Origin of the sequence: Amycolatopsis sp. lyj-23 (genome assembly GCF_046549135.1) — a bacterium.
GTDB lineage: Bacteria > Actinomycetota > Actinomycetes > Mycobacteriales > Pseudonocardiaceae > Amycolatopsis.
Genome location: NZ_JAJPWN010000002.1, coordinates 57,672 through 173,014, shown reverse-complemented (window position 1 = coordinate 173,014; position 115,343 = coordinate 57,672). Strand labels below are relative to the sequence as shown.

Below are 115,343 nucleotides of genomic sequence, written 5' to 3'. Positions count from 1 at the left end.
CCGCGGGTCGGGGCGCCAGTGGCCGACGTCGAGGAACCAGTAGCCGGTGACGTGCACGCGGGCGGGCCAGTCGGGCGGCCGCGGCACGACGGCGTCGGAGAACCCGCACAGCACGGCCGAACGCCGCCGCGGTCCGCGAAGACCGGCTTTCGGCAGGCCGAGCGCCTCGACGCGCCAGCGGTCGAGTTCCGGCCGAAGCACCTGCCAGGCGAAGGTGTCGACGGCGGTGAAGCTGAGGTGCCGCGCCCAGGGGCCGAGCCGCTCGGCCCGGGGCAGGAGGGGGTGGGCGAAGGCGCGGGTCGGGACGCTGGGCTGGTAGTGCAGTTCGGCATCGGGGACGCCGAGGGCGGCGCCCAGGTGGGCGCCGAGGAAGCCGAGCGTCGGCGCGAGCAGCAGCCCGGCCCCGGCGACCCCGGCGTGCACGTCGGCGAGCAGCCGGTCGAGCACGGGCCGGAGCACTTCCCGCAGGCGTGAGAGGAAGGCGCGCCCGCTGGTCCACCCTTGCCCGGCGGCGGAGCCGAGCAGGGCGGTGGGGTCGGCTGAGAGGGGTGCGAAGCCGAGGCCGTGGGATTCGACGAGCTCCCGGAACGCGGGAGCGGCGAGGACGCGGACTCGGTCGCCTCGGGCGGCCAGCCCCCGCCCGAGGGCCACGCACGGTTGGACGTCGCCCCGCGAGCCGGGGGCGATGATGACAACGAGGCGGCTCATCGCTCACCTCTGGCTCGGTGACGGTGGCGGGGGCTTGGCACCCACCTCGGTGGTCGGTTCATCTCGCCGCTCCTCCGGCCGCGTCGGACCACCGACCCCGCCGACCGCTCGAAGTGCAGACCGCGCAACTCCGGCAGAACCGCTCGACCGCCCGCGCGGCCACATCGGACAACCGACCGCGCTGGCCGAGCGAGGTGCAACCGCGCAGCCCAAGCAGAGCTGCTCGACCACCCGCGCGGCCGGACCGAACTACCGACCGCACCGGCCACACGAGGTGCAACCGCGCAGCCCGAGCAGAGCTGCTCGACCGCCGGCGCGGCTACATCGGACAACCGATCCCGCCGGCCGGGCGAGGTGCAGACCGCGCAGCTCCGGCGGAACCATCGAGCAGCCGCTCGACCACCCGCGCGGCCACACCGAACCACCGACCGCGCCGGCCGAACGAGCCGCCCACCGAGCCGCCGCCTCCGCGCACCTGCCGCCGAACCGGTGCCCAGCTCCCGCCGCCGGAGACCAGTTCCCAGGCCACCCCACCTCGACCACCCGTTCACCGCTTCGCCGCCGTCAAGCGGTACCGCAGGCGGAACGGCAGGTTCGCCAGCACCGCCGCGACTCGCGCGTCCGTGCCGACCAGGTAACGCGGTGCCGGGTGGCGGGCCGTCAGCGCGCGGACCACCGTCTCGGCCGCCCGGCGCGGGGGTACTCCCGTTCGGGCCGAGCGGGCCGCGCTGCGCTCGGCCGTCGCCAGTTGCTCTCCGTACCTCTCCAGTGCCGCCGGTGACAAGGCCGCGCGGACCTCCTCCGCCGCCGCGCGGGCTCGGGGCCAGATCGGGGTCGCCACCGCGCCCGGCTCCACCAGCACCACCCGGATGCCCTCCGGGGCCAGTTCCGCGCGCAGGCTGTCGGTCAACCCCACCAGCGCGAACTTCGACGTGTGGTACGGCCCGACCATCGGTCCCGCGATCCGGCCGCCGATCGAGCCGATCGTCACCACGCGCGGCGACTCCGCGCGCCTCAGGGCCGGCAGCATCGCGCGCGTCACCGCCAGCTGGCCGGTGACGTTCACCTCCAGCTGCTCCCGGAACGCCGCCAGCGGCACGTGCTCGAGCGGCCCCGGCCGCGCCAGCCCGGCGTTGTTCACCAGGCCGCGCACCGGTCCCGCCGCCGCGACGCGGTCTCCGGACCGGGCGATCGACTCCGCGTCGCGCAGGTCCATCCGCAGCACCGTGACCGCGTCGCCGTAGGTGCGCGCCAGGTCCGCTTCGTCCTCGTCGCGGCGGACGCTCGCCCACACGTGCGCGCCCCGCCGCACCAGCTCCGCGACGCAGGCGCGGCCGATGCCGCCCGCCGCGCCGGTGACCACATAGGACGGTTTCACGACGCCAGCACCTGCAGCATCCGCGGCCACGTCTTGTGCAGCTGCTGCTGCCAGTACGCCCACTGGTGGGTGCCCGGCCCGTAGAGGTCCGCCGTCATCGGGACGCCGAGGGCACGCAGCCGGCCGGCCAGCGCGGTGGTCTGGGCGCCGCAGAGGAACTCCAGGAGCATCGCGCCGGGCAGGACGTCGATCGGCAGCTTCGCGTCGAGCGGACCCGGCAGCCCGTTGCCCGCCGAGAGGTACAGCTCGGTGCCGCGCAGGCGGTCGGCGTTCACCAGCGGGTCGTGCGCCTCCCAGCGCGCGGCCTCGCGACGCCGGTCGCCCCACAGGGCTTCGGGGTCGAGGCGGGCCGACGTGACGATCGCGTCGGTCAGCAGTTCTCCGGTGGGGCCGGCCGGGTTGACGTTGCCGCTGAAGGAGGCCGCGTAGCGGAACACGCCCGGCCGCCGCGCGGCGAGCTCGAGCGCGCCGTACCCGCCGAGGGACAGGCCGGCGGCCGCGCGCCGGCCGTCCCCGCGGTAGCCGCGGTCGATCAGCTGCGGCAGTTCGACGGCGGTGAAGGTCTCCCACTGGTTGAGCGCGAGGTCCTTGCCGTAGTTCCACCAGTCGCTGAAGAAGCCCGCGGAGCCCGAGCCGGGCATGACGACCAGGACACCGGCGTCGTCGGCGAGCTGCCGGACGTCGGTGTTCGCGCTCCAGCCGCGGTAGTCCTGCAGCCGGGTTTCGCCGGCCAGCAGGTAGATCGCCGGCCAGCGCCGGGCCGCCCAGTCCTGCGGCAGGATCAGCCGGACCATCGCGTAGGCCCCGATCCCGGTGGAGCGCACGGTCAGGTCGAGCACCCGGCCGTCACCGTCCACAGTGGTCTCTGCGACGACGTGCGAGCCGTCGTCGGCCCGGGCGTCCGGGACACCGGCGGCGGCCACGGCCGGGGCGCCGGGCAGCGCGCACACCGCGGCCGTCAGCGCCGTGAACCACCTCACGAATGGGCGCATGCGTTTCCTTTCCGGCGGGTCGAAGTGCGGCCAAGCTAAAGGAATGACGTCCGGGAACGCAATTGTCCTGTCCACGATGTGAGCGGACAATGTGAATGGCAGGAAAACAAACTCCCCCGCACGGGTGAGGCGGCGCTCGCAGAGGGTGACCAAACTCGGACGGCCGTGCCACAACCCGCCGCCGAACTCGCCAGTAACCTGCGAATGTGCAGCTCACGCGCTGTCGCTGAAGATGTTTACGCCGTCTTGAGGTGCTTCCGGTAACCGATTTCCCCGCGTAGCCTTCGCCGTGCCGCCCGGACCGGTCGTCGCTCGACGCGTCCCGGCGAAGGGTTCCAGCGCAGGGGCCGCACCTCCTCGAGAATGCTCCCGGAAGGGTTCTTCATGGCTGCCCGAATTCGCTTTCCGCCCGCCGCTGCCGCCTTGGTCGTCGCCGCGGCGGCCATGGTCACCATTTCGCCCGCGAAACCGGCCACCGCGGTCGGCGTTCCACCGGCCACCGCGGTGGCCGGTGTTCCACCGGCGCCGGTGGTTCCGCCGTCGGCACTGCTGCCCGCCGAGGCGGTGCCCGGGCCACCCGCGGACCGGACCGTGTTCGACGTCGCCACCGCACTGTCCACTGCGGACCGCAGCGACGGCACCGGCTGCGCCGACGTCGTCCACGGCCGCGTGCTGCACCCGGGCACGGGCGCCGGACAGGGGTTCCAGACGGCGGTGCCCGGTGGCCAGCTGTCCGAACTCGTCGCCCGGACCCCGCACCCGACCGACCTCGCCGCCTGGACCGCGCAGGCCCGCCGCTGCGCCCGCGTCACCGTCGACGACCGGGACCTGTCCACCGTCTCGACGACGACCCTCGGGACCGGACCCGCGGTCCCGGGCGCGCAAACCCTGTCCTACCAGCAGGTCCTCACCCTGCCGGGCCAGCCGGCCGGACTGCCCGGGCTGCGCCTGCGCACCGTCGCCATCGCCGCCGACGGCGTGCTGGTCCTGCTCCGCGACGCCGGAGCGACCGACCTCGACCTCGACACCCTGGCCGTCGCCGCGTGGCAGCACGCGGTTGCGCGCCTGGGCCGCTAGCAAGGAGAACCCATGTCCCAGAAGGAATTCCCGGCGGTGGGCGGCGACACCCTGACCGCGTGCCTGCGCCACTGGGCGGCGACCACCCCGGACGCCCCCGCCCTGACCTTCGCCGACTTCGCCGTCGACCCCGCCGGACGGCGGCGCACGCTCACCTGGCAGCAGCTGGCCGGCCGCGTCGACGCCGCCGCGGCCGCGCTGCCGGTGGCGCCGGGCGACCGGGTCGCCGTGCTCTGCCCGCAGGGCCCGGACTACGTCGTCGGCTTCCTGGCCGCGATCACCGCGGGCGCGATCGCCGTACCGCTGTTCGACCCGGGCCTGCCGGGGCACGCCGGACGGCTCGCCGCGGTCCTCGCCGACTGCGCGCCCGCAGCCGTCGTCACCACCGCCGCCGCGCGGCCGGGGGTCGAAGCGTTCCTCGGCGGTGACACCGCCGTCGTCGCGGTGGACCGGCCGGAACCGGCGGGGTCGCGGCCCCCGGCGACGGCGGCCCCGGACGACATCGCGTACCTGCAGTACACCTCCGGCTCGACGCGCAGCCCGGCCGGCGTGGTGCTGACCCACGCGAACGTCCTCGCCAACGTCACCCAGGCCGTCCGCGGGCTCGGCCTCGACCCGGCCGCGGCCACCACCGTCTCCTGGCTGCCGCTCTTCCACGACATGGGCCTCGTGCTCGGCCTGATCACGCCACTGGCGCTGGGGCTGCGGTCGGTGCTGATGGACCCGCTCGCCTTCGTCGAACGGCCGGTCCGCTGGCTCGAACTGCTCGGCGACCACGCGGGCAGCTGGAGCGCGGCCCCGAACTTCGCCTTCCACTACTGCGCAAGCCGGATCCGCGAGGCCGACCGCGCGCGGCTGCGGCTCGGCCGCGTCGCCGCGATCGTCAACGGCGCCGAGCCGATCAACCCGGACGTCCTCGACCGCTTCCACACCGCCTTCGCCGCCGCCGGGTACCGGCCGGAGATGACCCGCCCGGCCTACGGCCTGGCCGAGGCCACCGTGTTCGTCACCACCGGACGCGCCGCCGTTCCGCGGGTCACGACGTTCGACCGCGACGCACTGGCGACGGGGGCCGGGCGGCCGGCCGGGGACGGGGTCCGGCTCGTCGCGTGCGGCGGCCCGGCCGGGCAGCTCGTCGCGATCGTCGACCCGGGCAACGCGGTCGTGCTGCCGGACGGCTCGGTCGGCGAAATCTGGGTGCACGGCCCCAACGTCGGCGGCGGCTACTGGCAGAAACCCCTGGAGAGCACGGAAACCTTCGGCGCGCGGCTGGCCGGCGGCCTGCCCGAGGGGCCGTGGCTGCGGACCGGCGACCTCGGCGTCCGCCACGACGGCGAGCTGTACATCGCCGGCCGGATCAAGGACCTGATCATCGTCGACGGGCGCAACCACTACCCGCAGGACGTCGAAGCCACCGCCGCGGCCGCCGACGCCGCGATCCGCCCCGGCAGCGTCGCCGCCTTCGCCGTCGAGGGCACCGACACCGAAGCCGTCGTCGTGGTCGCCGAACACCGCGGCCACGCCGACCTGACCGAACCCGCCGAACGCGCGCTGACCGCCGCGATCCGGCGGCTGATCGCCGACGCGCACGGGCTCGCGCTGCGGGACGTGCTGCTCGTGCCGCCCGGGCGGGTCCCGCGCACGTCCAGCGGCAAGATCGCCCGCGGCGCCTGCCGCGATCGCTACCTCGCCGGCGACTACCGAAAGGCCATGGCCCGATGAGCGAGCCGACGACCGACACCCTGCGCCGCTGGCTCCTGGACACCGTCGCCGAACACACCGGCGTCACGGCCGAGCCCGACCACCCGCTCGGCGACTACGGCCTGTCCTCCCGCCAGGCCGTCGGCATCGCCGCCGACATCGAGGAGCGCCTCGGCCGGCGGCTGCCGCCGACGCTGCTGTGGGAAAGCCCGACCATCGACGCCCTCGTGCGCCGCCTCACCGGCGCCGCCGAGCCCGACGCCCGGCCGGGCACCGACCGGCGCCGGACCGACCCCGTCGCCGTCGTCGGGCTGGGCTGCCGGTTCCCCGGCGCGGACGGACCGGAGGAGTTCTGGGACCTGCTGCGCACCGGGCGGGACGCCGTCCGCACCGCACCGCCCGGCCGCTGGAACCCCGACGCGGCACCGGTCCTCGGCGGCTTCCTCGACGACGTCGCCGGGTTCGACGCCGAGCACTTCGGCATCACCCCGCGCGAAGCGGCCGCGATGGACCCGCAGCAGCGGATGCTCCTGGAGGTGACGTGGGCGGCGCTGGAGCACGCCGGGATCGCGCCGTCGTCGCTGCGCGGCAGCCGGACCGGCGTGTTCACCGGGATCGCCACCCACGACTACGGCCACCTCACGATGACCGGCGGCTCCCCGGACCTGTGGACGGCCACGGGCGCGGCGGGCAGCATCGCGGCCAACCGGCTGTCGTACGTCTACGACCTGCGCGGGCCGAGCATGGCGGTGGACACGGCGTGCTCGTCGTCGCTGGTCGCGGTGCACCACGCGGCGCGGGCCCTGCGCGACGGCGACGCGGACCTGGCCCTGGCGGCCGGGGTGAACCTGATGCTGCTCCCGGGCCCGACGGCGGCGTTCGCGGCGGCGGGCCTGCTCGCCGTCGACGGCCGGTGCAAGACGTTCTCCGCGGACGCGGACGGCATCGCCCGCGCGGAGGGCTGCGGCGTGGTGGTGCTCAAGCGCCTGGCCGACGCCGAATACGACGGCGACCGCGTGCTCGCGGTGATCCGCGCCTCGGCGGTCAACTCCGACGGCCGTTCCAACGGCTTGGCCGCGCCGAACCCGCTGGCGCAGCAAGCGATGTTGCGGGAGGCGTACCGCGGCCTCGATCCGTCCACAGTGGATTACGTGGAGGCGCACGGAACGGGCACGCTGCTGGGCGACCCGATCGAAGCGGGCGCGCTCGGGGAGGTGTTGGGCACCGGCCGCCCACCGGAAGCACCCCTGCTGATCGGCTCGGTGAAGACGAACATCGCCCACGCCGAGGCCGCGGCGGGGATCGCGGGGCTGATCAAGGTGGTCCTGGCGCTGCAGCACGGTGCACTGCCCCCGCAGCTGCACTTCGCGGCCCCGAACCCGCACATCGCCTTCGGCTCGCTGGGGTTGAAGGTGGTGACGGAGCGGACGGAGTGGCCCCGCCACACGGGCCGCGCGACGGCCGGGGTGTCCGCGTTCGGGTTCGGCGGGACGAACGCGCACGTGGTGCTGGAGGAAGCGGCGGCACCGGGCGGAACGCGGGAAGGCGGGCGGCCATCCGGCGGCGCCGTCGCCATCCCGGCAACCACCGCCGGTACCGGCGGTGGCCGGATCGCGGTTCTCTCCGCGCGGACCCGCGACCGCCTCACCGAGCGGGCCGCCCAGCTGGCCGCCTGGCTCGACTCCCCCGCCGGGCGCAACGCCCGCTTCGACGACGTCGTCCACACCCTCTTCCGCCGGGACGACTCCGGGCCGCACCGGGCTGCCCTCGTCGCCGGCGACCACACGGAGCTCGCCGCGCTGCTGCGGGCCGTCGGCCACCGGCGGGATCTGCTGCCCGCCGGGGCCTTCACCGGTACTGCCGTCCGCGGGGAAGGGCCCGTCTTCGTCTTCTCCGGGCACGGCTCCCAATGGGCCGGGATGGGCCGTCACCTCCTCGCCGCCGGAACCGCCGGACCAGCCGGAACCGCCGATGCCGCCTTCGCCGCGCAGGTCGACAAGCTCGGCGACCCCTTCACCGAACACGCCGGACGATCCCTGCGCTCCCTCCTCACCGGCGCCACACCCCGGACACTGGCCGAAACCCAACTGGCCATCTTCGGGACGCAACTCGCGCTCGCCGCCCGGTGGGAGGCGCTCGGCGTCCGGCCCGCCGCCGTCCTCGGGCACTCGCTGGGGTCCGCAGCCGCCGCCGTCGTGGCCGGGGTGCTGACCGCCGACGAAGCCGTCCACCTGGTCGCCACCCGCGCGCGCCTGCTCGGCACGATCGGCTCGGGCGGTGCCATGGCCGCCGTGGAACTGACCCCCGACGACCTCGCCCGCCACCCCGGGGTCGAGCTCGCCGTGGACGCCGCGCCCGGTCAGGTGACCGTCGCCGGGGACGCGGCCGTCCTCGATCGGCTCGTCGCCGAACTCGAGGCGGCCGGCCGGGCCGCGCGGCGGCTGCCCGTCGGGGTCGCCGGGCACTCGGCCGGGGTCGAGCCCGTCCTCGGGGCCCTGCGCGACGAGCTGGCGGAGCTGGGCGGCCGCCGTCCGCTGGTGCCCTGGTACGACACCGTGCTGACCGATCCGCGCGAGCTCCCGGACTTCGACGCCGGGTACTGGGCCGCGCACCTGCGCCGCCCGGTCCGCTTCCGGCAGGCGGTCACCGCGGCCGCCGCGGACGGGCACCGCGTCTTCGTCGAAATCTCCCCGCACCCGATCCTGCGCGGTTCACTGGCCCGCACGCTGGACGCCGCCGGCACCGCCGACGCCGTCGTGACCGGCACCCTGCGCCGCGGCCAGGACGAGCTGCGCGCCTTCGCGGCGGCAGCGGCCACGCTGTACTGCGCGGGCACCCGCATCACCGTGACCACCCCGCACGACGACGGGCAGCTCACCGACGTACCGCCGATGCCGTGGCGCCACGAGCGGCACTGGTACACCGACACCACAGCGACCGCACCCCCGCCGAGCCGGCCCCAGCCGGCACCGAGCGAAGCCACGGGCGACCCGCTCACCCGGATCGTCGCCGCGATCATGGGCCTCTCCCCCGACCGCCTGGACCCCGACACCCCCCTCGTCGAGCTCGGCCTCGACTCCCTGATGGCCAACCGCATCCGCGACGCCGTCCGCCGGGAGCTCGGCGCCGATCCCGATCCCGCCGCCGTGCTCCGCGGCGCCACCCTCGCCGACCTCAACCGCGACCTCGCCCCGCGCGGCGACGAACCGCCCGCCCGCGGCCGGGCCTGGGACGCCGCCGACCGGCTCGTCCTGCGGCTCTGGCGGCAGCACACCGGCACCGACGCCGCCGGCCCGCACGTCCGGCTCACCGGCACCGAAGAACCACACCGCCTCGCCCGCCTGCTCGCCGACGACCTCACCGCCGAACTCGACACGCCCGTCGACGCCGCGGACCTCCTCGGCCACGACTCCCTCGCCGCCATCGCCGACGTCGCCCGCGCCCTGCTCGACACCCGCGAAGAACGCGGGCCCGTCCACCTCCTCAAACCCGGTGACGCCGGCACCGCTCCCCTGCTGCTGTTCCACCCCGGCGGCAGCACCTGCACCGTCTACCGCCCGCTGCTGGATCGGCTGCCCGACGGCGTCCCGTGCGCCGGCTTCGAACGCGTCCCCGGCGCCCGCATCGAAGACCGCGTCGAACGGCTCCTCCCGCTCGTCCGCGCCCGCGTGCCCCACGGCCCCTACCGGCTCGCCGGCTGGTCGTTCGGCGGCGCCCTCGCCTACGGTGTCGCCACCCGGCTCGCGGCCGAAGGCGAACCGGTCGAGCTCGTCGCGCTCATCGACACCATGCTCCCGCTGCCCGAACCGGACCTCGACCCGCGCGCGTCCTCGGCCCGGCGCTTCCTGCGCTTCACCGGCTACGTCGAAGGCACCTACGGCCGGACCGTCCGGCTCGGCCACGAAGAGCTCGCCGCCCTGCCCGAAGAAGCCCAGATCGAGCTGACCATGCAGCGCGTCGCCGAAGCCGGGCTGCTCAGCCCCGGCGTCCTCCGGCACCAGCAGCAGTCCTTTTCGGACACCCTCGCCGCCGAGCGCGGGACGCCGGTGCCCTACGACGGCCGCGTGGTGCTCTACCGGGCCACCGAACCGTACGCGGCCGGGCTCGCGATGGAACCGCGTTACTCCCGCACCGACCTCGCGGCGGGCTGGGACCAGCTGTGCCCACGGCTGGAGATCGTCCCGGTGGCCGCGCACCACCTCTCGGTGGTCGACCCGCCGCACGTCGACGTCGTGGCCCACCACCTGGCGGACCTGCTGTGGCCGTGACCGCCCGGGCCTGGCCGCTGCTGGCCGTCCTCGGCGCCGGCCTCTTCCTCGTCGCGGTGGACGCCACCGTGCTGCACGTCGCGCTGCCCGACCTCGTCCGGCAGCTGCGCCCCGGCGCGGCCGCCCAGGTGTGGATCGTGGCGATCTACCCGCTGACCGCGGCACCGCTGCTCCTGCCGTCGGGCACGCTCGGCGACCGCTTCGGGCGACGGCGGGTGCTCGTCACCGGTTACGCGGTGTTCGGGGCCGCGTCGCTCGGCTGCGCGCTCGCTCCCGGCGTGCCGGCCCTGCTCGCCGCCCGCGCGCTGCTCGGCGTCGGCGGGGCCTTGATCATGCCGGTGACGATGTCGCTGCTGCGGGAGCTGTTCCCGGACCGGCGGCAGCGGCGCACGGCGATCGCGGTGTGCAGCGGGATCGCCGGGACCGGTTCGGTGTTCGGCCCGGTGCTCGGCGGGCTGCTCGTCGAGGCGTGGGGCTGGCGGGCGACGTTCCTGGTCAACCCGCCGGTGATCCTCGCCGCGGTCGTGGCGGCCCTGCGGTGGCTGCCGCGCAGCCCGCCGGGTCGGCAGCGGTGGGACGCCCTGAGCGCGGTGCTCGCGGCTGGCGGCGTGTTCGGGATCGCGTTCGCCGCCGGGCCGTCGGAGGGCGGCCTCGCCACGGGCGCCGCCGGGGCCGTCCTCCTCGTCCTCTTCGTCCGCCGCCAGCGGCGGGCCGACGCGCCCCTGCTGGACCTGGCCCTCTTCCGGCGGCCGGGCGTACCGGCCGCGGCCGGCGGGATCCTGCTGGTGATGAGCACGCTGGTCGGCCTCGGCCTGCTGCTCGCCCAGTACCTGCAGGTCGTGCTCGGCCTGTCCCCGGCCGCCGCGGCCGTGCGGCTGCTGCTCGTGCTCGGCGCCTCGGCCGTGGGCAGCGTGCTCACCCCGGCCCTGCTGGAGCAGTTCGGCAACGCCCGGGTCGCCACCGCGGGATTCGCGCTCGCGGCCGCGGCACTCGGTGTCCCCGCGGCGGGCGGGCTGACGTCGCCGTGGTGGCTCGGCGGCGCGCTCGCCGGCTCGGGCCTGGGGATGGCCCTCGCCCTGACCTCGAGCACGGACACGCTGCTGACGGCCGGCCCCGCCGACCGGGCGGGCGGCGCGGCCGCCGTCGAGAAGACCGGTTACGAGCTGGGCGCGGGCCTGGGCACGACGGCGTTCGGCTCGCTGGCCGCCGCCCACCTGGTCGTGCCGCCCGGCGTGCCGGAGGCGGCCAAGCGGCTGGCGGCGGCCGGACCGGCCCAGGCCGAAGCCGCTTCCCGGGGTCTGCCGGAGGCCACCGAGCTGCTCGCGGCGGCCCGGGCGGCCTCCACCACCAGCGTTCAGGTCGCCGCCGTCGTTGCGTGCGGTTTGTTCACTCTGGCCGCAGTCGCTTCCGTTTTCCGCGGCCGTATAGGTCGTTATACGATCAGAAGTGCTCGCGCTCCGCTTCCCGGGCCACGACTTCGGCGCGGTCGGCGAGCCGTTCGAGGCCGCTGAGGGGTTGCCGCATCCGGTGGTTGCCGCGCAGCCGCTGCGCGTTGCGGTCCAGGAAGGCCCAGTACCCCGCGGTGAACGGGCACGCCTGCGGGCCCGTCCGCTTCTTCGGGTCGTAGGCGCAGCCGCCGCAGTGGTCGCTCATCCGGTTGATGTAGGCGCCCCCGGCGGCGTACGGCTTGGTCGCGACGACCCCGCCGTCGGCGTACTGGCTCATGCCGATGACGTTGGCGGGCATCACCCAGGGGAACCCGTCGACGAACGCGGTGGCGAACCAGCGGGTGAGCGCGGCCGGGTCGTACCCGCGCTGGAGCCCGTGGTTGCCGAGCACCATGAGGCGTTCGATGTGGTGGGCGTAGCCGCGGTCGCGGACCCCGGCGAGCGCGGTGCGCAGGCACGCGGCCTCGACCGCGTCGGCGTCCAGCGAACGCCACCACGCCGGCAGCGGGCGGCGGGCCTGCAGTGCGTTGCGCCGCAGGTAGTCCGGCCCCTGGTGCCAGTAGAGGTGCCACACCCATTCGCGCCAGCCGAGCACCTGCCGGATGAACCCTTCGACGCTGCTCAGCGGCGCCTCGCCGGCCCGGTAGCGCTCCTCGGCCCGCCGGACGACGTCGCGCGGGTCGAGGAGCCCCAGGTTCAGCGGAACCGACAGCAGTGCGTGCGCCATCGCCCAGTCGTGGGTGAGCATGGCGTCCTGGTGCGGGCCGAACGAGGGCAGCCGGTGGTCGAGGAACCGCCGCAGCGCCCGGTGCGCTTCGTCGTGCCCGACGGCGAACTGCCGCGGCCCGTCCACGCCGACCGGGTGGATCTTCCCGGCGCGTTCGGCTTCGTCGAGTTCGGCGCGGACGCGCTCGTCGATCTCGTTCTCCCGCGGCTGCCACGGCGACGGGACGGCGAGCCGGGTGGTCTTCGGCGGCGGCTGCCGGTTGTCGTGGTCGTAGTTCCAGTGCCCGCCTTCGGGCTCGCCGTCGGCTTCGAGCAGCACGCCGAACTTGCGGCGCTGGTCGCGGTAGAAGTCCTCCATGACGAACCGGGTGCGTCCGGCCGCCCACGCCGAGAAGTCCTCTTTGGACAGGCAGAAACCGGGTGTCGGGAGGATTTCCGAGACGACGCCCTCGTCGCGCAGCCGCCGGACGAAGGCGTCGGCCGCGTGCGACGTCGGCTCGTGCACCACGACCGGCCGCCCGAAGCGGCGCAGGCCGGTGCGGTAGTCCGGGGCGTCGATCAAGGTGACGCGGTCGCCGAGGTCGGCGGCGAGCCGGTACAGGGCCGCCCGGACCAGGTGCAGCTTCTGCCGGTGGAAGGGCTTTGCGGCGAAGGCCGCCGCCGAGGCGATCAGCAGCACGTCGCGGCCGCGGTGTTCGGGTGTGCCGTGGAAGTGGGGCCCGAGCTGGTCGGCGAACAGCCACAGCGCGGGCTCGTCTCGCATGCGCGGAACGCTAGCCCGCAGGCGGCGGCTCCGCAGCGTAAGCCCGGATGACCTCCGTGGTGTCGCCGAGGAACCGCGCCACCACCTCCGCCTGCCCCGGTGCCAGGTCGTCCGTCAACCGGGTGATGGCGTCGACGAGCGGGGCCAGCGCCGCCCGGACCTCGGCGCGGGCGGCCTCGCTGACGACGAGGGTGACCCGCCGCCCGTCGCGGGGGTGCGGGTCGCGGCGGACGTGGCCGGCCGCCGCGAGGCGGTCGACCAGCACCGTGGCCGACGCGGAGCGGATCTTCAGCGCGTGCGCGAGGTCGACGGTGCCCATCGGCACGCCGGCCGCCAGGTGCTGCAGCGCCTGCACGTCGGTCGCCCCGAGGCCGAGCCGCCGGGCCAGGGCGACCTGGACGTCGTGGGCCAGGGCGAGCAGCTCCCGCAGGGCGAGGTTCACCCGGAGCGCGACGGGACCGTCTTCCACCCGGCCATTCTAAGGTAGCTAGACAATCTAGCTAGTTTTGCTACGGTGGAACCCGTGGACGTCCGAGCGATGAACGCCGAAATGGCCGCGAAACTGATCGAGGCCCCCGCCGAGCCGCCACCCGAGGGCGGGTACGCCCTGCGGGTGGTCGAGACCCGGGGCCGCCGTTCCGGCGAGCCACGCCGCGTGCCACTGGCCGTCGTCGCCCGCGACGGCGGCCAGTACCTCGTCTCCCCCGTCCGCGACCGCGACTGGGTGGAGAACCTGCTGGCCACGCCGGGGTGCGCGCTGCTGTCCGGCGGCCGTCGCGAGGACCGCCGCGCCGACGAGATCGGCGGCGAGGAGGCGGCCGCGGTGGTCGCCACCTACCTGGCCGCGATGTCGGTGCCGTGGGCGATCCGGGCGTTCCCCGTCCCCCAGGACGCCGGTGCCGGGCAGATCCTCGAGCACCTGCCGGGCATGGCGGTGTTCCGGCTGTCGGCGGCGGACCCGGCATGAGCGTCGCGATCGCCGGCGGCGGCCCCGGCGGTCTGCTGCTCGGCTACCTGCTCGCCCGCGCCGGCGTCGAGGTCACCGTGCTCGAGTCGCGGTCCGACTTCGACCGCGACTTCCGCGGCGACTCCCTGCACCCCTACACCCTCGAACTGCTCGACCGGCTCGGCCTGGCCCGCGACCTGCTCGAACTCGACCACTTCAAGGCCCGCTCGTTCCGCTTCCACACCCCGGACGGCGTCTACCGGGCCGCCGACTACGACCGCCTCCGCACACCGTTCGGCTACGTCGCCCTGATGCCCCAGGTGCGGTTCCTCGACTTCCTCGCCGAGCGGGCGAGCGCGCTGCCGTCGTTCACGCTGCGGACCAACGCCAAGGTCACCGGGCTGCTCGAGGACGACAACGGCACGGTGACCGGCGTTCGCCACCGCGGTGGCGAACTCACCACGTCCGTCGTCGTCGGCGCCGACGGCCGGTTCTCCACCGTGCGCCGCCTGGCCGGGCTCGAAGCGCGGTCGCTCGGCGCGACCACCGACCTGCTCTGGTTCCGGCTGCCCCGCTCCCCCGGCGACCCGCCCGACGCCGACCTCGACCTCTACTTCGGGCGGGACGCCTACGTCGGCGTCCTCGGCGGCGTCCGCGACTGGCAGGTCGGCTACAGCATCGAGAAGGGCTCGTACCCGGCGCTGCGCGAGCGCGGGGTCGAGCCGATCCGGGCCTTCGTGCGCGAGCGCGTGCCGTGGCTGGCCGACCGGGCCCACCTGCTCACCGACTTCTCGCAGACGACGCTGCTGTCGGTGGACATCTCACGCGTGGACCGCTGGCACCGGCCGGGCCTGCTGCTGCTCGGCGACGCCGCGCACGTCATCTCCCCGGTCGGCGGCAACGGCATCCTGATGGCGGTCCAGGACGCCGTCGCCGCGACGAACCGGCTGGTCCCCGCCTTCCGCCGCGGCGGCGCCACGCCCGAGGACCTCGCCGGCGTCCAGGCCGACCGCATCCGCGCGATCGAGCGGGTGCAGGCCGACCAGGTCCGGGTCGAGCGGCGCTCGGCCGCCGCACGGGCCCGCGGCCGCGGCGCCGCGCCCCCGAAGCTGCTCAAGTACCTCTTCGCCGTACCGGCGGTGCGGGCCCGCGGCGCGCGCGGCAACGCCTACGGGCCGTTCCCGCCTCAGCTCGACGTGTCCCTCTTGTCGTCGTAGGACGTCCAGCCGCCCTGCCCCTCGGCGGCCTCGACGTCGGCGTCGGCGGACGCGGCGTGGGTCATCGCGGCCACCGTGCGCTCGAGGCCCTGCTGGACCTCGCCGTCGTCGGCTTCGCGGACGCTGTGCAGCGTCACGGTGATCTCGGAGGAGGTGGGGCTTTCTTCGTTGATGCGCAGCTCGCCGTGGTAGTCGTCGGGTCCCTCCGCGCCCCACTCCAGCGACCGGGTCGCCGGATCGGTGTGCAGCCACGCCTCGCCCGCGACCCGGTGGCCGTGCACCTCGGCCTCGACGTGGACGCTGTCGCCGCCCTTCGGCTCGGCGACCTTCATCTCCGGGAAGTACCGCGGCAGGTTCTCCGGGTGGCTCAGGAACGCGAACAGCTCGTCGGCGGGGATGTCGGCGGTCGCGGTGTGGCGGTACTCGGTCATCGGCTCACTCCTGCTCGGCGGTGGCGAATCATCCCGGGATACCCGGGATGCGGTGCATTAAAAGGGCGCGGGCGGGGAACTCACCCGGTATGACGGCCACCGAACCCGAGGCCCGGGTGCCCCGGCGGGGTCCTGCCCCCGTGCAGGGCTTGGGCATGCTGATCGGCCTGCTGTTCCTCGTCCTCGCCGCGCTGGAGCTGATGGCCGGGTCGGCGACCGGTGGCGGCCGGACGGTGCTCTTCGGCGTGCTGGCCGTGTCCGGGGTGTGGACGCTGGTGCACTTGTTGACCGGCGCCGTCGCGGTGTTCTGCACGCGCTCCTCGCGCTGGGCGGCGCGGTTCCTCCTCGTCGCCGGCGTCTGCTACGCCGTGGTGGGGCTCGCCGGGCTGCTCCCGCTGCCGGCCGCGATCACCGACGTGCTGCCGTGGAACACCGCGAGCATCTGCCTGGACCTCGCACTCGGCACCGCGATGCTCATCCTGGGCGCGGGCTGGCTCCGGCTCGGGCCGGCTCGGCGTCGCTGACGGAGCCGCCGTCACCCGGGAACCGGGCCGGCACGGCCGCGAGCAGCACCGCGAGTCCGAAAAGGACATAACCGTTGCCGGTGAGCTGCTGGACGAAGTTCCACTGCCGTTCGACCTCGCCGCCGCGCGGCCACCACCACTGCGGCCCCGCGACGAAGAGCACCACGCCCGTCCCGGCCAGCAGCACGTGACCCCGTCGCCGCGTACGGCGGGCCAGTTCACCCCAGCCGAGCAGGACCACCACGGCCCAGACCCAGTGGTGGGTCCAGGAGATCGGCGAGACCAGCAGCCCCCCGACCGCGTTCAGCCCGAGCGCGATCGTGGTCTCCCCCGCGGCCAGCGCCCGCCGCACGCCCCACGCCGTCAGCACGAGCACCACCGCCGCCAGCGGCAGCCACCACTCCGTCCGCGCCTCCGGCGGCACGCCCGCCCGGGCCAGCAGCCCGAGCAGCGACTGGTCGCCGGCGTAGGTCGGCTCGCCCACGCGCCCGGTGTCCCAGAGCGCGCCCGTCCAGTACCGCACCGAGTCCGCGCCGGCGAGCAGGAAGCCGAGCGCCGTCGCGGCCAGGAACGTCACGACGGTGGTCACCGCGGCCCGGCCGTCCCGGCGGAGCAGGAAGTACAGCAGGAACACCGCCGGGGTCAGCTTGACCGCGGCGGCGAGGCCGATCAGCAGGCCACGCGGCCACCGCGGGGTGTCCACCAGGACGTCCAGCACGACCAGAGCGAGCAGCAACAGGTCGAGCTGGCCCGCGTACAGGGTGCGCAGCACCGGCTCCAGCACTTCGGCGGCGAGCAGCAGAACCGCCACCCGCCGCCAGTCGCACCGCGCGCCGAGCGCGCGCAACACCGTCACGATGACCACGGCGAGCACCGCGAGGGTGAGCAGGGTCAGCGCGAGACAGGCGGCCCAGTACGGCAGCAGGGCGAGCGGGGCCAGCACGATCGCCGCGAACGGCGGGTAGGTGAAGAGCAGGAGCTGGCCGTCGCCGGTGGGCGGCAACGTCCCGTACAGCGCTTGGCCGTGCAGCAGCGCCGTCGAGCCGAGCCGGTAGACGTCGAGGTCCACGCGGTAGGCCGGGAAGCGCCACCGGCCGCCGTTGTACGACACGAGCACCACCACCAGCACGAGCAGCTGCGCCCCGAGCAGCACGTACCTGTTTCCCAGCCTGCCCCGCACCCCTGGCCCCCTCCGCCTCGTCACGGGCATTCTGTCGGGTCCCCGGCCGGTGACCATCCGGGAAACCCCCCGATACGACCCGGAAAACCGGTTGCCGCCCGTGCCACCCTTGGCGCATGGGGACTCCGGACGGCTTCGCCTACCGCGACGAGCGCGGCACGGTGACGATCACCCACCACGGCCGTCCCGCCGGCACGCTGCGCGGTGCCGCCGCCGCGCGGTTCCTGGCCGCGGTCGCGCGGGGTGCGGACCAGCAGCTGCTGATGGCCCGTGTCACCGGGAACTACAAGCACGGCAACGAACGCCGGGCGCGCGAGCACCCGCGCAACCGCGGACGCTGAGTTTTTCGGCCGTTGGGCCCAGTGTGCGCGGCCGGATGGGCTAGCATCCGGTTCCGTGCCGATCTCGTCAAAAGTTCACGCCAACCCCAACACCGGCTTCGCGTGGCTGCGGATGATCGGCGCGATCACGGTGATCGTCGACCACAGCATGCCCCTGCTGCACCCGCAGCGGCTGACGATCTTCCCCGCGTCCTGGCACATGTCCCCCGGCTACATCGCGCTGATGGGCTTCTTCGCGATGAGCGGCTACCAGATCCAGGACAGCTGGGCGCGCGACCCGTCGTGGTGGCGGTTCGCCGCGCGGCGGCTGCTGCGGATCATGCCGCCGCTGGTCGTGGTGGTGCTGGTGACGGTGTTCGTGCTCGGCCCGCTGGTCACGACGTGGCCGGCGCACGACTACTGGACGCACATCCAGACCTGGCGCTACCTGGTCGGCACCATCGTGCTCTTCTACCTGCAGCACCAGCTGCCCGGGGTGTTCACCGGCAACCCGTACCCGTTCTCGGTCAACGGCGCGATCTGGACGCTGCCGATGGAACTGCTCGGCTACGGGCTGGTCCTGGTGGCCGGGGTGGTCGTGCTGCTCGGCGTGCCGCGCTGGTTCCTGCTGCTCGTCCTCGGCGGCATGGTCTACACCGACAGCGTGCTGCGGGCGACGTTCGAATACCACGGCGCGGGCGGATCGCTGCTGGTCGTGCCCATCGGCTCGACGGTGTCGTTCCTCGTGCCGTTCGTGCTCGGGGTGGTGCTGCACGCCTACCGCGACCGCATCCCCCTCAAACCGTGGGTGGCGCTGGTGCTGTTCGGCGCCTACCTCGGGCTGAGCCAGACCCCGGCGAGCCGGTACGCGCTGGCGCTCAGCGCGGCGTACGGGGCCATCACGCTGGCGATGCACTGGCCGCGGTGGCTGGAAGCCGGCGCCCCGCACGTCCACGGCAGCTACGGCACCTACATCTGGGGTTTCCCGATCCAGCAGCTGTTCATCCTCGCCGGTGTGCGGCAGGTGTGGCTGCTGATCCTGCTGGCCGTGCCGGCCGCCTACGTCGCCGGCCGGCTGTCCTGGACCTGCGTCGAAAAGCCGACGCAGCGGCTGCGCCGGCACCTGCGGCCGCCCGCGCCGGTCCGGCGGCCGGTGGCGGCGCCCCCGCAGCTGCCGGTCACCGCGGCCGCCCCGCTGCGCCGGAGTTGAGGCATCCTGGCCTGGTGACCTACGACGTGCAGAAGATCCGCGCGCACTTCCCCGCCCTCGACGGCGGCGCAGCCCACTTCGACGGACCGGGCGGCTCGCAGGTCCCCGACGTCGTCGGCGAAGCGGTGGCCGGCACGCTGTGCGCGGCGATCGCCAACCGCGGCGTCGTCACGGCGGCCGAGCGCCGGGCGAGCGCGGTCGTCGCCGAAGCCCGCCAAGCCGTCGCCGACCTGCTCGCCGCCGACCCGGCGGGCGTCGTCTTCGGCCGCAGCATGACGCAGCTGACCTACGACTTCTCCCGCACCCTGGCCCAGAAGTGGGGCCCGGGCGACGAAGTCGTGGTGACCCGGCTCGACCACGACGCCAACATCCGGCCGTGGGTCCAGGCCGCGGCCGCGGCGGGCGCCACCGTCCGCTGGGCGGACTTCGACCCGGCCACCGGCGAACTGCCACCGCTCGGCGGCCTGCTGTCGGAGCGGACGCGGCTGGTCGCGGTGACGGCGGCGTCGAACCTGCTGGGCACCCGCCCGGACATCCCGTCGATCGCAGCGGAGGTCCACACGGCGGGCGCGCTGCTGTACGTCGACGGCGTCCACCTGACCCCGCACGCGGCGGTCGACGTCACGGCGCTCGGGGCGGACTTCTACGCGTGCTCGCCGTACAAGTTCCTCGGCCCGCACCTCGGCGTGGTCGCGGCGGCGCCGGCGTTGCTCGAGACGCTGCACCCGGACAAGCTACTGCCCTCTACCAACGCCGTCCCCGAGCGCTTCGAGCTGGGCACGCTCCCGTACGAGCTGCTCGCGGGAACTACGGCGGCGATCGACTTCCTGGCCGGGCTCACACCGGGCACGGGCTCCCGCCGGGAGCGGCTCCTCGCGTCGATGGCGGCGTTGGAGGCGCACGAGGAGACGCTGCTCGCCCGGCTGGACGCCGGGTTGGCTTCACTGCCGGGAGTGACGCGGTACGGGGCGCCGGGGAGGCGGCGGACGCCGACGGTGCTGTTCTCGGTGGCGGGTGTGCCTGCGCAGGCGGTGTACGAGCACCTCGGCGCGGCCGGGGTCAACGCGCCGGCGGGGAGTTTTTACGCGATCGAGTGTTCGCGGCACCTGGGACTGGGCGACACGGGGGCCGTGCGGGCGGGGATAGCGCCGTACACGACGGAGGAGGACGTGGACCGGCTGCTGGCCGGGGTCGCTTCTCTTGCCCGCGGCTGACGTGAGCGATCGAGGTGGCCGCGGTCCCGGCACGCCCGGTCCCGGCGACTTTCGTGGCCTTCGTGGGTGGTAGGCGGGCGCCAACCCGCCTACCACCCACGAACCGCTCCGGCGGGCCATCCTCACCTCACGGTGCCGGGGCGAACCCCGCCGGGCGTGCGGTGAACGTGCCCCGTCCCTGCGTCCGGCTCCTCAGCCGGTTGGCGTAGCCGAACAGCTCCGCCACCGGGACCGTGGCCGTCACCACCGCCGTGCCGGACCGGACGGCCGAGCCCGCCACCCGGCCGCGGCGGGCGGCCAGGTCGCCGAGCACGCTGCCGACCGCGTCGGCCGGGACCGTCACCGCCACCTCCGCCACCGGTTCGAGCAGCCGGAGCACCGACGAGCGCAGTGCTTCCCGCAGCCCGAGGCGGCCCGCCGTGCGGAACGCCAGGTCCGACGAGTCCTTCGGGTGCGTGGCCCCGTCGGTCAGCGTCACGCGCAAGCCGGTCACCGGGTGCCCGCCCAGCGGCCCTTCGGCCAACGCGTCCCGGCAGCCGGCCTCGACCGCGCGGACGTACTCGCGCGGCACCCGGCCGCCGACGACGGCCGAGGCGAACTCGAAGCCCTCGGCCGCCGGGGCCACGTCCAGGACCACGTGGGCGAACTGGCCCGCGCCGCCGTCCTGCTTGACGTGCCGGTAGACCAGCCCGCTCACACCGGTGACCACCGTCTCGCGGTACGCCACCGACGGACGGCCCACCGCGACCGCCAGGCCGCGGTCCCGCCGCAGCTTCTCCACCGCCACCTCCAGGTGCAGCTCGCCCAGGCCGGACAGCAACGTCTGCCCGGTTTCCGCGTCGACCCGCACGACCAGCGACGGGTCCTCCTCGGCCAGCCGCGCCAACGCCGTCGTCAGCCGCTCGCCGTCGCCCGCGCGCCGGGGTTCGACGGCCACCGAGACCACCGGCTCCGCCGTCACCGGCGGTTCCAGCAGCACCGGGTCGGCGGGCGCGCAGAGCGTCGCGCCGACGCGGGCCGCCTTCGGGCCGGCCACCGCGACGATGTCGCCGGCCACCGCACTGTCCACTTCGGAATGCCGGTCGGCCTGCACGCGCAACACGCGTGCGACGCGTTCCGTGCGTCCCGCCTCCGAAACCTGGTCCCCCTTCCGCAGTGTTCCCGAGTACAGCCGCAGGTACGTCAGCCGGCCCGTGGCCGCGGAGACGACCTTGAACACCAGCGCGGCCAGCGGCGCGGCCGGGTCGGCGGGCCGGTCGGGCCGCACCGGCGGGACGTCGGCCGGCGACGGCAGGTACGCGACGACGGCGTCGAGCAGCGGCTCGATCCCGCGGTCGCGGTAGGCCGCGCCGCACAGCACGACGAGCCCGTCGCCGCTGAGGGTGAGCTCCCGCAGCGCCTTCTCCAGCGTCTCCGCCGAAATCGTGCCGGTGGCGCAGAACTCGTCGAGCGCCACGGGGTGCAGCTCGGCGACGGCCTCCTCCAGCACGCGACGGCGTCGCCGCGCCTCGGCCGAGGCGTCCGCCGGCAAGCGCACCAGGTCGACGACGCCGGTGAAGCCGTCCTCGCGCCCGATCGGCAGCTGCACGACCAGCGGCGCCGGGTGCAGCCGCGCCCGGATCGAGGCGACGGCGGCGTCGAGGTCGGCACCCGCGCGGTCGAGCTTGTTGACGAACGCGATCCGCGGCACGCCGTGCCGGTCCGCCTGCCGCCACACGGTTTCGCTCTGCGGTTCGACCCCGGCGACGGCGTCGAACACGGCGACGGCGCCGTCGAGCACCCGCAGCGACCGCTCGACCTCGGCGGTGAAGTCGACGTGGCCGGGCGTGTCGATGAGGGTGAGCCGGTGGCCGGCCCACGTGCAGCTGACGGCCGCGGCGAAGATGGTGATGCCGCGGTCGCGCTCCTGCGGGTCGAAGTCGGTGACGGTGGTGCCGTCGTGGACCTCACCGGTCTTGTGCGTGGCGCCGGTGCGGTGGAGGACCCGTTCGGTGACGGTGGTCTTGCCCGCGTCGACGTGGGCGAGGATGCCCAGGTTGCGGACGGTGGTCAGGGGTTGGTTGCGCACAGCCGTGTCCTTTGTGGACGAAGTGACCGGGACGGCGCGATTCCCCCGCGACGGGTCTTTCAGGAACGCGTCACGGAGTCCGGTGCGAGCCGCGCGGCAGGCACCGAGGACGCGAAGACACCAGGATCACCTCGGACCGCGACCGGGAAGCGGCAGCAATGCGGTGACGCACGGCCGGCTCCCTTCGTTCGACGCGGCGGACAGGTTCCGGGGAAGGTTAGCGACCCCCGCCCCACCGGCCAACGCATTTTCCACAGCCACCGCCCATGCCCGCCGGGGCGTCTCGCGTGATCGGACGGGCATCTCGCGTGATTGGCGGGGCATCACCCGTGATTGGACGGGCATCGGGCTGATGCCCCTCCGATCACGTGTGTGTCCCGTCCAGTCACGGGTGTGTCCCCTCTGGACACGCGTGATGCCCTTTTCCGCACGGGGTCAGGTGGCGGGCGGGGCCACTACGCGGAGCTGGAGCATGGCCGCGAACCTCGCCTCCGGGTCCGTCATGTCGAAGCCGCCCACTTCGGCGAGGCGGCGGAGGCGGTAGCGGAAGGTGTTCGGGTGCACGTGGACCGCCGCCGAGGCCGCGATGACGTCGCCGAACGCGTCGAGCCAGGCCCGCAGCGTCTCGACGAGGTGGGCGTGGTGCTGCGTGTCGTAGTCGAGGAGGCGGGCGACCGGGCCCGTCGGGCGGTCGCCGCGCGCGGCGACCAGGTCCTGCAGCTCCAGCAGCAGGGCCTCGACGTGCACGTCGGCCAGCAGCGCGACGCGGCGGCCCGCGCCGCTGCCCGAACGCAGGACCCGCAACGCCCGGTCCGCGCTGCCGCGGGCTTCCGGCAGCTCCGCCGCGCTGCGCGCCACCGGGCCGATGCCCACCACCGCCCGGACGCGGTCGCCGACCCGGTCCAGGAAGTCGGTGGCGATCCGCAGGGCCCGTTGTTCGGCACCGGTGTCGCGGGTGACCGGCACCAGCCCGTACGCCGTGTCGCCGACGAGCGCCGCGGCGCAGCGCGGGTGCACCGCGCTCAGGTGCATCGCCAGGCCGTCGCTGAGGCGCTGCCGGTCGGCGGCGAGCTCGGCGTCGGCCGCGCCGGTCTCGAGCACCGCCAGCGCCAGCACGACGACCGGCTGGTCGGCCAGGCCGAGCCGGCTCAGCGCCTCGCGCGCGGCGGCTCCGCCTTCGAGGGCCGTGCTCAGCAGGTCCGCACGCAGCCGCCGTTCGACGTCGGCGCCGGCCCGGACGCGCAGCAGGTGCAACGCCACCAGGCGGGCCGCGTCGCAGAGCGCCTGCGTCCGGTCGGGGGTGAGCGGGCCGCTCACGGCGGCCCAGATCGAGCCGAGGATCTCGTCACCCGCCCGCACCGCGACCGCGACGCGGGGCACCCGGAACCCCTCGGGGCTCTCCGGCGGCCGGTCGACGTAGACCGGCTGATCGCTGCGGTAGAGCTCGCGGAACACCCCGCGCTCGGCGAGCATCCGGGCGAAGCGCTCGGGCACCTGCCGCCCCAGGATGGTCTCGACGCGCGAGGGGTCGGCTTCGTCCTGGCGTCCGGAGAACGCCAGGACGCGCGACCGGCGGTCCTCGATGGTGACGGGCGCGTCGATCAGCGCGGCGATCGCGTTCGCCACGGCGAACAGGTCACCCGACGGCAGCCCGGCCAGGGTCTCCGGCTGGGCGTCGCCGACGTCGCCTTCGGCCAGCAGCGACCGCAGCATCGCGGCGAGCTGCGCCCACGACGCACCCCGCGTCAGGCTCAGCAGGGCGACGCCGGTCTCCTCGACGGCCGCGGTGACGGCCGGGGTGACGGTGACCGGGGCGCGCACCACGAGCGCGGCCGCGTCGTGGCGGGCGAGGGTTTTCAGCTGCCGGACCACCTCGTCGGAGCCGGCGAGGCCGACGCCGAGCACCAGGGCGTTCTGCGGCAGGGCGGGTTCGTCCAGGGGATCGTGGATGGCGACGCCGCCGATGCCGCCCGGGCGGTCGCCGTCCCCGAGCACCAGGTCCAAGAGCGTGCCGCCCAGGTCGTCGAGGACACGGCCGAGGCCGGCCCGCGGGCGCAGGTTCACGGAAACGAGCACCTCCCGAAACTAGGCGCGACACCGTCAGCTTAGTTCGTCGTCGCGGACGAAACCAGCATCCGAGTTGGTCGCGGGCGACGAATTCCTCCCACCAGGGGATGATCCGGAAGGAGGTGTCGCCGAGTCCGCGGAAGAACCCGCGCCGCGAACCGACGGCGAATTCCGGCTCGTTCTCGTACGAGCTGTGCCGCTGGGTCTCCCAGACGTAGAGCGGGACGGCGGCGGGCACGTCCGGCTCCCGGCGGAGCTGCTCGGTGACGAGGACGACCCGGTCGTGCCCGCCGCCGGCGGGTGGCGCCGCGGACAGGTCCGTGGCGTGCCAGCGGATCAGCGCGTGCAGCGGGGACTCACCGGGCTCGAGCGGGAACCGCCCGCCGCCGAGGAGGACGACGTCGGCGTGGTCGCAGCGCTGCGCGAGGGCGATACCGAAGACGATCCGGGTGTCGCTGCCCGGTTCGACGGCGACGAGGGTCCGCCCGCGCAGCCGCGGAACGGCACCGAGACTGTGCCGCGCCCCGGCCGCGAGGACGGCCTCCCACCGCCGGCTGTCGACCCCGCCCCACGCCGCGGCGAACGACATCGGCCCCAGCCCGGACGCCCGCACTTCGGCGGGATCGCCGATCCGCGCGGCGATGGCCATGGCGGTTTCGAACCCGATCCCGGCGGCGTCGAACCGGCGCAGGTGGGCGAGCAGGGTGGCGAGGGGCAGGTGCGGGATCAGCGGTTCCAGCCGGGCGAGGCCACCGGGCTCGGCCAGGAGGTCGACGAGCGGGAGGGCGGCGAGGAGGGTGGCGGCTTGCTCGCCGGTGCCGGCGCGACGGAGCTCGGCGAGCCGACGGCCGGGTGGTGGGTGGCCGGAGCGGGCTCGGAGGCCTGCGACGAGGTGCAGCGGACCGGCGAGCGTTTCGTAGGCGGCGGAAGCCTGCTCCCCTGTCACGGCGCTCGCGGACACCGGTCCGATCGGCAGCTCAGCGACCGCTTCGCAGGCGACGGAAGCCTGCCTCCCCGTCACAGCGCTAGCGGACACCGGTTCGATCGGCAACCCGGCGAGCGCCGCCGCAACCCCTTCAGCCTGCCCCGCACCGTCAGCCACCGCTCCCCGCTGCCCCGGCCCGGTGCTCAGCACCAGTTCGGCCGGGGTCGCCAGCCCGGCGCTCAGCACCGGTTCGGAAGCAGCACCGGCCCAGCTTCGCAGCAGCGGCAACGTTCCAGGAACCACCCGGACCCTCCCGTGCCGCCGAGCCAGGACGTACCGGAACAGGTCCCCCTGCGCCTGGTCGCGGGCCCGGGGGTGCGCCAGCCTGATCACCTCACCGAACCGCAGGGGCCGGGGTGTGCCGATACCTCCGTGCCTCGGCAGGTCGGCGCGGGTGAAGCCCAGCTCGAAGTGGTGGCCGGCGTCGTCGTAGGCCAGCACCGCCGGCTCGTCGTACAGGCGGGTCACCGCGTCGGCCACTCCGCGCTTCACCGGCTTGGGCAGCGGTCCGTACGCCGCCGACCAGTACGCCAGCAGGTGGCCCGGGTCGTCCGCGCGGCACAGCACCGAGGCGATCACCTGCCGCGACAGCCCGTGCTCGCCCCGCTCCAGCCGCCCGGCCACGAACGCCGCCGCGCCGGCCAACGCCGGGTAGCGCATCGGGGTCGCCGTCCGGAGCCAGTGCAGGAAACCCGGTGCCCACGCCGGATCCGCCTCCCGCAGCAACGCGACGTACCGCTCCCGCGCCGGACGGGGCCAGGCGAAGAACGCGTCCTGGTAGGCCGCCCGCGCCAGCACCGTCCGGTACAGCTCCTCCCGCACGCGCCCCTCCCCCGATCCGGACCGCGGGCGAGGAGAACCGAGACCCGGATCGGCTCCGGGCTGGTCGTCGGCGGACGGTGAGGGGAGCACGTGACACCCCTCCACTCGCTCCGGATCGCGACCCACAGCCACGCACCGGAACTCCTCGCCCGCGGTCCCCGCGAGCGTAGCGGCGAGGACCGACAAAACCACGCCTAGATCAGCTTCGCCGCCACGTTGTACGCCTCCACCAGCAGCTTCGCGTTCGGCACCCGCCGCCGCGGCTCGACGTGGACCGTGCGGCTCTCCCCCGGCAGCAACCAGAAGTAGTTGTCGCCGTAGCGGGTCGGCAGCACGCGGTCGGTGCCGTTGCGTTCGCGCAGGGACAGCCGGATCATCGCCGCGACCGTGCGCCCGTCGTTGCGGATCGTCGCGGTGTAGGCGTCGCCGTCGGCGCGCAGGGACGTGGTCAGGCGCGCGCCCGGGAGCTGGTTCAGCGCGCGCATCGCCGCGTCCGTCCGGTAGCGCCAGTACGTGTTCTCCGACAGCACCGCGCCGCGGCCGTCGGTCAGGGTCAGCCGGAGCAGGTGGAGGTCCGGCAGGCCGTCGGCGAACGGGACCGTGAACGCGGCCGCGGCGGAAATCGGGGCCACGTCGAGCTTCTGCTGCTGGGTCTGGCCGAGCGCCGTCCCGTCGAGGCCGTACAGCCGGGCGGTGGCGGTGACGCCGGTCAGCGCACCCGGCGTGTGGTTGACCACCCGCACCTGCCACGTCGTCAGGTCGGCCTGGACGTGCCGGGCCTCGCAGCCCTTGCGCGCGCCGTAGTAGCTGCCGTTGACGTCGAGGTCGTAGTCGTAGGTCTGCCACACCGTGCTGTGCCAGGCCGGGTGCGACATCCACAGCAGCACGCCGGTGGCGTCGGACCACAGTTTCGCGTTCCACGCCTCGAAGATCGCGCGCATGCTTTCGTAGTTGACGAACTGCGCCTTGCGGCAGAACTCGGCCAGGCTCGTCGACGGCGCCAGCCGTGCGTCGATCGCCGCGAGGTAGCTCTGCGGCGACTGGTTGCCGCCGGTGGACCAGTCGTGCAGGAACCACGGCGCGCCGATCGGCCAGCCCGGGTCGTCCGGGCCGACCAGGTTGCGCATGCTCTCCACGACCGACACCGTCGGCAGCCCGATCTCGCTCCAGAACCCGTACTTCCCGCCGGTCGCCTCCCCGGTGAAGTACCGCTTCGGGTCCTGCCAGTAGTAGGGCCCGTCGCCGGTGATCACGCCGCCGGCCGAGTTGCCCTGGTAGAGCAGGTCGGTGTTCGTGTGGACGATCTCGCGAAGCGCGTTGTCGATGACGGCCGGCGGGGTGCCCTCGTTGCAGCCGAACCACACGGTCGCGCACGCGTGGTGGCGGTAGCGCAGCACCGTGTCCTTCGCCTGCGCGAGGAAGGTGTCGTGGTTGGCCGGGTCGGTCGACCAGCCGTCCCAGAACTCGTTCCACAGCAGGATGCCGTACTTGTCGCAGGCGTCGAACAGCTCCTGCCGGTACGACGAGCCGACCCAGTTGCGGATCAGGGTGAAGTTCATGTCGCGGTGCATCGCGACGACGGCGTCGGTGCGCTCGGCGGGCATCCGGCGCAGCAGCTCGTCCCAGCCCCAGCTGCCGCCGCGGGCGAAGATCTTGACGCCGTTGACGAGGAACGTCAGCGGCTTCGGGCTGTTGTCCACCGACGCGACGCCGGTCCAGGTGTCGCCGTCCTGCGACACCTGGATCTCGAAGGTCGCCGCGTACGCGGTTTCCCAGGTGAGCACGACGCGGTCGAACGCCGTCGGGGCGCCGAGGTCCACCTGCAGCCACTGGTCGTCGCGGTATTCGGACGTCCAGCGCGTGTTCGGGTCGCCGTCGAAGGCGCGCTCGGGCGGGTTGCCGTCGGCCACCGACTGCGCCGACGCGGGCTTGCCCTGGGCCAGGTCGGGGCCCGAGCCGTTCTGCACGGACATCGTCCAGAGCGAGAAACCCCAGCTGGTGGCGCGCCGCAGGCCGTGCATCCGGACGAACCGGGCGTTCTGCGGGGCGAGGTCGACGGTCTGGGTGGCCCGGCTGTCGGAGATGACGATGGGCTGGTCGTACTGGTAGCCGATCTCGCGCAGGCCGATCCGGACGGTCCGGCGGTCGCTCGTCGTGGCGCCGATCGCCGCGGTCAGCGTCAGGTCGTACAGGGTCGGGTCGCCGTAGCCGTTGGGCCACCAGAGCCCGGCGTTCTCGATCCGCTGCTCCGGGAACACGACGTCGGCGCTCTGCCCGGCCGGGACGGTGACCGTGCTCGTCACGTTCACCGGGCCGAAGGCGGCGGTGACCTTGACGCGCTGGGCGGTCGCGGCGGCGTTGCGCACCGGAACGGTGAGCGTCACCGCTGCGGTCCGGCCGTCGGGGACCTTGGTGTCGACGCGGACGTCGCCGAGCACGGCGGCGCCGGTCGAGCGCAGCCGCACGTGGTCCCACAGGCCGGCCGCGCGGTCGCGCACCGCCGGCATCCAGTCCCAGCCGGAGACGGCGAGGTAGGTCGGCGAGTTGTCGAACATCGTGCCGCCCGCGTCGACCCAGGAGCTGCCGTTCGCGCCCTTGTCGCCGGGGCTGCCGGGCCGCGGCACCGGCGCGATCTTCACGGCGAGGACCTGCTCGCCGGTCCGCCGGAGCGCGGCCGTGACGTCGTGGACACCGCGGCCGAACGGGTGGCTCTGGGTGGCGATCGCGGCGCCGTTGAGCCAGATCTGCGCTTCGTGGTTGACACCGTCGAACTCGAGCCAGACGTGCCGGCCGGGCGAGGTGTCCAGGCCGCGCGGCAGGGTGAAGCGGCGGCGGTACCACCACGCGTGCCGGGAAAGCGCTTCCGGGACGTGCAGGTTGTTCATCCCGGCCACCGGATCGGGCAGCTGCCCCTGCTCGACGAGCGAGGCCAGCACGGTGCCGGGCACGGTCGCCGGCAGCCAGCCCCGGGTGTCCACGGCGGCGGACGAGAGCGCCTTGCCGTCGCCGGCCGGCGCCCAGTCGTCCATGGTGAGCACCCAGCCCGACTCGAGCGGCACCGTGCCGTCGGCCGCCACGGCCAGCGGAGCCGGGTCGTCGTTCGGGCGGACCGGGAAGCTCGTCCAGCCGCGGACGGCGGGGCGGGCCTCGCGGCTGGTGCCGAAGACCTGGAAGCCGTTGAGGCCCAAGGGGTTGCTCGTCGAGCGGCGGCTCGCGGAGAACCGGACCCAGCGCGCGGTGACGGCCACCGGGATCGTGACGACACCGCCGGTGCCGGCGTCGGTGTGGTACACCGTGCGCCAGGCCTTCCCGTCGCCGGAGACGTCGAGGTCGAACGCCGTGGCGTAGCTGGACTGGATCTCGAAGCCGCTGGTCCGGGACCGGGAGGCACCGGCGTCGAAGGCCGGGTCGCCGGGCTGGGCCTCGAACGTGAGGACCACCGACTCGATGGCGCAGGAGGCCTGCAGGTCGACGACGATCCACTGGCCGTCGCCCTGGGCGGCCCGCCAGCCGGAACCGCGCACGCCGACCTGGGCGAGGCCGTCGACGGCGAACTCGGCCGGGGTGGCGGCGTAGCCGGTCGAGGAGACCTGGACCGGCCGGAACAGGGCGAGGTCGCTCTTGCGGGTCTCGGGCGCGGCCTGGGCGACGCCGGGCAGGACGGCCGCCAGGCCGAACCCGGCCAGCAGCCCGGTGCCGGCCGCCAGGACGTGCCGTCGCGACACGGCGGTCACCTGGTTCTCCTCCGCCATGCGGACTCCGTTCTCGAAGCGGCGGCCGGGACCTGGCGGGGCGGGGCGCCGTGGGGCTGACAACGTTGCCAGGAAGCTTCCGCCGCGGTCGCCGACACCGTCAAGAAGACAAGGAGGACAAGAAACCGGCGCGCTGACATCGATGTCGAGGAGGTGCCCCGGTGAGCGGGATGCGGTGTCGTTGCAACGAACCGGCAGCGGTTACCGGTGGCGGACGAGGTCCGGTCACGGGCGGACGCGCCGATCGGGTCCGGTGAGGATCGAGCACCGCGGAGCGAGTGCGGCCGGAGGGCAGTGCGGCTTGCGGGGCCTCACCCGGCCGGAGGAGGCCGGTGCCGAACCGCCGCGCCACCCCACGCCCTCAGGTGGCGTGCTCGACCGCCAGCTCCACCGCCGAGGTCAGGTCGTTCACCCAGCGGAAGCCCCGGTCCGCCAGGTGCGCCCAGCCCGGGCCCGCCGTGGCCACGTCGCACCCCATGGCGCGGATCCGGGTCGCCAGGAGGTCGTCGGCCGTGGTCGGGGCCGTCGACCACAGCAGCACCAGGACCGGGTCGAGGCGGGCCGCCAGGTCCGCCACCGTCTCGGCCGGGACCAGCTGGCCCAGGTAGGCCACCGGGACCGCCGCCTCCGCCAGCGTCGCCCGCAGGGCCTCGATCGGCAGCGAATGCCGTTCCGCGGGGCAGCAGGCCAGCAGCACCGGCCGGCCCGGCACCGCCGCCGGGAAGCGGCGGCTGAACCGCTCGAACGCCAGCGAGATCTCCGACGTCAGGGCCCATTCCGAGGCGAAACACGCGTCGCCGCGCTGCCAGCGGTCACCGAGGCTGCGCAGGGCCGGGGCCAGGACGTCGGTCCAGGCCGCGGCCGGGCCGAGCGTGCCCAGGGTTTCGTCCAGCAGCCCCGCCACCGAGGCGTACCGGAGCTCGTCGGCGGCGTCGGAGAGCTCACGCGCACGCCGGGAGGCCGGCACCTCGAGCCCGGCCGGCACGCGGCCGAACGCCGCCTCCGCCGCTTCCCGCACCGGCATCCCGCGCGCGACCAGCCGCTGCATGTGCTGGAGACGGCGGACGTCCGCGTCGGAGTACCGCCGGTGGCGCCCGGTGCCGGCGGCCGGGCCGATCCCGTACCGCGCGCTCCAGCTGCGCAACGTCACCGGCGACACGCCGAGCAGCTCGGCCACCTTGCCGGGCGCCCAGGCCCCGGCGGCGGGTGGCGCGTGGTTGTCGGGTTCCACCGTGCCCCTTCGCCTCGCGGACCGTGAACTGCCGAAGTTTAGCGAGGTCCCCGCCACCCCATCGGCGAAGACACGCAGGCCCCGCGGGGACGCACCCTCGCCGGTGCTCCGGTCCCCGCGGCCGGACGCGGGCCGCCGCCCGGCTGGCTGCGCCGCCGCCGGTGACGTCCCGCCGGACTCCGTCACCTGACCACGGTATACCGCGTCGCAACGGTTGTGCATCGTGCACATTCCGGAGTCGGTGAGTGATCTCGCGACGTCGTGGGTACCACCGCCGAGGACGTCCTACGAGGAGGAAGCGATGACGGACCACAGTCCGCCCGGCCACACCACCACGACCGACGACGGGATCGTGATCGTCAGCTGCCCGGGCGAGCTGGACCTGGCCCGCGCACCCGGCCTGCGGGGAGCGCTGCTGGGGCCGATCCACGCGGGCGTCCGCGGGATCGTCGCGGACCTCACCGAGACGACGTACTGCGACTCGACCGTCTTCAGCGTGCTGGTCGAGGCGTTCCGCGACGCCGGTGCGCGCGGCGTGCCCTACGCCATCGCCGCGGGCGAGTCCGCGGTCGCCCGGCCGCTGCAGATCCTCGGCCTGGACCGGCTGCTGCCGCTGCACGACCGGGTCGAGGCGGCCCAGGCGGCCGTCGAAGGCCGGCCGGTGGCCCCGAACGGCCGTGACGAGGTCCCGGGGGCGAGCGCCGTCTCGTCCTGACCAGCCAGTGCGTCCACAGTGGAGTTCGGCGGACGGCGAAACCGCTGATGAGGCCGGTGCCGCACACCGTCGAAGCGGACCGGAGGGACGGCTGGTCCGGTGGGTGGCGCCGCCGACGGCACCGCGATCACCCCGGCAGTGACGGAAACTCGCGGAATTCCCCGGTCCGCCAGACTGCGCCGCGGCCCGGTGCTGCCCTAGGGTTCGCATCATGAAGGTCGGTCTGCTCACCCGCGAATACCCGCCGGAAGTCTACGGCGGCGCCGGGGTCCACGTGGAGTTCCTCGCCCGGGAGTTGCGACCGCTGGTCGACCTCGACGTCCACTGCTGGGGCGCGGACCGCCCCGACGCGACCGGGCACACCGACCCGCACGGCTACCGCCAGCCCGCGTTCACGACCATGGACATCGCCGTCTCCATGGCGAACGCCCTCGAAGGCCACGACCTCGCGCACAGCCACACCTGGTACGCGAACCTGGCCGGGCACCTGGCGAAGCTGACCCACGGCATCCCGCACGTCGTCACCGCGCACTCCCTCGAGCCGCTGCGGCCGTGGAAGGCCGAGCAGCTCGGCGGCGGCTACCGCGTCTCGTCCTGGATCGAGCGCGAAGCCTACGAGTCCGCCGACGCCATCGTCGCGGTCAGCGGCGGCATGCGCCGGGACGTCCTCGCCGCCTACCCGGCGGTGCCGCCCGAGCGCGTGCACGTGATCCACAACGGCATCGACACCACCCTCTACCGCCCCGACCCGGGCACCGAAGCGCTGGTCAAGCACGGCATCGACCCGGACCGGCCGTACGTGCTGTTCGTCGGCCGGATCACCCGGCAGAAGGGCGTGCCGCACCTGGTGCGGGCCGGTGCGAAGCTCGACCCCGGCGTCCAGCTGGTGCTGTGCGCGGGCGGGGCCGACACGCCCGAACTGGACGCCGAGTTCCGCGGGCTGGTCGCCGAGCTGGAGAAGACCCGCACGGGCGTCCGCTGGATCCCGGAGATGCTGCCGCGCGACGAGGTCGTGCAGCTGCTCACCCACGCCGCGGTGTTCGCCTGTCCCTCGGTCTACGAGCCGCTCGGCATCGTGAACCTCGAGGCGATGGCGTGCGGCACCCCGGTGGTGGCCAGCGACGTCGGCGGGATCCCGGAGGTCGTCGACGACGGCCGGACCGGGCTGCTCGTGCACTACGACGAGCAGGACGCGCCGGCGTTCGAGGCGGGCCTGGCCGCGGCGCTGAACGAAGTGGTCGGCTCCGGCGAGCGGGCCGCCGCGATGGGCAACGCCGGCCGCGAGCGCGCGGTCGGCGAGTTCGGCTGGAAGGCGATCGCCGAGCGGACGGTCGCCCTCTACGAGGCGTGCGGGAGGTCGCTGTGAACAGCGAATGCCATGTCCTGGGCATCGTGCTCGCGGGCGGGGAGGGCAAGCGCCTGATGCCGCTGACGGCGGACCGGGCGAAGCCGGCGGTGCCGTTCGGCGGCACGCACCGGTTGATCGACTTCGTGCTCTCCAACCTGGTGCACGGCGGGATCCGCCGGCTGTGCGTGCTGACGCAGTACAAGTCGCACTCGCTCGACCGGCACATCTCGACGACGTGGCGGCTGTCGTCGCTGACCGGCGAGTACGTCACGCCGGTGCCCGCGCAGCAGCGGCTGGGCCCGCGCTGGTACCAGGGCAGCGCCGACGCCATCCACCAGAGCCTCAACCTCGTCCACGACGAAAACCCCGAGTACATCGCGGTGTTCGGCGCGGACAACATCTACCGGATGGACCCGCGGCAGATGCTGGAGGCGCACATCTCCTCCGGGGCGGGCGTCACGGTCGCCGGCATCCGGGTACCGCGCAAGGAGGCGAGCTCGTTCGGGGTCATCCGGACCACCGACGGGCTCATGATCGACGCCTTCATGGAGAAGCCCGCGGACCCGCCGGGCCTGCCGGACTCCCCCGAAGAGGCGTACGTGTCGATGGGGAACTACATCTTCACCACGAAGGTGATGCTGGAGGCCCTGTACGCCGACGCCGAAAACGCCGCTTCGCACCACGACATGGGCCGCGACATCATCCCGGCGCTGGTCAAATCGGGTGAAGCCGCCGTCTACGACTTCAACACGAATGTCGTGCCCGGCGAAACCGAACGCGACCACGGTTACTGGCGTGATGTCGGCACCATCGACAGCTACTACGAGGCGCACACCGACCTCATTTCGACGCACCCGATCTTCAACCTCTACAACCGGCGGTGGCCGATCCTGGCCCACCCCGGCCAGCGGGCGGCGGCGAAGTTCGTCGAAGGCGGCTCGGCGAACCAGTCGATCGTCAGCAACGGCTGCATCATCTCCGGGGCCCAGGTCGTCGACTCGGTGCTCTCCCCCGACGTCATCGTCGAGCAGGGCGCGGTGGTGCAGGGCTCGGTGCTGCTCGACGGCGCCCGCGTCGGCCGCGGCGCGGTGGTGCGGCGGGCCATCCTGGACAAGAACGTCGTGGTCCCGCCGGGCGCGCACATCGGGGTCGACCTGGCCCGCGACCGCGGGCACTACCACGTCAGCGAGGGCGGCATCGTCGTGCTGGGCAAGGGGGAACGCGCGATCTGAGCCCGGGCGCCGGGCTCAGGAGCGGGCGGCGGCCGAGATGCGCTCGACGACCTGCCGGGGGTCGATCCCCCAGCGCTCGGCGAGCTCCGAGATCGAGGCTCCCGCCGCGTGCTCGGCGGCGATCATGCTGTTGACGACGCCGGCCACGGCTCACTCCTCGGCCACGGGTGTGCGGGCACCCGGGATGCTACATGTTCGCTGCGGATGTCGATCAACGTGCTGCACTTCGGCGGTCCGGTCACCGCGCGGACCCGTCCGGCTCCCGCGCCGGATCCGGCGTATCCGCCCGCGCACGCGTCGCGCGGAACACGGCGTCGAAGATCGGCGTCGGCTCACCGTCATCGCGCTTCGGCCGTTCGTCCCCCGGGGTGCGCTTTTCCTCTCCCACGCGCCCAGTTTCTGCGACGGCTGCCGATTCCGCTGAGACGAGCACCGAAAATCGCCCGGCCGGGGGATCTCCGGCACCGCGCCCTTTTCTTCCTTTCTGGCGATCGAAAAACCATTTTCCGGCGCGCATTTCCGCGACCGGCGGGAATATCGCGGGCCGCCGGTGGATTGCACCCGGCATGAAAGCAGTCGTCTACCGCCGTCACGGCGGACCCGAAGTCCTGGAGCTGATCGAGCGGCCCGTCGCGGACCCGGGTCCCGGCGAGGTGCGCGTCCGGATCGTCGTGTCCGCGGTCAACCCCACGGACTGGAAGGCACGCAGCGGGCTGCGCGCCGAGCCGGGGGCCGAGGTCCCCGAAACCGTGCCGAACCAGGACGGCGCGGGCGTGGTCGACGCGGTCGGCCCCGACGTCACCGGCTTCGCCCCCGGCGACCGCGTCTGGACGGTCATCGCGGGCGCCTACAGCCCGGTGTCCGGCACCGCGCAGGAGTACACGGTGCTCCCGGCTGCGAAGCTCGTCCGGCTGCCCGAGGGGGCCGGCTTCGACGAGGGCGCCGGGTTCGGCGTTCCGGCCCTGACCGCGCACCGGGCGCTGACGGTCGCGGAGGACGGCCCGGCCCGGCTCTCCCCCGGCGCGCTCGCGGGCCGCACGGTGCTGGTCAGCGGCGGGGCCGGCGCGGTCGGCAACGCGACGATCCAGCTCGGCCGCTGGGCCGGGGCGACGGTGCTCGCAACGGTCAGCAGCGAGGAGAAGGCCGCCCTCGCGCGGGCCGCCGGGGCAGACCACGTGCTGCGCTACCCCGATCCCGAGCTCGGCACCCGGATCCGCGAAATCGCTCCCGACGGCGTCGACGTCGTGGTCGAGGTCGCGGCCGGGGTCAACGCGAAACTGCACACGGAGGTGCTGCGCCCGCGCGGCACGGTTGCCGCCTACGGCAACGACCGCGGCACCGGCACGCTGAGCATCGACTTCGGGCAGGCGCTGTGGCTGAACGCGCGTTACCAGTTCCTCGTGCTGTACACGGTGGGCGAGGACAAGCTGCGGGCCGGCACCGAGGACATCACGGCGGCGTTCGCCGACGGCGCGCTGCGCCTCGGTGAAGACCGCGGCGTGCCGGTCCACCGGTTCCCGCTTTCCGACACGGCGAAAGCGCACGCCGCGTCGGAAGACGGCGTCACCGGGAAGGTCCTGATCGACGTCAGCCCGGCCGGCTGACGAGCGGGCGCGCAGGCCGCGGCCGACGGCCTGCGCGCACCCGGCCGGTCAGGCGGTGATGCCGAGGCCGCGCCGGAGCGCGTCGAGTTCGTCGGCGAACATCCGGCGGGAGACACCGGCCGTTTCGACCAGGCTCGAGCCGTGGAAGGTGCCCGGGTAGAGCCGCAGTTCGACGGGCACGCCCGCGTGCGCCAGCCGCTGCGCGTAGGCGAGGCCCTCGTCGCGGAGCGGATCGAACTGGCACGTCGTCACGAACGCGGGCGGCAGGCCGGCGAGGTCGGCGGCGCGGGCCGGGGCGGCGTAGGGCGAGACGTCCGGGCCGCCCGGTTCCGCGCCGAGGTAGCTGCGCCAGCTGTGCACGGCGTTCGGCCGGTTCCAGACCGGCGTGTCGGTGTAGGCGCGCATGGACGGGGTGTCCAGGCGGTCGTCAAGCTCGGGGATGCCGAGGTACTGGAAGCACAGCCGCGGGCCGCCGCGGTCACGGGCCAGCAACGCGACGGCGGCCGACAACCCACCCCCGGCGCTCTCGCCGGCGACCCCGAGGCGGGCGGGATCGATGCCCAGCTCGTCCGCCTTCGCGGCGACCCAGGTCAGGGCGGCGTAGCAGTCTTCGACGGGCGCCGGGAACGGGTGTTCGGGAGCGAGCCGGTAGTCGACCGAGACGATCACGACGTCCAGTTCGTCGACCAGGTGCAGCAGGTGGGCTTCGAAGGTGTCGAGGTCGCCCATGACGAACCCGCCACCGTGGATGTAGAGCAGCCCGGGCAGCGCGGCGGACCGGTTCGCCGGTGCGTAGACGCGCACGGGCACATCGGCGGCGTCGGACGGCCCGGGCACGGCGGTGTCGCTGACGTCGACAGGACGGCTGGGTTCGTAGGCGGGCACGACGTCCCGCAGCTGCGCCATCGAGGAACGCGCGGCCAGCAGGGACTCGTGGTCGGTGAGGGTCACGGCCGGGAGCATCTCCAGCCAGGGCAGCAGCTCGGGATCGATCGCGTAGGTCATGCCTCGATCATGGGCGGTGGAGCGGGATGCGGACCACCGCCAGGCGGCGGGGGTTGCGGGGGCCTGCCCAGCCACCCGGCGGCTGGGGCGGCGCCGAGCCGTCCTGCGGTCGCGGGCGGCCCCACCGCGGACTGGCGGGTTCCGGCGAAAACCGGCGGTCTTTGCCGTCGGCCGCGAGCATCCGTGAACGGCAACGGAGCCTTCCGGGCGGGTTCCGCGAAGCAGCGACCCGGGGCAAACTTCGCCATCCGCCGCGAACATCGCCGAGCTGGACCTCGGCGAACCAGGACGTGCTCGCCTTCAGGCGGCGAACCCGCCTATCTTGGCGGGATGAAAGGCCTGCTGCTGCGGCTGTCCGGGCTCGACGCCGACGCCGAGAACGCCGTGCGGGTGATCGGGTTCTTCGATCGCCTGATCGCCGCGCGTGCCGGGGTCGATGCGCTCGTTCGCAGCACCGCCGAGCTGGCCGGGTGTCCCGTTGGTGTGCACGCTCCCGGGCGGGGCCTGTCGGTGCGGGCTGTGCCCGGAGGTGGTGTCGGCACGCCGGCCACGGCGCCCGCGGGGGCCGCCACGCGCACGCTGGACGGCGGTGTCGTCGTCTGGGTGGCGCGGGACGGCGCGCCCGTCCCGCTCGACGACATGCTGCTCGAACGCTTCGCGATCGCCGTCGCCATCCTGCTGGAGCACTCGGGTGTGCCGCGACCGGAGCTCGGGGATCCGGCGTTGGTCGAACTGGTGCTGTCCGAAACCACCGGCACGGCCGACCGGGCGCGCGCCCTGCACCTGCTCGGGTTCGGACCGGCGACCCGGCTGCGCGTGCTGGCCGGCACGGGCGTCGACGCACTCGCCGGGCGGTCCGCGCGCCTGGGCGGGGTGCGGGCGGTGCTGCTGCCGGGCGAAGTCGCCTCGCTGCCGGACGGGGCCCGGGCGGGCATCGGCCCGGACGGCCCCGCCATCGACGTCGCCCGCTCCTGGACGGCGGCCCGGACCGCCCTGCGGTTCACCTCGGCCGCGGAACCGGTGGTGTGGTGGGAACGACTGGGCGCACTCGCCGCGCTCGCCGGCAAGCTCGACCCGGCGGAACTCGCGGAACTGCCCGATGTCCGGGCGCTCGACCACCTGGCGGCCGAACACCACGGCGCCGACACCCTGGCGGCCCTGGACGCGTTGTGCGCCACGGGATCGGCCCGCAAAGCGGCCGCGGCCCTGCACCGCCACCACAGCACGATGCCCGCGCGGCTGGCCCGTGCCGAAGCGGTGCTGGGCTTCGAGGTCGACTCGCCGTCGGGCCGCTTCCGCCTCCACCTGGCCCTGGTGCTGCGCCGGCTGCGGGACAACGCCGACCTCGGCTGAACCCTCCGGCCAGCTTCGCATCCCCGCGACATGTGTGCCGGGACGGTCGGCTTGCGTACCTGGGCGGTCGGCTTGCGTACCCGGGCGGTCGGCTTGCGTACCTGGATGGTCGGTTCGCGTGAGCCTTGATCCGGGAAGCCGCGGGACTCTTCGACGGTTACTCATCAACCGAAGAATTGTCACGAAACGTTATCACCCGAAGGCGATTGTCCGGCCCGCGAACGGGCGAGCCGAGGTCACCGAGCGCCTTCGGCAAGATCACGGGACGGTTGCCGCCATTCGGCCGATCGTGTCAACAAAGTCGCAGGTCACAGTCCCGCATCAGAACTTTTTCTCTGTGCCACGACGTCGCCGCGGCCCGACTACGCGCGCGTAACACGTCCGGGAACGCGGATCAAGGGACCTCCGGCCCACGCAGTCGGGCCGGTCGCCCGGAGTGAAACCCGGAAGTGACTTCGCACACTCTTCGTGACGGTCCACCCGGACCGGCCGGACCGCGACCGAGCCCCGGCCACCCGATTCCACCAGCTCCAAGGAGAACTCATGCGCAACATCAGCAAGCGGTCCGCGGTCGTCCTCGGCGCCGCCGGCGTGGTCCTCGTCGCCGGTGTCGCCTACGCCGCCTGGTCCAGCTCCGGCGCCGGCACCGGCTCGGTCACCTCGACCACTTCGCTCAACTCGGCCATCACGCCCGCGGGGTCGGGCAGTGCGCTCTACCCGGGCGGGGGCACCGACTTCACCGTCACCGTCAACAACCCGAACGACTACCCCGTCGTCGTCACCTCGATCAGCGCCGGCTCCTCCGACGCGGTGAACGGCTGTGCCGCCGGCACCGTCACCAGCGCCGCGCCCGCGAGCACCACCGGCACCATCGCGGCCAAGGGCAGCGGCACCTACACCCTGCACGCGCAGATGAGCAGCGGCGCCACCGACGCCTGCAAGGGCCAGACCTTCGTGCTGCCGCTCACCGCCACCCTCGCGTCCAACGCCTGAGCACACCGGACGGCGGCCCGATGTCCAGGTGGCGGTTCGCGCTTCCGGCCGGCGCGCTCGCGGCCGTCGTCCTCGCGTGGTTCGCGCTCGGCCCCGCGCCGGTGGCGAGCACCGCGAACGGCGGCGGCATCAAGCAGTTCGGCATCGCCGACGTGCCCGGCCGGGCCTCCGCGCTCGTCCCGGGCGCGACCGGCAGCCGGTGGATCCGGCTGGCGAACGCGGAGAACTTCCCGATCCTCGTCCAGACGGTGACGGCCACGGTCGGCGCCCCCGTCGACAGCCGCGGCCGCCCGGTCCCGGCCTGCCCGGCGGCCTCGGTCCGGCTCGACGCGCTCGCCCGGCCGGTCACGGTGGCCGGCAACGGCACCGCCGACGTCGCCCTCACCACGCACATGCTGCCCGGCACCCCCGACGCGTGCCGGTCGGTCACCTTTCCCCTGACCTACACAGGAACGGCGGTCAAGCCATGAAGAACCCGACCCTGCGCCGCGTGCTCGTGGTCACCACGGTGGTCGGCGCGACGCTGGGCGGCGGGATCGCCGTCGCGGCGTGGACGAGCTCCGGTTCGGGCGCCGCGAACGCGAAGGCCGGCACCGCCTCCGCCCCGACGACCGGGACGGTGGCCGCCTCGGCGTTCACCAGCGGCCTGCTCTACCCCGGCGGACCGGCGGGCGACGCGAAGATCCTGGTGAACAACCCGAACCCGTACCCGGTCAGGGTCAGCGGCGTCGCGGCGAACGGGACGCCGACCGGGTCCGCCGGCACCGGCACCTGCACCACGACGGGGGTGTCCCTGACCGCGCAGTCGCCGAACACGACGGTGCCCGCGGGTGGGAGCGCCACCCTCACCCTCGCGGGCGCGGTGTCGATGAGCACGGCGTCCGACGACGGCTGCCAGGGCGCGCTGTTCACCATCCCGGTGACGGTCACGGTCGTGAGCGGATGAGCACGCCCAGGGTCGTCTTCGCGGCCGCACTGGTGGCGGCGGCGTGGACCACGGCGATCAGCGGCCTGGTCGCCGTCGGCGCGGCGAAGGCCGAGGCCGCGTGGCTCAAGGCCGGTCCCGGCACGGGGTACGCGGCGGCGCTGAAGCTGCAGCCGCCCGGCCAGCCGGTCGTCGACTCGGCGAAGTGCAACAGCAGCAACGGCGGCCCCTCGGCCACGCTGCACTGGTCCTACCCGGTGACGGCGCTGCCGCCCGGGTTCGAGCTCCTGACCGCGACCGGCGCGGGCGGGCCCGTCTCCACCGCGGGCACCACCACGACCACTTCGGCCACCATCCCCTTGCCGGGCAACAACAAGGTGTACGTCAGCGTGCGCGCGACCGCCGGCGCCTGGAAGGGGACGCGATCGGTGGAGGTGGCCGCCTGCTGACTCCGGAACGTGCCTGAACCCCCTGCAACACAAAGGAACCACCATGCTGGAGAGACTGCGTGCCGCTCGCGCGAACGAGGACGGCTTCACCCTGATCGAACTGCTCATCGTCGTCGTGATCCTCGGTGTCCTCGCCGGGGTCGTCGTGTTCGCCGTGTCGGCGTTCAACGGCGACGGCAAGGCCGCCGCGTGCAACGCGGACTGGAAGAGCGTCGAAACCGCCAACGAGGCCTACTACGCCAAGACCGGTGGCTACGCCGCGGATCCGGCCACGCTGAAGACCGCCGGCTACCTGAAGGACGAGCCGTCGACGACCAACGGCTACACGATCAGCATCGCCGCCGGTGTCGTGAAGGCGACCGGCGCCTGCACCCACTGAAACCTCGCCGCGGGGTGGGGCGACCCACCCCGCGGGCACCCGCCCGGAGGGAACCCATGCCCACCCCGATCGGCAGCCGCGTCGACGGCCTGCTCGAGGCGCTGTGGCAGGCGCGTGGCACCGACCTGCTGCTCACCGCCGGACTGCCGCCCCAGCTGCGCGTGCACGGCGACCTCTCCGCGGTCCCCGGCCACCCCGTCCTCACCGGTGCCGACACCGCCGCCCTGCTCGCCGAGCTCCTCATCGACGAGCAGGCCACGGCGTGGCGCACCGCCCGCGAATTCGACTTCTCCTTCGGCTGGCGCGACGAAGCCCGCGTCCGCGGCAACGCCTTCACCCAGCGCGGCGAGACCGTCGTCGCGCTGCGGATGATCCCGCGCCGGATCCCCGGCATGACCGACCTCGGCCTGCCGCCGGTGCTGGCCGACTTCGCCCGCCGCCACCAGGGTCTCGTGCTCGTCACCGGGCCGACCGGCTCCGGGAAGTCGACCACGCTCGCCGCCGTCATCGACCGGATCAACACCGAACGCGCCTGCCACATCCTCACCGTCGAGGACCCGATCGAGTACGTCCACGAACACCGGCGCTCGGCGGTGAACCAGCGCGAGGTCGGCACCGACACCGAGTCCTTCCCCGCGGCCCTGCGCAGCGCCCTGCGGGAGGACCCCGACGTCCTGCTGGTCGGCGAGATGCGCGACCTCGAGTCGATCCGCTTCGCCCTGACCATCGCCGAGACCGGGCACCTCGTGTTCGCCACCCTGCACACCAACGACACCGCGCAGTCGCTGGCGCGGATGGTCGACGTCTTCCCGGCCGGGCAGCAGGAGCAGGTGCGCGTCCAGCTCGCCGCGGCGCTGACCGGGATCGTGCACCAGCGCCTGCTCCCCCGCGTCGGCGGCGGCCTCGTCGCCGCGTTCGAAGTGCTGGTCGCGAACACCGCCGTGCGGAACCTCATCAAGGAGGGCAAGGCGCACCAGCTGCGCAACGCACTGGTGACCGGGCGGCGCGAGGGCATGGTGACCCTCGAGCAGTCGCTGTCGGAGCTCGTCGCCGCCGGGCTGGTCTCCCCCGCCGACGCGGCCGCCCGCAGCCTCCACCCGCAGGACATCGACCCGCGGCCGCGGCCCCGGAGCGTGCCGGCATGAGACTCCGCACCCAGCCCCGCGCCGTCGACCTGCGCACGGTCACCCCCGACCGCGCCGCCGCCGACCTCCTCGGCGAGGCGAAGGCCCGCGACCTCTGCGCGATCCCGCTGGCCGTCCGCGAGGACGGCGTGCTGGTCGCCGTGGCCGACGCCGCCACCGCGCCCGCCCTGCAGGAGGCGCTCGGCCGCCCGGTGACCGTCGCCGTCGCCGACCGCGCCGACATCCTGGCCACCATCGGCCGCACCTACCGCGCGCTCACGGGTGTCGACCAGCAGGTCAGGGCGTTCGAGGCCCGGGACGCCGTGCGCCGCGACGCAGCGCGCGCCGAGGCACCGGCCACCGCGACCGACGACGCGCCGGTGGTGCACGTCGTCGCGCTGATGATCAAGCAGGCCCTGCGCGACCGGGCCTCCGACATCCACGTCGAGCCGCAGGCCGAGCGGATCCGGGTCCGCTACCGCATCGACGGCGTGCTCCACGACGTCCTCGACCTGCCCGGCTCGATGGGGCCCGCGGTGACCAGCCGGATCAAGATCCTGGCCGGCATGAACATCGTCGAGCGCCGCCGCCCGCAGGACGGCCAGATCAGCATGGACGTCGAAGACCGCCCGGTGGACATCCGGGTGGCGAGCACACCGGTCGTCGGCGGCGAGAAGGTCGTGCTGCGGCTGCTGGACAAGAGCCGCCCGCTGTTCCGGCTGCCGCAGCTGGGCATGCCCGCCGGGATGGCCACGCGGTACGCGGCGGCGCTGCAGTCGCCGTACGGCATGGTGATCTGCGCCGGGCCGACCGGCAGCGGCAAGACCACGACGCTCTACGGCTCGCTCGGCGAGCTCGACAGCAGCGAGCGCAACATCATGACCATCGAGGACCCGGTGGAGTACACCATGTCCTCGATCAACCAGATCCAGATCAACGAGCAGACCGGCGTCACCTTCGCCGACGGCCTCAAGTCGATCCTGCGCCAGGACCCGGACGTCATCCTGGTCGGCGAGGTCCGGGACGTCGACACCGCGCGGATCGCCGTGCAGTCCGCGCTCACCGGGCACTTCGTGCTCTCGTCGCTGCACGCCACGGACGCGGCTTCGGCGCTGCACCGGCTGCTGGACATGGGGATCGAGAACTTCCTCGTCGCGTCCTCGGTCACCGCCGTGCTGGCCCAGCGGCTCGTCCGGCGGATCTGCGCGCGCTGCAGCGAGTACTACGAACCCGCCGCCGAAGAGATGTCCTTTCTGGACTCGCTCGGGGCGGCCGGGCCGGCGGGCGGGTTCGTCCGCGGGGCGGGGTGCAACTTCTGCGCGCAGACCGGGTTCCTCGACCGCACCGGCGTCTACGAACTGATGCCGGTCAGCGACGGGATCCGCACGCTGGTGCTGGAGAGCGCGCCGCACCGCGAGGTGCACGAACTGGCCCGCGAGGAAGGCATGCGGACGCTGCAGGACGAGGCACTGCGGCTGGTCGCCGAGGGCGTCACCACCCCGGCCGAGGTGCTGCGGTCGATCTACCTCACCGGAGGCGCGCGGTGAACCGGTACGCCTACGTCGCCACCGGCCCGGACGGCCGGCGCACCCACGGGGTGCAGAAGGCCGCCGACGCCGACGCCGCCGTCCTCGCACTCTACGAGCGGGAGCTGCGGGACATCGAGGTCACCGAGAAGAAGAGCGTGCTGAGCCGGGAGCTGACCGCGCCGCGGGTGAAGCGCGAGGTCGTCATGCACCTCTCGCGCCAGCTCGGCGCGTTCGTCCGGGCCGGGCTGCCGCTGATCGACGCCGTCCGCATCCTCGGCGACGAGGCCGCGAACTCGTCGGTGGCGCGGATGCTGCGGGACGTCGAACACGGTCTGCGCGGCGGCGACCGGCTGTCGGACTGCATCGACCGGCATCCGAAGATCTTCCCCGAGTTCTACCGCGGGATCCTGCGCTCGGCGGAGCTCACCGGGCAGCTCGACGTCGTCCTCGACCAGCTGGCCGGCTACCTCGAGCGCGACCTCGAAGCCCGGCGCAAGATCAAGGCCGCGCTGATCTACCCGGCGATGATCGCGCTGATGTCGGTCGTCACCGTCGTCGTGCTCGCCACCTTCGTGCTGCCGCGGTTCAAGACCTTCTTCGCCAGCCTGAACGCGAAGCTGCCGCTGCCGACGCGGATGCTGCTGGCCGTCACCGACTTCCTCGGCTCGTGGTGGTGGGCGCTGCTGGCCGCCCTGCTCGCCGTGATCGTGCTGTACCTCGCCGCCGTACGCACCCCCGGCGGCCGGTACGCCCGGGACCGCGCACTGCTCGGCGTCCCGGCGATCGGGCCGGCCGTGCGGCACGCGCTGGTCGAACGGTTCTGCCGGATCCTGTCGTCGATGGTGAGCGCCGGGGTGCCGCTGCCGGAGGCGCTGCGGGTGGCGACGGACTCGCTGCGCAACCGCGTGTTCATGCGGGCGCTCGGCCGGGTCGCGCAGGCCGTGCTCGCCGGCGAGGGCCTGGCCCGGCCGCTCACCGGCTCCGGGCTGTTCCCGGTGACCGCCGCGCAGATGATCCGCGTCGGCGAGGACACCGGGACCCTCGACACGCAGCTGCACGTCACCGCCCAGTACTACGAAGGCGAGCTGGACTACCGGCTGAAGAAGCTCACGGCGCTGTTCGAGCCGGCCGTCATCGTCGTGATGGGGCTGGTCGTCGGGTTCGTCGCGATCGCGCTCGTCTCGGCGATGTACGGGATCTTCGGCCAGGTGCACGTCTGATGGGCGACGGTGACCGGGGCGAGACCCTGCTCGAACTGCTGGTCGCGGTCGCGATCCTGGGTGTCGCGGTCGTCGCGGTCGTCGGCGGGATCGGCGTGAGCGTGCTGATGTCCGACGTCCACCGCAAGGAGGCGACGGCCGGCGCCGGCGTGCGCGACTTCGGCGAGGCCGTCATGGCGGGCGGCTACTTCCCGTGCGCCGCGCCGGCGAAGTACGCCTCGCCCGCCGGGTTCACCGTGCCGCCGGGGTTCGGCAGCTCGGTGGCCTCGGTGAAGTACTGGACCGGCTCGGCGTGGTCGGCGACCTGCGGCACCGACACCGGGCTGCAGCAGGTGACCCTGCAGGTCGCCAGCCTCGACGGCCGCGCGAGCGAACGGCTGGAAGTCGTGCTGCGCAAGCCGTGCAAGCTCGGGGAGCCGCTGTGCTGAGCCGGCGGTCCGACGCCGGGTTCACGCTGGTCGAACTGCTGGTCGTGCTCGTCATCCTCGGGGTGGTCGCCGCGCCGGTCGCCAACGCGGTGATCGTCTCGATCCGGAACACCGATGCCACGTCGGCACGGCTGGCCGTCTCCCACGACGCCCAGCAGAGCTCGGCGTTCTTCGCCCAGGACGTCGCCGCGGTCGGCCTCCGCGACTATTCGGGGCTGGTCGCGAACGGTGCCGTGCCGTTCTCGCCGTCGGTCCAGCTGAACGCGGCCTACGACAGCGGCGGGCAGGTCTGCGGCACGGCGGCGACGCCGGTTTCGGTGCTCCGGCTGCTGTCCGACGACTGGGACACCAGCACGCCGTCCGCGACCCGGCGCACCGCGATCGTCGCCTACCACCTGGCCGGGACCGAACTGCACCGGCTGCGCTGCCTGGACTCCGCGACCGTGTCCGACTCGGTCGTCGCGCACCACGTCGATCCGGCCACGCCCGTGGTCACCTGCGCGAGCGCCTGCACCGCGGCCGCCGTGCCGGTGTGGGTGAAGCTGACCTTCAGCGCGGTAGCGAGCAATACCGACCCCTACCCCATCACCCTCTTCGGGCAACGGAGGCAGACGTGAACCGCCGTCGGAAGGCCGACGACGCCGGGGCCGCGCTGCCGCTGGTGCTCGTGCTGGTCACGGTGGTCGCGGTCGTGCTCGGCGCCCTGTTGTCCTTCGCCGACACCAGCGTCCGCACCACGGTGAACCTGCGCGACCAGGCCGCGTCCGCCTACACCGCCGACGGCGCGCTGCAGGCGGGGATCAACGCGATCCGGACCAGCGCGTTCACCGGCGCGACCGGCGAACACTGCTTCGGCGCGTCCGACACGCTGAGCCTGCCGGACTTCGGTAGCGGTGGTTCGGCCGCCGTTGCGTGCACCGCCGATCCGGCGAAGGTGCGGATCCAGTGCCCGTCCCTGAGCGTGTGCAACCGGCCGGGCAACGCGATCCTGACCCTGGGCACCGGGGGCGAGGACGGGCTGAACATCCAGCAGCCGTCCGGCTCGTCGTTCCGGGTGCACGGGATCGTGTACTCGAACTCGAACATCCGCGTGGTCAACGGCTCGCTCGACACGAACACCGCGGTGTACGCCCGAGGGGCGTGCGCGGGCACGATCCGGAGCGCGCCCGCGCCCTCGTGCGGGTACGGCGGGTCGAGCCTCGGCGCCGACCCCGGCTACGCGCCCGCGCTGACGTCCGTGCCGCCGCGGCAAGCCCTGCCGGCGTGCACGAAGACGTCGTCGCTGATCACCTTCCAGCCCGGCTTCTACGACGACGCCGCCGGGCTGTCGGCGATGATGTCCAGCGGCAGCAGGTGCAAGGACAGCACGTTCTGGTTCACCCCCGGCACGTACTACTTCGACTTCCGCAACAGCGCCGCGGTCCGGCCGCCGTCGCTGCCCGGCGGCGACGACACGTGGACGGTCGACAACGGCTACCTGGTCGCGGGCACGCCGGTGGACGACGGCGGGCGGACCACCGCCAAGCCGCCGGTCCCGGCGAAGATCCCCGGTGCGTGCGACAACCCGATCGACGACGCGAAGGCCGTCGGCGTCCAGTTCGTCTTCGGCGGCGACAGCCGGCTGGCGGTCAAGGCCGGTCAGGCGGAGCTCTGCGGCACCTACACCGCGGAACGGCCGCCGGTCGCCCTCTACGGGTTGGCCTCGGGCGCGGAGACCCCGGTGACCGCGACGCTCGTCCCCGGTTCCCTGACGGGCGGCTTCACCGGCACCGCGGCCGGATTGTCCACAGTGGATGGCCGCGGCGCGGCCTGGGTCGCACCCGGCAAGAGCGGCGGCAGTGCGGCCCTCAGCGCCACCGGCTTCTCCCCCGCCGCGACACCGCCGGCCGGGACTCTCCTGACGTCGGCGAAGATCCGGGTGACCCACCGCAACGACCAGGGCGCGAGCAAGGACGCCCGCACGGCCCAGTTCACCCCAACGGGTGGCCCGGCGATCCCGCTGACCCTGTCGGCGCCCAACGACGGCTCCGCCGCCACCGACGTCACGGACGTGACGAGCCAGCTGGCCCAGGCGGTGTACGACGGCACCTTCACCGGCGGGCAGCTCGGCTACACCGTGACCGTCAAGCACGACGGCACCGAGCTGGTGGACGCGCTGCAGCTCGACCTCGCCTACACCCCGCCCGCCCTGCGCGCGGAGAACGGGTGCACCCAGCTGCTGTACCCGAGCAGCGCCGCGTGCGCGATGGTGACCGCGGTGAACAACTCCGGCAACCGGTTCTACGTGCAAGGGACGACGTACGCCCCGAAGGGCGTCCTCGACGTCACGCTGAACAACGCGACCGAGCCGATCTTCCGCTTCGGCGTCGTCGCGCGGTCGTTGTGGGTGAAGGAAACCGGGAGCGTGACGTTCGGCGGGGCGGTCGTCGAGGTTCCGGACGACTCCCCCGGGTTCGTGTTCGGGGTCTACCTGGCCGCGTACGTGTGCCCGGGTTCGTCCACCTGCGCGCCGGGTGGCGTCCCGGCCGCGCGGGCGCGGGTGGCCTATGTGGACGGTGATCCGGCGAACCCGGTGCCGGGCGCGCGCCAGGTGTCGGTGCTGAGCTGGTCGGGGAACCGGTGACCGGTCAGGCGAGGCCGGTCAGCCGCTGGTAGGCGGCGCCGAGCGGGCCGGCCGCGAAGATCGCCACCAGCGCGGCGGCGATCATGAACGGGCCGAACGGCAGAGCGGTCTTGCGGCCGCCCTTGCCGGAGGCCAGCACGACGACGCCGGCGACCGCGCCGAGCAGGAACCCGCCGAACGCCCCGATCAGCAGCGCCCCCCAGGACAAGTAGGCGAGGACGCCGCCGAGGACGCCCGCGAGCCGGACGTCGCCGAACCCCATGCCGGCCGGGTACGCCAGCGCGAGCAGGAGGTAGAAGGCGAACAGCGCGGCACCGCCGGCACCGGCACGGGCCAGCGACCACCAGTCGCCGCGCCACCAGGCCGACGCCGTCAGCAGGACGGCCAGGACCGGGTACGACGGGAGCACGATCGCGTTCGGCAGGCGGCGGCAGTCGAGGTCGATCAGGGCCAGCGCGATGCCGATCGCGCCGAAGTACAGGAACGCGGGCAGGTCCGGCGGGCCGAGCCGCAGGGCCAGCAGCGCGAACAGCACGGCCGTGCCCGCCTCGACCAGCGGGTACCGGACGCCGATCCGGGCCCCGCAGCCGGCGCACCGGCCGCGCAGGACGAGCCAGCCGAAGACGGGGACGTTGTGCCGGGCCCTGATGGCCTGCCCGCAGTCCGGGCAGCGCGACGGCGGCCGCACGACGGATTCGCCGCGCGGCACCCGGTGGACGACGACGTTGAGGAACGACCCGACGAGCAGGCCGAGCACCGCCGCGGCCACCACCAGCACCGCCATCGGCCTCCTCCGGGAGTCAGGGACGAACGCCGCAGATCTTGCCCGACCCGGCCCCCACCCGCGACCGCACACCCACACCCACCCGGTCGCCCGCGTACGTGGAGGGTCGACCCGCGTACCCGAACAGTCGGCCTGCGTACCCACACGGTCGGCCTGCGTACCTGGAGGGTCGGCCTGCGTACCCAGACCGTCGGCTCGCGTATGCGGCCGGTCGGCGCCCGTCCCCGGTCGTGTCGACCCTCCAGGTACGCCGACCGACCCTCCGGGTACGCGAGCCGACCGTCCAGGTACGCAGGCCGACCCTCTGGGTACGCGAGCCACCTTGTCGGCACCGGCGCGTGCGGGGAAGCGGAACGGAAGCGGCCGCGGGCAGGATGACGGCGGAAGCGAGCGGGAGGAACCCATGAAGACTGCGGTACAGGTGGCACTGGTGACGCTGCTGGCCGGCGCGACGGTGCCGGCGGCCCCGGCCGAGGCGGCGGTGGCCGTCCAGCGGACGGCCGTCTGCCACGCGGGCGGCTACAGCGGCACGTTGACCCTCCGGTACGAGACCGACGGCGGCTTCCACCGCATGCTCGGCGGCTACACCACTTCGGGGCCGTACATCGGCGACGTCGCCGGGACGGTCCGCCTGCAGATCTCCTACCGCAGCGGCACGACAACGCAGACGGTGTACTCGCGGTCGGCGTCGACGACGGGGTCCACCACGTTCACGATGCCGTCGGCCACCGCCGTGCCGGTCGCGTCCGCGGGCACGGCCGCCGCGAAGTTCGACAACGGCACGGCGTCCTGCACCGCGACGGTGCCGATCGGCTAGCCCGGCCGAGGCCGCACGCAGGTCCGCGCGGTGCCCCGGGCAGTGCCGCGGCGGCACTGCCCGGGGCACCGTCCTGGGCCCGGCGCACCGCGACCCAGGACGGTCCCGTTCAGCAGCTCGAGTGCTGGATGGTCTTGAAGATGTTGACAGCGCCGAAGAGCGACGCGTCGTAAGTGAAGTGCTTCGTCCAGAAGTAGCGCGGCGGCGGGTTGCCGTCGTCCATCCGCGGGCTGTCGAACGTGCCGGCCGAGAACAGCGGCGTGCCGGCCATGGTCTTGAAGTCGAAGCTGGAGTGCCAGACGTCGCCCGTGTGGGTCTGGAACGTCAGCGTCGTCGCGCTCCAGTCGCCCGTGCCGTCCGAGCGGAGCACGATGGTGCCGTTGTCCTGCTCGCAGTCACCGGCGTGCAACTGGCCCCAGGTGGCGCTTTTCACGTCGAGCACCGCTGCGCTGTGCGCGGGCGCGGCGTTGGCCGCCGGCGCGCCCGCCAGCACCGCCGCGCCCGTCGCCGCGACGGCGAAAGCCGGCGCCAGACCCCGAATCACACGTTTCATGGACTTCCTCCCGAAGAACTGGTGGCCGCGGACCCCCTCGGTCCGCGCCGGGCGAGCCTCGCAGCGGGCGTCGACAATCCGTCGACAGTTCATCGACGGACGTCGACTTCGGCGTCGGACGTATCCCGCGCGGGCCGGCCCGCTCCTGTACGCGGAGCGCGCGGGACACCCGCGTCGCGGAGGGGCGGGCATGGACGGGGTGGACCTCGGGGTGCTGGGACCGTTCGAAGTGCGGCTCGACGGCGAGCCGCGGGACGTCGGGGGCCCGCGCCTGCGGACCCTCCTGGCGGTGCTGGCGGCGGAGGCGGGCCGGGTGGTCAGCGTCGCCGCGCTGGGCCGGGCGCTGTGGGGAGCGGACGCGCCCGCGCACGCCGATCGCACGGTGCGGACGTACCTTTCGCGGCTGCGCGGCACCGTGGGCTCCGGCGTGATCGTGACGCGGCCGCCGGGGTACGTCCTGCACCTGGCCCCGGACGCCCTCGACGCCGCCCGGTTCGAACGCCTCGCCGCCGACGGACGGCGGGTGCTGGCCGCCGGGGAACCCGCCGCCGCCCGCGAGCGCCTGGCCGGCGCGCTGGCGCTGTGGCGCGGCCACGCCGCCTACGAAGAGTTCGGCGACGTGGAAACCCTGGCCGCGGAAGGGATGCGGCTCGACCGGCTGCGCCACAACGCCGTCCAAGACCGGATCGACGCCGAGCTCGCGATCGGCGAAGACACCGGGCTCATCGCCGAGCTGGAGGCGCTGACCACCGCGTTCCCCGGCCACGAACGGCTGTGGGCGCAGCTGATGACCGCGCTCTACCGGGCCGGGCGGCAGAGCGACGCGCTGGCGGCGTTCCGCCGGGCCCGGCACGGCCTGATCACCGCGGCCGGCGTGGAGCCGTCTCCGGTGCTGACGCAGGTGCACCGCCGGGTGCTCGCCCACGACCCCGCCCTGCTCGCCACCCGGGCGACCGCGGTGGCGGGCCCCGCCCACGACGACGCCCTCGTCGCGGGCGAGCACGCGCTGCTGGACGACGGCGACCTGCGGACCAGCCGGGAACACTTCGAAACCGCCTACGTCCGGGCCGAGCGGGCCGGCGACGCCGCCTCGCTCGCCCGCGCCGCCCTCGGCCTGGGCGGGGTGTGGGTGCACGAGCACCGGACGGCCGTCGCGGCGGCGGCACTGCTCACCCGGCTGCGGCACGCGCTGGAGCGGGTGGATCCCGGATCATCGCTGGGCCACCGGCTCCAGGCCCGGCTCGCGGCCGAACTGGACTACGAGGCGGGCACGCACGACCGCGTCCTCGCGGCGGTTTCGCGGACCCGGACGGCGGGTGACCCGGTCGCGCACGCCGAAGCGCTGAGCCTGGCCCACCACTGCCTGCTCGGGCCGGACCACGCGGTGCTGCGGCAGGAACTCGCGACCGAGCTCGTCGGGGTGCGCTCGGGGCGGCGCACCGACCTCGTGATGGGCGTGCTGTGGGACACCGTCGACCGGTTCCTGGCCGGGGACCCGCACGCCGAGCGGCGGCTCGGCGAGCTCGACGACCTGCTGGCCGAACGCAAGCACCTGGCGGCGAGCTTCGTGGCCGACGCGCTCAAGGTCATGCTGGCCATCCGCGCCGGCCGGTTCCGCGAGGCCGAAGCCGGGGCGCAGGCCTGCGCCGAGCTCGGGCAGGCCGCGGGCGACTTCGACGCGCTGGGCTGGTACGGCGCCCAGCTGGTGGCGATCCGGTGGTTCCAGGGCCGGCTCGGGGAGCTCGTGCCGGTGCTGGACGGTCTGATGCACTCCCCGACGCTCAGCCCGATCGACAATTCGTACTACTCGGCGCTCGCGGTGGCGGCGGCCTCGGCGGGCGACCGCCGCACGGCGGCGGGCGCACTGGCCCGGCTGTGCGGCGAAGACCTGGGCGCGCTGCCGCGTTCGAGCACCTGGCTGACCTCGCTGTGCGGCGCGGCGGAAACGGCGTACCTGCTGGACGACCGCACGACAGCGGCCCGGATCCACGAGCTGCTGGCCCCGTACGGCCACCTGCCGGCGATGGCGAGCCTGGGCATCGCCTGCTTCGGCTCGGTCCACCACCAGCTGGGCACCACGGCGCTGACGGCAGGCGACCCGGACCGCGCGGTGACGCACCTGCGAGCGGCGGTCCGGCACAACCTGGCACTGGCGCACTGGCCGGCGGCGGTGTTCTCGCGCCGGCGCCACGCGGAAGCGCTGGTGCGCCGAGGAGCCCCGGGCGACGCGGCGGCCGCGGAAAGGGAGTTGGCCGCGGCCGAGGAGGAGGCGCGGACGTTCACCGGTCCGCCGGTCAGCGGGTGGTGAGGAGGGCGGGTGCTGCCTCGGCGGGAGTGGGACCGGTTCGCGGCTGGGCCGGGCGATGCCGCGGCCGCGAGATGGATCCGGAGCAGGGACCCATCTTCGCCGGGCAGGAGCCACACTGCTTCCACGGCCGAGCTCAGCGAGCCAGGCGGCGGCCGGTGCGCACCGCAGGGTGCTGTCTCGGCGGGAGCGGCACCGGCTCCGTTGCAGCGCCGGGCGACGCCACGGCCGGGAGCTGAATCCACCGCAGGCGCCGATCTTCGCCGAGTAAGAGCCACACTGCTTTCGCGGCCAACCACTCGCGAGCCGGGTGGTCGCCGGTCAGCGGGCGATGGCCTGGTCCTGCCGGTCCTCCAGACCGAACAACGGCGCGACCGCCGCGAGGTCCAACGCCCGCCGCACCACGATCGACGGCTTCAGCACCAGGTCGATTCCCGCCGCCGCGCAGCGGGCGCGGAGGCGGCCCAGCGAAGCCATTCCCGTCACGCCGCAGAACCCCACCCCCAGCAGGTCGACCACCAGCCGGTGCGGGGCCGCGGCGACCGCGCGGTCCAGTTCGGCGTCGAAGCGGCTGCGGGTGGCCATGTCGATCTCGCCCGTCACCGTCACCCGCAGCGTTCCCGGGCAGGGCTCCGCGGTCGTCGCGGTCAGCAGCAGCGCGGACGGGTCGAGGGCGGTCATCGAGGCTCCTTTCACGGCCATGAACGACAGGCGATCACCCTCTACCCCGCTGCCGCAGGCGCCAAACCCCCGGGCCGCCCCGGGGAGAACACCGGCCGGACGCCGACGCCGCCGCGGGCCGTACCGAGATCCGTCAGGACGACCTTCTCCAGCCCGTTGCCGGGGCCGCCGTCGCTGGTCACCGCCAGGGCCAGGGTGTTGCGGCCGTGCGGGTCCAGGATCCCGGTCGGCAGCACGAACGTGTGCTGTGGACCGACGTCCCCGATGTACTGGCCGACGTTCCAGCCGTTGAGAAACACCAGCACCCGGTAGCGGCCGCCCGAGCGGGGCCGGGCCGGGTCGCCGATCGTCAGGCCCACCGACGTGTCCTGGCCGCGGGGCACCCGCAGGGAGAACGTCGTGCGGTACCAGGTGGTCCCCGGCGAAGCGGTGGGCGCGGGCACGACCGCCGGCGCCCACGCGCGGTCCGGGAAGCCGGGCAGGTGCCAGCCCGCGCGTTCGCCCGCCAGGCCGCCGTTGTTCAGCGGGCCGCGCACCGGGTCCGCCGTCCCGCCCCGGACCTTCCACGCCGCGCCGGTCAGCGACGACGAAATCAGGCCCCGGCCCTCCTTGTGCGCGTCGTTGACACCGCCGTCCTCGTTGTGGCCGTCGTTGCGGACCATCACCGAAAGCACGTGCGGGCCGCCGGCGCGCAGGCCATCGGGCACCGGGAACTCCGCCGTGCTGGTCGTCGGCGGCGCGGCCAGCCCCGACGGCAGGACGTGCTCGCCGAGGTACTGCCCGTCCAGCCACGCCTGGAGCATCCCGGCGCCCCCGCCGCCGTAGCGCAGCGCGACCCGCTCCCCCGGCGTCCCGGTGAACCGCCCGCGGTACCAGACGTCGCCGACGCCGAAGCTGTAGTCGTCCGCGGTCAGCACCGGCTGCCCGGCCGGCGGCGGGGTGGTGCTGTTCGTCGTGGTCCGGTCCGCGGCCGGCCACGCCGAGTCGTCGTACCCCGGATCCGCCTCGGGCGAGCCGGGCGCCGAGCGCCAGCCGGTGAGCTCGGGCAGGCGCGGGTCGGCCGGACCGGGCAGCGGCCGCAGTGCGCGCACGCTGCCGGACGCCGTCGGCCGCACCGGCACCGGGCTGCCGTTCCACCACAGCAGCGGGCCGCGCGCGCCCCACACCTCGAGGTCCCTCGGTGCCTTCGTGTCGCCGGTCAGCACGACCCCGGCGCCGGCGGTCCGCACCAGGTCCGGCCCGCGCACGAGCAGGCCGCCGACCGGCCAGAACGTGTCCGCGGTGGCGTCGTCGGCGAGCAGCAGCGTGACGGCCGGGCGGCCGCCGCCGCTGATCCGGACGCGCGCGAGCCCGTCGTGGCGGTAGGCCAGCCGCAGGTCGTGCCCGGACCAGCTCGCCGTGACGGCCCCGGCGAGGACGTCGACGCGCGGCTGCGTCGCGTACCGCAGCACGGTCTCGCCGTCCTCCCCCGGCCGCCCGTGCAGCAGCACCGTCCCGGCCGCCTGGGCCATCAGCTCCGACGTCGAGTACACCAGGTGCTGGCCCGCGACGTCGAAGTCCGCCACCAGGAACTTGGCGTCCTGGCCCGTCAGCCGCAGCGGCACGGTGTACTCACCGTCCGATGTGGACAGCGGGAAGGTGAAGGCGTCGTCGGTCGTCGCGTTCGACGGCGAGTGCACCGGCAGGTAGAAGTGCACGCCGGTGTCCGGGTTGACGTTGTGGTAGACCTTCACCGCGGCCGACGACGGTGTCACCGGCGTTCCCCGGTCCAGCTTGGCCAAGTCCGGAACGGTCTGCAGGAACGAGCCGATCTCCTTCATCGTCAACGCCTTCGGCCGCAGCTGACGCCCTTCGTCGATCGCCGCGCCGTAGTCGTAGGAGCTGTAGACCACCGGCGCCGGCAGGCCGCCCCACGACGTGCCGCCGAACGTCATGTAGAAGTTCTGGATCGTCAGGCCGTTCGCCAGGTTGGTGCCGTAGAAGACGCGCTCGTAGCCCGGCCCCTGCCGGACCGCGGTGCACGGGTAGGTGCCGTTGCTGCCCCAGTAGTCGAACCAGCCGCCGCCGAACTCCGCGGCGAACCCCGGCGTGTTCGGCGAAGCGCTCGCGCCGCCCTTCGCCCCGCCCGGCCCGTACGTGCCCCAGTCCGGCGCGGCGTTCGGGCTGCCCGGCGTCGCGTCGGTCCGGCAGGTGCCGCCCGGGTAGCCGTCGAAGGCGTAGAGGTCGACCTTCCCCGGCACGGTGCCCGGCACGCCGGAGTCCGGTGGCACCCAGATGCCGTTGCGGCCCTTGTCGTTGTGGAAGACCGGGACGGTGATCCCGTCGGCGCGGACCTTGTCGTAGAGGTGGGCGACGTAGTTGCGCTGCGCGGTCCCGGTCGCGGCGAGCTCGTTCTCGACCTGGTAGAGGATCACCGGACCACGGCCGTCGGTGTACTGGTGGCGGGCGATGATCCGGTCGATCCGCGTCAGCCACTCGTCGGCCGCGGCGAGGTAGTCCGGCGCGTCGCTGCGGGCCCGGCCGGCCTGGGTGCCCAGCCACGCCGGGAAGCCGCCGCCGGTGACCTCGGCGTTGATGTACGGGCCGGGCCGCGCGATGACGTGCAGCCCGGCTTCGGCGGCGAGGTCGAGCACGCGGTCCATGTCGCGGACGCCGGTGAAGTCGTACACCCCGGGCGCGGGCGAGTGGTAGTTCCAGTCGAAGTAGATCGAGACCGCCGTGTAGCCGGTGGCCTTCATCTTCTGCAGCACGTCCCGCCACAGGTCCGGGCTCGGCAGCCGGAACGGGTGGAACTCCCCCGACCAGACGACCTGCCGGCGGCCGTCCAGCTTCAGCGAGTACCTGTCGAACGTGACCTGGTGCTCCACCGGCGGAGCCGGGCTCGCGGAGGCCGGTGCCGTCGAAGGCCCGGTTGTGACGAGCAAGGTGACGAACAGCGCCAGGAACGCCGCATGAGGTCGCTTTCTTTTCGGGAGACGTATAGGTCGTTATACACGGTCAGTGCACGGGGTTCCACCCGTCCCTGCCCGCGAGGTACTTCTGCGCGGTGTAGTCGGCGGCCTGCGCGGCGGGCAGCTGCGGCCGGTCGGCGCCGGTTCCCGCCCCCGGGCCGGTGTTGCGGTACTCGGAGAACCGCGCGTCCTTCCACGAGAACCCGGACATGTCGGTCCAGGGCGCCGGCTTGATGGCCGCCGGGAGTGACGTCTCGCGGATCAGGACCTGGGCGACGGCGTCGACGTCCCCGCTCGGGTGCCACGGCCGGCCCAGGTAGAAGCTCGCATTGGCGGCCGAGCTGAGCACCTTGCTCCCGACGACCAGGAAGCCGTACGGGTTCGACCGCCGGGTGCTGGCCGCGGTCAGGAACCCGTTGTTGCTGCTCGAACCGCGGTCGAGCGCGGTGATCGTCGCCCGGTCGAACACCGCGGTCGCGCGGCCGAAGAGGAAGTCGACGTCACCGCTGATCGAGCAGTTGCGGTAGTACTGGCGGCCGACGGTGCCCACGGCCGCGGTGTCGGCGTACAGCGTGTCCTGGTGCCCGAGGAAGGTGACGTTGTCGAAGACCATCCGGTCGCCGGTCGTCTTGACCGCGACGGCCTGGGTGTCGGTGATCTCCGGGTGGGCCGTGCGGTCGAAGGAGTTGCGGAAGGTCAACGCGGACGCGGTGAAGCCGTTCGCGGCGATGGTCGCGGTCGCGCTGCCGGACGTGCCGTACGTCGAGCCGTCGGGCTTCTTCGTGCCGCTGGCGTTGTCGTAGTCGACGACGACGTCGGCGGCCTTCCCGGTGGTGCCGCGCAGGGTGAGCCCGGTTTTGCCCGACGGCACCGAGACGACTTCGCGGTAGGTCCCGGGCTTCACCGAGACCGTGCCGCCCGCCGAAACCGCGTTGATCCCGGCCTGGACGGTGGTGTAGTTGCCGGATCCGTCCTTCGCCACGACGACGTTCACCGCCGCCGCACCGGCCGGCGGGGCGGCCGGCGGGGCGGCCGGCGACGCGAGCACCGACGCGACGAGCAATGCCTTGAACATGACGCCTCCACTTGGAACGCGCCGGGGGTGGCCGGACGGCGGCCGCCACCCCCGGCGCGGGCCGGTTACTTGTAGGTGATGTCCGCCGCCGTGTACAGGCAGTTGGTCGAATCCGGGCCGCTGCCGGTCTTCGTCGGCTCGCCGCTGGTCACGCCCTTGTACTTCGTGCAGGGCTCGATCTTGCGGCTCGAGTCGCCGACGATGGTGATCCTGGTCAGCCTGGCGGTGTCACCGTAGTTGGGGTTGATGCCGACCAGCGCCTTGCCCGGCGCGGTCGCGGTGACGTTGTCGACGACGACGTTGCGCTTGTACTGCGTCTTGCAGTTGCCGCAGGAGCGGTACAGCTTGCCGAAGTCCTCGACCTGGAAGTTGCGGATGTACATCGTGCCGGGGCCGTTGTGCTGGAAGACCTTGTCCGACGCCTTGCGCGCGCCGCCGCCGTCGATGGTCATCGTCTGGGAGGCGGAGGTGCCCTTGAAGGTCGCGGCGTCCTCGCCGACGTCCTCCCACCAGACGTTGAGCAGCGTGCAGGTGCCGAGGCAGTGCACGCCGTCGGCGGCCGGGCTGCCGAGGACGACGTTCTTCAGGGTGGTTCCGTTCGACAGCTCGAAGATCGGGCTCTGGTCTTCGCTCTGGCCGCCGGTGCCGAGGTCGCCGGTGCCGTAGAACCGCTTGAGGCCGCCGTCGTAGGTGCCGCTGGTGACCTTGATCGTCTTCGACACCGGCACGCTGCTGCTCGGGGTGGGCCAGGAGGCGGCCGACGCGGTGGCGCCGGTGCCGACCGCCGCCGAAACCACGAGCGCGGCGACGGCCGTCACCCGGACGATCCGGGACAGTGCTGGGGGAATCATTTCGTCACTCCCTGGTCTCGAGCTTCAATCGGCGCTGGTGGGAAACGTCCGACCGGGTTGTGAAAGCGCTTTCTCGTACCGAAGTTTCGGGCGGCGGGCAGACCGTGTCAATGTCGTTCGCCGCAGCGCCGCGCAAGTCGCCCGGATGGTCGCCGCGCACGGGGGTTTTCTGAAAACGCCGAAACTGTCGAAGGCTTTCAGCGGCCGGGACCCGCGCCGGTGAGCACCAGCGCCGGGACCGCCCACGCCGGGTCGAGGCGTTCTACGAGGCTCGGCGTCCAGCCCACGTCCGAGCCGAGATCCGGGTCGTTGGCCGCGTTGTACTCGGCCACCAGGTCCACCGGCCGGGGCCAGGACGAGCCCTGGGCGACGAGCGTGCCGGTCGCGTGCAGCGCGGTGCCCTTCCAGTAGTGCACCAGCTGCCCCAGCGGCAGCCCCGCCGGGACGCGGAAGAAGTTGTTCTCCGCGTAGATCCGGGACTGCACGCCGACCCCGATCGAATACGTGTAGGCGGCCGGATCGCCGACCAGGTAGAGGTTGTCGTAGACGTGCACCTGGCCGTACCGCACGCGCGGCGCGCGCTGGCCGATCTCGGAGAACAGGTTGTGGTGCAGGGTGACCCGCAGCTTGCCGACGTCGTAGGTGGGCTTGTCGGTGTTGCCGATCAGCATGGTCTTGTCGTGGTCGTGCAGCCGGTTGTACGACACGGTGACCAGGTCGGTGCCGTTCACGATGTCGAGCAGGCCGTCGTGCACTTCGTACTTGCGGCCGAAGTACGTCGGCTGCGTGTCGTTGCCGCCGTCGCTGAACTCGTTGTGGTCGACCCAGACGTGCGTCGCGCCGACGAGGTCGACGTTGTCGTACTCGGAGTTCCAGTTGCCGTCGGCGGTGTCGAGCGGGTCCCACTGCGGGAAGCAGTCGTGGGCGTCGGCGAAGTTCAGGTTCCGCAGGATGACGTTGTCACCGGTGACGCGCAGGGTGAGCCCGTGCAGCGTGGCGTGGCCGCCGAGCCCGACGATCGTCGTGTTCGGGCCGACGTCGAGGACGACCTGCTTCGCCTGGTTGGCCTGCGACCGCGCGCGGGCTTCCTCCAGCGGTCCCGAGGGCGGCACTCTCCCCCAGGTCGCCGGATCGTAGGCCGCCAGGTAGGCCGGGAGGCGGTAGCCGGGATCGGCGAAACTTTCACAGCTGGCCGGTCGGTCGGCGGCGTCGACGTTGCCCTCGACCGTGCCGCGGACGTAGACGATCTTCGGCGCGCCGGGGTTCGCGGCGAGGGCCGCAGCCAGCTCCGACCGCTTGGTGACGGTGTGGACGTCCCCGGGGGCGGCGGCCGAGCCGCCGGTCGTCCCGGTGGTCGCGGCGCCCCAGCCGTCGTGCGCGCCGAGCACCACCCGGCCGGGGTCGCGGCCGTGCGCGGACGCGGGCGCCGCGGTGAGGGTCAGTCCGAGCAGGGCGAGGCACCCCGCGAAAGCCTTCCAGCGCATTTCGTCAGCTCCTTCGGTCGGCCACCCGGGCCGCGAGCTCGGCCAGCCGGGCGGGGTCCGGGGCGCCGTCGATGACGACGACGTGGTGGGTCAGGGTCAGTTCTTCGCCCGGTTCGAGCAGCCACGGCCGGTGGTAGGTCGCGGCGAAGCTGACCACGGGGAACGGTTCGTTGCGGACGTACCAGGCCGTCGGGTGGGCCGCGTTGCCCGGGCTGTCGGCGAACAGCAGCGTCGAGGTCCGCAGGCTTTCGTCGTGCTGCCCGGTGAAGGCGAGCCACGGTGCCCGGTGCCCCATCGCCTCGGCCGCGGGCTTCCCGTCCGACGTCCGGACCGTGCCGCCGACGAACGAGCGCGGCCCGCGCCAGAACAGCCCGCCGTAGCCCGCGGTGTCGCGCCCTTCGGTGACCGGGCTGCCCCAGCGCAGTTCGTGGCCGCTGGTGTTGCGCAGCCGGCTGGACCAGCTGAGCGTCCAGTGCCCGCCGCGCAGCGAGACGTCGCCGAAGCGCAGCGTCCGGTGTTCGGTGAGCCACCGCCGGCCGGCCGCGGTGCGCCAGGCCAGCTCGTGCCGCAGTTCGCAGTGCCCGACGGCGTCGTCGATGCGCTCCCAGCGGACGTGGCCGATGGTGCCATTGTTGTCGAGCGGGGTGTAGCCGCGGCCGCGGACGTAGGTGCGGCCGCCCCAGAAGTTCTCGCCGGAGAGGTGGGCCATGGTGAACTGCAGGCCGTTGTGCCAGGTGTGGTCGTGCGGGCGGACTGCGGTCACCGTCTCACCCGCCGTGGTGCGCAGCGGGTGCAGGTACGGCTTCGGCGAATCTCCGGCCGGGGTCGGCGGCTCGACGACGTACTCGGCCAGCACGAGGTCGCCCAGGCGCACGCACACCCGGCCGTCGGGCTCCTCGGTCGCCTCGGGCGTGCTGTCCCCCACCGCGGCCCGGCTCACGCCGGTTCCCCGATCTCCTCCAGGAGCGCATCGACGGGCACCGGACGGCCGTTCTCCAGGGACCGGTTCGCGGCCAGCCCGGTGAGCAGGGCCTGCAGCCCGGCGGCGTGGTCGGCCGCGCAGCCGAGCGCGTCCGGTTCCGCGTCGCCGAGCAGTTCGGCCAGCATCCGCTCGTCGCCGCCGCCGTGGCCTTCGCCGAGAAGCCCGTCGAAGACGGTTTCCGGCGGTTCCCAGAGCCGTTGCACGGTCAGCCGGGCCCGCGCCCGCTTCGGCACCGGCTCGGCGCCGGACGCGTACTCGTTCTCCCGGACGTCCAGCTCCAGCCGGCCTTCGCTGCCGGAGAACGCGACGCGGTAGCCCTCCCGCGGCGAATACGCGTGCAGGTGGTAGTTCAGGGCCGCCCCGCCGCGGTGGCGCACGAGCACCGACAGGTCGTCTTCGATGGTGACGCCGGGCGCGAACACGTCCTGGTTCCGGACGTAACCGTCTTCCCGCTCGGCGTCGCGGTAGAGCGCGCGGAGCTTGGGCGAGGCCCCGAGGTCCAGCGCGAACCGGTCGCCGTCCGCGCGGCGGCCGCGCTTGTCGCCGTAGAAGAACAGCCGGCCCAGCGCGAACACCGTCTCGGGGCCGGTGCCGAGCCACCAGTTGACGAGGTCGAAGTGGTGTCCGGACTTGTGCACGAGCAGCCCGCCGGAGTTCGCCTTGTCCCGGTGCCAGCGGCGGAAGTAGTCGGCGCCGTGCGCGGTGTCGAGCAGCCAGCTGAACTCGACCGAGCCGACTTCGCCGATCGCGCCGCCGGCCAGCAGTTCGCGCACCCGGCGGTGCACCGGGTTGTACCGGTAGTTGAAGGCGACCCGCACCGAACGGCCCGTCTCGCGGCGGGCGGCCAGGATCCGGCGGGCGCCCTCGACGTCGGTGGTCATGGGCTTTTCGGTGACGACGTCGCAGCCGGCCTCCAGCGCCGCGACGACGTAGTCCGCGTGGGTGTGGTCCGGCGTGCACACCACGACGACGTCGATGCGTTCCTTCGCCAGCATGGCGGTGAAGTCGCCCGGCCGGTAGGCGGGGATCTCCGTGCCCAGCCAGCCGTTGTGGACCCGCATGCGGGTTTCGTTGCGGTCGCAGAACGCCGCGAGCTCCGCCTGCGGGGACGCGGCCAGGGCCCGGGCGAACAGCTGGGCGCGGGAGCCCAGGCCGACGATCGCGTGGCGACGCACGGCCATCACCTCTCTCGTGTTCAGGCGCGCGTGGCCGCGCCGGTCCAGGGCAGGGCGAGTTCGGAGAAGAGCGCGAGCCGCTCGGCCGCGGTGTCGACGGCCCGGTCGACGCCCGGCACGACGCAGTGCCGGTCGGGGCCGGTGTCCACGGTCTCGACCCACTCGGCGGGCAACGGCAGCGGCTCCGGCGCGTCCCGCACGGCCTCCACCAGGGCCGTGAACGCGCGGGTGGCGGCCAGTGGGGCCAGCAGTTGCTCGCCGCCGCGCAGGTGCGCGACCAGGTTGGCCAGCAGGTCGCGCGGCGGGACAACCTGGCGCTGTTCGCCGTCGATGGTGAGCAGGTCCGTCTTGTAGTGCCAGCGGATCCGGCCTTTCGTGCCGTGGACCAGCACGTACGGCTCGTGGTCGGCCTCGGCGTCGAGGGTCGCGGCGACGACGACGTCCGGCGCACCGGCGAAGCTCAGCCGCGCGCAGGCGGTGTCGTCCGACTCGATGTCCCTGGCCCGGTACAGCTCGACGGCGATCCGCTCGGGCCGGACGTCGGCGGTGCCGTTGACCAGCAGCGCGGTGGCGACGGCGTGGGCGAACGGGTTGGTCAGGGCGCCGTCCACGACCGGCTGCCCGCCGACGCGGCGGCGGCCGGCCCACTCGGTGCGCGCGAAGTAGCGGTCCCGCCGGATCCACGCCCCGGCGGCGGCGATGCCGGTGACCGTGCCGATTTCGCCGTTCGCGATCGCCGCCCGCACGACGGGGAGGGCGGCGGAGCCGAAGCTCTGGAAGCCGGTCTGGCAGGCGCGGCCGCGGGCCCGCGCGGTGAGCTCGTCGAACGCCGCGAGGTCGAGCACCGGTGGCTTCTCGACGAGCAGGTGGCAGCCCGCAGCGAGGGCCAGCTCGGCCAGGGGCAGGTGGGTGTGCGGCGGGGTGGCCACCACGGCGATGTCCGGGGTGGTGCGGGCGAGCAGTTCGGCGGCGTCCCGTGTCACGACGGCACCTTCGGGCAGGAGCGCGCGGGCGGTTTCGGAAGGTTCGCGGATGTCGCAGGCGCCGGCGAGGACGAGGTCGCCGCGATCGTGCAGGGCGCGGGCGCGACGCAGGTGGTGGGCCGCGTACCCAGCCGTGCCGAAGACGACCACCCGCGGCCTCATCGGCGGCCGCCGGTCGCGACCGCGGCCAGTGCGAGCGGGCCGGCCACCACGAGCGCGAGGATGGGCAGCATCCAGACGAGCAGGGCGGAAACTCCGGTAGCCACCGCCAGGAGCAGCGCGTGGCCGGGCGCTGCGGCGGTCTCCCGCGCCGCGGTCACGAACGCGCGGCGCCAGGCCGAGCCGCCGGTGGCCACCACCTCGCACGTGCGCACCGCGACCACCACACCCGCCGCGGCGAGCAGCCACAACGCCGGCCGCAGCAGCCCGGCGCCCGGCATCGAGGTCACCACCGCCAGATCCACCGCGAACAGCCCCACCGCAGCGAGGCACCCGAGCCCGAACGCCGAACCGCCCCGGGCCGCCTCGCGGAAGTCCGCCCAGAAAGTCGTCCACAGTGGACGGCCGATGCCCCGCCGGGCGCGGTCGAGGACCCGGCAGCCCGCCACGAAAGCCGGGGCCGCCGTCACCACCGGCACCGCGGCCAGCGCCACCAGCAACCCCGCCAGCAGGCAGTCCGAAAAGTCACCGAGCCCGGTCCGCCACTCCGTTGCCCGCTTCGGCGTCCGCATCACTTCACCCCTTCAGGCCGCTGGTGCTGACGCCTTCGACCAGCAGGCGCTGGAAGGCGAGGAAGAACAGCACGATCGGGACCAGCGCGAGCGCCGACATCGCGAACATCGCCCCGAAGTCCGACTCGCTGCTGGTGTCGACGAACAGCCGCAGGCCCAGCGGCACGGTGAACTTTTCCGTGTCGTTCAGGTACACCATCTGCGTGAAGAAGTCGTTCCACGTCCAGATGAACGTGAAGATCGACGTCGTCACCAGCGCCGGCTTCGACAGCGGCAGCACCACGTGCCAGAACGTGCGGTACACCGAACAGCCGTCGATGGTCGCCGCTTCGTCGAGCTCACGCGGGATCCCGCGCATGAACTGCACGATCAGGAACACGAAGAACGCCTCCGTGCCCAGCAGCTTCGGCAGGATCAGCGGCACGAACGTGTCGACCAGACCCGCCTGCTGGAAGATCACGTACTGCGGGATCAGCGTGACGTGGTAGGGCAGCATCAACGTCGTGATCATGAACGCGAACAGCGCGCCGCGGAACCGGAACGCCAACCGGGCGAAGGCGAACGCGGCCAGGGAGCACGACAGCACGTTCGCCGCCACCGACAGGCCGGCCACCAGGAACGAGTTGAGGAAGAACCGGCCGAACCCGACGTCCGCCGCGCCCGCCCAGCCCTTGGGGTAGCCGTCGAAGACGAACCGGCTGGGCAGCAGCGCCAGCCGGGACAGGATCTCGTCCGGTGGCTTGACCGACGCGAACGCCAGCCACACCAGCGGGTACAGCACGATCGCGACGATGACCAGGCACAACACGTGCCAGCCGAACGAGCGGGCGGTGCGCGGGAGCACGGTCACTTCCGGTCCTCCGTGCTTTCTCCGTCGTCGTAGAACACCCAAAGCTTCGCGGTGCGGAACACGATCGCCGTCACGATCGCGATCACGACCAGCAGCACCCACGCCATCGCCGACGCGTAGCCCATCCGGAAGTCCTGGAAGCCGACCTCGAACAGGTAGAGCGTGTAGAACAGGTCCGCGTCGGCCGGGCCGCCGCGGCCGCCGCCGATGACGAACGCCGGCGTGAACGCCTGGAACGCGTGGATCGCCTCCATCACCAGGTTGAAGAAGATCACCGGCGACAGCATCGGCAGCGTGATGTGCCGGAACCGGCGGAACGCGCCCGCGCCGTCGATCGCGGCGGCCTCGTGCAGCTCCGCCGGGATCTGCTTGAGCCCGGCCAGGAAGATCACCATCGGCGCGCCGAACTGCCAGACACCGAGCAGCACGATCGAGGCGAGGCTGAACTGCGGGTCGTCGACCCAGCTCGGCGTGTGCCAGCCGAAGAACGCGAGGACCTCGTTGACCGGGCCGCCGCCCGTGAACAGCGCCCGCCAGACCAGCGCCGCCGCAACGCTCGCGCCCAGCAGTGACGGCGCGTAGAACGCGGCCCGGTAGAAGCCGCCTCCGCCACGGCGGGTGTTGAGCAGCATCGCCACCAGCAGCGACACCGCCAGCTTCAGCGGGACCGAGACCAGCACGTAGACCAGCGTGACCTCGACCGACTGCCGGTAGCGGTCGTCGCCGGTGAACATGTGCGCGAAGTTGCCGAAGCCGACCCACTTCGGCGCGGTGAACAGGTCGTAGTCGGTGAACGACAGGTAGAGCGAGACCACCATCGGGCCGACCGTCAGCGCCACCGCGCCGAGCAGCCACGGCGTGAGGAAAGCGAACGCCTCCGGCTGGCTCTTGCGGCGGCGCCCGGCCGGCCGGCGCCGGACCCGCGCGGCCACGGCCGGCGGCGCGACCGGCGGGTCCGGCGTGCGCAGGGTCGTCATCGGCTACGCCAGTCCCTTCCCGGCTTCGGTCATGAACCGGGTGACGGCGTCGTCGACGCTCAGCCGGCCGAACGCGACCTCTTCGTACGTGCGCTGCAGGAGCTTCTGGATCGCCCCGGCACCCTTCGGCGGCACCGGCGGCGCGGCCCCGAGCTTCGGTTCGAGCGCGGCTTCGTAGTCGTAGAGGGTCTTGTCGTTGCCCTTCGCCTCGGCCGCCAGCTGCGCGCGGACCTTGAGGTTCGGGGCGAGCCCGCGGTCGGTGCCGACGATCTTGCCGACCTCGGGGTCGTTGACCAGGAAGTCGACGAGCTTCGCCGCCGCCTGCTGCTGCGGGCTGCGCGCCGAAACGGCGAGGAACATCGACGGCCGCCGGTATTGGCCGGTGTCGCCGTTCGCGCCGCTCGGGTAGGGCGCCACGTTCAGCGGCTTGCCGTTCGCCTTCTGGTACGCCGGCAGCAGGTTGTCGTAGGCGAACTCCGAGGCGGTCAGCTTCTTGCCCAGCGGCGACTGCTCGGGCGAGGTGTTGTAGGACGCCGTGACGTCGGCGGGCGAGGCGGCCTTCGTGTCGCGGAACCGGCTCGCCAGCTGCCAGTAGCGGCGCAGGTCGTCGCCGGTGAAGCCGAGCTTGCCTTCGGGGGTGTAGAACTGCTTGCCCTGCTGGCGCAGCCAGATCTCCAGCGTCGTGTCGAGGATGCCGAAGTCGGTCACCCCGCGCGCCGGACCCGCGGTCCCGACCTTCTGGGCCACCTCGGCGTAGGAGTCCCAGGTCAGCCCCTTCGCCGGGTCGGCGCCGGCCGCCGTGAACGCCGCCGGGTCGTAGATCATCGCCGGGGTGTTCTGCGCCCACGGCACCGCGTACCGCTTGCCCTGGTAGACGCCGGTGGCGGCCAGCTCCGGGTTGACGTCGGCCAGCGAAATCGCCTTGCCGGCGCCGGAGTTCAGGTCGGCCAGGACGTTGCGGCCGCCGTACTCGGCCAGGTAGCGGCTGTCGACGTTGAGCACGTCCGGCGGCTTGCCCCCGGCCGTCTGCGTCGCCAGCTTCTCCCAGTAGGCCGCGTACGCCGAGAACGACGTCTGCACCTTGATGTCCGGGTTCTTCCGCTGGAAGAGCTCGACGGCCTTCTTCGTCAGGTTCGCCCGCCCTTCGCTGCCCCACCAGACGAAGTCGATGGTCACGCCCCCGCCGCCACCGGACCCGGAGCCGCAGGCGGCCACCCCGGTCAGCAGCAGCGGGACCACCACCGCCAGCGCGGCGGCACCCCGTACCTTCGTCCTACGCACCGTCGTCCGCCCCATCGAACTCTCCGTCCTCAGCGTGACAGCACTCTTCGTGAAAATGCTGTCTGAAAACGCTGTCAGCTGGCTGACGGTAGGCAGTGCGACACACCGGTGTCAACGGCGAGCGCGGAAGAATAGCCCTTGTGCAGCAGCGTTTTCAGTGTTTTCAGGCGGTGGCTAGAAAGCGCTTACTGGATCCGCGTGCGCGGCCGGCTGCGTCAGCCCGTCCGCTGCCGCGCGGCGCTCGCCCACGGCACGCCGATCTCCGAGAACAGCGCGAGCCGGTCCGCGGCCACGGCGACCTCTTCGCCGATCCCGCGCACGACCGGGTGCCGGCTCGGCCCTTCGCCGACCGTGCGGATCCAGCCCGCCGGGATCCGCGACGGCGACGGCGCGTCCCGCACCGCTTCGACCACCGAGGCGAACGCCCGGGTCCCGGCCAGCGGCGCGAGCAGCGGGACCCCGTCCGGGTCGAGGTGGTGGGCGATCAGGTTGCGCAGCAGGTCGGCGGGTTCGCCGAGGTGGAACCGCTCGTCGTCGACTTCGAGGCGGTGGCTCTTGTACCAGAACTTCGCCCGCCCGCACTCGCCGTGCACCACGACGTAGGGTTCGTGGTCCTGCTCCGCGCACAGCGACGCGGCGACGACGATCTCGGGCCCGTCGCCGAACCGGATCCGCAGGCAGGCGGTGTCGTCGGCCTCGATGTCACGGGCGCCGTAGAGCTCGAGGGCGATCTCGGCCGGGTCTCGCCCGGCGACTCCGCCGACCAGCAGCGCGGTGGCCACGGCGTGGGAGAACGGGTTGGTCAGCGCGCCGTCGACCACGGCCTCGCCGTCGAGCCAGCGGCGGCCGGCCCAGGGGTTGCGGCGGTAGTAGGCGTCGGTGCGGATCCACGCCCCGGCCGCGCCGACGCCGACCACGGCTCCGAGCTTCCCGGCTGCGATCGCCGCCCGGAGCACGGGCAGCACCGGGGAGCCGAAGCTCTGGAAGCCGGTCTGGCAGGCCGATCCGGTCTCCGCGGCCAGCCGCGACAGCGTGGTGAAGCCGTCGAGGTCGAGCACCGGCGGCGTTTCCAGCAGCAGGTCGCTGCCCGCGCGCAGCACCGCGGCACCGGTCCGGACGTGCGCGTGCGGCGGGGTGGCGACCACGGTGATGCCGGGGTGGCAGTGGCTGAGCAGGTCCTCGACACCCGCGTGCGCGGTCGCTCCGGGCGGCAGCAGCGCGACGGCGGCGGCCGACGGGGGCCGGATGTCGGCCATGCCCGCGAACCGGACCAGTCCTTCGTCGTGCAGGATCCGCGCGCGGTGCAGGTAGCTGAAGGCGTAGCCGGACGTGCCGACGACCGCCAGCCTCGGCGGGTCCGCGACGGTGCGGCTCCGGCTCCCCGACATGGATCTCCGATCGGCGGGACCCGAAGCGGGACCGCGCGGGAGGCGACGAATGGGTCAGGCGTTCGGGAGGAACTTCCGGCCGTCACCGTAGGGCGTTCGCGACAAACGTGTCAATCACCAGGACAGCTCCGTCGAAATCGTCGAACAGCCGCTACGCCGAACGGCAGCGCAGCCTTTCGAGATAGCGCTTACTGGAATAGACCACCTACGGTGACAAGGTTTGCAGGATTTGTTGACAACGCTTCCAGGCGTTTCCATGATGTTGCTCGGGAGCCTGCCGAGGAGTTGCCGTGGCCGTGACGATTCACGACGTCGCCCGCCGGGCCAACGTGTCGATTTCGACCGTCTCGCGGGCGTTCACGTCCCCGGACCTGGTCCGGCAGCAGACCCGGACCCGGGTGCTGGCCGCGGCGCACGAGCTGGGCTACCACGCGGCCGGCGCGCCGCAGCCGGGGCCCGCGGTCCGGACCGGGCACATCGGGATCGTGGTTTCCGACCTGGGCAACCCGTTCTTCACCGGCGTGCTCAACGGCGTCCAGGCCCGCGCCCGGCAGGACGACATCGCGGTGCTGTTCGCCAACAGCGACGAGGACCCGGCGACCGAGCAGAACCTCGTCCGCCGGATGGCCAAGCAGGTCGACGGCGTCGTGCTGTGCAGCCCGAGCATGACCGACGACCAGCTGCGCGCGCTCGCCGGGCAGACGACCCTGGTGCTGCTCAACCGCGAGGTGCCCGGCATCCCGTCGGTCGTGATGGACGCCGCGGACGGGATGCGGCAGGTGGTCGAGCACCTGGCCGCGCTGGGCCACCGCCGCTGCGCCTACCTGGGCGGCCCGCGCGTGTCGTGGGCCAACCGGGCCCGCAGGCTGGGCCTGGCGGAGACCGCAGGCCGGCACGGCACCGACGTCGTCGAGTTCGGTCCGTTCCCGCCGGTGTTCGAGGGCGGCCTGCAGGGTGCGGACCTGGCCCTGGCGGCGGACGTGACGGCGATCGTGGCCTACAACGACCTCGTCGCCTTCGGGGCACTGGCGCGGCTGAACGCCCGTGGGGTCGCGGTGCCGGCCGAGATCAGCCTCGTGGGGTTCGACGACCTGGTGTTCGCGGCGATCTCGGCCCCGCCGCTGACGACGATCGCGATGCCGACGGAGGCGGCGGGCCGCGCGGCGGTGACGATCCTGCTGGGCCTGCTCGACGGCGAGGCCGACGAGCGCACGACCCAGGTGCTCGACACCCACCTGATCGTCCGCGCCACCACGGCGCCGCCGTCGGGCTAGCCCCCGAAGACGTTGCGGTCCAGGAAGGGGTTGCGGAACTTGCCCGACGGGTCCAGCGTCTGCGCCAGCGCCCGGAACTCCGCCAGCCGCGGGTGGTTCCCGGGGACGCCGTGGAACAGCTTGCCCCAGTGCGGGCGCACCCCGAACGGCGCCAGGCGCTCCTCGAGCACCGGCAGCACCGCCTCGACCTCGGGCTGGCGCGGCTGCCACGTGAAGTGCAGGGCCACCCGGTCGCCACCGTGGCACGGGCTCAGCCACAGGTCGTCGCCCGCGATCGCGCGGATTTCCGAGACCAGCAGCAGCGGCGCGACGAGGTCAGCGATCTCCCGCACCGCCCGGATCGCGGCCACCGCGTCCCGGTACGGCACGAAGTACTCCGACTGCAGTTCGTCCCCGACACTCGGGGTGAACGCCAGCGCGAAGTGCGGGAGCCGCTCGTGCCACGGGCCCGGAACCCCTTGCTGGGGCGTGCAGTTGTCCGCCGCGATGCCGGCGGCGTGCGCCGGGTGGCGGGGCCCGTCGGCGGGCCCGGCACCGAAGAGCTCCGGCCGCTCGGTGAACCCGTCGAGGCGGCTCTTGACCCACACCTGGTCGATCGCGTCGTTCGCCCAGTTCGTGAACATGCTGACGCTGTAGCCGGCGTCCTCGATTTCGTCGAAATGCGCGTACGCGGCCTCCCACGGCAGATCGTCGAAGACGTCTTGGCGGACGTCGAAGGCCGGCACCACGTCGAGGGTCAGCCGGGTGACGACGCCGAACGCCCCGAGCCCGACGACCAGGCCAGCGAACTCGGCGTCGGCGCGGGTGAAGGTCCGGAGCCCACCGTCGGCGGTGACGAGCTCGATCCCGGAGACGGCCGCGGCGAGCCCCGGCTGACGGCGCCCGGAGCCGTGGGTGCCGGTCGCGACGCTGCCCGCCACGGTGATGTGCGGCAGCGAAGCGAGGTTCGGCAACGCGAACCCGGCGTCGTGCAGCTGCTGCGCGAAGTCGCCGTAGCGGGCGGACCCGCCGACGGTCACCGTCCCGTCGCCGAACTCGACGCCGGCGTCAAGGGCGCGCAGGTCCAGCAGCAGCCCGCCCGGGGAGTCCGCGACGGCGTTGAAGCAGTGCCGGCTCCCGAGGGCTTTGACCCGCGACGCCCCCGCCACGGCTTGCCGCACCTCGTCGACGGTCCGCGGGGTGGCGACCGCGGCCGCGCCGTAAGTGAGGTTCCCGGCCCAGTTCGTCTCGCCCACCCGTGGTGTCCTTCCGCTGTCTGAGATCTCTTCCGACCCTACGTCAGCCGGGGCGGTGCTCAGCGGGCCGGGATGATCGCCTGGTGGGGGCCGCCCAGGCCGTGCGGGCTCAGCAGGCGGCCCATGCGCTTGGGCATCCGCAGCGTGATCGCGCGATCCACGACCCGGACACCCGGGGCCGCCTCGGCGAGCCGCGTCTCGTACGTCGTGCAGTCGGCCGGGACGCGCAGCCACGCCGACACCACCAGGTTGCCCTCCCCCACCACCGCCGCCGACAGGCGGGTCTCCGGGAGCTGGGCGATCGCCGTGCCGGCGCGGTCGAGGCCGGCCGGTGCGATGTCGAGGCGGTAGCCCGCGATCACCGGCCAGCCGGCCGGGACGTGCGCCAGGTCGCAGCGGAAGTCCAGTTCGTGGTTGCGCAGCATCCGCGCCAGCGTGCGCCGCACCGCCGACTCGCTCATCCCGCAGTCGCGGGCCAGCACCGCGTAGCTGCGCCGCCCGTCCTCGCCGAGGGACTCCACCAGCGCCCGCAGGCCCCGGTCGTTCCACTGCTGCGGCACCACCAGCCGGGCCTGCACCGCGGTGTCGTCCAGCACCGCCCGCTGCTCCGGCGCCAGCGCGTTCACCAGCCACCCGCTGCCCTCGCGGTAGACGCGCGTCGCGACGGCGAAGCGGACCTCCCGCACCCCCGGCAGCGTGCCGATGCGGCCGGTGACCAGCGCGTCCAGTGCGTCGAGGTCGCGCGCGGCCAGACCGAGGAACAACGCGAACCGGCTGGTGGTCCGCTCGACGCTGAACACCGACGGCCAGCCGCACAGCTCGCGGGTCAGCGCACTCAGCGCGTCCGGGCGGCAGGCGAGGTCGACGTACCCGACCGTGGTCGTCGGCGGCGTCGAATAGGCGGTGAGCCAGGCCAGCCCGGCGGCCTGCAGCCGTTCCCAGCGGCGGGCCGCCGTCGTCGCGTCGGTGCCGACGGCGGCGGCGATCCGCGTCCACGGCGCCCGCGGGTCGCGCTGGAGCGCCTCCACCAGCGCGAGGTCCGAGGCGCTCAACCCGGGGCGCGCCGGTTCCGGCGGCGCACCGGGCGAAACGGGCATGGCGCATTGTGACCTGGTCATGATCGGCTGCCAAGGGGCCGCCGGGCACCCGGCGGCCCCGTCGCCCTACTGCCGCCGCAGCCGTGGCACCGCGGCCGCGCCCACCAGCAGCACGAGGCCGCCGCCGAGCACGAACGGCAGCACCGGCACGTCGCCGGAGTCCGCGGCCGGGACCGCGCGTTCCCGGCCGCCGTAGCCGCCGCCCGCGCCGTCGCGGTCGTAGGCCGAGCCCGGCAGCTTGTCCGCGTACCGCCGGTGCAGCGCCGCGCGGTAGTCCTTCAGCGACAGCTTCGCGTTCGCGGCGAGGCCGGTCACCGAGCCGTCCAGGACCGTCACGACGTCGCCGTGCACCGCGTACCAGGCGTTGACCTGCGGCTCGTGCAGGAGGTAGCCGCCGGCCGCGGCCCGGGCGTACTGCCGCTCGTAGTCGCCGGACGCGACGTTGACGACGGTCCAGGCCGGGCCCTGCCGCTCCGCCCACACGGTCGCGGCCGTCCCGTCGCCGGTCCGCGCCGGGACCGCGACGTAGGCGAGGGCGGCGGGGACGTCGGACGTGCCGGCGACGAACGCCGCGGTGGGCTCGTAGACCGGGACCTGCGTGCGCGGGTCGGCCGCCTGCTGCGCCGCCGCGGCGTGGGCGCCGGGGAACTTCGTGGTCGCGAGCCGGCCGAGGGTGGCCGGGCCGCCGGTGAGCTGCCCGATGGCGGCGGTGTCGGCGGCGGTCGGCGCGCCGGCGGGTTCGTCGGCCGCACTCGCGGCGGCGTTCGTGGTGAGCATGGCGGCGCCGGCCAGCACGGCCACGCCCAGGGCTTTCCGCAGCATGCTCATCCCTCGATCCCGTACAGCGTGTGGGTCCACTGGAACTGGTTGTTCGAGCGGTAGGCGTCGTAGTTCATCGAGTTGTAGCGGCTGTTGTTCGGCCACGGGTCGCCGTATTCCACGCGGGTGGCGCCGCTGGAGTTGTCGTAGCCGTAGAGGACGTGCATGTGGCCGCCGCCGGACCGCCAGCCGATCCGGGTGCCGATCGGCTGTCCCGCGTCGATCTGGGCTTTGATGCTGCTGAAGGAAAGCGTCTGCCCGTTCGAGTAGTACGTGCCGACGTTGGGGAAGCCGAGGTAGCGGAACACGCGCTGCTGGTCGGAGAGGTAGCCCTGGTTGTTGGCGCAGTCGCTGCCGGATTCGTTGTGCGCGATCTGGCAGAACCGCGTCTGGGAGAGGGAATAGCCCCAGTAGTCGGCGATGGTGTTGCCGCTGGCGTCCCAGCACCACTGGTCCTTCTGCTGGGCCTGCATGGAGATCCCGAGATCGGTCCGCGCCGCGGCCGCGGCGGCCGGGGCCTGCAGCGCGACGACCGCGGCCGCGACGGCCGAGAGCGTCGCGAGTCCACGGAGGACTCTTGAGGTGGTTTTCACGAAGTGCTCCTCCAGCCGGTGACGATTCGACGTGGTGGCACGGAATACTCCGCGCCCGGCACGGTGATCCGGTACCTACCAAGGGAGGATTGCGTTGCCGGGAAACGATCCGGGCGGATCCCGGCGGTTCCGGGACGCCGGATTCCGGCATCGGCTCGGGGCTGCCGGACGGATTCCGGCGGCCGCGGGGCCAGGGCACGGCGGATCGACACCGCTCGTCGCCGACTGGCGACAGGTCCCGCCCCCGTTCAGGCTTTCGGCTTCGGCCTCTTGTCGCGAGGTTTGCGTCGCGTCACCGGTGGATCGGCGGGGCGATCGGCGGTACGGTAGCCCGCCCGGATGATCTCCACGACAGCGTCGGCACGCTTGGAGTCGTCCGCTATCTGGCTCAGCAGGCGCTCCGCGCCGAGATTCCGAGAGAAATCAAGTGGCTGGTCGAAGTAGGACCGCAACTGCTCGGACGTGGACCGGTACATCTGCATGAAAGTGCGAGTCAGGTATCCGGTCAGCACGGCACCGATCGCGGCAATTCCGCCTGCCGTGAGCACGCCGGCGGGAGAGGCCACGAAGGAGGCCAAGAGCATGCACAGGAGGAGCACGGCAAAGCCCGCGATTATGGCAATCTGGCTGTTGCGGTAACTTTTGGCGGACTGACCGGTGGCCATTCGATGGTAGACACTGAGCCGCTCCTGCGTCTCCCTCCACAGGAAGTCGAAGTTGATGACCGAGGACGACGATTCCGCGGAGGATTCAGCGGCGTCACGCACGCGATCCTTCGCTTCGTCGTCTATCCTGTCCAACTCGATCTCCAGCGAACGCCGGTCGATGAAACTGCGCACGGACGAGTTCCACAGAGCGTTGACGATACGCACGTAGATGCCCAGCGAGGACAGCGTTGGGAGCACCAGGAGCAAAAATAGCAGGTAAGTGCTCCAATAGCCGGACAGGTCGACTCTCTTGAGAACGAAGATCCACAACGCGACCAGACCGGCCAACCACAAGATCGTAGTGATCCAGGTGACCGATGCGACGTACCGCATCTCGGACGACTTCTGCCACTCGACCCTCCTCACCGCTGCCGTCGACGACGACAAATGGTGAGCCAGCGCCCGCCGCGACCACAGCATCGACATGAACCCCTGGAACCCCTGCATTGCCCCGGAGTCGATGGCGAGCTCCGCGTTGTTACGGCGACCGGCCACCCAACTGGCAACCCACCGCCTTGACCGCCCGGCAAGAGTGAGTGTACAGTCACTCACATGACCAGACGCGGTGCCACCCTCTCCACCTCCGACGCCCGGCGGGACGCGGTCGTCGACGCCGCCATCGCCGAGTTCGCGCGCGGTGGCTACCACAGCACCCCGATCAGCGCCGTCGCCGCCCGGGCCGACATCTCGCCCGCCTACGTCTTCAAGTTGTTCCCCGGCAAGGTTTCCCTCTTCGTCGCCGCGCTCGATCGGTGCTACGAACTCGTCGCGCACGCCCTCTCCAACGGCGCCGCCCGCGCCGGAGGCGGGGACCCCGAGAAGATCCTCTACGAGATGGGCGGCGCCTACGCCGAGCTCATCGCCGACCGGGACCTGCTCATGCTGCAGGTGCACGCCCAGTCCGCCGCCGACACCCCCGAAATCGCCGACGCCGTGCGTCGCGGCCTGGCCAAGGTCACCGAGCTGACCAAGACCCGCTCCGGCGCGGCCGACGACGAGGTGCAGCGGTTCATCGCCTACGGCCAGCTCTGCCACCTCATCGCCACCCTCGACCTCGACGACCACGTCGGCGAGTGGGCCGCCGTTCTCTCCGCCGGCATCCGCCACCCCGGAAAGAACTGACCTCCGACCAGCAGTCCCTTTTTCACGCCCGTCGAGTGATTGACCAGTCACTCACACCCGGAAGGAAGCACCATGAACGTCACCGAGATCGTCCTCCCCGGCCTCGTCGAGCCGGACGGCCTGCGCGTCGAGCACCGCGAGATCGCGCGGCCCGGCGCCGGCGAAGCCCTCGTCCGCGTCGAAGCGAGCGGGATTTCGTTCGCCGAACAGCAGATGCGGCGCGGCAAGTACTACGACCAGCCGCCGTTCCCGTTCGTGCCCGGCTACGACGTCGTGGGCACGGTCCTCGAAGCCGAGGACGCGGCCCTGGTCGGCCGCCGGGTCGCCGCCATGACCAAGATCGGCGGCTGGAGCAGCCACCTCGTCCTCGCGGAAGCCGACCTCGTCCCCGTGCCCGACGAACTCGACGCGGCCGAGGCCGAAACCTTCGTGGTCAACGGCATCACGGCGTACCAGATGCTGCACCGGTGGGCGAAGGTGCGGGCCGGCGGCACGATCCTCGTCCACGGCGCGAGCGGCGGCGTCGGCACGACGCTCGTCCAGCTCGCCCGCGCGGCCGGGATCACGGTGATCGGGACCGCGTCGGCCCGCAACCTCGACGTCGTCACCGCGCTCGGCGCGACCGCCCTCGACTACCGCGGCGACGTCCCGGCGCAGGTCCGCGCACTGGCACCCGGCGGGGTCGACGCCGTCTTCGACCACGTCGGCGGACCCGGCATCGTGGACTCGTTCCGGTTGCTCGCGCCCGGCGGCGCGCTGATCGCCTACGGCAGCGCGTCCACCAAGGACGCCGGCGGCAACCCGAGGCCCGCCGTGCTGAAGCTGGTCGCGCGGCTGCTGTGGTGGAACGCGCTGCCCAACCGGCGCCGGGCGCACTTCTACAACGTCTGGGGCGGCAAGCGGAACCTCGCCCGCTTCCGCGCGCGGCTCGCCGAAGACCTGACGGCCGTCTTCGAACTGGCGGCCAAGGGAGAGCTCAAGGCGCAGGTGGCCGCGCGGATCCCGCTCACCGACGCCGCGAAAGCTCTGGCACTGGCGGAATCCGGCACGGTCACCGGCAAGGTCGTGCTCGTCCCCTGAACGCACCGGAGGCCACCACGGCGAGCGTGGTGGCCTCCGGGTCGATGCGGATCAGTCCGTGCCGAACTCCATCGCGGCGCTGTCGAGCAGCTCCACGTCGTCGGTCTTGCCACGCGAGGCGATCACCTCGGCGCCGCCCTCGGGCATCGCGCCGATGAGCCCGGTCGACGCGGCCTGGGCGGCGCCGATCAGCTTCGGGTTCGAGCCGCCGACCATGCCGAGGCTCGCGTACTGCTCCAGCTTCGCCCGCGAGTCGGCGATGTCGAGGTTGCGCATGGTGAGCTGGCCGATCCGGTCGACCGGGCCGAACGCCGAGTCCTCGGTGCGCTCCATCGACAGCTTGTCCGGGTGGTAGCTGAACGCCGGGCCGGTCGTGTCGAGGATCGAGTAGTCCTCGCCGCGCCGCAGCCGCAGCGTCACCTCGCCGGTGACCGCGGTGCCGACCCAGCGCTGCAGCGACTCGCGCAGCATCATCGCCTGCGGGTCCAGCCAGCGGCCTTCGTACATCAGGCGGCCGAGGCGGCGGCCCTCGTTGTGGTAGCTGGCGAGGGTGTCCTCGTTGTGGATGGCGTTGACGAGCCGCTCGTAGGCGGCGTGCAGCAGCGCCATGCCCGGCGCCTCGTAGATGCCGCGGCTCTTGGCCTCGATGATCCGGTTCTCGATCTGGTCGGACATGCCGAGGCCGTGGCGGCCGCCGATGGCGTTGGCCTCGAGGACCAGGTCGACGGCGGAGGCGAACTCCTTGCCGTTGATCGTCACCGGCCGGCCGTGCTCGAAGCCGATCGTGACGTCTTCGGCCGGGATTTCGACCTCGGGGTCCCAGAACGCCACGCCCATGATCGGCTTGACGATCTCGATGCCGGTGTCGAGGTGCTCCAGCGACTTGGCCTCGTGCGTGGCGCCCCAGATGTTGGCGTCGGTCGAGTAGGCCTTCTCGGTGCTGTCGCGGTAGGGCAGGTCGTGCGCGAGCAGCCACTCCGACATCTCCTTGCGGCCGCCGAGCTCGGTGACGAAGTCCGCGTCGAGCCACGGCTTGTAGATCCGCAGGGAGGGGTTGGCCAGCAGGCCGTAGCGGTAGAACCGCTCGATGTCGTTGCCCTTGTAGGTGGACCCGTCGCCCCAGATCTGGACGTCGTCTTCGAGCATCGCGCGCACCAGCAGCGTGCCGGTGACGGCGCGGCCGAGCGGGGTGGTGTTGAAGTAGCTGCGGCCGCCGGTGCGGATGTGGAACGCGCCGCACGTCAGGGCCGCGAGACCTTCTTCGACCAGTGCTTCGCGGCAGTCGACGAGCCGGGCGATCTCGGCGCCGTACTGGCCGGCCCGGCCGGGCACCGACTCGATGTCGGGCTCGTCGTACTGCCCGATGTCGGCGGTGTAGGTGCAGGGCACCGCGCCCTTGTCGCGCATCCACGCGACCGCTACGGAAGTGTCGAGGCCACCGGAGAAGGCGATACCGACACGCTCGCCGACGGGCAGGGAAGTGAGCACCTTGGACATGCGAATGATTATGCACGCCTATGCATCACCGTGCAATCCGGGGTGCCCTGGCTCACGGAAACCCCGTTGACGTGCGTGGTTCGGTGTTCACGTGCCCGCCATCGACTCCGCGCTCGTCCGGCGGCTGCTGCGCGGGCAGTTCCCGCAGTGGGCGGGCCGGCCGATCACTCCCCTGGCCTCCGGCGGCACGGTCAACGCCGTGTTCCGCCTCGGCGACGACCTGACGGTCCGGCTGCCCCGCTCCGCCGAGGACGTCGAGGAGGAACGCCGGACCCTGAGCTCGCTCGGCGGGCTGCCGGTGGCCGTCCCCGCCGTCGCGGCGCTGGGCGAACCGGCCGAGGGGTATCCGTTTTCCTGGGCGGTGCACCGCTGGCTCGACGGCGAACCGGCGCTCGAAGGCCGCCCGGCCGAAGGCTTGGCGGAGTTCGTCGTCGCGCTGCGGGCGAACACCGCGGCCGGTCCCCCGGCCTCGCGCGGCGAGCCGCTGTCCACGGTGGACACGGCCACCCGCCGGGCGATCGAGGAGCTGAGCCGGACGGACGAGCCGTTCGACGCCGAGGCGGCCCGGCGCGTCTGGGCCGAGGCGCTCGATGCTCCACAGTGGACCGGGCCGCCGTGCTGGGTGCACGGCGACCTGATGCCGAGCAACCTCCTGCTGCGCGACGCCCGCCTGTCCGGCGTCCTCGACTGGGCCACGGCCGGCGTGGGCGACCCGGCGGCCGACCTGATCCCGGCGTGGAACCTGCTGACCGCGGCCACCCGATCCACTTTCCGCGACGTCGTGGGCGCCGACGACGCGAGCTGGGCGCGCGGCCGGGGGCGGGCGCTGTCCATGGCCGTGATCCAGCTCCCGTACTACCGGCACACGAACCCGGTCATCTCGGCCAACGCGCGGTACGTGCTCACGGAGCTGGGCTGCGTCCCGGCTCCGTGAGCACGCTCCCATCAGCTCGGCAGCAAGGCGGGCGCCGCGAGGCGGGTGGCGTTCGCCGCCGCGTCGTCCGGGGCTTCCTGCGCCGAGCGCTCCGCTTCCACGCGGGCCAGGTAGTTCGCCACCTCACGGTCGGTGCGGTGCGCGTCCCAGCCCAGCAGCGGCGCCATCAGGCCGGCGATCACCGGGGCCGCCGCGACGCCGCGGTCGCGTTCCTCGATCGAGATCCGGGTCCGCCGGGTGAGGACGTCCTCCAGGTGCAGCGCACCTTCGTGGGAGACCGCGTAGACGGCTTCCACGCGGAGGTACTCCGACGTCTCCGTGATCGGATCCCCGAGGGAAGGGTCCTCCTCGATGAGCGAAACGAGGTTCCAGATCCGCGTGCCGTACCGCTGCAGCAGGTGCTCCACGCGCGTCAGCGGCAGGCCCGTCCGCGACGCCACGGAGTACCGGTCCGCCCACAGCTCGTGGTAGCCCTCGGCGCCGACGATCGGCAGCCGGTCGGTCCACGACGGCGGCGCCGGGCGGCCGACCTCCTCGACCGCGGCGTCGACCGCGTCCGCGGCCATCACCCGGTACGTCGTGTACTTCCCGCCGGCCACGATGACCAGGCCCGGCACCGGGCGGGCCACCGCGTGCTCCCGCGACAGCTTCGTCGTCGCGGTCGCCTTCGCCGCCAGCAGCGGGCGGAGGCCCGCGTAGACGCCCTCGATGTCGTTGTGCGTCACGGGCGTGCGCAGGACGGCGTTGAGGTGCTGGAGCACGTAGTCGACATCCGCGCGGCTCGCCGCCGGGTGCTCGCGGTCGAGGTCCCACTCGGTGTCGGTGGTGCCGACGATCCAGTGCCGTCCCCACGGGATGACGAACAGCACGCTCTTCTCGGTGCGCAGGATCAGCCCGGTGTCGAGGTCGATCTTCTCCCGCGGCACCACCAGGTGGATGCCCTTCGACGCGCGGACGGTGAACGGTGCGGGGATCCCGGCCGCCTCCGCCATGTCGTCGCTCCACACACCGGTGGCGGCCACGACCGTCTTCGCCCGGATTTCGAACTCGACGCCGCTCTCGCGGTCCATCACCTTCGCCCCGACGACCCGCTCGCCGTCGCGAAGCAGCGAAGTGACGCGAGTCCGCGTGAGCACCGAAGCGCCTTGCTCGGCGGCCGTCCGCGCGATCGTCATCGTGTGGCGGGCGTCGTCGACCTGGGCGTCGTAGTACTGGATCGCCCCGATCAGCGCGTCGTCGGCCAGGCCGGGCGCCACCTTGGCGGCGCCCCGCTTGGACAGGTGCCGGTGCCGCGGCAGCGCGCGGGCGCCGCCGAGGGTGTCGTACAGCGTGACGCCGGCGCCGATGTAGCCGCGCTCCCACACCCGGTGCTGCAGCGGGACCAGGAACTTGACCGGCCGCACCAGGTGCGGGGCCAGCTTCTGCAGCAGCAGCCCGCGCTCCTTGAGCGCTTCGCGCACCAGCTTGAAGTCCAGCTGCTCCAGGTAGCGCAGGCCGCCGTGGATCAGCTTGGACGACCGGCTGGACGTCCCGGCGGCGAAGTCGCGGGCCTCGACCAGCGCGGTCGACAGCCCCCGGGAGGCGGCGTCGAGCGCGACGCCGGCCCCGGTCACTCCCCCGCCGACGACCAGGACGTCGACCTCCTCATCGACCAGCTTCCGCAGCGTGTCGGCCCGGTACTGCGGGGAAAGCGGGGTCACGGTGTTCCTCCTTGCGTTCACTGCACGTCGACCCAGTCGAGCGTGCGGCCGACGGCCTTCTGCCAGCCCGCGTAGCCCTCGGCGCGCTGCTCGTCGCTCCACGACGGCGTCCAGCGCTTGTCCTCGTTCCAGTTCTGCTCGAGCTCGTCGGTCGACTTCCAGAAGCCGACCGCCAGCCCGGCCGCGTACGCCGCGCCGAGCGCGGTGGTCTCGGCGACGACCGGCTTGGACACCGGCACGCCGAGGATGTCCGCCTGCAGCTGCATGCACAGCTCGTTGGCCGTGACACCGCCGTCGACCCGCAGCACGTCGAGCGTGACACCGGAGTCGTTCTGCATGGCCTCGACGACGTCGCGGGTCTGGTAGCAGATCGCCTCCAGGGTGGCCCGGGCCAGATGAGCGTTGGTCGTGGCGCGGGTGAGCCCGACGATCGCGCCGCGGGCGTCGGAGCGCCAGTAGGGGGCGAACAGGCCGGAGAACGCCGGGACGAAGTAGACGCCGCCGTTGTCCGCGACCTGGCGGGCCAGGCTCTCGCTCTGGGACGCGCCGCTGATGATGCCCAGCTGGTCGCGCAGCCACTGCACGGCCGAGCCGGTGACGGCGATCGAGCCTTCCAGCGCGTAGACCGGCTTGTCGTCGCCGAACTGGTAGCACAGGGTCGTCAGCAGGCCGTGCTTCGAGCGGACCAGCTCCTGGCCGGTGTTGAGCAGCAGGAAGTTGCCGGTGCCGTAGGTGTTCTTGGCCTCGCCGGGGCGGAAGCAGACCTGGCCGACCGTGGCGGCCTGCTGGTCGCCGAGGACGCCGGTGATGGCGACCTCGCCGCCGAGCGGGCCGTCCGCGCGAGTGGTGCCGAAGCCCGGGTTCGACGACGGCCGGATCGCCGGGAGCATCTGCCGCGGGACGTTGAAGAACGACAGGAGCTCGTCGTCCCAGTCCAGCGTTTCGAGGTCCATCAGCATGGTGCGGGAGGCGTTGGTCGGGTCGGTGACGTGCACGCCGCCGTCCGGGCCGCCGGTGAGGTTCCAGATCAGCCACGAGTCGGTGGTGCCGAAGAGGGCGTCACCCTTCTCGGCGTCCTCGCGCACGCCGGGGATGTTCTCGAGGATCCACTGCAGCTTGCCGCCGGAGAAGTAGGTGGCGGGCGGCAGGCCGGCCTTGCGGCGGATGATGTCGCCCTTGCCCTCGCGCTCGAGCGCGGAGGCGATCCGGTCGGTGCGGGTGTCCTGCCAGACGATGGCGTTGCCGTACGGCCGTCCGGTCCGGCGGTTCCACACGACGGTGGTCTCGCGCTGGTTGGTGATGCCGAGCGCGGCCAGGTCCGTGACGCTCAGGTTGGCCTTGTTGAGCGCGGTCGCGATGACCGAGCGGGTGCGTTCCCAGATCTCGGTGGCGTCGTGCTCCACCCAGCCCGGCTTGGGCAGGATCTGCTCGTGTTCGAGCTGGTGGCGGGCGATCTCGTTGCCGCCGTGGTCGAAGATCATGAAGCGGGTGCTGGTCGTGCCCTGGTCCACGGCACCGACGAAGTCCGGCATGGTGGTGCTCCTACTCAGTTGGCGGGCTCGAGGTCCTTGGCGGGCATGGCGTCCAGCGGGTCCCCGGCGGGCAGGAACCGCTCGATCAGGTACTTGTAGATCGCACCGCCGACGAGGGCGCCGAGGATCGGGCCCACGATCGGGATCCACCAGTAGGGGAAGCCGTACTGGTCGGTGAACGCCGTGTCGTAGCCGGTCAGCCAGGAGGCCAGGCGCGGGCCGAAGTCGCGGGCGGGGTTGATCGCGTAGCCGGCGTCGGTGCCCCAGGCCATGCCGATGGCGACGACGAGGAAGCCGACGACGACCGGGGCCAGGTTCGGCCCCGGCGAGGTGTTGCGCAGGTCGGTGATGGCGAAGAGGACGATCAGCAGGATCGCGGTGCCGATGATCTGGTCGCGGAAGGCACCCCAGTCACCCACCGGCAGCGTGCCGTTACCCGGAAGGGTGGAGAACACGCCCTGGGTCTTGATCGTCAGGCCCGGGTCCTTGGCGTTGAGCACCTCGGTGTAGTTCCAGCGCACCAGCAGCGCGGCCAGGAACGCGCCGGCGGTCTGGGCCACGGCGTAGGGGGCGACCTTGCGCCATTCGAAGCCCTTGAACACCGCGAGCGCGATGGTCACGGCCGGGTTCAGGTGCGCGCCGCTGATCCGCGAAGCGACGTAGACACCGAGCGTGACGCCGAGCCCCCAGGCCCAGGCGATGCTGTCGTGGTCCCCGATGCCCGCGGCGACGACCTGCGCCACCACGCCGCACCCGAACAGGATGAGGATCATCGTCCCCACGAACTCGGCGGCCATCTCGCCGACGAGCCCGCGGGCCTTGAGGCTTCGCACCATTGCTTTCCTCCACAAAGGACCTTGTCCCCCTATTGGTGGATGAAAGTTAAGTTCGCGTGTCGACCCGGTCAACGGACGCCGGTCGGCATTGTCGAACGGCCGATGTGGATGTTCGACATTGTCGAATCGCGGCCGGTCGGGTTAGGGTCGCGCGGTGCCGGGTCCGATCCAGTCCATCGAACGCGCCGCCGCGATCCTGCGGTTGCTGGCGCGCGGCTCGGGGCGTCTGGGGGTCGGCGAGATCGCCGAGTCGCTCGAACTGGCGAAGGGCACCGCGCACGGGATCCTGCGCACGCTGCAGGGCGTCGGGTTCGTCGAGCAGGACCGCGACACGGGCAAGTACCAGCTCGGCGCGGCGCTGCTGCACCTGGGCACGAGCTACCTGGACGTCAACGAGCTGCGGTCCCGGGCGATCAACTGGGCCGACGCGCTGGCCGCCCGCAGCGGCGAGGCGGTCCGGATCGGCGCCCCGCTGGAAGGCCGGGTGCTGGTCGTGCACCACGTGTTCCGCCCGGACGACAGCCTGCAGACCCTGGACGTCGGCACGCTGCTGCCGCTGCACGCCACCGCACTGGGCAAGGTCCTGCTGGCCTACGACACGACGCTGAAGGCGACGCCGGAGCCGTACACGCGCCGCACCCTGGTCACCCAGACGGCGATCAAGCGGGCGTGTGCGAAGGTACGGGAGGCGGGCTGGGCGGCCGAGAACGGCGAGATGATCGCCGGCGAGGCCGGGATCGCGGCCCCGATCCGCGGTCATGGCGGCATCGTCGTGGGCGCGATCGGCGTGTCGGGCGCGGCGGAGCGGATCTGCGAGCCCGACGGCGCCCCGAGCCCGAGACTGCTGACCCAGGTCCGCGACGCGGCCCGCGCGGTGTCCCGCGACCTGGGTGCGGCCCGGTGGTGAAGGAGGATACGAGGGTGACCCGCCGGTGCACGGCTCCCGCCGCCAGGGCTGCGTTCGACCGCGTCCGGATCGGTTACGAGGCCGGCCGCCGCCCGAGGCCGGACTCCCCGCCCCGCCGGCCCGCGCCTTCCGCCGCCGGACGCGCGGCCCGGCACCCCGCGCAGCCCGTCCCGAGCACGCCCCGGCCGAGGGAGGTGAATCGATGGTCCAGCGGTACGTGATGTCCATCGACCAGGGCACCACCTCCACCCGGTGCATCCTGTTCGACGCGCGCGGCCGGCTCGTCTCCGTCGTGCAGCGGGAGCACCAGCAGCACTTCCCGCGGCCCGGCTGGGTCGAGCACGACGCGACCGAGATCTGGCGGAACCTCTCCCGGATCGTCCCGCAGGCGCTGGCCGACGCCGGGGCGACCGCCGAGCAGGTCGTCGGGCTCGGTATCGCCAACCAGCGCGAGACGACTGTCCTGTGGGACCGGCGGACCGGCAACCCGGTCGGGCGGGCGATCGTCTGGCAGGACACCCGCACCGACGCCATGCTCGAACAGCTCGCCCGCGAACCCGGCGCCGATCGCGTCCGGCGGCTGTGCGGCCTGCCCCTGGCCACCTACTTCTCGGCGCCGCGCATCCGCTGGCTGCTCGAACGCACCCCCGGCCTGCGCGAGCGCGCCGAACGCGGGGACGTGCTCTTCGGCACCATCGAGAGCTGGCTCATCTGGAACCTCACCGGCGGCGCCGAGGGCGGCGTGCACGTCACCGACGTCACCAACGCGTCACGCACCATGCTGATGAACCTGCGCACCCTTTCGTGGGACGACGAGCTCCTGGAGTTCTTCGACGTCCCGCGCGCGATGCTGCCGGAGATCCGGTCGTCGACGGAGGTCTACGGGACGACGTCACGCGTGGTGCCGGGCATCCGGATCGCCGCCGCGCTGGGTGACCAGCAGGCCGCGCTGTTCGGGCAGACGTGCTTCGCGCCCGGCGAGGCGAAGTGCACGTACGGCACGGGCAGCTTCCTGCTGCTGAACACCGGCCCGACCCCGGTGCTGTCCACCCACGGGATGCTCACCACGGTCGGGTTCAAGGTCGGCGACGAGCCGGCGGTGTACGCGCTCGAAGGGTCGATCGCCGTCACCGGGTCACTGGTGCAGTGGTTCCGCGACGGGCTGGAGCTGATCGGCAGCGCGCCGGAGATCGAGACGCTCGCCCGGACGGTCGAGGACAACGGCGGCTGCTACATCGTGCCCGCGTTCTCCGGCCTGTTCGCCCCGCACTGGCACAGCGAGGCGCGCGGGGTGATCGCCGGGCTGACGTCGTACATCACGAAGGGCCACCTGGCCCGGGCGGTGCTGGAGGCGACCGGCTGGCAGACCCGCGAGGTCGTCGACGCGATGAACGCGGACTCGGGGCTGGCGTTGTCTTCGCTGAAGGTCGACGGCGGCATGACGGCCGACAACCTGCTGATGCAGTTCGTCGCCGACGTCCTCGACGTGCCGGTGGTGCGCCCGATGGTGGCGGAGACGGTGTCGCTCGGCGCGGCTTACGCAGCGGGGTTGTCCGTCGGGTACTGGCCGGACCTGGAGGGGCTGCGGCGCAACTGGCACCGGGCGGGCCAGTGGCTGCCGGCGATGGACCCGGCCCGCCGCGACTCCGAGTACGCGCACTGGCGCCAGGCGGTGGAGCTGACGTTCGGCTGGATGCGCCCGGCCCCCGCCGCGGCGGCGCCGGGTTCCGACCTGGTCGAGGTGCTGTTGGCCGACCACCGCCGGTTCGAGCAGCTGCTGCGCGACCTGCGCAACAGCGAAGCGGACCGGCCGGCGCTGGCGGCGGAGCTGTCGGCCCTGCTGGTGGCGCACGCGACGGCGACCGAGCGGATCGTCCAGCCGGCATCCTCGGGTGCGCCGTTCGCCGAGGAGCTGCTGGCGGTCCTGGAGGGCGACGACTTCGAGAAGGCGTTGCCGCGGCTGGAAAACGTCGTGGACGCGCACGTGCGAGGCGAGGAACGCGGGCTGTTGAACGAACTGCGCCGGAGCATGTCCACTTCGGACCGGACGGGGCTGGGCCGGGCGTTCGTCGCGGAGCGCCGCCGCCAGCTGGACCTCGACTGCGGCGGCGTCGAGCACCTTCGCGGGCTGGGCGACCGGCTCAGGTTGTGAAGCCCGTTGCTCCGCCCGGCCGGACTTCGCTGCCGGCACGGGCCACTCTGCCCTCGGGGTGACGCCGGGTCCGCGCCCTGCCTCGACCCGGGTGCCGGGGTGAAGACTGCGGGGCACCGTTCGGCGGCGAGGTCCGGCGACGCCCCAACCCCGCGCTGCGCGGCACGGCGGCCCTGCCCTTGACCAGGTGGTCCAGGAGCCCGAACCGCTCAGGCGCCCTTGAGGCAGCGGCTGCTCTCCCGCACCACCAGCTCGACCTCCGCCGTGTCGCGCACCGGTGCCGGGGTCTGGCGGCCCGCCGCCACGTGGTCCTGGCGGACCGTCGTCAACGGCGGGGCGTAGTAAGCCGCCTCGGGGACGTCGTCGAAGCCGACCACGTGGGCGTCGCGCGGGACTCGCATGCCCGCCTCGGTGAACGCCGCCAACAGGCCCAGTGCCATGTGGTCGTTCGCCGAAAACACCGCGCCCACCCCGGATTCGACCGCCAGGGACTGGCCCGCGCGGAAGCCGGACCGGGCCGACCAGTCGCCGCGGACCACCGGGGGCACGTCGGCTCCGTGGCGTTCGAGCGTTTCGCGCCAGCCCCGCTCGCGGGCGCGGGCCACCGGGCCCTCCTCCGGGCCGCCGAGGTGCCAGACCGTCGGGTGGCCCAGCTCCAGGAGGTGCTCGGTGGCCCGGCGCGCGCCCGCGTACTGATCGGTGGCCGCCGCGGGGACCAGCGGGATGGCCGCGACCGGGGCCAACTCGGCCAGGAGGTGCCCGTCGAGGACCACGATCCCGGCCACCCCCTGCAGCTGCAGGCCGGCCACTGCCGCCAGCACCGCCGGACCGCTGGGGCGGGACACGCTGAACACGCTCAACGCGTACTCCTGCTCGCGCGCGGCCGCGCGGAGGCCGTGCAGCACCGGTCCCGACGCCGACGCCCCGGTCGCGATCACGCCGAGCGTGCCCCGCCCGCGCATCCGCGCGGCGAGCGGGCTGGCCGGACCTGCGTCGTCCACGGGCATGCGCCGATGTTAGCGATCACACCGGCAGACGTGAACTTCGTTCACCTTCCATAAATAACGAAAAGGTAACGCACTGAACCGACCGGTGGTGAGGTCCGTTCCCCGCAATGCCGGAACCAGTGACACCGGGCGGGTTCCCCCGATGCCCGCGCCCCGGTGCGCACTCCCCGGGTTCCGCGCGTCTCCAGCCCGGGCACGCAGGCTTTCTTCGGCGTGCCCGGAAAACCGAACGAGGTGAACATGGCCCGGAATACTTCCCGCACCCCCGCCACGGGCAGACATCGCATCTCCCGCCGCACGAAGATCGCGACCGGGGGCCTGGCGCTCGCGCTGGCCGTCGGCGGCATCGTCGTCGCCACCACCGCCGGCCGCACCGGCGAGGCGAGTGCCGATCCCGCCGACAAGTCCTTCTTCATCGACATCGCGAAGGTCCCGTCGGGCATCAACGTGAACAAAGCGCTGCAGCAGAAGGGCGCCCGCGGCACGTTCACGGTGGACTGCGGCCGCAACGAGAACCAGCACTTCAACCCGGACAACTTCATCGCGCAGCCGGGGATCAAGAACGGTGCCCAGCACCTGCACGACTACGTCGGCAACCTCTCCACCAACGCCGACTCCAACAACAAGAGCCTCGTCAAGGCCGGCACGACCTGCAAGAACGGCGACAAGTCCGCCTACTTCTGGCCCGTCGTGCGCATCGACACCGGCGACGCCGAGAAGAACCCGCCGGCCACGCAGCCCGACCGCGCCGGCAGCGCCAAGGACAAGGCGAGCGCCCAGGTCGACTGCCCCGACGTCGCGAGCAAGCTGCCCGACGTCCCCGACCAGGCGATGGACGAGGTCAACCGCAACCTCGACCTGCTCGACAAGCAGATCGACGAGGCGAACAAGCGGATCGCGAACGGCGACCTGAAGACCCCGCAGGACATCCAGAACGCCGTCGTCGGCCCGCTCAAGGACAAGCGCGCGGCCACCATCGACCGGATCGCCATCGCGATCGGCCGCCGGGCCGCGAAGCCGACCAACCTCGGCGGGCTCGCCCCGTGCGCGCTCAAGCAGAACGGCCAGGGCGGCCTCGACAACGGCGGCCAGAACTCGGGCGGCCAGGCGGGCGAGCTGCCCGGCGTCAACGACAAGAACGAGGTCGGCGACAACGACGGCGAGATCCAGCGCGTCCAGTCGGCGACGATCACGTTCACCAGCGGCGGCGCGAGCAAGGTCGTGGCGATGCCGCAGTTCCTCCGGATCCTGTACGGCGACGCCAAGCAGAGCACCAACGGCCCGGCCAACGCCCGGCCGAGCTGGACCTGCACCGGCTTCGAGGACCGGCTCACCGACCACTACCCGATCTGCCCGCAGGGCAGCAAGGTCGAGCGCATCCACGCCTTCCCGAACTGCTGGGACGGCAAGAACATCGACAGCGCCAACCACCGCACGCACATCGTGTTCGCCGACCAGCAGGGCAAGTGCCCGCAGGGCTTCAAGAACGTGCCGCAGCTGGTGATCAAGCTGGTCTACAACATCCCGCACGACATCCAGGTCAAGGGCCAGTACAAAGTGGACGCCTTCGCCCAGGAGAAGCACAACCCACGCTCGGACCACGACGACTTCGCCAACGTCATGGGCCAGCGCCTGATGAACCAGGCCGTCAACTGCATCAACACCGGCAAGCGCTGCAGCCAGTGAGCACGAAGGCCGCCTCGGGGTCGGACCCCGAGGCGGCCTTCGGACACCCAGCCGGGTCAGGAAGCTGCGCGGCGCTTCGTCCAGATGTCGTACGCCACCGCGGCCAGCAGGACGACGCCCTTGACCAGCATCACCCGCTCGCTCGGGGCGCCGATCAGGGACATGCCGTTGTTGATCACCGCCATGATCAGGCCGCCGGTGATCGCGCCGACCACCTTGCCCACGCCGCCCTGGACCGCCGCGCCGCCGATGAACGCCGCCGCGATCGCGTCGAGCTCGAAGTTGACGCCCGCCGTCGGGCCCGCCTGGTTGAGCCGGCCGGCGAAGATGATGCCCGCCAGCGCCGCCAGGACGCCCATGTTGACGAAGATCCAGAACGTCACCTGCTTGACCTTGACGCCCGAGAGCGTCGCGGCCTGCAGGTTGCCGCCCACGGCGTAGATGTGCCTGCCGAACACCGACTTGCCCGCCACCAGCGAGTAGCCGAGCACCAGCACCGCCAGCAGGATGAGCACCCACGGCAGGTTCTTGAACCGCGCCAGCTGGACGACCAGCGCGAGCACCAGCACCGCGATCCCGGCCAGCTTCAGCACGAACACGCCGAACGGGTCGACGTCCTGGCCGTAGCCCAGCCGGCCCATCCGCTTGCGCCACTGGGTGAACACGATCCCGGCCACCGCGGCGACGCCGGCGAGCAGCGACACCAGGTCGGCGCCGCCGAGCGGGCCGAGGCCGATGTTGCCGAGGTAGCCGTCGGTGAAGCCGTTGGACAGCGTGCGGATCGCGTCCGGGAACGGGCCGATGCCCTGGTTGCCCAGCACGGTCAGGGTCAGCGCCCGGAACGCCAGCATGCCGGCGAGCGTCACGATGAACGCCGGGATGCCGAAGTAGGCGACCCAGTAGCCCTGCCACGCCCCGATCGCCGCGCCGACGACGAGGGTGATCAGCACCGCGAGGAACCACGGCACGTGCGAGTTCACCATCAGCACCGCCGACACCGCGCCGGTCATCGCGACCACCGACCCGGCGGACAGGTCGATGTGCCCGGAGATGATCACCAGGATCATCCCGATCGCGAGGATCAGCACGTAGCTGTTCTGCACGATGATGTTGGAGATGTTCTGCGGTTCCAGCAGCGCGCCACCGGTGAGCACCTCGAACAGCACCACGATCAGCGCGAACGCGACGTAGATGCCGCTCTGGCGCGGGTTGATCGAGATCCTCCGCTTGGAGCGCTCAACCGGGGGCACGGCGGGCCGCGCTTCGGTCGTGGTCATTCCCGTTCCTTAGTCATGTACTGCATCAGCAGTTCCTGAGTGGCTTCTTCGCGCCTGGCCTCGCCGGTGATCCGCCCCGCCGACAGCGCGTAGATCCGGTCGCACAGCCCGAGCAGCTCCGGCAGCTCGGAGGAGATGACCAGGACGGCCTTCCCCTGGGCGGCCAGTTCGTTGATGATCGTGTAGATCTCGAACTTCGCGCCCACGTCGATGCCGCGGGTCGGTTCGTCGAGGATCAGCACGTCCGGATCGGTGAAGATCCACTTGGCCAGCACGACCTTCTGCTGGTTGCCGCCGGACAGCTTCCCGGTCACGCTCTGCACGCTGGGCGCCTTGATCCGCAGGTCGCGGCGGTAGGAGTTGGCCGTGTCGTGCTCGGCGTGCTCGTTGACCCAGCCGCGCCTGGCCAGCTTGCCCAGCCCGGCCGCGGACACGTTGCGCTGGATGTCCTCGATCAGGTTGAGCCCGTAGCGCTTCCGGTCCTCGGTGGCGTAGGCGATGCCGTGGCGGACGGCCTCCTGCACCGACCGGACCTCGATCTCCTGGCCGTGCTTGAGGATCCGCCCGGAGATGTCCTTGCCCCACGACCGGCCGAACACGCTCATCGCGAGCTCGGTCCGGCCCGCGCCCATCAGCCCGGCCAGGCCGACGATCTCCCCGCGCCGCAGCGAAAGCGACGCGTGGTCGACGACGACCCGGCCGGCCTGGGTCGGGCTGTGCACGGTCCAGTCCTCGATCCGCAGCACCTCTTCGCCGATCTGCGGCTCCCGGGGCGGGAACCGGTGCTCGAGGTCGCGGCCGACCATGCCGGTGATGATGCGCTCTTCCGTCAGCCCCGCCGCTTCCAGGGTCTCGATCGTCTTGCCGTCACGCAGGATCGTGACGGTGTCGGCGATCGCCGTCACCTCACCGAGCTTGTGCGAAATGATCACGCACGTGACGCCTTCGTCCCGCAGCCCGCGCAGCAGCTCGAGCAGGTGGGCCGAGTCGTCGTCGTTGAGCGCCGCGGTGGGCTCGTCGAGGATGAGGAGCTTGACCTCTTTGGACAGTGCCTTGGCGATCTCGACCAGCTGCTGCTTGCCGACGCCGAGTTCCTGCACCGCCCGCGTGGGGTTTTCGGCGAGGCCGACGCGCCGCAGGAGCGCGCCGGCCTCGTGGTTGGTGCGGTTCCAGTCGATCCAGCCCCGCTTCTGCTGTTCGTTGCCGAGGAAGATGTTCTCCGCGATCGACAACTGGCCGCACAGCGCGAGTTCCTGGTGGATGATCACGATCCCGCGCCGTTCGCTGTCGCGCACCGACCCGAACTCGCACCGCTGCCCGTCGAAGGTGATCTCGCCGTCGTAGCTCCCGTGCGGGTAGACGCCCGAGAGCACCTTCATCAGGGTGGACTTCCCGGCGCCGTTCTCCCCGCAGATCGCGTGGATTTCCCCGCGGCGCACGGAAAGGTTGACGTCCGACAGCGCCTTGACCCCGGGGAAGGTCTTGGTGATCCCGCGCATGCCGAGCAGTTCGGTCATTTCAGCTGACCTGCCGTGTAGTAGCCCGAGTCGACGAGTTCCTTCTGGTAGTTCGACTTGTCCACGGTGACCGGCTGCAGCAGGTAGGACGGGACGACCTTCTTGCCGTTGTCGTAGTCCTTCGTGTTGTTGACCTCGGGCTTGCCGCCCTTCAGCACCGCGTCGGCCATCTTGACGGTGGTGTCGGCGAGCTTGCGCGTGTCCTTGAAGATCGTCGAGTACTGCTCACCGGCGATGATCGACTTGACCGAGGCGACCTCGGCGTCCTGCCCGGTGACGATCGGGTACGGCTGGCCGGCGGTGCCGTAGCCGTTGCTCTTCAGCGCCGACAGGATGCCGATCGACAGGCCGTCGTACGGCGAGAGCACGCCCTGGACCTTCGCGCCACCGGTGTAGGTCTTGGTGAGCAGGTCCTCCATGCGCCGCTGCGCGGTGGCCGGGTCCCAGCGCAGGATGGCCGCGCGGGCGAAGTCGGTCTGGCCGCTCTTGACGACCAGCTTGCCGCTGTCGATCAGCGGCTTGAGGACCGACATCGCGCCGTTGAAGAAGAAGGTGGCGTTGTTGTCGTCCGGCGAACCGGCGAACAGCTCGACGTTGAACGGTCCCGCGCCCGTGCCCAGGCCCTTGACCAGCGAGTTCGCCTGCTCGACGCCGACCTTGAAGTTGTCGAAGGTGGCGTAGTAGTCGACGTTCGGCGAGTTGCGGATCAGCCGGTCGTAGGCGATGACCGGGATCTTCTTGTCCGCGGCTTCCTGCAGCTGGGTGGTGATCGCGGTGCCGTCGATCGAGGCGATGACCAGGAGCTTGGCGCCCTTGGTGATCTGGTTCTCGATCTGGTTCACCTGGGTGGGGATGTCGTTCTCGGCGTACTGCAGGTCGACCTTGTAGCCGAGCTTCTCCAGGGCGGCCTTGATGTTGTCGCCGTCGTGGATCCAGCGTTCCGACGACTTCGTCGGCATCGTGACGCCGACCAGGCTGCCCTCGGCGCTCGCGCCGGGAGCGGCCGTCTGGTCCGCGGTCTTCTGGCTCGAACCGCACGCCGACAGCGTGAGCGCGAGCCCCGCGGCGGCGAGCGCCGCGATTCCTCTGGTGAACTTCATCGTTCCTTCTTCCTTTCTCAGAAGCCCTGAGCGAGCCGGTGGTACGCCTGGTTCCAGCGGATGCGGTCGGCGAAGTCGTGCGGCGTCGTGTCCTTGTCGATCACCAGCAGTTCCACGCCGAGCAGGTTCGCGAAGTCGCGAAGGGTTTCCGTGCCCACCGCCTGGGTGAGCACGGTGTGGTGCGGGCCGCCCGCGGTGATCCAGGACTCCGCCGACGTCGACAGCGACGGCGCCGGCTCCCACACCGCGCGCGCCACCGGCAGGTTCGGCAGCGGCTCGTCCGGCGTGACGACCTCGATCTCGTTGGCGACCAGGCGGAACCGGTCGCCGAGGTCGACCAGGCCGAGGACGACGCCGGGCCCGGGGGCGGCGTCGAACACGAGGCGGACCGGGTCCTCGCGGCCGCCGATGCCGAGCGCGTGGATCTCGCAGGACGGCTTGGCGGCGGCGATGCTCGGGCAGACCTCCAGCATGTGCGCGCCGAGGATCTTCGGCTTGCCCGGCCCGAAGTGGTAGGTGTAGTCCTCCATGAACGACGTGCCGCGCTCGCGGCCCACGCTCATGGCCTTCACCGCGGCGAGCAGCGCCGAGGTCTTCCAGTCGCCCTCGCCGCCGAAGCCGTAGCCGTCGGCCATCAGCCGCTGCACGGCGAGGCCGGGCAGCTGCCGCAGGCCGCCGAGGTCCTCGAAGTTCGTCGTGAACGCGCCGAAGCCGCCGTCGGTGAGGAACTTCCGCAGCCCGGCTTCGATGCGGGCCGCGTAGCGCAGCGACTCGTGCCGCGCTCCCCCGGCCGCCAGGTCCGGCACCACGTCGTAGTCCGCGGCGTAGGCCGCCACGAGCTCGTCGACGTCCGAAACCGCGTCCACGAGCTCGACCAGGTCGTTGACCCCGTAGGTGTTGACCGAGACACCGAACCGCAGCTCGGCCTCGACCTTGTCGCCTTCGGTGACGGCGACGTCGCGCATGTTGTCGCCGAAGCGGGCCAGCCGCAGGTTGCGCAGGTGGTCGGCGCCGATCGCGGCCCGCGCCCACGCGTCGATCCGGGCGACCACGGCCGGGTCCGACACGTGCCCGGCCACGGTCTTGCGCGGCACGCCGAGGCGGGTCTGGATGAACCCGAACTCGCGGTCGCCGTGCGCGGCCTGGTTGAGGTTCATGAAGTCCATGTCGATGGTGGCCCACGGCAGCGTCTCGTTGAGCTGCGTGTGCAGGTGCAGCAGCGGCTTGCGCAGCGCGTCCAGCCCGGTGATCCACATCTTCGCGGGCGAGAAGGTGTGCATCCAGGCGATCACGCCGACGCAGGCGGCGTCGGCGTTGGCCTCCTGCAGCACGCGGCGGATCGACGCGGCCTCGGTGAGCACCGGCTTCCCGACGATCTCGGCCGGGAGCGCGCCCGAGGCGGTCAGCAGCTGCTGGATGCGCAGCGACTGGCCGGCGACCTGCTCGAGGGTCTCCTCGCCGTAGAGGGCCTGGCTGCCGGTGAGGAACCAGAGCTGGGGTTTCGACGCCGAAGTCATCGTTCTCCTAAGTCAGTGCTGGCCGTAGACGTTCTGGTACCGGGCGTAGAGCCGGTCGACGTCCTCGGGCGGGAGGGGTTCGGGCGTGCCGAGCTCGAAGGCCTTGTGGACGGTGCGGGCCACGTCCTCGACCATCACCGCGGCCTTGACCGCGTCGCGCGCGGTGCGGCCGACGGTGAACGGGCCGTGGTTGCGCATCAGCACCGCCGGCGAGCGGCTGGAGCGAAGCGTTTCGACGATGCCGCGGCCGATGGAGTCGTCGCCGATCAGGGCGAACGGCCCGACCGGGATGTCCCCGCCGAACTCGTCGGCGATCATCGTCAGCACGCACGGGATCGGCTCGCCGCGGGCCGCCCACGCGGTGGCATAGGTCGAGTGGGTGTGCACCACGCCGCCGATCTCCGGCATGTGCCGGTAGACGTAGGCGTGCGCGGCGGTGTCGGACGACGGCGCGAGGTCGCCTTCGACGAGCTCGCCGTGCAGGTCGGTGACCACCATGGTGTCCGCGGACAGGGTGTCGTAGGAGACGCCCGACGGCTTGATGACCAGCAGGTCTCGGCCCGGGACCCGGGCCGAGACGTTGCCGGCGGTCCAGATCACCAGCTCGTTGCGGGTCAGCTCGCCGTGCAGCTGCGCGACCGTCGCCTTCAGTTCGGCGACGGTGTCGAGCACTTCACCGGTCAGCGACATCAGGGCCGTCCTTTCGCGACAGCTCGCTTGCGGGCGGCCAGGCGGTGCATGACATCGTTGCCGCCACGGCCGAAGTAGTCGTGGAGCTGCGTGTATTCGGCGTACAGCTCGTCGTAGGCGGCGACGTGCGCGGGCACCGGCCGGTACACCGCGCGCTCGACCGAGCCCATCGCGGCGGCGGCCGCGCGGATGTCGGCGTGGGCCCCGGCGGCGACGGCCGCGTGGATGGCCGAGCCGAGTGCGGGTCCCTGCGCGGAGGTGATCACCGACAGCGGGAGGTTGGTGACGTCGGCGTAGATCTGCATGAGCAGCGCGTTCTTCGCCAGCCCGCCCGCGATGATCAGCTCGGTGACCGGGACGCCGGCGGCGTCGAACGTCTCGATGATCTTCCGGGTGCCGAAGGCGGTGGCCTCCAGCAGGGCGCGGTAGACGTCCTGGGCGCGGGTGGCCAGCGTCTGCCCGACGATGACGCCGGAGAGCTCGTGGTCGACCAGCACCGACCGGTTGCCGCTGTGCCAGTCCAGCGCGATCAGGCCGTGTTCACCGATCTCCTGCTGGGCCGCGAGGCGGGTGAGCTCGTCGTGGCCGGCGCCGGCGAAGTGCTCGACGAACCAGCCGAAGATGTCGCCGACGCCGCTCTGGCCGGCTTCGTACCCCCACAGCCCGGGCACGATCCCGCCTTCGACGACGCCGCACATGCCGGGCACCTCGTGCAGCTCGGCGCCGTTCATCACGTGGCAGGTCGAGGTGCCCATGATGGCCACCATCTGGCCCGGCTCGACGGCCTGGGCGGCGGGCGCGGTGACGTGGGCGTCAACGTTGCCAACGGCCACGGCGATGCCTTCGGGCAGCCCGGTCCACGCCGCGGCCTCGGCCGACAGCGAACCGGCGCGGGACCCCAGCTGGCCCAGCGGGTGCTCCAGCTTGTCGGCCACGAAGGACTCGAAGCCGGGCGCGAGTTCGCGGAGGAAGTCGCGGCTGGGGTACTGCCCGTCCTGCAGGATGCCCTTGTAGCCGGCGGTGCAGGCGTTGCGGACGTAGCTGCCGGTGAGCTGCCAGACGATCCAGTCGGCCGCCTCGACCCAGTGCCGCATCGCGGCGTAGACGTCCGGGGCCTCTTCGAAGACCTCGAGGGCCTTGGCGAACTCCCACTCCGAGGAGATCAGGCCGCCGTAGCGCGGGAGCCACTTTTCGCCGCGGGCGCGGGCCAGCTCGTTGATCCGCACGGCCTGCGGCTGCGCCGAGTGGTGCTTCCACAGCTTCACGTACGCGTGCGGGTTGCCCTCGAACTCGGGCAGTCCGCACAGCGGGGTCCCGTCGGCGGTCGTCGGCACCATCGTGCACGCGGTGAAGTCGGTGGCGATGCCGACGACGTCGGCCGCGTCGACGCCGGCGTCCCGCAGCGCCGCCGGCACGGCGTTGCGGAGCACGCCGACGTAGTCCGCCGGGACCTGCAGCGCCCAGTCCGGCGGCAGCGCGCGGCCCGTGGCGGGCAGCGTCTCGTCGAGCACCCCGTGCGGGTACTCGAAGACGCCGGAACCGAGTTCGGCCCCGTCGGCCACGCGCACGACCACCGCGCGGCCCGACAGGGTGCCGAAGTCGACGCCGACGGTGAGTGGTTCTCCCACGGTGTCTTCCCTCCTGGTTGGTGACCGGGACGCGGCGCGGGCGGCGGTGAACGCGCCGCGTCCCGGGGTCTCTAGCGGCCGGTGAGGACCAGCGTCGTCACCGAGCCGGCCGGCAGCGTCAGCTTCGACGTCGCGGCCAGCCCGGTGATCTCCCTGGTCTGCGGCACGATGGCGGCCGGTGCGGCGAGGCTGTTGCGCCCCGCCGGGTCGCCGGTGAGCGTGGTGAGCGTGCCGGTGCCGTCGACGGCGGTGACGCCCGTGAGCGACAGCCGGGTGGTCTGCACCTGCGAAGTCGGGTTGACGAGTTTGACCGTGAAGGTCTTCCTTCCGCTCTTCGTGGTCACGTTGACCACCTGCCGCAGGGGGCTGCCCTGGTTCAGGCGGCTGGTCACGATCTGCTTGCCGAGGGTGCTGGCGAACATCTGCTGCACCCAGTACGACGGCGAGGCGTAGCTCGTCCCGGCGTCGAAGCCGATCAGGTTGACCGGCCAGTTCGACTGGTTCTCCTGCACCAGCACCGGCGCGTACATCGAGCCGATGACGACGTCGCTGTTGCGCTCCAGCCCGGTGAGGAACGCGGCCTCGCCGATGGCGGCGGCCAGGGTGCCGGTGGGCCGGCCGTCCTGGGCGCCGTACTCGCCGACGAGGATGTCCGGGCCACTGCGGTCGGCGGTGTCGTAGCGCGTGGAGTTCTCGGTGAACCACTGCGGCGACTGGTAATAGTGGTCGTCCGCGGCATCCGGACGCACGCCGGTCGACGTGCTCGACGCCGAGCCGCCCTGCAGGCCGCCGGTCGTCGCGATGACGGTCAGCTGCGGGTACTTCGCCTTGATGGCGTCGAACATGTCCGTGTAGCGCCAGGCGTAGCTGCCCGAGCCGTCGAACCAGTCCTCGTTGCCGACCTCGACGTAGTGCAGGTCGAACGGCGCCGGGTGCCCGTCGGCGACCCGCTTCGCACCCCAGGTGGTCGAGCTGTCGCCGATGGCGTACTCGATCTCGTCGAGCGCTTCCTGGACGTAGGCCGGGTAGTCGGCCTGGCTGACGTGCTGGCCGTTCAGCGTGTAGCCGGCGAACAGCGCCAGCAGCGGCTGGGCGCCGATGTCCTCGGCGAGCTTCAGGTAGTCGAGGATGCCGAAGCCGTCGGTGGACCAGTAGCCCCACGCGGTGTTCTGGTGGCCGGGCCGCTGCTCCAGCGGGCCGATGCTGTTCTTCCACGCGAACCGCGTGTCGAGGGTGTTGCCCTCGAGGTAGTTGCCGCCCGGCACGCGGAACAGGCCGAGCTTCATGGCCGCGAGCTTCTGCCCGAGGTCGGCGCGGACGCCGTTGGGCCGGTTCTTGAACGTCGGCGGGAACAGCGACACCTGTTGGAACCAGGCGTCCCCGCTCAGGGCCTTCTTGCCCTTGTTGAGCAGCGAGACGACGATCCGGTTGTCCGTGGAGGCGGTGATCGTCGACGGTGTGGTGAAGCTGAACGTCTGCTGCGCCCAGCCCGCCCCGACCGGCTGGACGTCCTTGCTCGCCAGCACCGTGCCGTCCGGCTTCTCCAGGCTGACCCGGACGCCGCCGGTCCAGCTGCCCTTGGCGAAGAAGCTGCCGGTGTATTTGGTGGCCGGCTTCGCGGCGATCCCGTAGAAGCCGACGTTCGCGGCGGCCACCCGGCCCGCGGGCGGGACCGCGTCGGCGTGCAGCTTCAGCGAGCGGTCGAGCGCGGTGTTGAGCGGGTTCGACGTGTCGATCGAGTAGGCGCCGGTCGCGCCCGCCGAGGTGACCAGCGACCAGTACGGCACCGGCGTGTCGCCCGCGCCGCTGCCGGGCTGGTAGCCCTCCTTGAAGGTGCGGTTGCGGACGAGCTCGGCGTAGAGCCCGCCTTCGACCGAGTGGCTGATGTCTTCGAGGATCGAGCCGTAGGTCGTCGGCCGGGTGTTGGCGCGGACGACGTTGGCGTCCACGGCCAGCTGGTTCGCCCCGGCCAGGGTGCCGATCTGCGCGGCGGTCAGCGGGAAGCGGCGCAGCTCGACCTCGTCGACGGCGCCGGTGAACCCGGAGCCGACGGTGAACGGCGCCGCCGCGGTGCCCGAGGCCGGGCAGGCGGAGACGTCCAGCGTCGTGCCGGTGGCCGTGCCGCAGGTGCTGGTCACCGCGGAGGCGTCGCCGTCGGCGTAGACGGTGAGCCGCTGCGCCGCGCGGTCGAGGACGACGGCGGCGTGGTGCCAGTTGCCGTCGGCGAGGCCGCCGCCGCTGGTGGTCACCTGGATCGGGCCGACGCGGGCGGTGAGCTTGCCGCCGGTCACGCCGAGCGCGTAGCCGTCACCGTGGTCGACCAGCGTGCCCGACGCGGTGGTGCGGAACCAGGCGGCCAGGGACAGCGAGCCGGTGCCGGTGTCGAACGCGGGCGAGGTGCCCATGTCCACAGTGGACTTGCCGTCGAACTGGACGGCCTTTCCGGACGCGCCCGCGGTCCACGTCGCTCCGCGAAGCGTGCCGTCGGCCGCGTTCGCCGAAGCGTCACGGGCGATCGTGCCGGTGCCTTCGTCGAAGTGCCACGAGCCGCTCGCGGCCAGCGCGGCGACGGCGGACGCGGTCAGCGGCGTCGGGTACGCGCGGACGTCGTCGATGCCGCCGTCGAACCAGTCGACCGGGTTGCCCGCCCACTTGCCGCGGCCGATCTCCAGGTGCCCGCCCGCGGTCCACGGCGTGGTGAACGGGACGCTCTGCTGGAGGGTTCCGTTGACGTACAGGGAAAGCGTGCCCGCCGCCCGGTTGTAGACGCCGACCAGGTGCTGCCACTGGCCGGCCTGTGCGGGCAGCGTCGACACCGCCGAAGCCGACGCCGAGTCGCCGTCGGCCGCGCGGCGGGTGAAGGCGAAGCGGCCGTCGCTCGCGCGCTGGAGGTAGAAGCCGCTGATCGTCGAGCCGTCGATGCTCACCGCGGTCCGGAAGCCGGTGGCCGCGGTGGGTTTGACCCACGCGGACACCGAGAAGCTCTGCGCGGTGTCGACCACCGGGGCCGGGACGTCGACCGCGGCGTCGGTGCCGTTCAGCGCGACGCCGTGCGGGCCGACGACACCGTCCCCCCAGGCCGCGCCGCCGGTCAGGGTGCCGGTGCGCGCGTCGAGGGAGTCGTCCGCGGTCGTCGTGCCGGCGCCTTCGTCGAGGCCCCAGTGCCCGGCGGTGGCCAGGCGGGCGGCGTCGGCGGCGGTCAGGGTGCCGGAGTAGGCGCGGACGTCGTCGATCGTGCCGTCGACGAAGTCCACCGGGTTGCCGCCGTACTTGCCGCGGCCGATCACCAGGTGACCGGTGCCGGCCCACGCGGTGGGCGCGGCGACGGTGACCTGGCGAGCGCCGTCGACGTACAGCGACAGCGTCGAGGCGGCCGAATCGTAGACGCCGGTCAGCTGGTACCACTGGCCCGCGACCGGGTCGAAGTTCGCCGACGCGACGACGCCGTCGGTCGGGGCGTCCCCGGCGAGGCGGGTGAAGGCGAACCGGCGGGAGTCGTCGCGGAACTGCAGGAAGAAGTTGCTCACCTGAGCACCGTCGACGCTCACGAACGTCTGGAAGCCGGACGTCTTGTCCAGCTTCACCCAGCTGCTCACCGAGAAGCTCTTCGTCGTGTCCAGCACCGGCGCGCCCGCGTCCGCAAACCCGTTCACGCCATCGGTCGTCAGTGCCCCGCCGCGGATGCCCGGGCCCCAGCCCGCGCCGCCGGTCAACGTGGCCGGGTGGCTGCCCGCGGTGTCGGCGGCGGTCGTCCCGCTGCCGTCGTCGAACGTCCAGTGCCCCGCCAGACCCGGCTCGGCGTCGGCCGCGGCGGCGGGTGCCGCTGCGATGGGCACAGCGGAGCTCAGCGCCAAGGCCGCCAGCACGGCCACCGGCCGCCGCAGTCTGCGGAGCATGACTCTCCTTTGAGTGTGAGCGGGAGGGGCACTTTCACGTGAAAGTGCCCTTCCCGGGCTAGCGGGTCCGGCGGGTGACGAGGCGTTGCAGGACGATGAAGACGAACAGCAGGGCCCCGGTGATGATCGAGGTCCACCACGAGTTCAAGGTGCCGTCGAAGGTGATCAGGGTCTGGATGATGCCCAGCACCATGATTCCCAGCACGGTGCCGAGCACGTAGCCGGAGCCGCCGGTGAGGATGGTGCCGCCGATGACGACCGCGGCGATCGCCGTCAGTTCCAGGCCGACGCCGTTGAGCGGGTCGCCCGAGGACTTGTAGAGGACCAGCAGCAGCCCGCCGAGCGCCGAGCAGAACCCGCTGATCGTGTACACCGCGATCTTGGTGCGGCCGGTCTTGAGCCCCATCAGCATCGCCGACTGCGCGTTGCCGCCGATCGAGTAGACCGTCCGCCCGAACCGCGTGAAGGCCAGGACGTAGGCCGCGGCGGCGACGGCCACCAGCGCGACCACCACGCTGATCGAGATGTGCAGCTCGCCGCCGAGCGGGAGCTGCGTCTGCGCCAGGGTCGCGATCGTCGCGTTGTCGATCGAATAGGCCTCGGTGGTGATCGTGTAGCAGAGGCCGCGGGCGAAGAACATCCCGATCAGGGTCGCGATGAACGGCTGGATCTCGAAGAAGTGGATCAGCGCGCCCATCCCGGCCCCCAGCAGCGCCCCGACCACCAGGACCACGGCGATGGCCGCGTACGCCGGCCAGCCGTGCTTCTGCATCAGGTCGCCGGAGATCACGGTGGACAGGGCGACCACCGATCCGACGGACAGGTCGATGCCGCCGGTGAGGATCACGAACGTCATGCCGACCGCGACCACGAGCAGGAAGGCGTTGTTGATGAACAGGTCGAGGATGACCTGCCCGGAGCCGAACGCCTCGTAGCTCGACGCGCCGAAGATGTACGCCCCGATCAGCAGCGCCATCGTGGCCAGGATGGGCAGGTGCCGCTGCTGCGGCCGGTAGCCCTTGACACGGGCGAGGGTGGTCATGCGGTGACCTCGACCTTCTCCGGAGCGGGTGTGGGCGCCGGGGTGACCGGGCGGGCTCCGCGCCGGCGGAACTTGCGGCGGAACGCGGGCGACAGCAGCAGGCAAACCACCAGCACGACGATGGCCTTGAAGAGCATGATCGACTCCGGCGGGATGCCGAGGGCGTTGACGGTGGTGGTGAGCGTCTGGATGAGCAGCGCGCCGATCACCGAGCCGCCGAGGGAGAACCGGCCGCCGTTCAGCTGGGTCCCGCCGACGACGACCGCGAGGATCGCGTCCAGTTCGATGAAGAGCCCGGCGTGGTTGGCGTCGGCGCTGTGCACGTTCGCGCTGATCATCAGCCCGGCGATGCCCGCGCACAGCGCGCAGAAGACGTAGACGAGCCAGGTCAGCCGCGCCGAGCGGAGCCCGGCCAGCCGGCTGGCCTCGGGGTTGCCGCCGACGGCCTCGACGAGCAGGCCGAGCGCGGAGCGGCGGACGAGCACCGACGCGAGCACGAACACCGCCAGCGCGATGAGGATCGCGCTGGGCAGCGTGAACAGGTACCCCTTGCCGATCCACTCGAACGAGTGGGAGTTGACGGTGATGATCTGCCCGCCGCTGATCAGCTGCGCGATGCCCCGGCCGGCGACCATGAGGATCAGCGTGGCGATGATCGGCTGGATGCCCAGCGCCGCGACGAGCCAGCCGTTCCACACCCCGAGCACCAGCGAGAGGCCGAGCGCCAGGCCGAAGGCGACCAGCGTCGTGCCGGCACCGTCCGGGTTGTCACTGATCCACAAGCAGGCGAGCGAGCCGCTGATCGCCACGACCGCGCCGACCGAGAGATCGATGCCGCGAGTGGCGATGACGAGCGTCATGCCGATCGCGATGAGGATCAGCGGGGCGCCGTTCTTGAGGATGTCGATGACGTTCCCGTAAAGGTGCCCGTCGAGGAACTCGATCTTGTAGAAGGACGGGCTCGCGATGAGGTCGCCCAGCAGCAGCACCAGCAGGGCCACCACGGGCCAGAAGAGCCGCTGTTTCGTCAAGCCGGTCAAGCCTTTCACGCCTGCACCCCCTCGGCCATCGTGGCCATGACGTCGTCCGCGGTGAGCGCCTGGTTTTCGCGCTTCGCCACGACCTTGCGGTCCCGCAGCACCACGACGCGGTGGCTCAGCCGCAGGACCTCTTCCAGTTCGGCGGAGATGTACACGACGGCCATGCCGTCGCCCGAGAGCTGGGTGACCAGCCGCTGGATCTCCGTCTTGGCGCCGATGTCGATGCCGCGCGTGGGCTCGTCGAGGATGAGCAGCCGCGGCTCGGTGATCAGCCAGCGGGCCAGCAGCACCTTCTGCTGGTTGCCGCCGGAGAGGTTGCCCACCAGCGCTTCGGGGTTGGCGGGCCGGATGTCGAGTGCCTTGATGTACTTCTCGGCGATTTCGTCCTGGCGGCGGCGCGACAGCGGCCGCGCCCAGCCGCGGGAGGCCTGCAGCGCCAGCACGATGTTCTCGCGGACGGTCAGTTCCTCGACCAGGCCTTCGGCCTTGCGGTTCTCCGAGAGGAACGCGATCTTGTGGTCGAGCCCGGCGCGCGGGGTGCGCAGCGCGGTGGTCTTGCCGTCGACCTGCACCGAGCCGCTGTCGGCGTGGTCGGCGCCGAAGAGCAGCCGGGCGAGCTCGGTCCGCCCGGACCCGAGCAGGCCGGCCAGCCCGACGACTTCGCCGGCGTGGATCGCGAGGTCGAAGGGCTCGACACCGCCCTTGCGGCCGAGGCCTTCGGCGGCCAGCAGCACCGGCGCGCCGGCGACCTCGGCGCGGCTGGGACCGGAGTCCTCCAGGTCTTCGAGGACCTGGAGCTCCTTGCCGATCATCCGGGTGACCAGCTCGACCGGCGTGATGTCGGCGGTGCGGTACTCGCCGATCAGCTTCCCGTTGCGCAGCACGGTCATCCGGTCGGCGATGGCGAAGACCTGGTCGATGAAGTGCGACACGAACAGGATCGCCATGCCGGTTTCGCGCAGGGACCGCACGACCTTCAGCAGCTGCTCGACCTCACCGGCGTCCAAACTGGACGTCGGTTCGTCGAGGACGAGCACCCGCGCGTCGACGTCCAGCGCACGGGCGATCGCGACCAGCTGCTGCACCGCGATGGAACAGGTGCTCAGCTCGGCCGAGACGTCCACGTGGACGTCCAGCCGGGCCAGCAGCTCCTCGGCCCGCCGCCGCATCGGGCCCCACTGGATGCGGCCGAAGCGGCGGGGTTCCCGGCCGAGGCAGACGTTCTCCGCCACGGACAGGTTCGGGCAGAGGTTGACCTCCTGGTAGACCGTGCTGATGCCGGCCTGCTGGGCCTCGCCGGGCCCGGTGAAGGCCACGGCGTCGCCGCCCAGTTCGATCGTGCCCGCGTCCACCCCGTACACCCCGGTGAGCACCTTGATGAGGGTGGATTTGCCGGCGCCGTTCTCGCCCATCAGGGCGTGCACTTCGCCGGGGTACATCCGGAAGCCGACCCCGTCCAGGGCGAGGACGCCGGGGAACTCCTTGCGGATACCGCTCATCCGCACCACAGGTTGCGGTTCAGGCATTTGGTGTGCTCCGGGTGGACGCGGAGGTGGTGGTGGGGCAAGGCGGGTTGCGGCCCGCCCTGCCCCACCACGACCTGGTTGTCAGTACTGGCGCTGCGGGAGCGCGGCCTTGGCCGACGCCTGGTCGAACTCGGTTTCCTGGGTCTCGATGCGGGCGGGCACCTGCTCGCCGGCGGAAACCTTCTTCACCAGGTCCATCAGCTGCGGGCCGAGGAGCGGGTTGCACTCGACGACGTGGTTGATCTTGCCGTCGGCCAGCGCGGTCAGCGCGTCCTTGACGCCGTCGACCGAGACGATCTTGATGTCCTTGCCCGGGACCTTGCCCGCGGCTTCGATGGCCTCGATGGCACCGAGGGCCATGTCGTCGTTGTGGGCGTATAGGACGTCGATCTTCGGCTGGGACTTCAGGAAGGCCTCCATGACCTCCTTGCCCTTGGCGCGGGTGAACTCACCGGTCTGCGAGGCGACGATCTTGTACTTCGGGTCCGCGGCGATGACGTCGCCGAAGCCCTTCTTGCGGTCGTTCGCCGGGGCCGAACCCGTGGTGCCCTGCAGCTCGACGATGTTGACCTGGCCGGTGGCGCTCCCGAACTCCTTGGTCAGCCACTCCCCCGCCTTCTTGCCCTCGGCGACGAAGTCGGAACCCAGGAAGGTCTTGTAGAGCGACTTGTCCGGCGAGTCGATCGCTCGGTCGGTCAGGATGACCGGGATGTTGGCGTTCTTCGCCTCCTTGAGCACGGTGTCCCAGCCGGACTCGACGACCGGCGAGAAGGCGATGACCTTGACCTTCTGCTGGATGTACGAGCGGATCGCGGAGATCTGGTTCTCCTGCTTCTGCTGCGCGTCGGAAAACTTGAGCTCGATCCCGGCCGTCTTCGCCGACTCCTGGATCGACTTGGTGTTGGCCGTCCGCCAGCCGCTCTCGGCGCCCACCTGGGCGAAGCCGAGCGTGATGGCCCCGCCCGAACCGCCGGACGAACCGCCACTCCCGCAGGCGGTGAGCAGCACGAGTCCGGCCGCCGCGGCCGCGGCGGCGGCCCATCGCTTCTTCAGCACGTTCACTCCTCGATCGACGGTGATCTGTGGGAAAACCTGTGTTGGGGAACTTCGGGGAAAACCGGTGGAGCAAAGTTCTCTGTTAGCGCTAACAATCCCTCCGGGCCACCCGGCCCGCGCCGGTCCGCCGCGCTACCGCGGTCCGGTGCTCTCGCGCACGATCAACTCGGGGACGACCAGGGCGCGCGCGTGCTGGTCGCCTCCGTCCATCCGCCCGGCCAGCAGGCCGAACGTACGCCGTCCGACTTCGATGAAGTCCTGGCGCACCGTCGTCAGCGGCGGCGTGAAGTACGCCGCCTCGGGGACGTCGTCGAAGCCCGCCACGCGCACGTCCCGCGGCACCGAGATGCCCGCTTCGGCGAACGCGCGCAGCAAGCCCAGTGCCATCTGGTCGTTGCCGGCGAAGACGGCGTCCAGATCCTTCTCCTTGGCGAGGGATCGCCCCGCCTCGTAGCCGGAGCGCGAGCTCCAGTCGCCGCGGATCACCCGCGGGGTCCCGACGCCGTGGCGCTCCAGGGTTTCCCGCCAGCCGAGCTCGCGGTCGCGGGCCTCCAGCCAGTCCTCCGGCCCGGCGATGTGCCACACCGTGCGGTGCCCCAGCGCCAGGAGGTGTTCGGTGGCCCGGCGGGCACCGTCGCGCTGGTCGACGGAGATGACCGGCACCGGCGCCGTCTCCCCGCCGCCGACCGCGACGACCGGGAAGTCCGCCGGGGCGGCTTCCAGGGCCCGGCCCGCACTGACGTGCGGGGCGATCACGATGACGCCCTCGACCGCCTGGCGGCGCAGGTTCTCCACCGCGTCGGCGATCGACGACCGGCCCGGCCGGCTGACACTGGAGATCGTGATCGCGTACCCGGCTTCCCGGGCGGCGTTCTCGATGCCGTACAGCGTGCTGGCCGGACCGTACAGATTGGACTCGAGCGCGACGACGCCGAGGGTGCCGGTCCGCCCGGTGACCAGCGCGCGGGCCGCCGAATTGGGCCGGTAGCCCAGTTCTTCGATCGCCGCGAGCACCCGGGCCCGGGTCTCCGGGCGCACCGGACCGGTCCCGTTGATCACCCGGGACACGGTCATGTGGGACACTCCCGCCACCCCCGCGACGTCGGTCAGGCTCGGCTGCCGCGTCCCGGCCGCGGCCGCCTTCACGGGTCCGCCGGAGCGGGGTCGTTCGGCCACCGGCGTCCCCTTCCGTCCGCTCCGACATGGTCTGCGTCACCTGTTCCGGTGACGACGAGGAGTTAGTGTTAGCGATAACACCCACGGGGTCAACCCCGGGTCGCGTAACGGTCTAGTCACGCGCCCTTCACACTCCCCTGACACCGGCTTTCCCGGCGCGACCTGCGCGGAGCGTCGTTTGAAATTCACCGCCCGTCAGCAGGCCCCGGTGTTCAACGGCATGTTCGCCCCCTCCCGCGACCCGATTACCACAGCCCCCGGCCACCCGACCCGCCAGGTACGCACGCCGACCCTCCAGGTACGCAAGCCGACCCTCCAGGTACGCAGCCCGACCGTCCGGGTACGCCCGCCTGCGTCAGAGCGCGAGGGTGGCGGCGACGGGACGGTGGTCGCTGCCGGTCGCGGGCAGCGTCCAGGCCGCGACCGGCCGCACCCCGGCGACGAAGATCTGGTCGATGCGGGCCAGCGGCAGCGCGGCGGGCCAGCTGAAGCCGAACCCGTCGCCGGCCTCGTCCTGCGCCGACCGCATCCGCGCGGTGATCGGCGCGAGCGCGTGGTCGTCGGCGGTGCCGTTGAAATCGCCGACGAGGACGGTCCTCGGCGCGGATTCCGCGGCGAGGGCGGCGGCGAGCCGCCCCATCGCCGCGTCGCGGCCGTCGGCGGTGAAGCCGGCGTCGAGTCGCACGCGCACCGATGGCAAGTGGGCCACGAAGACCGCAACCGGGCCCTTCGGGGTGTCCACTGTGGACCGCAGGGCGCGGGTCCACGGCATGATGGCCACCGGCTGCGTGTCGCGCAGCGGGAAGGCGCTCCAGATCCCGACCGTCCCCTGGACGGAGTGGTACGGGTAGCCCGCGGCGAGGGCGTCCTCGTACTCCGGGACCTCGGACTTCTTCAGCTCCTCGAGCGCGATCACCTGCGCGCGCGTGGCGGCGAGGGCGCGCGCGGTGCCCACCGGGTCCGGGTTGGCGTCGTTGACGTTGTGCGAGACGACCGTGAGGTCGCCGCCAGGCTCACGCTTGTCGAGGAGCCTCGTCCCGAAGAACCCGGCCCAGACCAGCGCCGGCAGGAGGAGGCAGACGAGGGCGAGCGCCGAGCGCCGGACCAGCGCCGCGGCCAGCAGCGCCAGGACGAGCAGGCCGGTCCAGGGCAGGAACGTCTCCAGCAGGCTGCCGGCGTTGCCCGCCCAGTTGGGCACGAGCGGGTGCGCGAGCAGCACCACCGCCGTCAGGACGGCGAAGGCGGCGAGGACGCGGCCGCGGCGCCACGTGCTGCGCTCGACGGGCCGCCCGGTCGTCGCGGTCACCGGGTGCCCGTCGGCAGTTCCCGCTGGATCCCGGCGATCAGCTTCTCGCTGTTCTCGAGCGCGGCCCGCAGCCCGGCCGCCGGCGTCCCACCCGGGTGCTGGTGGAGGACGACGCCGAGGACGAGCCCGCCGTCGCGGGCCCGCGCGGCCCACATCAGCGCACCACCGGCGGCGGTCGACGAACCGGTCTTCAGCCCGATGACGCCGTTGCGGCCGAGCAGCGTGTTCGTGTTGACGACCGTGCCGGGCACGCCGTCGATCCGCAGGCTCGGGGTGGCGGCGATCGCCTGGACGACCGGGTTCTTCATCGCTTCGCGCGCCAGCCGGAGCTGGTCGGTGGCGGTGCTGGTCGTCGAGTCCTCGAGGCCGCTGGCGCCGGTGTAGGTGGTGCTGGTCATGCCGAGCGCCGCGGCTTCGCGGTTCATCTTCACGACGAAGGCGTCCTGGCTGCCGGCGTCCCAGCGGGCGAGCAGCCGGGCGACGTTGTTGCCGGACGGGATGAGCATGAGCGCGAGCAGGTCGCGTTCGCTGAACCGGCGACCGGCGCGCACGGGCGCGGTCGACTCCTCGGCCGAGGTGGACTCGGTCTCGGCCTGTTCGTCGACGGTGATCTCCGGGCCGGCCTCGCCGGGGCCGAGCGGGTGGTCCTTGAGCACGACGTAGGCGGTCATCACCTTGGTGAGGCTGGCGATCGGCACGGGCTGCTGCTCACCGCGGCTGCCGAGCGACCCGAGGTTCTGCACTTCGGCGCTCGCCTGCCCCTCGTCGGGCCACGGCAACCGCAGGTCGACGACGGGCCGCGCGGCGACCGCCCGTCCGGCGACCTCGGGCGGGAAGACCACCCAGCAGGCCGCGGCGACGACCACGGCCGCGGCGGCGGCCAGCCCGCCGGCGACGGGTGGGATGCGGGTACGGGCCATCGGTCTCCTCCGGGTGCCGAGGTGCGCCGGCTGCGCACCCCGGTCACTCTGTCCGGGGAAGATCGCCGGTTCGTCGGGGGTGTTCGACAGGTCTGAACCAGAAATGTCCCGATCTCGTCCCGAAACCGCGTTGTTCACATTCATGATCGCCATTCATCGCGTTGACCTGCCCTCGGCGGTGGCCTATAAAGGGGAAGTCCGGGTGTCCGCCGCAACACCTCCGCAGTTGTCCTTCCGGAGGCCATCGGTGTCCCCACGCCCCTCGTTCCGCCGCACCGCTTTCCTCGCGGCCGTCAGCGTTTCCGCCGTCGTGACCGCACTCGGCAACCCGACGCCCGCCCGAGCCGCCGTCACCGTCGACGTCACCACGGCCGCCCAGCTCCGGGCCGCGCTGGCGAACGCCACCCCCGGCCAGACCATCCGCCTCGCCGCCGGCACCTACCACGGCTCGTTCGTCACGACGAAGCCCGGCACGTCCACCGACCCGATCACGCTGTCCGGCCCGGCGAACGCCGTCCTGATCAACGACGGTCCCGCCGGCGACGCCCCCGGCTGCCCGGTCCCGACCGCCGGCTGGGACCCCGGGTACGGCCTGTGGCTCTCCGGTGCCCCCTACTGGACCCTGCGCGGGTTCACCGTGCAGGACTCGAAGAAGGGCATCGTCGCGGACGACTCGCCGCACACGACCATCGACGGCGTCACCGTCCACCACATCGACGAGGAGGGCGTGCACTTCCGCCGCTCGTCGGCCGACAGCGTGCTGGAGAACTCCACGATCACCTACACCGGCCTGGTGCAGCCCGGCTACGGCGAAGGCGTCTACCTCGGCTCGGCGAACTCGAACTGGGGCTGCCACGGCAACTCCGGCGGCGCCGACCGCGGCGACCGGATCCAGGTGCTGGACAACCACATCGGCCCGTTCGTCGCGGCCGAGGCGATCGACGTCAAGGAGGGCACCTCCGACGGCGTCATCCGCGGCAACACCTTCGACGGCCGCGGGATCAGCGGCGAGAACTCGGCGGACTCCTGGATCGACGTCAAGGGCACCGGCTACACGATCGAAGGCAACACCGGCACCTTCGCCCCGCCCGGCACGTTCGCCAACGGCTACGAGAACCACAACCCGAGCACGACCCCGCCGTTCGCCAACGGCTGCGGCAACGTGTGGCGCGGCAACCGGTCCGACCTCGGCGGCGTGGGCGCCTACGCGATCAAGATCAGCTCGGTGTCGAAGTGCGCGGCGAAGCCGAACGTGGTGTCCGCGTCGAACACGGTCACGAACGCCCGCTCGGGGCTGACGAACGTCCCCGTCACGCCGTGAGGGTTCACGGCACGATCGCGTCGACGTACCCGCCGTCCACCCGCACCGCCGCGCCGGTGGTCGCCGAGGCGAACGGGGAACTCAGGTACACCACCAGGTGCGCGATCTCCTCCGGCTCGATCAGGCGCTGCAGCAGCGATTGCGGCCGGTGCTCCTTCATGAATTCGCGCTGCGCCTGCTCCCACGGCAGGTCCTTGTCGACGAGCTCGTAGACGAAGTCCTCCACCCCGCCGGTGTGCGTCGGGCCGGCGATCACGGCGTTGACCGTGACGCCGGTGCCCGCCGCGTGCTTGGCGAACCCGCGGGACACGCCCAGCAACGCCGTCTTCGACACTCCATAGTGGATCATTTCGGCCGGGATGACGATCGCGGAATCGCTGGCGATGTACTGGATCCGGCCCCAGCCGCGGTCGGTCATGCCCGGCAGGTACGCGCGGGTGAGCCGGACCGCGGCGAGGACGTTGACCTCGAAGTAGTGCCGCCAGTCGGCGTCGGTGATGTCCAGGGGCTCCCGGGCGCCGAAGATGCCGAGGTTGTTGACCAGGATGTCGGCGTCCGGCACCTCTTCGACGACCTGGGCCGCGCCGGCCTCCTCGGAGACGTCGCCCGGGGCGGGCAGGAAGTCCGCGTCCGGCACGTCCTCGCGCAGCCGCGCGATGGCCTTGTGGACGCCGGTCTCGCTCCGGCCGTTGATCGCGACGCGCGCGCCCGCGGCCGCGAGGCCCGCCGCGATCGCCGCGCCGATGCCCTGGGTGGATCCGGTGACCAGTGCCGTCTTGCCGCTCAGGTCGACCCGCATCGTGAAAGCCCTCTCGCTCGCGTGCCTCCCTCCGGGCGATTCAAGCACAGCTCGCCCGAGCCCACCGGCTGGAAAATCCGGTTGCCCGGCCCGCCCGACGCCGTCACGATCGGCGCATGACCACGCACCGCACCCCGCTGCTGCCGACCGTCGCCGCGACCACCGCGCCGGTCCAGCAGCAGCCCGGCCGTCCGCGGGGGTCGATCGTCGCCGCGCCGTGAGCGCGGCGCTGCTCGCCGGCCTGGTCGCCGGCTACGGCATCGCGATCCCGATCGGCGCCGTGGGGACGTACCTGGTGGCCCTCACCGCCCGCACGTCGCTGCGGACCGGGCTGGCCGCGGCGCTCGGCGTCGCGACGGCGGACGGGGTGTACGCGCTGGTCGCCGTGCTCGGCGGCGCGGCGGTCGCGGGAGTCGTCGCCCCGGTCGCCGTCCCGCTGCGGCTGGTCTCGGCGGCCGTCCTGTTCGTGCTCGCCGCGCTCGGTGCCGTGCGCGCGGTGCGCTCCCACCGCGCCCCGGCCACCCGGCCGGTGACGCCACTGGCGCCCGGCCGCGCGTACGTCAGCCTGCTGGGCATCACGCTCGTCAACCCGGCCACGGTCGTCTACTTCGCCGCGCTGGTGGTCGGCGGCCGCGCCGGCACCGCGGTGCCGGCGCTGGACCAGGCGGTGTTCGTCCTCGCCGCGTTCGCCGCCTCGGCGAGCTGGCAAGCGGCCCTCGCGGGTGGCGGCGCCCTGCTCGGCCGCCTCCTGACCGGCCGCCGCGGCCGGCTCGTGACGGCGCTCGTCTCCAGCGCGGTGATCGCCGCCCTCGCCGTCCGGCTCGTCCTCGCCTGAGCCGTGGAACCCTGTCCGGACGCGGTCGGTCGGTGATCTTCGCGCGGTGACCACCGGTGGCGCGGACGGCGGGAAGTCCGCGCCACCTCCTTCACCCGGCGGTGCCCGCGGTCACCGGGCGGGCGGCGCGGCGCAGGTCAGCGTCGGCACCGCCCAGTCCGCGTGGTCGTTGCCGTTGCCGTCGCCGCCGTCGTCCACCAGCAGGTCCAGCACCTGGGCGCCGGTGACGTCGACGTCGATCGGGACCGCCGCCTGGCCGCCGCGCAGCACCGGTGTCGTCACCTTCGTCGTGCCGTCCACCGCCACGCTGAAGCTCACGCTGCCGCCGGTGCCGGTTTCGCCGTCCACGCCCACCGACGCCGTCAGCCGGGTGCACGAGCCCGCCAGGTACAGCTGGACGTCGCTCGCCGCGTGGACGCCGAGTCCCTTCGCGTAGGACACCCCGCCGATGGTCATCGGCTTGCCGTCGCCCGCGTTCGCTTCGCCGTTGCTCGTGTCGCGTTCGACCGGGCCCCACCCGTTCGTGGCCGTCAGGAACGGCAGCGAGCTGACCGCCACCTGCCCCGCGGGCGGCGCCGGAGGCACCGCGCCGACGATCCGCTCGCCGGTCACCGAACCCGGGTGGCCCGCCTGCCGGTACGCCACGGCGACCTTCAGCGCCGCGGTGTCCACTGTGGCGGGCGGGGTCACGGTCCAGGTGAACGTGGCCGGCTTCCCGCCGTCGATCCGCGGGACCGAAGGCGGCGCGGCGGCCCCGACCGTCCACCCGGCCGGCGCGGTGAGCACCGGCTTGACGTCGAACGCGGGCGGCGCCCCGGCGGGCACCGCGACCGTGGCCGACGCGGTGAAGGACTGGCCGCCCGACGCCGTGTCCGGCGCGGTGAGCGACACCCCGGCCGTGGGCGCCGGCGGCAGCGCGTACCGCACGGGGTCGTAGCCGGGCGACGCGTTCGGCCGGACGGCGAGCGGCGAGCGGTAGCTGCCGTAGTTCGTCCAGGCGATCGTGCCGAGGCCGCCGGTGCTGCCGTCGAGGTTCCACACCGCGACGGCGATCGTGTTGTGCCCGTTCGGGTTCAGGACGCCGTTCGGGATCGGGAAGCTGTGCTGCGGCCCGAGGTAGTTGACGTACTGGCCGAGCTGCCAGCCGTTGACGAAGATCAGCGCGCGGTACTGCCGCGCCGGGTCGTCGGTGATCGTCAGGCCGAGCGAGGTGTCCTGGCCACGCGGCAGGTCGAGGTCCGCGGTCGTCCGGTACCACGAGACACCGGGGGTGGTGTCCTTCGCCGGAAGCGACGCCGGTGTCCAGCCACGGTCCGGGAAGCCGGGCAGCGACCAGCCCGCGCGCTCGCCGTAGAGGCCGCCGGTGTTCAGCGGGCCGCGCACCGGGTCCAGGCCGGTCTCGCCGCCGCGGACGCCCTGCAGCCGCCACGTGACCGACGTCAGCGGGGTGCCGGTCAGCCGCGCGGCGGTGAGCCCGCGGGCGGCCTTGTTGCCGTTGCCGGCACCGTAGTCCTCTTCGTGGCCCATGTTCACCGTCAGCACGGAGATCTCGTTGTCGCCCGGCTTCAGGGCACCGGCCGGGAAGGGGAACGTGTGCTGCGGGCTGGTGGAACTGCCGAGGAAGACGCCGTTGAGCCACGCCGAGAAGGCGCCCGCCGGGCCGCCGCTCTGGCTCGCCAGGGTGATCCCGGTCTGCTTCCCGTCGCCGGTGAAGTGCCCGCGGTACCAGGTGTTGCCGGTGTGGAAGCCGTAGTCGTCGGCGAAGAGCACCGGTTTCGTGCCGAGGGCGGTCGAGCTGTTGGTGGTGTCCTTGTCCGCCACCGGCCACGCCGAGTCGTCGAAGCCGGGCCGGCTTTCGGGGGACTCCTGCTGGTGCTTCCAGCCGGTCAGCGCGGGCAGGGTGACGGCCTGCGCGGTCGGTGCGGTCCCGGTCAGGCTGCCGCTGGCGGTCGGCTTGACCGGCACCGGGGAACCGTTCCACAGCACCGCCTTCGCCGCGGTGAAGACCTCGAACGCGCCGTCGGTGCCGGTGTCGCCGGTCAGGGCCAGCAGCCCGTACCCCTCGGCCGCGGTCCGCACCAGGTGGGTGCCGCGGACCAGCACCGGGCCGGTCGCGGTGTCCTGCCGCCAGAACGTCCCCGCCGTCGCCTTGTCCGCCAGCAGCAGGAGCAGTGGCCGCGCGCCGGGCGCGGTGACGAGCACGCGGGTCAGGCCGTCGTGGGTGTAGTTGAGCCGCAGGTCGCCGCGGGCGGCGTCCCAGGTGCTCGTCGCCGCGCCGCCGAGGACCTGCACGGCCGGCTGCTGCGCGAACCGCAGGACGGTCTCCCCCGGCCCGCCGTGGTCGCCGTAGAGCACGGCGAGGTCGCGGTTCCCAATCGCGGCGGTCGTCATGACCTCCGACGTCGAGTACTGCATCCGGGTGGCGCCGAGGTCGTAGCCGGCGACGAGGATCTTCGACTGCCGTCCGTTCAGCGTGATCCCGGTGCCGGGCTGCTGCGGCACGACCGGGTAGTAGTCGGCGCTGCCGGACAGCAGGTCGACGGCGTCCACCACGACGAAGGACCCGGTGGCGGCGGTGTTCTTCTGCCCGGAGACGACGATCTTCAGCGTGTGCGCGCCGGCGGGCAGGCCGCGGACCTCGTAGCCGGTGACCTGGTTCTGCTTGCTCGCCGCGTAGAGGTCGACGGAGGTCACCTTCGCGTCGTCGAGGTAGACGTCGGCGACGCCGTGGTTGCCCTCCTTCGAGGTCACCCAGCGGATCCCGGTGCCGGTGAAGGGCACGCTGACGCTGTCGCCGGTGGTGTCGGAGAAGGACTCCGTGTGCTGGTAGTCGCCGCCGGTGTAGTTCACCTCGGGGCCGACGTGGCTCCAGGTGCCGGTGTAGCCGGCCTCGGCGGCGCGGTCGTCGTAGGTGTAGCCGGCGTGCGCGGCCAGGTCGAGCGCGACGCTCGTGGTGTTCGTCGCGGTGGACGTCGAATCGCTCTGGCGCAGGGTGTGGAACTGCGTGCGTGTGTCGGGGTTGATCCGGGCGGTGTCGGTGAGCGCCGGATCGGTCAGCGGCGCGGCCGCCAGGCCGTCGGTCTTGGTCAGCGGGGCGACGGACTGGGTGAAGTAGCCGATCAGCTTGTCCTCGAAGTACTTCGGGTCGAACTGGCGGCCTTCGGTGATCGCCGCGCCGTAGTCGTAGGAGGTGTAGTTCTGCGGGATCGCGCTCCAGCCCCACGACGTGCCGCCGTGCAGCATGTAGAAGCTCTGTCCGGTGGCGCCGACGGCGATGTTCTGCTTGTAGAAGACGTTCGCGAACTGGTCGTTGATCAGCTGGGCGCACTTCTCGTAGCCGGGGCCGCCCCACGGGTCGAAGGCGCCGCCCTGGAACTCCGCGGTGATCAGCGGCTTGCCGGGGACGTGGTCGTAGCTGATGTCGGGCACGCCGTTCCAGCGCGTGGGGTTCGAGCAGTCGAAGCCCTGCGGGTAGGAGTCGGCGGCGTCGACGTCGAGCGCGGCCGCCCCGGCGTTGAACGTGCCGTTGTTGTTGCCGACCAGCGGGACGGTGATGCCGTCGGCGCGGGCCTTGTCCTCCAGGTGCTGCATGTAGGCGCGGCCGTCGGCGTTGCCGTTGTAGTACTCGTTCTCGACCTGGTAGCTCAGGACGCTGCCGGTGCCGTTGGTCAGCTGGTGCCGGGCGATGATCCGGTCGATCTGCGTCTGCCACTCGTCGGAGTACTTCAGGTAGACGGGGTCGGCGCTGCGGGTGTGGCCGGGCGTGGTCGACAGCCAGGTCGGGAACCCGCCGCCGTCGACCTCGGCGTTGATGTACGGGCCGGGCCGCGCGATCACGTAGAGCCCGGCCTGCTGCGCCGCGTCGAGGAGCTTGTCGAGGTCCCGGACGCCGCTGAAGTCGTAGACCCCCTGACGCGGCGAGTGGTAGCCCCAGTCGAAGTACAGCGAGGTCGCGTTGAAGCCGGCGGCCTTCATCTTCTGGAAGACGTCGAGCCACAGGTCGGGGCTCGGCAGCCGGTACGAGTGGAACTCGCCGGACCACAGGTAGGTCCGTTTCCCGTCGACGAGGAACGAGTAGCCGTCGTAGGTGACGCTGTGCGCCGCGCGCGGCGGCGGCGCGGACGCCGCGCCGGCGGCCTGCGGAACGGCGACGCCGGCGAGGGCGAACAAGGCGGAAAGCAGGACGGTGAACAGCGTCCGGCGACGGCGGCGGCAGCGCATGCGGGGGCCTCCTGAAGCGGCGGGGACCACAATCGAACACGAACCTTTGCCGACCGAACAGAAGCGGTCAAGATACAACACCAAAATGGATCAGTGCAGACGTCTTGTTAGCGTTAACATTGCGGTGAAATGTCCGCGGGTGACCCATTCTTCACGGTGTTTGTCAGAAACCGGACAGGGACAGCGTCAACGGGAGCGCGTGCTCTCCCGGATCACCAGTTCCGCCGCCACCAGGTGCCGGGCCCGGGCGTCCCCGCCCGCCATGCGCTCTTCCAAGAGCCCGAACGTGCGGCGGCCGACCTCGATGAAGTCCTGGCGGACGGTCGTCAGCGGGGGCGTGAAGTACTCGGCTTCCGGCACGTCGTCGAAGCCCGCCACGTGCACGTCCTCCGGCACCCGGATGCCCGCCTCGGTGAACGCGCGCAGCAGGCCCAGCGCCATCTGGTCGTTGGCCGAGAACACCGCCTTGAGCCCG

Annotated in this window: 94 protein-coding genes (2 of these 94 cut by a window edge); 38 read left to right on the top strand and 56 right to left on the bottom strand. The window is 72.7% G+C overall.

Annotation, left to right across the window (positions count from 1 at the left end; all coding sequences use genetic code 11):
* The 3 genes from ACLJPY_RS03755 to ACLJPY_RS03745 form a co-directional block, all read right to left on the bottom strand.
* Positions 1-708, bottom strand: partial view of a glycosyltransferase gene (locus tag ACLJPY_RS03755; RefSeq protein ID WP_410586583.1) — the 5' portion only. It extends 501 nt beyond the left edge of the window; 708 of the gene's 1,209 nt are visible here — the first part of the coding sequence; the start codon lies at positions 706-708; its stop codon lies off the left edge, out of view.
* Positions 709-1,255: 547 nt separating this feature from the next.
* On the bottom strand, positions 1,256-2,086 hold the full coding sequence (locus ACLJPY_RS03750) for an SDR family NAD(P)-dependent oxidoreductase (RefSeq protein WP_410586582.1): 831 nt from the start codon (positions 2,084-2,086) through the stop codon (positions 1,256-1,258).
* The gene (locus ACLJPY_RS03745) at positions 2,083-3,078 is read right to left on the bottom strand and encodes an alpha/beta hydrolase (protein WP_410586581.1); all 996 of its coding nucleotides are present in this window, start codon (positions 3,076-3,078) and stop codon (positions 2,083-2,085) included. The genes ACLJPY_RS03750 and ACLJPY_RS03745 overlap by 4 nt, the downstream gene beginning before the upstream one ends.
* A gap of 384 nt (positions 3,079-3,462) precedes the next feature.
* Between ACLJPY_RS03745 and ACLJPY_RS03740 the strand changes: the two genes are divergently transcribed.
* From ACLJPY_RS03740 to ACLJPY_RS03725, 4 genes are read left to right on the top strand one after another with little or no spacing between them, the layout of a single operon-like run.
* Positions 3,463-4,155, top strand: a complete 693-nt coding sequence (locus ACLJPY_RS03740) for a hypothetical protein (RefSeq protein ID WP_410586580.1) — start codon at positions 3,463-3,465, stop codon at positions 4,153-4,155.
* 12 nt (positions 4,156-4,167) lie between these two features.
* Positions 4,168-5,877, top strand: coding sequence for a fatty acyl-AMP ligase (locus ACLJPY_RS03735; RefSeq protein ID WP_410586579.1), 1,710 nt, complete (start codon positions 4,168-4,170; stop codon positions 5,875-5,877).
* Positions 5,874-10,124, top strand: a complete 4,251-nt coding sequence (locus tag ACLJPY_RS03730) for a beta-ketoacyl synthase N-terminal-like domain-containing protein (RefSeq protein WP_410586578.1) — start codon at positions 5,874-5,876, stop codon at positions 10,122-10,124. Before ACLJPY_RS03735 ends, ACLJPY_RS03730 begins: the two co-directional genes overlap by 4 nt.
* The gene (locus tag ACLJPY_RS03725; protein ID WP_410586577.1) at positions 10,115-11,635 is read left to right on the top strand and encodes an MFS transporter; all 1,521 of its coding nucleotides are present in this window, start codon (positions 10,115-10,117) and stop codon (positions 11,633-11,635) included. The genes ACLJPY_RS03730 and ACLJPY_RS03725 overlap by 10 nt, the downstream gene beginning before the upstream one ends.
* Here ACLJPY_RS03725 and ACLJPY_RS03720 read toward each other — a convergent pair.
* Both ACLJPY_RS03720 and ACLJPY_RS03715 read right to left on the bottom strand, forming a co-directional pair.
* Positions 11,565-13,061 (bottom strand): cryptochrome/photolyase family protein, encoded by a 1,497-nt coding sequence (locus ACLJPY_RS03720; RefSeq protein ID WP_410586576.1) that lies wholly within the window; start codon positions 13,059-13,061, stop codon positions 11,565-11,567. The genes ACLJPY_RS03725 and ACLJPY_RS03720 overlap by 71 nt on opposite strands.
* Before the next feature lie 10 nt (positions 13,062-13,071).
* On the bottom strand, positions 13,072-13,530 hold the full coding sequence (locus ACLJPY_RS03715) for a MarR family winged helix-turn-helix transcriptional regulator (protein WP_410586575.1): 459 nt from the start codon (positions 13,528-13,530) through the stop codon (positions 13,072-13,074).
* Between the two features lie 54 nt (positions 13,531-13,584).
* Here ACLJPY_RS03715 and ACLJPY_RS03710 point away from each other — a divergent pair, with 54 nt between their 5' ends.
* Together ACLJPY_RS03710 and ACLJPY_RS03705 are read left to right on the top strand one after the other, a co-directional pair.
* Positions 13,585-14,028 carry a nitroreductase family deazaflavin-dependent oxidoreductase gene (locus ACLJPY_RS03710; protein ID WP_410586574.1) on the top strand — a complete coding sequence of 148 codons (444 nt, stop codon included), beginning with the start codon at positions 13,585-13,587 and terminating at the stop codon, positions 14,026-14,028.
* Positions 14,025-15,224: an FAD-dependent oxidoreductase gene (locus ACLJPY_RS03705; protein ID WP_410586573.1), complete on the top strand. Its 1,200-nt coding sequence runs from the start codon at positions 14,025-14,027 to the stop codon at positions 15,222-15,224. Before ACLJPY_RS03710 ends, ACLJPY_RS03705 begins: the two co-directional genes overlap by 4 nt.
* Here ACLJPY_RS03705 and ACLJPY_RS03700 read toward each other — a convergent pair.
* Positions 15,194-15,655, bottom strand: coding sequence for an SRPBCC family protein (locus ACLJPY_RS03700; protein ID WP_410586572.1), 462 nt, complete (start codon positions 15,653-15,655; stop codon positions 15,194-15,196). The genes ACLJPY_RS03705 and ACLJPY_RS03700 overlap by 31 nt on opposite strands.
* A gap of 89 nt (positions 15,656-15,744) precedes the next feature.
* Between ACLJPY_RS03700 and ACLJPY_RS03695 the strand changes: the two genes are divergently transcribed.
* Positions 15,745-16,179 carry a DUF4383 domain-containing protein gene (locus ACLJPY_RS03695; protein ID WP_410586571.1) on the top strand — a complete coding sequence of 145 codons (435 nt, stop codon included), beginning with the start codon at positions 15,745-15,747 and terminating at the stop codon, positions 16,177-16,179.
* Here ACLJPY_RS03695 and ACLJPY_RS03690 read toward each other — a convergent pair.
* A complete protein-coding gene (locus ACLJPY_RS03690; RefSeq protein WP_410586570.1) occupies positions 16,130-17,359 on the bottom strand; it encodes a glycosyltransferase 87 family protein in 1,230 nt (409 codons plus the stop codon). The genes ACLJPY_RS03695 and ACLJPY_RS03690 overlap by 50 nt on opposite strands.
* A gap of 116 nt (positions 17,360-17,475) precedes the next feature.
* Between ACLJPY_RS03690 and ACLJPY_RS03685 the strand changes: the two genes are divergently transcribed.
* From ACLJPY_RS03685 to ACLJPY_RS03675, 3 genes are read left to right on the top strand one after another with little or no spacing between them, the layout of a single operon-like run.
* Positions 17,476-17,700: a hypothetical protein gene (locus ACLJPY_RS03685; protein ID WP_410586569.1), complete on the top strand. Its 225-nt coding sequence runs from the start codon at positions 17,476-17,478 to the stop codon at positions 17,698-17,700.
* Positions 17,701-17,755: 55 nt separating this feature from the next.
* The gene (locus ACLJPY_RS03680; protein ID WP_410586568.1) at positions 17,756-18,889 is read left to right on the top strand and encodes an acyltransferase family protein; all 1,134 of its coding nucleotides are present in this window, start codon (positions 17,756-17,758) and stop codon (positions 18,887-18,889) included.
* A 14-nt stretch (positions 18,890-18,903) separates the two neighbouring features.
* Positions 18,904-20,103, top strand: coding sequence for a cysteine desulfurase-like protein (locus tag ACLJPY_RS03675; RefSeq protein WP_410586567.1), 1,200 nt, complete (start codon positions 18,904-18,906; stop codon positions 20,101-20,103).
* 127 nt (positions 20,104-20,230) lie between these two features.
* Here ACLJPY_RS03675 and fusA read toward each other — a convergent pair whose 3' ends face one another.
* Together fusA and ACLJPY_RS03665 are read right to left on the bottom strand one after the other, a co-directional pair.
* Complete coding sequence (gene fusA, locus ACLJPY_RS03670; protein ID WP_410586566.1) at positions 20,231-22,171, bottom strand: elongation factor G; 1,941 nt, start codon at positions 22,169-22,171, stop codon at positions 20,231-20,233.
* A gap of 435 nt (positions 22,172-22,606) precedes the next feature.
* Positions 22,607-24,247, bottom strand: a complete 1,641-nt coding sequence (locus ACLJPY_RS03665; protein ID WP_410586565.1) for a PucR family transcriptional regulator — start codon at positions 24,245-24,247, stop codon at positions 22,607-22,609.
* Between the two features lie 334 nt (positions 24,248-24,581).
* Between ACLJPY_RS03665 and ACLJPY_RS03660 the strand changes: the two genes are divergently transcribed.
* Entirely contained in the window at positions 24,582-26,126 is a 1,545-nt protein-coding gene (locus ACLJPY_RS03660) for a hypothetical protein (RefSeq protein WP_410586564.1), read from the top strand.
* A 113-nt stretch (positions 26,127-26,239) separates the two neighbouring features.
* Here ACLJPY_RS03660 and ACLJPY_RS03655 read toward each other — a convergent pair whose 3' ends face one another.
* Together ACLJPY_RS03655 and ACLJPY_RS03650 are read right to left on the bottom strand one after the other, a co-directional pair.
* On the bottom strand, positions 26,240-29,797 hold the full coding sequence (locus tag ACLJPY_RS03655) for a discoidin domain-containing protein (RefSeq protein ID WP_410586563.1): 3,558 nt from the start codon (positions 29,795-29,797) through the stop codon (positions 26,240-26,242).
* Positions 29,798-30,158: 361 nt separating this feature from the next.
* Positions 30,159-31,028 carry a MerR family transcriptional regulator gene (locus ACLJPY_RS03650; RefSeq protein ID WP_410586562.1) on the bottom strand — a complete coding sequence of 290 codons (870 nt, stop codon included), beginning with the start codon at positions 31,026-31,028 and terminating at the stop codon, positions 30,159-30,161.
* A 301-nt stretch (positions 31,029-31,329) separates the two neighbouring features.
* Here ACLJPY_RS03650 and ACLJPY_RS03645 point away from each other — a divergent pair, with 301 nt between their 5' ends.
* The 3 genes from ACLJPY_RS03645 (at position 31,330) to glgC (ending at position 34,323) form a co-directional block, all read left to right on the top strand.
* Complete coding sequence (locus ACLJPY_RS03645; protein WP_410586561.1) at positions 31,330-31,743, top strand: STAS domain-containing protein; 414 nt, start codon at positions 31,330-31,332, stop codon at positions 31,741-31,743.
* Between the two features lie 211 nt (positions 31,744-31,954).
* Entirely contained in the window at positions 31,955-33,109 is a 1,155-nt protein-coding gene (glgA, locus tag ACLJPY_RS03640; protein WP_410586560.1) for a glycogen synthase, read from the top strand.
* The gene (glgC, locus tag ACLJPY_RS03635) at positions 33,106-34,323 is read left to right on the top strand and encodes a glucose-1-phosphate adenylyltransferase (RefSeq protein ID WP_410586559.1); all 1,218 of its coding nucleotides are present in this window, start codon (positions 33,106-33,108) and stop codon (positions 34,321-34,323) included. The genes glgA and glgC overlap by 4 nt, the downstream gene beginning before the upstream one ends.
* 15 nt (positions 34,324-34,338) lie before the next feature.
* Here glgC and ACLJPY_RS03630 read toward each other — a convergent pair whose 3' ends face one another.
* Complete coding sequence (locus ACLJPY_RS03630; protein ID WP_410586558.1) at positions 34,339-34,470, bottom strand: hypothetical protein; 132 nt, start codon at positions 34,468-34,470, stop codon at positions 34,339-34,341.
* A gap of 91 nt (positions 34,471-34,561) precedes the next feature.
* Positions 34,562-34,711 (bottom strand): hypothetical protein, encoded by a 150-nt coding sequence (locus ACLJPY_RS03625; RefSeq protein WP_410586557.1) that lies wholly within the window; start codon positions 34,709-34,711, stop codon positions 34,562-34,564.
* 178 nt (positions 34,712-34,889) lie between these two features.
* On the opposite strand from ACLJPY_RS03625, the gene ACLJPY_RS03620 reads away from it, so the two are divergent.
* Positions 34,890-35,927: an NADPH:quinone reductase gene (locus ACLJPY_RS03620; protein ID WP_410586556.1), complete on the top strand. Its 1,038-nt coding sequence runs from the start codon at positions 34,890-34,892 to the stop codon at positions 35,925-35,927.
* Positions 35,928-35,975: 48 nt separating this feature from the next.
* Here the strand turns inward: ACLJPY_RS03620 and ACLJPY_RS03615 are convergent, their stop codons facing one another.
* Positions 35,976-36,932, bottom strand: coding sequence for an alpha/beta hydrolase (locus tag ACLJPY_RS03615; RefSeq protein WP_410586555.1), 957 nt, complete (start codon positions 36,930-36,932; stop codon positions 35,976-35,978).
* Between the two features lie 330 nt (positions 36,933-37,262).
* On the opposite strand from ACLJPY_RS03615, the gene ACLJPY_RS03610 reads away from it, so the two are divergent.
* The 12 genes from ACLJPY_RS03610 to ACLJPY_RS03555 all read left to right on the top strand — a co-directional run bounded on the left by ACLJPY_RS03610 (position 37,263) and on the right by ACLJPY_RS03555 (position 47,955).
* Entirely contained in the window at positions 37,263-38,285 is a 1,023-nt protein-coding gene (locus tag ACLJPY_RS03610; RefSeq protein ID WP_410586554.1) for a helix-turn-helix domain-containing protein, read from the top strand.
* A 543-nt stretch (positions 38,286-38,828) separates the two neighbouring features.
* Positions 38,829-39,278 (top strand): hypothetical protein, encoded by a 450-nt coding sequence (locus ACLJPY_RS03605; protein WP_410586553.1) that lies wholly within the window; start codon positions 38,829-38,831, stop codon positions 39,276-39,278.
* Between the two features lie 20 nt (positions 39,279-39,298).
* On the top strand, positions 39,299-39,748 hold the full coding sequence (locus ACLJPY_RS03600; RefSeq protein WP_410586552.1) for a hypothetical protein: 450 nt from the start codon (positions 39,299-39,301) through the stop codon (positions 39,746-39,748).
* On the top strand, positions 39,745-40,224 hold the full coding sequence (locus ACLJPY_RS03595; RefSeq protein ID WP_410586551.1) for a hypothetical protein: 480 nt from the start codon (positions 39,745-39,747) through the stop codon (positions 40,222-40,224). Before ACLJPY_RS03600 ends, ACLJPY_RS03595 begins: the two co-directional genes overlap by 4 nt.
* Positions 40,221-40,652, top strand: coding sequence for a hypothetical protein (locus ACLJPY_RS03590; protein ID WP_410586550.1), 432 nt, complete (start codon positions 40,221-40,223; stop codon positions 40,650-40,652). The genes ACLJPY_RS03595 and ACLJPY_RS03590 overlap by 4 nt, the downstream gene beginning before the upstream one ends.
* Positions 40,653-40,695: 43 nt before the next feature.
* Positions 40,696-41,031 (top strand): competence type IV pilus major pilin ComGC, encoded by a 336-nt coding sequence (locus ACLJPY_RS03585; protein ID WP_410586549.1) that lies wholly within the window; start codon positions 40,696-40,698, stop codon positions 41,029-41,031.
* A 56-nt stretch (positions 41,032-41,087) separates the two neighbouring features.
* Positions 41,088-42,176: a type IV pilus twitching motility protein PilT gene (locus ACLJPY_RS03580; protein ID WP_410586548.1), complete on the top strand. Its 1,089-nt coding sequence runs from the start codon at positions 41,088-41,090 to the stop codon at positions 42,174-42,176.
* Positions 42,173-43,702: a GspE/PulE family protein gene (locus ACLJPY_RS03575; protein ID WP_410586547.1), complete on the top strand. Its 1,530-nt coding sequence runs from the start codon at positions 42,173-42,175 to the stop codon at positions 43,700-43,702. The genes ACLJPY_RS03580 and ACLJPY_RS03575 overlap by 4 nt, the downstream gene beginning before the upstream one ends.
* On the top strand, positions 43,699-44,904 hold the full coding sequence (locus ACLJPY_RS03570) for a type II secretion system F family protein (protein ID WP_410586546.1): 1,206 nt from the start codon (positions 43,699-43,701) through the stop codon (positions 44,902-44,904). The genes ACLJPY_RS03575 and ACLJPY_RS03570 overlap by 4 nt, the downstream gene beginning before the upstream one ends.
* On the top strand, positions 44,904-45,332 hold the full coding sequence (locus ACLJPY_RS03565; RefSeq protein WP_410586545.1) for a type II secretion system protein: 429 nt from the start codon (positions 44,904-44,906) through the stop codon (positions 45,330-45,332). The genes ACLJPY_RS03570 and ACLJPY_RS03565 overlap by 1 nt, the downstream gene beginning before the upstream one ends.
* A complete protein-coding gene (locus ACLJPY_RS03560; protein WP_410586544.1) occupies positions 45,326-45,949 on the top strand; it encodes a prepilin-type N-terminal cleavage/methylation domain-containing protein in 624 nt (207 codons plus the stop codon). Before ACLJPY_RS03565 ends, ACLJPY_RS03560 begins: the two co-directional genes overlap by 7 nt.
* Positions 45,946-47,955 (top strand): hypothetical protein, encoded by a 2,010-nt coding sequence (locus ACLJPY_RS03555; protein ID WP_410586543.1) that lies wholly within the window; start codon positions 45,946-45,948, stop codon positions 47,953-47,955. The genes ACLJPY_RS03560 and ACLJPY_RS03555 overlap by 4 nt, the downstream gene beginning before the upstream one ends.
* Before the next feature lie 4 nt (positions 47,956-47,959).
* Here the strand turns inward: ACLJPY_RS03555 and ACLJPY_RS03550 are convergent, their stop codons facing one another.
* Positions 47,960-48,739, bottom strand: coding sequence for a prepilin peptidase (locus ACLJPY_RS03550; RefSeq protein ID WP_410586542.1), 780 nt, complete (start codon positions 48,737-48,739; stop codon positions 47,960-47,962).
* A gap of 403 nt (positions 48,740-49,142) precedes the next feature.
* Between ACLJPY_RS03550 and ACLJPY_RS03545 the strand changes: the two genes are divergently transcribed.
* Positions 49,143-49,556: a hypothetical protein gene (locus ACLJPY_RS03545; RefSeq protein WP_410586541.1), complete on the top strand. Its 414-nt coding sequence runs from the start codon at positions 49,143-49,145 to the stop codon at positions 49,554-49,556.
* A gap of 109 nt (positions 49,557-49,665) precedes the next feature.
* On the opposite strand, the gene ACLJPY_RS03540 is transcribed toward ACLJPY_RS03545, so the two are convergent.
* Positions 49,666-50,109: a DUF6294 family protein gene (locus tag ACLJPY_RS03540; RefSeq protein WP_410586540.1), complete on the bottom strand. Its 444-nt coding sequence runs from the start codon at positions 50,107-50,109 to the stop codon at positions 49,666-49,668.
* Positions 50,110-50,299: 190 nt separating this feature from the next.
* On the opposite strand from ACLJPY_RS03540, the gene ACLJPY_RS03535 reads away from it, so the two are divergent.
* On the top strand, positions 50,300-52,417 hold the full coding sequence (locus ACLJPY_RS03535) for a BTAD domain-containing putative transcriptional regulator (RefSeq protein ID WP_410586539.1): 2,118 nt from the start codon (positions 50,300-50,302) through the stop codon (positions 52,415-52,417).
* Positions 52,418-52,735: 318 nt separating this feature from the next.
* Here the strand turns inward: ACLJPY_RS03535 and ACLJPY_RS03530 are convergent, their stop codons facing one another.
* The 13 genes from ACLJPY_RS03530 to ACLJPY_RS03470 all read right to left on the bottom strand — a co-directional run bounded on the left by ACLJPY_RS03530 (position 52,736) and on the right by ACLJPY_RS03470 (position 67,823).
* Complete coding sequence (locus ACLJPY_RS03530) at positions 52,736-53,095, bottom strand: STAS domain-containing protein (protein ID WP_410586538.1); 360 nt, start codon at positions 53,093-53,095, stop codon at positions 52,736-52,738.
* 41 nt (positions 53,096-53,136) lie between these two features.
* Positions 53,137-55,962: a beta-galactosidase gene (locus ACLJPY_RS03525; protein ID WP_410586537.1), complete on the bottom strand. Its 2,826-nt coding sequence runs from the start codon at positions 55,960-55,962 to the stop codon at positions 53,137-53,139.
* 130 nt (positions 55,963-56,092) lie between these two features.
* The gene (locus tag ACLJPY_RS03520; RefSeq protein WP_410586536.1) at positions 56,093-57,121 is read right to left on the bottom strand and encodes a pectinesterase family protein; all 1,029 of its coding nucleotides are present in this window, start codon (positions 57,119-57,121) and stop codon (positions 56,093-56,095) included.
* Between the two features lie 65 nt (positions 57,122-57,186).
* Positions 57,187-57,957 carry a pectate lyase gene (locus ACLJPY_RS03515; protein WP_410587000.1) on the bottom strand — a complete coding sequence of 257 codons (771 nt, stop codon included), beginning with the start codon at positions 57,955-57,957 and terminating at the stop codon, positions 57,187-57,189.
* A gap of 212 nt (positions 57,958-58,169) precedes the next feature.
* A complete protein-coding gene (locus tag ACLJPY_RS03510; RefSeq protein ID WP_410586535.1) occupies positions 58,170-59,456 on the bottom strand; it encodes a polysaccharide lyase family 1 protein in 1,287 nt (428 codons plus the stop codon).
* Positions 59,457-59,460: 4 nt separating this feature from the next.
* Positions 59,461-60,396 (bottom strand): PmoA family protein, encoded by a 936-nt coding sequence (locus ACLJPY_RS03505; RefSeq protein ID WP_410586534.1) that lies wholly within the window; start codon positions 60,394-60,396, stop codon positions 59,461-59,463.
* Positions 60,393-61,619, bottom strand: coding sequence for a Gfo/Idh/MocA family protein (locus ACLJPY_RS03500; protein ID WP_410586533.1), 1,227 nt, complete (start codon positions 61,617-61,619; stop codon positions 60,393-60,395). The genes ACLJPY_RS03505 and ACLJPY_RS03500 overlap by 4 nt, the downstream gene beginning before the upstream one ends.
* Positions 61,620-61,633: 14 nt before the next feature.
* Complete coding sequence (locus ACLJPY_RS03495) at positions 61,634-62,758, bottom strand: Gfo/Idh/MocA family protein (protein WP_410586532.1); 1,125 nt, start codon at positions 62,756-62,758, stop codon at positions 61,634-61,636.
* The gene (locus tag ACLJPY_RS03490; protein WP_410586531.1) at positions 62,755-63,327 is read right to left on the bottom strand and encodes a DUF624 domain-containing protein; all 573 of its coding nucleotides are present in this window, start codon (positions 63,325-63,327) and stop codon (positions 62,755-62,757) included. The genes ACLJPY_RS03495 and ACLJPY_RS03490 overlap by 4 nt, the downstream gene beginning before the upstream one ends.
* A gap of 4 nt (positions 63,328-63,331) precedes the next feature.
* Positions 63,332-64,177: a carbohydrate ABC transporter permease gene (locus tag ACLJPY_RS03485; protein ID WP_410586530.1), complete on the bottom strand. Its 846-nt coding sequence runs from the start codon at positions 64,175-64,177 to the stop codon at positions 63,332-63,334.
* Entirely contained in the window at positions 64,174-65,154 is a 981-nt protein-coding gene (locus ACLJPY_RS03480) for a carbohydrate ABC transporter permease (RefSeq protein ID WP_410586529.1), read from the bottom strand. Before ACLJPY_RS03480 ends, ACLJPY_RS03485 begins: the two co-directional genes overlap by 4 nt.
* Positions 65,155-65,157: 3 nt before the next feature.
* The gene (locus tag ACLJPY_RS03475) at positions 65,158-66,450 is read right to left on the bottom strand and encodes an ABC transporter substrate-binding protein (RefSeq protein WP_410586528.1); all 1,293 of its coding nucleotides are present in this window, start codon (positions 66,448-66,450) and stop codon (positions 65,158-65,160) included.
* A 200-nt stretch (positions 66,451-66,650) separates the two neighbouring features.
* Positions 66,651-67,823 carry a Gfo/Idh/MocA family protein gene (locus ACLJPY_RS03470; RefSeq protein ID WP_410586527.1) on the bottom strand — a complete coding sequence of 391 codons (1,173 nt, stop codon included), beginning with the start codon at positions 67,821-67,823 and terminating at the stop codon, positions 66,651-66,653.
* 290 nt (positions 67,824-68,113) lie between these two features.
* Between ACLJPY_RS03470 and ACLJPY_RS03465 the strand changes: the two genes are divergently transcribed.
* Entirely contained in the window at positions 68,114-69,097 is a 984-nt protein-coding gene (locus ACLJPY_RS03465) for a LacI family DNA-binding transcriptional regulator (RefSeq protein ID WP_410586526.1), read from the top strand.
* Here the strand turns inward: ACLJPY_RS03465 and ACLJPY_RS03460 are convergent.
* From ACLJPY_RS03460 to ACLJPY_RS03440, 5 genes are all read right to left on the bottom strand, one after another.
* Positions 69,094-70,332, bottom strand: coding sequence for an FAD-binding protein (locus ACLJPY_RS03460; RefSeq protein WP_410586525.1), 1,239 nt, complete (start codon positions 70,330-70,332; stop codon positions 69,094-69,096). The two genes, ACLJPY_RS03465 and ACLJPY_RS03460, sit on opposite strands and share 4 nt — an antisense overlap.
* Before the next feature lie 59 nt (positions 70,333-70,391).
* Positions 70,392-71,429 (bottom strand): Lrp/AsnC family transcriptional regulator, encoded by a 1,038-nt coding sequence (locus ACLJPY_RS03455; protein WP_410586524.1) that lies wholly within the window; start codon positions 71,427-71,429, stop codon positions 70,392-70,394.
* A gap of 66 nt (positions 71,430-71,495) precedes the next feature.
* Positions 71,496-72,257, bottom strand: a complete 762-nt coding sequence (locus ACLJPY_RS03450) for a hypothetical protein (protein ID WP_410586523.1) — start codon at positions 72,255-72,257, stop codon at positions 71,496-71,498.
* Positions 72,254-72,841 carry a papain-like cysteine protease family protein gene (locus tag ACLJPY_RS03445; protein WP_410586522.1) on the bottom strand — a complete coding sequence of 196 codons (588 nt, stop codon included), beginning with the start codon at positions 72,839-72,841 and terminating at the stop codon, positions 72,254-72,256. The genes ACLJPY_RS03450 and ACLJPY_RS03445 overlap by 4 nt, the downstream gene beginning before the upstream one ends.
* A gap of 248 nt (positions 72,842-73,089) precedes the next feature.
* The gene (locus tag ACLJPY_RS03440) at positions 73,090-74,043 is read right to left on the bottom strand and encodes a TRADD-N-associated membrane domain-containing protein (RefSeq protein ID WP_410586521.1); all 954 of its coding nucleotides are present in this window, start codon (positions 74,041-74,043) and stop codon (positions 73,090-73,092) included.
* Positions 74,044-74,100: 57 nt separating this feature from the next.
* Between ACLJPY_RS03440 and ACLJPY_RS03435 the strand changes: the two genes are divergently transcribed.
* Positions 74,101-74,670, top strand: a complete 570-nt coding sequence (locus ACLJPY_RS03435) for a TetR/AcrR family transcriptional regulator (protein WP_410586520.1) — start codon at positions 74,101-74,103, stop codon at positions 74,668-74,670.
* A 72-nt stretch (positions 74,671-74,742) separates the two neighbouring features.
* Positions 74,743-75,750, top strand: coding sequence for a medium chain dehydrogenase/reductase family protein (locus tag ACLJPY_RS03430; RefSeq protein ID WP_410586519.1), 1,008 nt, complete (start codon positions 74,743-74,745; stop codon positions 75,748-75,750).
* 51 nt (positions 75,751-75,801) lie between these two features.
* Here ACLJPY_RS03430 and argG read toward each other — a convergent pair whose 3' ends face one another.
* The gene (gene argG / locus ACLJPY_RS03425; RefSeq protein WP_410586518.1) at positions 75,802-77,247 is read right to left on the bottom strand and encodes an argininosuccinate synthase; all 1,446 of its coding nucleotides are present in this window, start codon (positions 77,245-77,247) and stop codon (positions 75,802-75,804) included.
* A 91-nt stretch (positions 77,248-77,338) separates the two neighbouring features.
* On the opposite strand from argG, the gene ACLJPY_RS03420 reads away from it, so the two are divergent.
* Entirely contained in the window at positions 77,339-78,181 is an 843-nt protein-coding gene (locus ACLJPY_RS03420) for an aminoglycoside phosphotransferase family protein (RefSeq protein WP_410586517.1), read from the top strand.
* Positions 78,182-78,192: 11 nt separating this feature from the next.
* On the opposite strand, the gene glpD is transcribed toward ACLJPY_RS03420, so the two are convergent.
* The 3 genes from glpD to ACLJPY_RS03405 are packed head-to-tail and all read right to left on the bottom strand — an operon-like array spanning position 78,193 to position 82,249.
* Entirely contained in the window at positions 78,193-79,881 is a 1,689-nt protein-coding gene (gene glpD / locus ACLJPY_RS03415; RefSeq protein ID WP_410586516.1) for a glycerol-3-phosphate dehydrogenase, read from the bottom strand.
* Positions 79,882-79,898: 17 nt separating this feature from the next.
* Positions 79,899-81,413 (bottom strand): glycerol kinase GlpK, encoded by a 1,515-nt coding sequence (gene glpK, locus ACLJPY_RS03410; RefSeq protein WP_410586515.1) that lies wholly within the window; start codon positions 81,411-81,413, stop codon positions 79,899-79,901.
* A gap of 14 nt (positions 81,414-81,427) precedes the next feature.
* Positions 81,428-82,249, bottom strand: a complete 822-nt coding sequence (locus tag ACLJPY_RS03405) for an MIP/aquaporin family protein (RefSeq protein ID WP_410586514.1) — start codon at positions 82,247-82,249, stop codon at positions 81,428-81,430.
* Between the two features lie 154 nt (positions 82,250-82,403).
* On the opposite strand from ACLJPY_RS03405, the gene ACLJPY_RS03400 reads away from it, so the two are divergent.
* Together ACLJPY_RS03400 and glpK (ACLJPY_RS03395) are read left to right on the top strand one after the other, a co-directional pair.
* On the top strand, positions 82,404-83,156 hold the full coding sequence (locus ACLJPY_RS03400; RefSeq protein WP_410586513.1) for an IclR family transcriptional regulator: 753 nt from the start codon (positions 82,404-82,406) through the stop codon (positions 83,154-83,156).
* A gap of 202 nt (positions 83,157-83,358) precedes the next feature.
* Complete coding sequence (gene glpK, locus ACLJPY_RS03395) at positions 83,359-85,308, top strand: glycerol kinase GlpK (protein ID WP_410586512.1); 1,950 nt, start codon at positions 83,359-83,361, stop codon at positions 85,306-85,308.
* A gap of 209 nt (positions 85,309-85,517) precedes the next feature.
* Here glpK (ACLJPY_RS03395) and ACLJPY_RS03390 read toward each other — a convergent pair whose 3' ends face one another.
* On the bottom strand, positions 85,518-86,315 hold the full coding sequence (locus tag ACLJPY_RS03390; protein WP_410586511.1) for a substrate-binding domain-containing protein: 798 nt from the start codon (positions 86,313-86,315) through the stop codon (positions 85,518-85,520).
* A 240-nt stretch (positions 86,316-86,555) separates the two neighbouring features.
* Between ACLJPY_RS03390 and ACLJPY_RS03385 the strand changes: the two genes are divergently transcribed.
* Complete coding sequence (locus ACLJPY_RS03385) at positions 86,556-88,001, top strand: DUF1996 domain-containing protein (RefSeq protein ID WP_410586510.1); 1,446 nt, start codon at positions 86,556-86,558, stop codon at positions 87,999-88,001.
* Between the two features lie 56 nt (positions 88,002-88,057).
* Here ACLJPY_RS03385 and mmsB read toward each other — a convergent pair whose 3' ends face one another.
* The 14 genes from mmsB to ACLJPY_RS03315 form a co-directional block, all read right to left on the bottom strand.
* A complete protein-coding gene (gene mmsB / locus ACLJPY_RS03380; protein WP_410586509.1) occupies positions 88,058-89,278 on the bottom strand; it encodes a multiple monosaccharide ABC transporter permease in 1,221 nt (406 codons plus the stop codon).
* Complete coding sequence (gene mmsA, locus ACLJPY_RS03375; RefSeq protein ID WP_410586508.1) at positions 89,275-90,795, bottom strand: multiple monosaccharide ABC transporter ATP-binding protein; 1,521 nt, start codon at positions 90,793-90,795, stop codon at positions 89,275-89,277. Before mmsA ends, mmsB begins: the two co-directional genes overlap by 4 nt.
* Positions 90,792-91,895 carry a multiple monosaccharide ABC transporter substrate-binding protein gene (gene chvE, locus ACLJPY_RS03370; RefSeq protein ID WP_410586507.1) on the bottom strand — a complete coding sequence of 368 codons (1,104 nt, stop codon included), beginning with the start codon at positions 91,893-91,895 and terminating at the stop codon, positions 90,792-90,794. The genes mmsA and chvE overlap by 4 nt, the downstream gene beginning before the upstream one ends.
* A gap of 17 nt (positions 91,896-91,912) precedes the next feature.
* The gene (gene araA, locus ACLJPY_RS03365; protein WP_410586506.1) at positions 91,913-93,412 is read right to left on the bottom strand and encodes an L-arabinose isomerase; all 1,500 of its coding nucleotides are present in this window, start codon (positions 93,410-93,412) and stop codon (positions 91,913-91,915) included.
* A 12-nt stretch (positions 93,413-93,424) separates the two neighbouring features.
* Complete coding sequence (locus ACLJPY_RS03360) at positions 93,425-94,102, bottom strand: L-ribulose-5-phosphate 4-epimerase (RefSeq protein WP_410586505.1); 678 nt, start codon at positions 94,100-94,102, stop codon at positions 93,425-93,427.
* The gene (araB, locus tag ACLJPY_RS03355; protein WP_410586504.1) at positions 94,102-95,730 is read right to left on the bottom strand and encodes a ribulokinase; all 1,629 of its coding nucleotides are present in this window, start codon (positions 95,728-95,730) and stop codon (positions 94,102-94,104) included. Before araB ends, ACLJPY_RS03360 begins: the two co-directional genes overlap by 1 nt.
* A 71-nt stretch (positions 95,731-95,801) precedes the next feature.
* Positions 95,802-99,626 (bottom strand): LamG-like jellyroll fold domain-containing protein, encoded by a 3,825-nt coding sequence (locus tag ACLJPY_RS03350; protein WP_410586503.1) that lies wholly within the window; start codon positions 99,624-99,626, stop codon positions 95,802-95,804.
* 58 nt (positions 99,627-99,684) lie between these two features.
* Entirely contained in the window at positions 99,685-100,668 is a 984-nt protein-coding gene (gene yjfF, locus ACLJPY_RS03345; RefSeq protein ID WP_410586502.1) for a galactofuranose ABC transporter, permease protein YjfF, read from the bottom strand.
* Entirely contained in the window at positions 100,665-101,708 is a 1,044-nt protein-coding gene (locus tag ACLJPY_RS03340; protein WP_410586999.1) for an ABC transporter permease, read from the bottom strand. Before ACLJPY_RS03340 ends, yjfF begins: the two co-directional genes overlap by 4 nt.
* A 5-nt stretch (positions 101,709-101,713) precedes the next feature.
* Complete coding sequence (locus ACLJPY_RS03335) at positions 101,714-103,234, bottom strand: sugar ABC transporter ATP-binding protein (protein WP_410586501.1); 1,521 nt, start codon at positions 103,232-103,234, stop codon at positions 101,714-101,716.
* An 81-nt stretch (positions 103,235-103,315) separates the two neighbouring features.
* Positions 103,316-104,296 carry an ABC transporter substrate-binding protein gene (locus tag ACLJPY_RS03330; RefSeq protein WP_410586500.1) on the bottom strand — a complete coding sequence of 327 codons (981 nt, stop codon included), beginning with the start codon at positions 104,294-104,296 and terminating at the stop codon, positions 103,316-103,318.
* 126 nt (positions 104,297-104,422) lie between these two features.
* Positions 104,423-105,466 (bottom strand): LacI family DNA-binding transcriptional regulator, encoded by a 1,044-nt coding sequence (locus ACLJPY_RS03325; protein WP_410586499.1) that lies wholly within the window; start codon positions 105,464-105,466, stop codon positions 104,423-104,425.
* A 355-nt stretch (positions 105,467-105,821) separates the two neighbouring features.
* A complete protein-coding gene (locus ACLJPY_RS03320; protein ID WP_410586498.1) occupies positions 105,822-106,772 on the bottom strand; it encodes an endonuclease/exonuclease/phosphatase family protein in 951 nt (316 codons plus the stop codon).
* The gene (locus ACLJPY_RS03315; protein WP_410586497.1) at positions 106,769-107,692 is read right to left on the bottom strand and encodes a D-alanyl-D-alanine carboxypeptidase family protein; all 924 of its coding nucleotides are present in this window, start codon (positions 107,690-107,692) and stop codon (positions 106,769-106,771) included. The genes ACLJPY_RS03320 and ACLJPY_RS03315 overlap by 4 nt, the downstream gene beginning before the upstream one ends.
* A 247-nt stretch (positions 107,693-107,939) precedes the next feature.
* Between ACLJPY_RS03315 and ACLJPY_RS03310 the strand changes: the two genes are divergently transcribed.
* Entirely contained in the window at positions 107,940-109,013 is a 1,074-nt protein-coding gene (locus tag ACLJPY_RS03310) for a nitrous oxide reductase family maturation protein NosD (protein ID WP_410586496.1), read from the top strand.
* A gap of 4 nt (positions 109,014-109,017) precedes the next feature.
* Here the strand turns inward: ACLJPY_RS03310 and ACLJPY_RS03305 are convergent, their stop codons facing one another.
* Positions 109,018-109,812 (bottom strand): SDR family NAD(P)-dependent oxidoreductase, encoded by a 795-nt coding sequence (locus ACLJPY_RS03305; RefSeq protein ID WP_410586495.1) that lies wholly within the window; start codon positions 109,810-109,812, stop codon positions 109,018-109,020.
* A 217-nt stretch (positions 109,813-110,029) separates the two neighbouring features.
* Between ACLJPY_RS03305 and ACLJPY_RS03300 the strand changes: the two genes are divergently transcribed.
* Positions 110,030-110,647 carry a LysE family transporter gene (locus tag ACLJPY_RS03300; RefSeq protein ID WP_410586494.1) on the top strand — a complete coding sequence of 206 codons (618 nt, stop codon included), beginning with the start codon at positions 110,030-110,032 and terminating at the stop codon, positions 110,645-110,647.
* Positions 110,648-110,758: 111 nt separating this feature from the next.
* Here ACLJPY_RS03300 and ACLJPY_RS03295 read toward each other — a convergent pair whose 3' ends face one another.
* Both ACLJPY_RS03295 and ACLJPY_RS03290 read right to left on the bottom strand, forming a co-directional pair.
* Positions 110,759-114,868 carry a beta-galactosidase gene (locus ACLJPY_RS03295; RefSeq protein WP_410586493.1) on the bottom strand — a complete coding sequence of 1,370 codons (4,110 nt, stop codon included), beginning with the start codon at positions 114,866-114,868 and terminating at the stop codon, positions 110,759-110,761.
* 186 nt (positions 114,869-115,054) lie between these two features.
* On the bottom strand, positions 115,055-115,343 hold the final stretch of the coding sequence (locus ACLJPY_RS03290) for a LacI family DNA-binding transcriptional regulator (protein ID WP_410586998.1). Its footprint extends 755 nt past the window's final position; the window shows 289 of its 1,044 coding nt (coding positions 756-1,044); its start codon lies off the right edge, out of view — the gene reads right to left on this strand; the stop codon is at positions 115,055-115,057.

Bases quoted from the DNA above. Each gene is read 5' to 3' on its own strand.
- ACLJPY_RS03685 (WP_410586569.1), top strand. From the start codon at position 17,476: ATGGGGACTCCGGACGGCTTCGCCTACCGCGACGAGCGCGGCACGGTG.
- ACLJPY_RS03695 (WP_410586571.1), top strand. From the start codon at position 15,745: ATGACGGCCACCGAACCCGAGGCCCGGGTGCCCCGGCGGGGTCCTGCC.
- ACLJPY_RS03745 (WP_410586581.1), bottom strand. From the start codon at position 3,078: ATGCGCCCATTCGTGAGGTGGTTCACGGCGCTGACGGCCGCGGTGTGC.
- ACLJPY_RS03530 (WP_410586538.1), bottom strand. From the start codon at position 53,095: ATGACCGCCCTCGACCCGTCCGCGCTGCTGCTGACCGCGACGACCGCG.
- ACLJPY_RS03720 (WP_410586576.1), bottom strand. From the start codon at position 13,061: ATGCGAGACGAGCCCGCGCTGTGGCTGTTCGCCGACCAGCTCGGGCCC.
- ACLJPY_RS03520 (WP_410586536.1), bottom strand. From the start codon at position 57,121: ATGTTCAAGGCATTGCTCGTCGCGTCGGTGCTCGCGTCGCCGGCCGCC.
- ACLJPY_RS03655 (WP_410586563.1), bottom strand. From the start codon at position 29,797: ATGGCGGAGGAGAACCAGGTGACCGCCGTGTCGCGACGGCACGTCCTG.
- araA (WP_410586506.1), bottom strand. From the start codon at position 93,412: ATGACTTCGGCGTCGAAACCCCAGCTCTGGTTCCTCACCGGCAGCCAG.
- ACLJPY_RS03305 (WP_410586495.1), bottom strand. From the start codon at position 109,812: ATGCGGGTCGACCTGAGCGGCAAGACGGCACTGGTCACCGGATCCACC.
- ACLJPY_RS03510 (WP_410586535.1), bottom strand. From the start codon at position 59,456: ATGCGCTGGAAGGCTTTCGCGGGGTGCCTCGCCCTGCTCGGACTGACC.
- ACLJPY_RS03550 (WP_410586542.1), bottom strand. From the start codon at position 48,739: ATGGCGGTGCTGGTGGTGGCCGCGGCGGTGCTCGGCCTGCTCGTCGGG.
- ACLJPY_RS03335 (WP_410586501.1), bottom strand. From the start codon at position 103,234: ATGCCTGAACCGCAACCTGTGGTGCGGATGAGCGGTATCCGCAAGGAG.
- yjfF (WP_410586502.1), bottom strand. From the start codon at position 100,668: ATGACCACCCTCGCCCGTGTCAAGGGCTACCGGCCGCAGCAGCGGCAC.
- ACLJPY_RS03605 (WP_410586553.1), top strand. From the start codon at position 38,829: ATGCGCAACATCAGCAAGCGGTCCGCGGTCGTCCTCGGCGCCGCCGGC.
- ACLJPY_RS03430 (WP_410586519.1), top strand. From the start codon at position 74,743: ATGAACGTCACCGAGATCGTCCTCCCCGGCCTCGTCGAGCCGGACGGC.
- ACLJPY_RS03435 (WP_410586520.1), top strand. From the start codon at position 74,101: ATGACCAGACGCGGTGCCACCCTCTCCACCTCCGACGCCCGGCGGGAC.
- ACLJPY_RS03540 (WP_410586540.1), bottom strand. From the start codon at position 50,109: ATGAAACGTGTGATTCGGGGTCTGGCGCCGGCTTTCGCCGTCGCGGCG.
- glpK (WP_410586512.1), top strand. From the start codon at position 83,359: ATGGTCCAGCGGTACGTGATGTCCATCGACCAGGGCACCACCTCCACC.
- ACLJPY_RS03390 (WP_410586511.1), bottom strand. From the start codon at position 86,315: ATGCCCGTGGACGACGCAGGTCCGGCCAGCCCGCTCGCCGCGCGGATG.
- mmsB (WP_410586509.1), bottom strand. From the start codon at position 89,278: ATGACCACGACCGAAGCGCGGCCCGCCGTGCCCCCGGTTGAGCGCTCC.
- ACLJPY_RS03545 (WP_410586541.1), top strand. From the start codon at position 49,143: ATGAAGACTGCGGTACAGGTGGCACTGGTGACGCTGCTGGCCGGCGCG.
- ACLJPY_RS03385 (WP_410586510.1), top strand. From the start codon at position 86,556: ATGGCCCGGAATACTTCCCGCACCCCCGCCACGGGCAGACATCGCATC.
- ACLJPY_RS03405 (WP_410586514.1), bottom strand. From the start codon at position 82,249: ATGGTGCGAAGCCTCAAGGCCCGCGGGCTCGTCGGCGAGATGGCCGCC.
- argG (WP_410586518.1), bottom strand. From the start codon at position 77,247: ATGTCCAAGGTGCTCACTTCCCTGCCCGTCGGCGAGCGTGTCGGTATC.
- ACLJPY_RS03495 (WP_410586532.1), bottom strand. From the start codon at position 62,758: ATGAGGCCGCGGGTGGTCGTCTTCGGCACGGCTGGGTACGCGGCCCAC.
- ACLJPY_RS03350 (WP_410586503.1), bottom strand. From the start codon at position 99,626: ATGCTCCGCAGACTGCGGCGGCCGGTGGCCGTGCTGGCGGCCTTGGCG.
- ACLJPY_RS03470 (WP_410586527.1), bottom strand. From the start codon at position 67,823: ATGTCGGGGAGCCGGAGCCGCACCGTCGCGGACCCGCCGAGGCTGGCG.
- ACLJPY_RS03700 (WP_410586572.1), bottom strand. From the start codon at position 15,655: ATGACCGAGTACCGCCACACCGCGACCGCCGACATCCCCGCCGACGAG.
- ACLJPY_RS03595 (WP_410586551.1), top strand. From the start codon at position 39,745: ATGAAGAACCCGACCCTGCGCCGCGTGCTCGTGGTCACCACGGTGGTC.
- ACLJPY_RS03455 (WP_410586524.1), bottom strand. From the start codon at position 71,429: ATGCCCGTTTCGCCCGGTGCGCCGCCGGAACCGGCGCGCCCCGGGTTG.
- chvE (WP_410586507.1), bottom strand. From the start codon at position 91,895: ATGAAGTTCACCAGAGGAATCGCGGCGCTCGCCGCCGCGGGGCTCGCG.
- mmsA (WP_410586508.1), bottom strand. From the start codon at position 90,795: ATGACCGAACTGCTCGGCATGCGCGGGATCACCAAGACCTTCCCCGGG.
- ACLJPY_RS03575 (WP_410586547.1), top strand. From the start codon at position 42,173: ATGAGACTCCGCACCCAGCCCCGCGCCGTCGACCTGCGCACGGTCACC.
- ACLJPY_RS03565 (WP_410586545.1), top strand. From the start codon at position 44,904: ATGGGCGACGGTGACCGGGGCGAGACCCTGCTCGAACTGCTGGTCGCG.
- glgA (WP_410586560.1), top strand. From the start codon at position 31,955: ATGAAGGTCGGTCTGCTCACCCGCGAATACCCGCCGGAAGTCTACGGC.
- ACLJPY_RS03315 (WP_410586497.1), bottom strand. From the start codon at position 107,692: ATGGCCCGTACCCGCATCCCACCCGTCGCCGGCGGGCTGGCCGCCGCC.
- ACLJPY_RS03535 (WP_410586539.1), top strand. From the start codon at position 50,300: ATGGACGGGGTGGACCTCGGGGTGCTGGGACCGTTCGAAGTGCGGCTC.
- ACLJPY_RS03295 (WP_410586493.1), bottom strand. From the start codon at position 114,868: ATGCGCTGCCGCCGCCGTCGCCGGACGCTGTTCACCGTCCTGCTTTCC.
- ACLJPY_RS03585 (WP_410586549.1), top strand. From the start codon at position 40,696: ATGCTGGAGAGACTGCGTGCCGCTCGCGCGAACGAGGACGGCTTCACC.
- ACLJPY_RS03705 (WP_410586573.1), top strand. From the start codon at position 14,025: ATGAGCGTCGCGATCGCCGGCGGCGGCCCCGGCGGTCTGCTGCTCGGC.
- ACLJPY_RS03500 (WP_410586533.1), bottom strand. From the start codon at position 61,619: ATGGCCGTGCGTCGCCACGCGATCGTCGGCCTGGGCTCCCGCGCCCAG.
- ACLJPY_RS03610 (WP_410586554.1), top strand. From the start codon at position 37,263: ATGAAAGGCCTGCTGCTGCGGCTGTCCGGGCTCGACGCCGACGCCGAG.
- ACLJPY_RS03615 (WP_410586555.1), bottom strand. From the start codon at position 36,932: ATGACCTACGCGATCGATCCCGAGCTGCTGCCCTGGCTGGAGATGCTC.
- ACLJPY_RS03590 (WP_410586550.1), top strand. From the start codon at position 40,221: ATGAGCACGCCCAGGGTCGTCTTCGCGGCCGCACTGGTGGCGGCGGCG.
- ACLJPY_RS03730 (WP_410586578.1), top strand. From the start codon at position 5,874: ATGAGCGAGCCGACGACCGACACCCTGCGCCGCTGGCTCCTGGACACC.
- ACLJPY_RS03475 (WP_410586528.1), bottom strand. From the start codon at position 66,450: ATGGGGCGGACGACGGTGCGTAGGACGAAGGTACGGGGTGCCGCCGCG.
- ACLJPY_RS03735 (WP_410586579.1), top strand. From the start codon at position 4,168: ATGTCCCAGAAGGAATTCCCGGCGGTGGGCGGCGACACCCTGACCGCG.
- ACLJPY_RS03580 (WP_410586548.1), top strand. From the start codon at position 41,088: ATGCCCACCCCGATCGGCAGCCGCGTCGACGGCCTGCTCGAGGCGCTG.
- ACLJPY_RS03620 (WP_410586556.1), top strand. From the start codon at position 34,890: ATGAAAGCAGTCGTCTACCGCCGTCACGGCGGACCCGAAGTCCTGGAG.
- ACLJPY_RS03645 (WP_410586561.1), top strand. From the start codon at position 31,330: ATGACGGACCACAGTCCGCCCGGCCACACCACCACGACCGACGACGGG.
- glpK (WP_410586515.1), bottom strand. From the start codon at position 81,413: ATGCCGGACTTCGTCGGTGCCGTGGACCAGGGCACGACCAGCACCCGC.
- ACLJPY_RS03600 (WP_410586552.1), top strand. From the start codon at position 39,299: ATGTCCAGGTGGCGGTTCGCGCTTCCGGCCGGCGCGCTCGCGGCCGTC.
- ACLJPY_RS03360 (WP_410586505.1), bottom strand. From the start codon at position 94,102: ATGTCGCTGACCGGTGAAGTGCTCGACACCGTCGCCGAACTGAAGGCG.
- ACLJPY_RS03490 (WP_410586531.1), bottom strand. From the start codon at position 63,327: ATGCGGACGCCGAAGCGGGCAACGGAGTGGCGGACCGGGCTCGGTGAC.
- ACLJPY_RS03450 (WP_410586523.1), bottom strand. From the start codon at position 72,257: ATGAGCATGCTGCGGAAAGCCCTGGGCGTGGCCGTGCTGGCCGGCGCC.
- ACLJPY_RS03480 (WP_410586529.1), bottom strand. From the start codon at position 65,154: ATGACGACCCTGCGCACGCCGGACCCGCCGGTCGCGCCGCCGGCCGTG.
- ACLJPY_RS03740 (WP_410586580.1), top strand. From the start codon at position 3,463: ATGGCTGCCCGAATTCGCTTTCCGCCCGCCGCTGCCGCCTTGGTCGTC.